The organism is Micromonospora sp. WMMA1996 (assembly GCF_002573675.1).
Classification (GTDB): domain Bacteria; phylum Actinomycetota; class Actinomycetes; order Mycobacteriales; family Micromonosporaceae; genus Micromonospora; species Micromonospora sediminicola.
In genome coordinates this window covers 2,199,371-2,312,235 of record NZ_PDHU01000001.1, presented here as the reverse complement: position 1 = coordinate 2,312,235, position 112,865 = coordinate 2,199,371, and the positions used below count along the sequence as shown (strand labels likewise).

General features: G+C 74.3%; 112 protein-coding genes, 2 pseudogenes and 1 riboswitch (2 of these 115 running past the window's edge). Of the genes and pseudogenes, 55 read left to right on the top strand and 59 right to left on the bottom strand.

What is annotated here, in order from left to right:
* The 11 genes from COO58_RS11155 to COO58_RS11105 form a co-directional block, all read right to left on the bottom strand.
* Positions 1-240, bottom strand: partial view of an ABC transporter permease gene (locus tag COO58_RS11155; protein WP_098744877.1) — the start only. It extends 738 nt beyond the left edge of the window; the window shows 240 of its 978 coding nt (coding positions 1-240); the start codon lies at positions 238-240; its stop codon lies beyond the left edge, outside the window.
* Positions 237-1,328, bottom strand: coding sequence for an ABC transporter ATP-binding protein (locus COO58_RS11150; protein ID WP_091574518.1), 1,092 nt, complete (start codon positions 1,326-1,328; stop codon positions 237-239). Before COO58_RS11150 ends, COO58_RS11155 begins: the two co-directional genes overlap by 4 nt.
* Before the next feature lie 84 nt (positions 1,329-1,412).
* Positions 1,413-3,092: an ABC transporter substrate-binding protein gene (locus tag COO58_RS11145; RefSeq protein WP_091574515.1), complete on the bottom strand. Its 1,680-nt coding sequence runs from the start codon at positions 3,090-3,092 to the stop codon at positions 1,413-1,415.
* A gap of 121 nt (positions 3,093-3,213) precedes the next feature.
* On the bottom strand, positions 3,214-4,215 hold the full coding sequence (locus COO58_RS11140) for a LacI family DNA-binding transcriptional regulator (protein WP_091574512.1): 1,002 nt from the start codon (positions 4,213-4,215) through the stop codon (positions 3,214-3,216).
* A gap of 231 nt (positions 4,216-4,446) precedes the next feature.
* Positions 4,447-5,217, bottom strand: coding sequence for an FkbM family methyltransferase (locus COO58_RS11135; protein WP_176558787.1), 771 nt, complete (start codon positions 5,215-5,217; stop codon positions 4,447-4,449).
* A 700-nt stretch (positions 5,218-5,917) separates the two neighbouring features.
* Positions 5,918-6,298, bottom strand: a complete 381-nt coding sequence (locus tag COO58_RS11130) for a YccF domain-containing protein (RefSeq protein WP_098744876.1) — start codon at positions 6,296-6,298, stop codon at positions 5,918-5,920.
* A 97-nt stretch (positions 6,299-6,395) separates the two neighbouring features.
* On the bottom strand, positions 6,396-9,191 hold the full coding sequence (locus COO58_RS11125) for a DUF5682 family protein (protein WP_098744874.1): 2,796 nt from the start codon (positions 9,189-9,191) through the stop codon (positions 6,396-6,398).
* Positions 9,188-10,303, bottom strand: a complete 1,116-nt coding sequence (locus COO58_RS11120) for an AAA family ATPase (RefSeq protein WP_098744873.1) — start codon at positions 10,301-10,303, stop codon at positions 9,188-9,190. Before COO58_RS11120 ends, COO58_RS11125 begins: the two co-directional genes overlap by 4 nt.
* A 13-nt stretch (positions 10,304-10,316) precedes the next feature.
* The gene (locus COO58_RS11115; RefSeq protein WP_098744871.1) at positions 10,317-11,642 is read right to left on the bottom strand and encodes a VWA domain-containing protein; all 1,326 of its coding nucleotides are present in this window, start codon (positions 11,640-11,642) and stop codon (positions 10,317-10,319) included.
* A complete protein-coding gene (locus COO58_RS11110) occupies positions 11,639-13,036 on the bottom strand; it encodes a hypothetical protein (RefSeq protein WP_098744869.1) in 1,398 nt (465 codons plus the stop codon). The genes COO58_RS11115 and COO58_RS11110 overlap by 4 nt, the downstream gene beginning before the upstream one ends.
* Positions 13,036-13,506 (bottom strand): hypothetical protein, encoded by a 471-nt coding sequence (locus COO58_RS11105; protein WP_176558868.1) that lies wholly within the window; start codon positions 13,504-13,506, stop codon positions 13,036-13,038. The genes COO58_RS11110 and COO58_RS11105 overlap by 1 nt, the downstream gene beginning before the upstream one ends.
* A gap of 226 nt (positions 13,507-13,732) precedes the next feature.
* On the opposite strand from COO58_RS11105, the gene COO58_RS11100 reads away from it, so the two are divergent.
* The 4 genes from COO58_RS11100 to COO58_RS11085 are packed head-to-tail and all read left to right on the top strand — an operon-like array spanning position 13,733 to position 16,772.
* Positions 13,733-14,842, top strand: a complete 1,110-nt coding sequence (locus COO58_RS11100; RefSeq protein WP_091574493.1) for a Xaa-Pro peptidase family protein — start codon at positions 13,733-13,735, stop codon at positions 14,840-14,842.
* Positions 14,839-15,981, top strand: coding sequence for an acyl-CoA dehydrogenase family protein (locus COO58_RS11095; RefSeq protein WP_091574491.1), 1,143 nt, complete (start codon positions 14,839-14,841; stop codon positions 15,979-15,981). Before COO58_RS11100 ends, COO58_RS11095 begins: the two co-directional genes overlap by 4 nt.
* A gap of 9 nt (positions 15,982-15,990) precedes the next feature.
* The gene (locus COO58_RS11090) at positions 15,991-16,206 is read left to right on the top strand and encodes a DUF433 domain-containing protein (protein WP_091574488.1); all 216 of its coding nucleotides are present in this window, start codon (positions 15,991-15,993) and stop codon (positions 16,204-16,206) included.
* Between the two features lie 59 nt (positions 16,207-16,265).
* On the top strand, positions 16,266-16,772 hold the full coding sequence (locus COO58_RS11085) for an Lrp/AsnC family transcriptional regulator (protein WP_091574486.1): 507 nt from the start codon (positions 16,266-16,268) through the stop codon (positions 16,770-16,772).
* Here COO58_RS11085 and COO58_RS11080 read toward each other — a convergent pair.
* Entirely contained in the window at positions 16,702-17,316 is a 615-nt protein-coding gene (locus COO58_RS11080) for a histidine phosphatase family protein (protein ID WP_098744866.1), read from the bottom strand. The genes COO58_RS11085 and COO58_RS11080 overlap by 71 nt on opposite strands.
* A gap of 156 nt (positions 17,317-17,472) precedes the next feature.
* On the opposite strand from COO58_RS11080, the gene COO58_RS11075 reads away from it, so the two are divergent.
* On the top strand, positions 17,473-17,667 hold the full coding sequence (locus tag COO58_RS11075) for a CsbD family protein (protein ID WP_098744865.1): 195 nt from the start codon (positions 17,473-17,475) through the stop codon (positions 17,665-17,667).
* Positions 17,668-17,728: 61 nt separating this feature from the next.
* On the opposite strand, the gene COO58_RS11070 is transcribed toward COO58_RS11075, so the two are convergent.
* Complete coding sequence (locus COO58_RS11070) at positions 17,729-19,135, bottom strand: KamA family radical SAM protein (RefSeq protein ID WP_098744863.1); 1,407 nt, start codon at positions 19,133-19,135, stop codon at positions 17,729-17,731.
* A gap of 157 nt (positions 19,136-19,292) precedes the next feature.
* Here COO58_RS11070 and COO58_RS11065 point away from each other — a divergent pair, with 157 nt between their 5' ends.
* The 6 genes from COO58_RS11065 (at position 19,293) to COO58_RS11040 (ending at position 26,035) form a co-directional block, all read left to right on the top strand.
* Positions 19,293-20,342 carry a zinc-binding alcohol dehydrogenase gene (locus COO58_RS11065; protein ID WP_172967981.1) on the top strand — a complete coding sequence of 350 codons (1,050 nt, stop codon included), beginning with the start codon at positions 19,293-19,295 and terminating at the stop codon, positions 20,340-20,342.
* A 4-nt stretch (positions 20,343-20,346) separates the two neighbouring features.
* Entirely contained in the window at positions 20,347-21,918 is a 1,572-nt protein-coding gene (locus COO58_RS11060) for an amidohydrolase (protein ID WP_091574481.1), read from the top strand.
* A complete protein-coding gene (locus COO58_RS11055) occupies positions 21,915-23,474 on the top strand; it encodes a lysine 5,6-aminomutase subunit alpha (protein ID WP_091574480.1) in 1,560 nt (519 codons plus the stop codon). The genes COO58_RS11060 and COO58_RS11055 overlap by 4 nt, the downstream gene beginning before the upstream one ends.
* On the top strand, positions 23,471-24,238 hold the full coding sequence (locus COO58_RS11050) for an OAM dimerization domain-containing protein (RefSeq protein WP_091574479.1): 768 nt from the start codon (positions 23,471-23,473) through the stop codon (positions 24,236-24,238). The genes COO58_RS11055 and COO58_RS11050 overlap by 4 nt, the downstream gene beginning before the upstream one ends.
* Positions 24,235-24,633, top strand: coding sequence for a hotdog domain-containing protein (locus COO58_RS11045; protein WP_172967784.1), 399 nt, complete (start codon positions 24,235-24,237; stop codon positions 24,631-24,633). The genes COO58_RS11050 and COO58_RS11045 overlap by 4 nt, the downstream gene beginning before the upstream one ends.
* Positions 24,634-24,700: 67 nt before the next feature.
* Entirely contained in the window at positions 24,701-26,035 is a 1,335-nt protein-coding gene (locus COO58_RS11040; RefSeq protein ID WP_098744862.1) for a glutamate mutase L, read from the top strand.
* Positions 26,036-26,446: 411 nt separating this feature from the next.
* On the opposite strand, the gene COO58_RS11035 is transcribed toward COO58_RS11040, so the two are convergent.
* The 3 genes from COO58_RS11035 to COO58_RS11025 form a co-directional block, all read right to left on the bottom strand.
* On the bottom strand, positions 26,447-27,229 hold the full coding sequence (locus COO58_RS11035; protein WP_245666399.1) for an ABC transporter permease: 783 nt from the start codon (positions 27,227-27,229) through the stop codon (positions 26,447-26,449).
* Positions 27,226-28,203: an ATP-binding cassette domain-containing protein gene (locus COO58_RS11030; RefSeq protein ID WP_091574476.1), complete on the bottom strand. Its 978-nt coding sequence runs from the start codon at positions 28,201-28,203 to the stop codon at positions 27,226-27,228. Before COO58_RS11030 ends, COO58_RS11035 begins: the two co-directional genes overlap by 4 nt.
* Positions 28,204-28,270: 67 nt before the next feature.
* A complete protein-coding gene (locus COO58_RS11025; protein WP_098744860.1) occupies positions 28,271-31,405 on the bottom strand; it encodes a BTAD domain-containing putative transcriptional regulator in 3,135 nt (1,044 codons plus the stop codon).
* 171 nt (positions 31,406-31,576) lie between these two features.
* Here COO58_RS11025 and lnt point away from each other — a divergent pair, with 171 nt between their 5' ends.
* The 3 genes from lnt to COO58_RS11010 are packed head-to-tail and all read left to right on the top strand — an operon-like array spanning position 31,577 to position 34,495.
* Positions 31,577-33,112: an apolipoprotein N-acyltransferase gene (gene lnt, locus COO58_RS11020; protein ID WP_245666636.1), complete on the top strand. Its 1,536-nt coding sequence runs from the start codon at positions 31,577-31,579 to the stop codon at positions 33,110-33,112.
* Between the two features lie 26 nt (positions 33,113-33,138).
* Entirely contained in the window at positions 33,139-33,930 is a 792-nt protein-coding gene (locus COO58_RS11015; protein ID WP_098744859.1) for a polyprenol monophosphomannose synthase, read from the top strand.
* Between the two features lie 55 nt (positions 33,931-33,985).
* On the top strand, positions 33,986-34,495 hold the full coding sequence (locus tag COO58_RS11010) for an FxsA family protein (protein WP_091574473.1): 510 nt from the start codon (positions 33,986-33,988) through the stop codon (positions 34,493-34,495).
* Positions 34,496-34,565: 70 nt separating this feature from the next.
* On the opposite strand, the gene COO58_RS11005 is transcribed toward COO58_RS11010, so the two are convergent.
* Positions 34,566-34,907: an RNA polymerase-binding protein RbpA gene (locus tag COO58_RS11005; RefSeq protein WP_046564157.1), complete on the bottom strand. Its 342-nt coding sequence runs from the start codon at positions 34,905-34,907 to the stop codon at positions 34,566-34,568.
* Between the two features lie 224 nt (positions 34,908-35,131).
* Here COO58_RS11005 and COO58_RS11000 point away from each other — a divergent pair, with 224 nt between their 5' ends.
* Positions 35,132-36,613: a peptide MFS transporter gene (locus COO58_RS11000; protein WP_098746250.1), complete on the top strand. Its 1,482-nt coding sequence runs from the start codon at positions 35,132-35,134 to the stop codon at positions 36,611-36,613.
* A 7-nt stretch (positions 36,614-36,620) separates the two neighbouring features.
* Here the strand turns inward: COO58_RS11000 and COO58_RS10995 are convergent, their stop codons facing one another.
* From COO58_RS10995 to COO58_RS10985, 3 genes are read right to left on the bottom strand one after another with little or no spacing between them, the layout of a single operon-like run.
* Complete coding sequence (locus tag COO58_RS10995; protein WP_098744857.1) at positions 36,621-37,211, bottom strand: pyridoxamine 5'-phosphate oxidase family protein; 591 nt, start codon at positions 37,209-37,211, stop codon at positions 36,621-36,623.
* Positions 37,212-37,269: 58 nt separating this feature from the next.
* Positions 37,270-38,409, bottom strand: coding sequence for a hypothetical protein (locus COO58_RS10990; protein ID WP_098744856.1), 1,140 nt, complete (start codon positions 38,407-38,409; stop codon positions 37,270-37,272).
* Between the two features lie 12 nt (positions 38,410-38,421).
* Positions 38,422-39,774 (bottom strand): MFS transporter, encoded by a 1,353-nt coding sequence (locus tag COO58_RS10985; protein WP_091574470.1) that lies wholly within the window; start codon positions 39,772-39,774, stop codon positions 38,422-38,424.
* A gap of 76 nt (positions 39,775-39,850) precedes the next feature.
* On the opposite strand from COO58_RS10985, the gene COO58_RS10980 reads away from it, so the two are divergent.
* The 4 genes from COO58_RS10980 to COO58_RS10965 are packed head-to-tail and all read left to right on the top strand — an operon-like array spanning position 39,851 to position 43,202.
* Positions 39,851-40,495, top strand: coding sequence for a TetR/AcrR family transcriptional regulator (locus tag COO58_RS10980; protein WP_098746248.1), 645 nt, complete (start codon positions 39,851-39,853; stop codon positions 40,493-40,495).
* 55 nt (positions 40,496-40,550) lie between these two features.
* On the top strand, positions 40,551-41,861 hold the full coding sequence (locus COO58_RS10975; RefSeq protein WP_098744854.1) for an NAD(P)/FAD-dependent oxidoreductase: 1,311 nt from the start codon (positions 40,551-40,553) through the stop codon (positions 41,859-41,861).
* Positions 41,858-42,682 carry an SDR family oxidoreductase gene (locus COO58_RS10970; RefSeq protein WP_098744853.1) on the top strand — a complete coding sequence of 275 codons (825 nt, stop codon included), beginning with the start codon at positions 41,858-41,860 and terminating at the stop codon, positions 42,680-42,682. Before COO58_RS10975 ends, COO58_RS10970 begins: the two co-directional genes overlap by 4 nt.
* A gap of 10 nt (positions 42,683-42,692) precedes the next feature.
* The gene (locus COO58_RS10965) at positions 42,693-43,202 is read left to right on the top strand and encodes an NUDIX domain-containing protein (RefSeq protein ID WP_091577638.1); all 510 of its coding nucleotides are present in this window, start codon (positions 42,693-42,695) and stop codon (positions 43,200-43,202) included.
* Between the two features lie 7 nt (positions 43,203-43,209).
* Here the strand turns inward: COO58_RS10965 and COO58_RS10960 are convergent, their stop codons facing one another.
* From COO58_RS10960 to COO58_RS10945, 4 genes are all read right to left on the bottom strand, one after another.
* Complete coding sequence (locus tag COO58_RS10960) at positions 43,210-44,235, bottom strand: LacI family DNA-binding transcriptional regulator (protein ID WP_091574467.1); 1,026 nt, start codon at positions 44,233-44,235, stop codon at positions 43,210-43,212.
* Complete coding sequence (locus COO58_RS10955) at positions 44,232-46,652, bottom strand: glycoside hydrolase family 3 C-terminal domain-containing protein (RefSeq protein ID WP_098744852.1); 2,421 nt, start codon at positions 46,650-46,652, stop codon at positions 44,232-44,234. Before COO58_RS10955 ends, COO58_RS10960 begins: the two co-directional genes overlap by 4 nt.
* A gap of 234 nt (positions 46,653-46,886) precedes the next feature.
* Positions 46,887-48,098, bottom strand: coding sequence for an ROK family transcriptional regulator (locus COO58_RS10950; RefSeq protein WP_098744850.1), 1,212 nt, complete (start codon positions 48,096-48,098; stop codon positions 46,887-46,889).
* A gap of 78 nt (positions 48,099-48,176) precedes the next feature.
* The gene (locus COO58_RS10945; RefSeq protein ID WP_098744849.1) at positions 48,177-50,510 is read right to left on the bottom strand and encodes a TIM-barrel domain-containing protein; all 2,334 of its coding nucleotides are present in this window, start codon (positions 50,508-50,510) and stop codon (positions 48,177-48,179) included.
* A gap of 114 nt (positions 50,511-50,624) precedes the next feature.
* Here COO58_RS10945 and COO58_RS10940 point away from each other — a divergent pair, with 114 nt between their 5' ends.
* Positions 50,625-52,715 (top strand): beta-galactosidase, encoded by a 2,091-nt coding sequence (locus COO58_RS10940; protein WP_098744847.1) that lies wholly within the window; start codon positions 50,625-50,627, stop codon positions 52,713-52,715.
* Here the strand turns inward: COO58_RS10940 and COO58_RS10935 are convergent.
* Positions 52,634-53,284, bottom strand: coding sequence for a LysE family translocator (locus tag COO58_RS10935; protein ID WP_091574462.1), 651 nt, complete (start codon positions 53,282-53,284; stop codon positions 52,634-52,636). The two genes, COO58_RS10940 and COO58_RS10935, sit on opposite strands and share 82 nt — an antisense overlap.
* A 119-nt stretch (positions 53,285-53,403) precedes the next feature.
* On the opposite strand from COO58_RS10935, the gene COO58_RS10930 reads away from it, so the two are divergent.
* Positions 53,404-53,949, top strand: coding sequence for a GNAT family N-acetyltransferase (locus COO58_RS10930; RefSeq protein WP_091574461.1), 546 nt, complete (start codon positions 53,404-53,406; stop codon positions 53,947-53,949).
* A 3-nt stretch (positions 53,950-53,952) separates the two neighbouring features.
* On the opposite strand, the gene COO58_RS10925 is transcribed toward COO58_RS10930, so the two are convergent.
* Entirely contained in the window at positions 53,953-54,348 is a 396-nt protein-coding gene (locus tag COO58_RS10925) for a YkvA family protein (protein WP_091574460.1), read from the bottom strand.
* Between the two features lie 110 nt (positions 54,349-54,458).
* Here COO58_RS10925 and COO58_RS10920 point away from each other — a divergent pair, with 110 nt between their 5' ends.
* The 3 genes from COO58_RS10920 to COO58_RS10910 all read left to right on the top strand — a co-directional run bounded on the left by COO58_RS10920 (position 54,459) and on the right by COO58_RS10910 (position 56,064).
* Positions 54,459-54,944 (top strand): DUF1992 domain-containing protein, encoded by a 486-nt coding sequence (locus tag COO58_RS10920; RefSeq protein WP_098746245.1) that lies wholly within the window; start codon positions 54,459-54,461, stop codon positions 54,942-54,944.
* 95 nt (positions 54,945-55,039) lie between these two features.
* Positions 55,040-55,396: a hypothetical protein gene (locus COO58_RS10915; protein ID WP_091574459.1), complete on the top strand. Its 357-nt coding sequence runs from the start codon at positions 55,040-55,042 to the stop codon at positions 55,394-55,396.
* On the top strand, positions 55,396-56,064 hold the full coding sequence (locus COO58_RS10910; RefSeq protein ID WP_091574458.1) for a nucleotidyl transferase AbiEii/AbiGii toxin family protein: 669 nt from the start codon (positions 55,396-55,398) through the stop codon (positions 56,062-56,064). The genes COO58_RS10915 and COO58_RS10910 overlap by 1 nt, the downstream gene beginning before the upstream one ends.
* A gap of 32 nt (positions 56,065-56,096) precedes the next feature.
* On the opposite strand, the gene COO58_RS10905 is transcribed toward COO58_RS10910, so the two are convergent.
* The 10 genes from COO58_RS10905 to COO58_RS10860 all read right to left on the bottom strand — a co-directional run bounded on the left by COO58_RS10905 (position 56,097) and on the right by COO58_RS10860 (position 64,956).
* Positions 56,097-56,876, bottom strand: coding sequence for a class I SAM-dependent methyltransferase (locus COO58_RS10905; RefSeq protein WP_098744846.1), 780 nt, complete (start codon positions 56,874-56,876; stop codon positions 56,097-56,099).
* Positions 56,877-56,900: 24 nt separating this feature from the next.
* Positions 56,901-57,320, bottom strand: coding sequence for a nuclear transport factor 2 family protein (locus tag COO58_RS10900; protein ID WP_098744844.1), 420 nt, complete (start codon positions 57,318-57,320; stop codon positions 56,901-56,903).
* Between the two features lie 38 nt (positions 57,321-57,358).
* Positions 57,359-57,844 (bottom strand): N-acetyltransferase, encoded by a 486-nt coding sequence (locus COO58_RS10895; protein ID WP_091574455.1) that lies wholly within the window; start codon positions 57,842-57,844, stop codon positions 57,359-57,361.
* A gap of 62 nt (positions 57,845-57,906) precedes the next feature.
* The gene (locus COO58_RS10890; protein WP_098744843.1) at positions 57,907-58,467 is read right to left on the bottom strand and encodes a DUF1062 domain-containing protein; all 561 of its coding nucleotides are present in this window, start codon (positions 58,465-58,467) and stop codon (positions 57,907-57,909) included.
* Between the two features lie 395 nt (positions 58,468-58,862).
* On the bottom strand, positions 58,863-59,318 hold the full coding sequence (locus COO58_RS10885) for an HNH endonuclease (RefSeq protein WP_098744841.1): 456 nt from the start codon (positions 59,316-59,318) through the stop codon (positions 58,863-58,865).
* A gap of 192 nt (positions 59,319-59,510) precedes the next feature.
* On the bottom strand, positions 59,511-60,464 hold the full coding sequence (locus COO58_RS10880; protein WP_098744840.1) for an SMP-30/gluconolactonase/LRE family protein: 954 nt from the start codon (positions 60,462-60,464) through the stop codon (positions 59,511-59,513).
* A gap of 222 nt (positions 60,465-60,686) precedes the next feature.
* The gene (locus COO58_RS10875) at positions 60,687-60,995 is read right to left on the bottom strand and encodes a hypothetical protein (RefSeq protein WP_091574451.1); all 309 of its coding nucleotides are present in this window, start codon (positions 60,993-60,995) and stop codon (positions 60,687-60,689) included.
* Positions 60,996-61,033: 38 nt separating this feature from the next.
* Complete coding sequence (locus COO58_RS10870) at positions 61,034-62,503, bottom strand: hypothetical protein (protein WP_098744838.1); 1,470 nt, start codon at positions 62,501-62,503, stop codon at positions 61,034-61,036.
* 68 nt (positions 62,504-62,571) lie between these two features.
* On the bottom strand, positions 62,572-63,390 hold the full coding sequence (locus tag COO58_RS10865; RefSeq protein ID WP_098744837.1) for a TIGR04222 domain-containing membrane protein: 819 nt from the start codon (positions 63,388-63,390) through the stop codon (positions 62,572-62,574).
* A 24-nt stretch (positions 63,391-63,414) separates the two neighbouring features.
* Complete coding sequence (locus COO58_RS10860; protein ID WP_098744835.1) at positions 63,415-64,956, bottom strand: glycosyltransferase family 39 protein; 1,542 nt, start codon at positions 64,954-64,956, stop codon at positions 63,415-63,417.
* Positions 64,957-65,062: 106 nt separating this feature from the next.
* On the opposite strand from COO58_RS10860, the gene COO58_RS10855 reads away from it, so the two are divergent.
* Both COO58_RS10855 and COO58_RS10850 read left to right on the top strand, forming a co-directional pair.
* The gene (locus COO58_RS10855; protein ID WP_098746243.1) at positions 65,063-65,551 is read left to right on the top strand and encodes a GNAT family N-acetyltransferase; all 489 of its coding nucleotides are present in this window, start codon (positions 65,063-65,065) and stop codon (positions 65,549-65,551) included.
* Positions 65,552-65,578: 27 nt separating this feature from the next.
* Positions 65,579-65,974, top strand: a complete 396-nt coding sequence (locus COO58_RS10850; protein WP_098744834.1) for a cupin domain-containing protein — start codon at positions 65,579-65,581, stop codon at positions 65,972-65,974.
* A gap of 10 nt (positions 65,975-65,984) precedes the next feature.
* Here the strand turns inward: COO58_RS10850 and COO58_RS10845 are convergent, their stop codons facing one another.
* The gene (locus COO58_RS10845) at positions 65,985-67,214 is read right to left on the bottom strand and encodes an MFS transporter (protein WP_098744832.1); all 1,230 of its coding nucleotides are present in this window, start codon (positions 67,212-67,214) and stop codon (positions 65,985-65,987) included.
* Positions 67,215-67,283: 69 nt separating this feature from the next.
* On the opposite strand from COO58_RS10845, the gene COO58_RS10840 reads away from it, so the two are divergent.
* The 4 genes from COO58_RS10840 (at position 67,284) to COO58_RS10825 (ending at position 69,419) form a co-directional block, all read left to right on the top strand.
* On the top strand, positions 67,284-67,796 hold the full coding sequence (locus COO58_RS10840; protein ID WP_218012346.1) for a MarR family winged helix-turn-helix transcriptional regulator: 513 nt from the start codon (positions 67,284-67,286) through the stop codon (positions 67,794-67,796).
* Positions 67,797-67,879: 83 nt separating this feature from the next.
* The gene (locus tag COO58_RS10835; protein WP_098744829.1) at positions 67,880-68,404 is read left to right on the top strand and encodes a DUF2087 domain-containing protein; all 525 of its coding nucleotides are present in this window, start codon (positions 67,880-67,882) and stop codon (positions 68,402-68,404) included.
* The gene (locus COO58_RS10830; RefSeq protein WP_255292582.1) at positions 68,401-68,910 is read left to right on the top strand and encodes a GNAT family N-acetyltransferase; all 510 of its coding nucleotides are present in this window, start codon (positions 68,401-68,403) and stop codon (positions 68,908-68,910) included. Before COO58_RS10835 ends, COO58_RS10830 begins: the two co-directional genes overlap by 4 nt.
* Positions 68,911-68,984: 74 nt before the next feature.
* Positions 68,985-69,419 carry an Hsp20/alpha crystallin family protein gene (locus COO58_RS10825; RefSeq protein WP_091574444.1) on the top strand — a complete coding sequence of 145 codons (435 nt, stop codon included), beginning with the start codon at positions 68,985-68,987 and terminating at the stop codon, positions 69,417-69,419.
* Positions 69,420-69,426: 7 nt separating this feature from the next.
* Here the strand turns inward: COO58_RS10825 and COO58_RS10820 are convergent, their stop codons facing one another.
* Positions 69,427-70,449 (bottom strand): YafY family protein, encoded by a 1,023-nt coding sequence (locus COO58_RS10820; RefSeq protein WP_091574443.1) that lies wholly within the window; start codon positions 70,447-70,449, stop codon positions 69,427-69,429.
* Positions 70,450-70,530: 81 nt separating this feature from the next.
* Here COO58_RS10820 and COO58_RS10815 point away from each other — a divergent pair, with 81 nt between their 5' ends.
* The gene (locus COO58_RS10815) at positions 70,531-71,517 is read left to right on the top strand and encodes a tyrosine-type recombinase/integrase (protein ID WP_091574442.1); all 987 of its coding nucleotides are present in this window, start codon (positions 70,531-70,533) and stop codon (positions 71,515-71,517) included.
* 29 nt (positions 71,518-71,546) lie between these two features.
* The gene (locus COO58_RS10810; protein WP_098744828.1) at positions 71,547-72,392 is read left to right on the top strand and encodes an LLM class flavin-dependent oxidoreductase; all 846 of its coding nucleotides are present in this window, start codon (positions 71,547-71,549) and stop codon (positions 72,390-72,392) included.
* A gap of 4 nt (positions 72,393-72,396) precedes the next feature.
* On the opposite strand, the gene COO58_RS10805 is transcribed toward COO58_RS10810, so the two are convergent.
* Positions 72,397-72,762 (bottom strand): VOC family protein, encoded by a 366-nt coding sequence (locus tag COO58_RS10805; protein ID WP_091574440.1) that lies wholly within the window; start codon positions 72,760-72,762, stop codon positions 72,397-72,399.
* Between the two features lie 35 nt (positions 72,763-72,797).
* Positions 72,798-73,949 (bottom strand): PQQ-binding-like beta-propeller repeat protein, encoded by a 1,152-nt coding sequence (locus tag COO58_RS10800; RefSeq protein WP_098744826.1) that lies wholly within the window; start codon positions 73,947-73,949, stop codon positions 72,798-72,800.
* 110 nt (positions 73,950-74,059) lie between these two features.
* Here COO58_RS10800 and COO58_RS10795 point away from each other — a divergent pair, with 110 nt between their 5' ends.
* On the top strand, positions 74,060-74,518 hold the full coding sequence (locus COO58_RS10795) for a hypothetical protein (RefSeq protein WP_091574438.1): 459 nt from the start codon (positions 74,060-74,062) through the stop codon (positions 74,516-74,518).
* On the opposite strand, the gene COO58_RS10790 is transcribed toward COO58_RS10795, so the two are convergent.
* From COO58_RS10790 to COO58_RS10780, 3 genes are all read right to left on the bottom strand, one after another.
* Positions 74,519-75,238, bottom strand: coding sequence for a thymidine kinase (locus tag COO58_RS10790; RefSeq protein WP_091574437.1), 720 nt, complete (start codon positions 75,236-75,238; stop codon positions 74,519-74,521).
* Positions 75,239-75,305: 67 nt separating this feature from the next.
* Complete coding sequence (locus tag COO58_RS10785) at positions 75,306-76,697, bottom strand: MFS transporter (protein WP_091574436.1); 1,392 nt, start codon at positions 76,695-76,697, stop codon at positions 75,306-75,308.
* A gap of 17 nt (positions 76,698-76,714) precedes the next feature.
* Entirely contained in the window at positions 76,715-77,482 is a 768-nt protein-coding gene (locus COO58_RS10780) for a glycerophosphodiester phosphodiesterase family protein (RefSeq protein ID WP_091574435.1), read from the bottom strand.
* 88 nt (positions 77,483-77,570) lie between these two features.
* On the opposite strand from COO58_RS10780, the gene COO58_RS10775 reads away from it, so the two are divergent.
* Both COO58_RS10775 and COO58_RS10770 read left to right on the top strand, forming a co-directional pair.
* A complete protein-coding gene (locus COO58_RS10775) occupies positions 77,571-78,023 on the top strand; it encodes a helix-turn-helix domain-containing protein (protein WP_245666394.1) in 453 nt (150 codons plus the stop codon).
* Positions 78,016-78,384: a DUF4180 domain-containing protein gene (locus tag COO58_RS10770; RefSeq protein WP_098744825.1), complete on the top strand. Its 369-nt coding sequence runs from the start codon at positions 78,016-78,018 to the stop codon at positions 78,382-78,384. Before COO58_RS10775 ends, COO58_RS10770 begins: the two co-directional genes overlap by 8 nt.
* A 3-nt stretch (positions 78,385-78,387) precedes the next feature.
* Here the strand turns inward: COO58_RS10770 and COO58_RS10765 are convergent, their stop codons facing one another.
* Both COO58_RS10765 and COO58_RS10760 read right to left on the bottom strand, forming a co-directional pair.
* Positions 78,388-79,230 carry an SDR family NAD(P)-dependent oxidoreductase gene (locus tag COO58_RS10765; protein WP_091574432.1) on the bottom strand — a complete coding sequence of 281 codons (843 nt, stop codon included), beginning with the start codon at positions 79,228-79,230 and terminating at the stop codon, positions 78,388-78,390.
* Between the two features lie 41 nt (positions 79,231-79,271).
* Positions 79,272-80,042, bottom strand: a complete 771-nt coding sequence (locus COO58_RS10760; RefSeq protein ID WP_091574431.1) for a 1-acyl-sn-glycerol-3-phosphate acyltransferase — start codon at positions 80,040-80,042, stop codon at positions 79,272-79,274.
* Positions 80,043-80,218: 176 nt separating this feature from the next.
* Between COO58_RS10760 and COO58_RS10755 the strand changes: the two genes are divergently transcribed.
* Entirely contained in the window at positions 80,219-81,631 is a 1,413-nt protein-coding gene (locus COO58_RS10755; RefSeq protein WP_218012381.1) for a cytochrome ubiquinol oxidase subunit I, read from the top strand.
* Positions 81,632-81,644: 13 nt separating this feature from the next.
* Positions 81,645-82,643 (top strand): cytochrome d ubiquinol oxidase subunit II, encoded by a 999-nt coding sequence (cydB, locus tag COO58_RS10750; protein WP_091574429.1) that lies wholly within the window; start codon positions 81,645-81,647, stop codon positions 82,641-82,643.
* Positions 82,644-82,716: 73 nt separating this feature from the next.
* On the opposite strand, the gene COO58_RS10745 is transcribed toward cydB, so the two are convergent.
* Together COO58_RS10745 and COO58_RS10740 are read right to left on the bottom strand one after the other, a co-directional pair.
* Entirely contained in the window at positions 82,717-83,406 is a 690-nt protein-coding gene (locus tag COO58_RS10745; protein ID WP_098744823.1) for a hypothetical protein, read from the bottom strand.
* A 65-nt stretch (positions 83,407-83,471) separates the two neighbouring features.
* Positions 83,472-83,936 carry a peroxiredoxin gene (locus COO58_RS10740; RefSeq protein WP_281187017.1) on the bottom strand — a complete coding sequence of 155 codons (465 nt, stop codon included), beginning with the start codon at positions 83,934-83,936 and terminating at the stop codon, positions 83,472-83,474.
* Between the two features lie 90 nt (positions 83,937-84,026).
* Here COO58_RS10740 and COO58_RS10735 point away from each other — a divergent pair, with 90 nt between their 5' ends.
* Both COO58_RS10735 and COO58_RS10730 read left to right on the top strand, forming a co-directional pair.
* Positions 84,027-84,419 (top strand): YciI family protein, encoded by a 393-nt coding sequence (locus tag COO58_RS10735; RefSeq protein WP_091574427.1) that lies wholly within the window; start codon positions 84,027-84,029, stop codon positions 84,417-84,419.
* A 4-nt stretch (positions 84,420-84,423) separates the two neighbouring features.
* Positions 84,424-85,659, top strand: a complete 1,236-nt coding sequence (locus COO58_RS10730) for an RNA polymerase sigma factor (RefSeq protein WP_245666392.1) — start codon at positions 84,424-84,426, stop codon at positions 85,657-85,659.
* Positions 85,660-85,715: 56 nt separating this feature from the next.
* Here COO58_RS10730 and COO58_RS10725 read toward each other — a convergent pair whose 3' ends face one another.
* Entirely contained in the window at positions 85,716-86,549 is an 834-nt protein-coding gene (locus COO58_RS10725; RefSeq protein WP_091574426.1) for a patatin-like phospholipase family protein, read from the bottom strand.
* A gap of 75 nt (positions 86,550-86,624) precedes the next feature.
* Between COO58_RS10725 and COO58_RS10720 the strand changes: the two genes are divergently transcribed.
* Complete coding sequence (locus tag COO58_RS10720) at positions 86,625-87,353, top strand: SDR family NAD(P)-dependent oxidoreductase (protein WP_098744822.1); 729 nt, start codon at positions 86,625-86,627, stop codon at positions 87,351-87,353.
* 41 nt (positions 87,354-87,394) lie between these two features.
* On the opposite strand, the gene COO58_RS30685 is transcribed toward COO58_RS10720, so the two are convergent.
* Positions 87,395-87,520, bottom strand: a complete 126-nt coding sequence (locus COO58_RS30685; protein WP_255292581.1) for a hypothetical protein — start codon at positions 87,518-87,520, stop codon at positions 87,395-87,397.
* Complete coding sequence (locus COO58_RS10715) at positions 87,517-88,935, bottom strand: OFA family MFS transporter (RefSeq protein WP_098744820.1); 1,419 nt, start codon at positions 88,933-88,935, stop codon at positions 87,517-87,519. Before COO58_RS10715 ends, COO58_RS30685 begins: the two co-directional genes overlap by 4 nt.
* A gap of 139 nt (positions 88,936-89,074) precedes the next feature.
* Between COO58_RS10715 and pdxY the strand changes: the two genes are divergently transcribed.
* From pdxY to COO58_RS10680, 7 genes and pseudogenes are all read left to right on the top strand, one after another.
* Positions 89,075-89,926: a pyridoxal kinase PdxY gene (gene pdxY, locus COO58_RS10710; protein WP_098744818.1), complete on the top strand. Its 852-nt coding sequence runs from the start codon at positions 89,075-89,077 to the stop codon at positions 89,924-89,926.
* A 90-nt stretch (positions 89,927-90,016) separates the two neighbouring features.
* A complete protein-coding gene (locus COO58_RS10705) occupies positions 90,017-90,685 on the top strand; it encodes a hypothetical protein (RefSeq protein WP_141561876.1) in 669 nt (222 codons plus the stop codon).
* A gap of 109 nt (positions 90,686-90,794) precedes the next feature.
* Positions 90,795-91,829, top strand: a complete 1,035-nt coding sequence (locus COO58_RS10700; protein ID WP_098744815.1) for a hypothetical protein — start codon at positions 90,795-90,797, stop codon at positions 91,827-91,829.
* A gap of 45 nt (positions 91,830-91,874) precedes the next feature.
* Complete coding sequence (locus COO58_RS10695) at positions 91,875-92,342, top strand: helix-turn-helix transcriptional regulator (RefSeq protein WP_091574420.1); 468 nt, start codon at positions 91,875-91,877, stop codon at positions 92,340-92,342.
* A 5-nt stretch (positions 92,343-92,347) separates the two neighbouring features.
* A pseudogene (locus COO58_RS10690) lies at positions 92,348-92,730 on the top strand (VOC family protein); the annotation flags it as partial.
* Between the two features lie 38 nt (positions 92,731-92,768).
* Positions 92,769-93,218 carry a pyridoxamine 5'-phosphate oxidase family protein gene (locus COO58_RS10685; RefSeq protein ID WP_091574419.1) on the top strand — a complete coding sequence of 150 codons (450 nt, stop codon included), beginning with the start codon at positions 92,769-92,771 and terminating at the stop codon, positions 93,216-93,218.
* 27 nt (positions 93,219-93,245) lie between these two features.
* The gene (locus tag COO58_RS10680; RefSeq protein ID WP_098744814.1) at positions 93,246-95,606 is read left to right on the top strand and encodes an excinuclease ABC subunit UvrA; all 2,361 of its coding nucleotides are present in this window, start codon (positions 93,246-93,248) and stop codon (positions 95,604-95,606) included.
* 199 nt (positions 95,607-95,805) lie between these two features.
* On the opposite strand, the gene COO58_RS10675 is transcribed toward COO58_RS10680, so the two are convergent.
* Positions 95,806-96,591, bottom strand: a complete 786-nt coding sequence (locus COO58_RS10675; RefSeq protein ID WP_218012345.1) for an aminoglycoside phosphotransferase family protein — start codon at positions 96,589-96,591, stop codon at positions 95,806-95,808.
* A gap of 99 nt (positions 96,592-96,690) precedes the next feature.
* On the opposite strand from COO58_RS10675, the pseudogene COO58_RS10670 reads away from it, so the two are divergent.
* From COO58_RS10670 to COO58_RS10660, 3 genes and pseudogenes are all read left to right on the top strand, one after another.
* Positions 96,691-97,688: pseudogene (locus tag COO58_RS10670) on the top strand (tyrosine-type recombinase/integrase).
* 252 nt (positions 97,689-97,940) lie between these two features.
* Positions 97,941-98,966, top strand: a complete 1,026-nt coding sequence (locus COO58_RS10665) for a hypothetical protein (protein WP_098744812.1) — start codon at positions 97,941-97,943, stop codon at positions 98,964-98,966.
* A gap of 92 nt (positions 98,967-99,058) precedes the next feature.
* Entirely contained in the window at positions 99,059-99,919 is an 861-nt protein-coding gene (locus tag COO58_RS10660) for a bifunctional 5,10-methylenetetrahydrofolate dehydrogenase/5,10-methenyltetrahydrofolate cyclohydrolase (RefSeq protein WP_098744811.1), read from the top strand.
* Position 99,920: 1 nt separating this feature from the next.
* Here COO58_RS10660 and COO58_RS10655 read toward each other — a convergent pair whose 3' ends face one another.
* Positions 99,921-100,700, bottom strand: coding sequence for an endonuclease/exonuclease/phosphatase family protein (locus COO58_RS10655; RefSeq protein WP_091577620.1), 780 nt, complete (start codon positions 100,698-100,700; stop codon positions 99,921-99,923).
* 174 nt (positions 100,701-100,874) lie between these two features.
* On the opposite strand from COO58_RS10655, the gene COO58_RS10650 reads away from it, so the two are divergent.
* Positions 100,875-101,651: a TSUP family transporter gene (locus tag COO58_RS10650; RefSeq protein WP_176558786.1), complete on the top strand. Its 777-nt coding sequence runs from the start codon at positions 100,875-100,877 to the stop codon at positions 101,649-101,651.
* Positions 101,651-102,457 (top strand): GNAT family N-acetyltransferase, encoded by an 807-nt coding sequence (locus tag COO58_RS10645; protein WP_255292580.1) that lies wholly within the window; start codon positions 101,651-101,653, stop codon positions 102,455-102,457. The genes COO58_RS10650 and COO58_RS10645 overlap by 1 nt, the downstream gene beginning before the upstream one ends.
* On the opposite strand, the gene def is transcribed toward COO58_RS10645, so the two are convergent.
* The gene (def, locus tag COO58_RS10640) at positions 102,437-102,946 is read right to left on the bottom strand and encodes a peptide deformylase (RefSeq protein ID WP_091574413.1); all 510 of its coding nucleotides are present in this window, start codon (positions 102,944-102,946) and stop codon (positions 102,437-102,439) included. The two genes, COO58_RS10645 and def, sit on opposite strands and share 21 nt — an antisense overlap.
* Positions 102,947-103,052: 106 nt before the next feature.
* Here def and pip point away from each other — a divergent pair, with 106 nt between their 5' ends.
* Positions 103,053-104,000: a prolyl aminopeptidase gene (pip, locus tag COO58_RS10635; RefSeq protein WP_091574412.1), complete on the top strand. Its 948-nt coding sequence runs from the start codon at positions 103,053-103,055 to the stop codon at positions 103,998-104,000.
* A 53-nt stretch (positions 104,001-104,053) separates the two neighbouring features.
* Here the strand turns inward: pip and COO58_RS10630 are convergent, their stop codons facing one another.
* Positions 104,054-105,244, bottom strand: a complete 1,191-nt coding sequence (locus COO58_RS10630) for a chorismate-binding protein (protein WP_098744808.1) — start codon at positions 105,242-105,244, stop codon at positions 104,054-104,056.
* A 123-nt stretch (positions 105,245-105,367) separates the two neighbouring features.
* On the opposite strand from COO58_RS10630, the gene COO58_RS10625 reads away from it, so the two are divergent.
* The gene (locus tag COO58_RS10625) at positions 105,368-105,568 is read left to right on the top strand and encodes a DUF5999 family protein (protein WP_013286363.1); all 201 of its coding nucleotides are present in this window, start codon (positions 105,368-105,370) and stop codon (positions 105,566-105,568) included.
* Between the two features lie 94 nt (positions 105,569-105,662).
* Here COO58_RS10625 and gcvP read toward each other — a convergent pair whose 3' ends face one another.
* The gene (gene gcvP / locus COO58_RS10620) at positions 105,663-108,488 is read right to left on the bottom strand and encodes an aminomethyl-transferring glycine dehydrogenase (RefSeq protein WP_098744806.1); all 2,826 of its coding nucleotides are present in this window, start codon (positions 108,486-108,488) and stop codon (positions 105,663-105,665) included.
* 73 nt (positions 108,489-108,561) lie between these two features.
* Positions 108,562-108,652: riboswitch (glycine riboswitch) on the bottom strand.
* A gap of 56 nt (positions 108,653-108,708) precedes the next feature.
* Positions 108,709-109,554 (bottom strand): NAD-dependent protein deacetylase, encoded by an 846-nt coding sequence (locus COO58_RS10615; protein WP_098744805.1) that lies wholly within the window; start codon positions 109,552-109,554, stop codon positions 108,709-108,711.
* Between the two features lie 145 nt (positions 109,555-109,699).
* On the opposite strand from COO58_RS10615, the gene COO58_RS10610 reads away from it, so the two are divergent.
* Positions 109,700-110,356 carry an SDR family oxidoreductase gene (locus tag COO58_RS10610; protein WP_098744803.1) on the top strand — a complete coding sequence of 219 codons (657 nt, stop codon included), beginning with the start codon at positions 109,700-109,702 and terminating at the stop codon, positions 110,354-110,356.
* Here the strand turns inward: COO58_RS10610 and COO58_RS10605 are convergent.
* The 3 genes from COO58_RS10605 to COO58_RS10595 form a co-directional block, all read right to left on the bottom strand.
* Entirely contained in the window at positions 110,353-111,051 is a 699-nt protein-coding gene (locus COO58_RS10605) for a MerR family transcriptional regulator (RefSeq protein ID WP_218012379.1), read from the bottom strand. The genes COO58_RS10610 and COO58_RS10605 overlap by 4 nt on opposite strands.
* Positions 111,052-111,206: 155 nt before the next feature.
* The gene (locus COO58_RS10600) at positions 111,207-111,887 is read right to left on the bottom strand and encodes a DivIVA domain-containing protein (RefSeq protein ID WP_091574407.1); all 681 of its coding nucleotides are present in this window, start codon (positions 111,885-111,887) and stop codon (positions 111,207-111,209) included.
* Positions 111,884-112,865: the 3' portion of a globin domain-containing protein gene (locus COO58_RS10595; protein WP_091574406.1), read on the bottom strand. Its footprint extends 179 nt past the window's final position; the window shows 982 of its 1,161 coding nt (coding positions 180-1,161); its start codon lies off the right edge, out of view; the stop codon is at positions 111,884-111,886. The genes COO58_RS10600 and COO58_RS10595 overlap by 4 nt, the downstream gene beginning before the upstream one ends.

Genomic DNA, 112,865 nt, shown 5'->3' with positions numbered 1-112,865 from the left:
GTCGCCGTGCAGGAGTTGGCCCCAGTAGGCGACGTACTGCTCCCACAGGTTGCGGTCGGAGTCCAGCCCGAACAGCACCCGCAGCGAGGCGATCGCGTCGGCGCTGATCCGGCCCTGGTTGCGGGAGATCAGCGACTGCACCGGGTCGCCCGGCACCATCCGGGGGATGAAGAAGTTGAGGGTGATCGCCGCCCACGCGGTGAACAGGTAGAAGGCCACCCGTTGCAGCAGGAACCTCATCGGGTCGCCTCCTCGGCCACGCCGTTCTCCGCAGCGACGGTGGCCGGGTCGAACAGCCAGCACGCCGCCCAGTGCCCGGGGTGGTCGTCGACCGGGATCGCCGGCGGCAGCTCGCTGGCGCACCGCGCCATGGCGTGCGGGCAGCGCGGGTGGAACCGGCAGCCGGCGGGCGGGTGGATCAGGCTGGGCGGCTCGCCGTGCCCGCGCTCGCCGGCCCCGGTGGCGTCGGCGCCCGCGCCGGTGATCCGTTCCGGGTCCGGCGCGGAGTCGGTCAACAACCGGGTGTACGGGTGGGCCGGCCGCTGGGTGACCGTCTCGCTGTCACCGCCCTCGACCATCCGTCCCGCGTACATGACGATCGTGTCGTCGGCGAAGTAGCGGGCCGAGGCGATGTCGTGGGTGATGTAGAGGATGGCCAGGTTGAGCCGGTCCTTGAGGTCCTGCAACAGGTTGAGCACGCCCAGGCGGATCGACACGTCCAGCATCGACACCGGCTCGTCGGCGAGCAGCACCTCGGGGTTCGCGCCGAGCGCCCGGGCGATGGCGACGCGTTGGCGCTGGCCGCCGGACAGCTCGTGCGGGAACGCGTCGAGGTAGCGCTCCGGCGGGGTGAGGCTGACCCGGGTGAGCAGGTCGGCCAGCGCCCTCTCCAGCCCGTCCGGGCCGGTGCCCGCGTTGCCGTGGATGCGCAACGAGCGGGTGAGGTGGTAGCGGACCGTGTGCACCGGGTTCAGCGAGGCGAACGGGTCCTGCAGGATCAACTGCACCCGGCGCACATAGGCGCGGAACGGGCGGCCGCCGCGGACCCGGGTCGACGTGCCGTGCAGCCGGATGTCGCCGGCGGTGCGCGGGTAGAGCTGGGCCAGCAGCCGGGCCACCGTGGACTTGCCGGAGCCGGACTCGCCGACCAGCGCGGTCACCCGCCCACGGCGCAGCGCGATGGACACGTCGTCGACGGCGTGCACCACCGTCGGGGTCCGGGAGAGGAGACTGCGCAACCGCCGGCGGACGGGGAAGTGCTTGGTCAGGCCGACGGCCTCCAGCACCACCTCGTCGACCGGCGCCGGGGCGCTCTCGGTCGTCGTCATGCCGCATTCCTGTCTGGGGTTGCCGGGTCGGGGGCGGGGCCCGCCTCCCCGGCCGGTCGTCCCGGCCGGGGAGGCGGCGCCGGGTCAGCCGGCGGCCGGCTTGAGGTGCAGCACCACGTCCAGCGCGTTGGGCTGGGTGGGCTGGAGCGCGCCGTACGGGTTCGCGTCGTCCGGCCAGCCGGTCCAGTTCTTCGTGCTGTACGCGCCGCCGATGTTGTCCGCGCCGACCGGGATCATCGGCACCTGCTCCACGAAGATCTTCTGGAGCGTGGCCAGGGCGGTGGTGCGGGTGGCGTCGTCGGTCGCGTTGGCGTACGACACCAGCGCGTCGGTGGCCTCCTTGCTCTGGAACCGACCGAAGTTGCCCGCCGGCGAGGCGGTGCCGATCGGCTTGAGCACCCGGCCGTCCATGATCGTCCGGTAGATGTCGTACGGCGTCGCGCCGCTCTCGGTCCACCGGAACGTGGCCTCGAAGTTGCCCTGCTCGACGTTGCGGAACCAGGCGTCCTGGTTGGCCTTGTCGATGGTCGCCGCGATGCCGATCTTGGACAGGTTGTCCTTCACGATCTCCAGGCTGGTCTGGTAGTCGGACCAGCCGGCCGGGTCGGTCAGCTTGATCGTGACCGGCTTGCCGCTCTTGTCCTTCAGCGTGGTGCCGTCGAGCTTGTAGCCGGCGCCGGTGAGCAGCGCCTTGGCGCCCTCGACGTCGACCTTGTGCTCCTGGCCCTTGTACTCCGCGGCGATGAAGGAGTCACCGGCCGGGCTGGGCAGGCCGGTCACGCTCTTCACCTCGGGGTGGAAGTACGCGGCCTCGGCGGTGGTGAAGATGTCCGCGCGGTCGACGACCATGTTCATCGCCTTGCGCAGCGTCGGGTCGTCGAACGGCTTCTTCGTGGTGTTCAGGTAGAGGCCGTGGATGCCCAGCACCGGCGGCGCCCACACCTTGTGGTTCTTCTGGTCCTTGGCCACGAAGACGGCCTGGTAGTTGGGGATGAAGACGAAGCTCCACTCCGACTCGCCGTTGGCCAGCGCCGTGGTCTGCGCGCTGTTGTCGGTGTACGAGGTGAAGCGCAGCTCCTTCACCTTCGGCGCGTCCTGCCAGTAGCCGCTGTCGCGCACCGTGAGCGTCGTCGTCGCCGGGGTGAACGACTTCAACGTGTACGGCCCGCTGCCGACCGGCTGCTTCACCGGGTCCGTCGTCGGGTCGCCGATCTTCTCCCAGAGGTGCTTGGGCACGATCGGCACCCGCCACAGCACCTTCTGCTGGTTGACGAACTGCGGGCTGGACATCGAGATGGTGACCTCGTTGCCGCTCGCGGTCGCGTCCGTGTACGGCACGCCCTGGTCGTTGAGCGCCGGGAACTTCTTGACCAGGTTGTAGGTGAAGGCGACGTCCTCGGCCGTGACCTTCTGCCCGTCGGACCAGGTGGCGTTGTCGCGGACGGTCACCTTGACCGACTTGTAGTCCGCCGACCACTCGGCCTTGGTGGCCAGCCAGGGCTTGAACGGCTCGGCCGGCTTGACCGGGTTCCACATCATCAGCGGCTCGTAGATCTGCCAGCGGTAGCCCAACGACGCGGCGGCCGAGGTGGTGAGGAACGGGTTGTTGTTCTCGGCCTGCGGACCGTTGGGCATGCCGACGTTGAGCACGGTCGCGGCCTGGCCGCTCTTCTTGTTCGCGTTGGGGCTGTCGCCGCACGCGGCGACCGTGGTGGTGACCATCGCGCCGGCCAGCGCGACGGCGAGGAGTTGCCGTCTTCTCATGGAGGTCTCCCTCGGTGGTCCCGCATTCCTCGGGCGGGATGTGGTGGATGGAGGGTGTGCGGTGGTGCCACCGGCGGGCGTGCGCCCGCCGGCGTGGTCGCCGGGATCCGGCGGGGTGGGGTCAGGTGACGCGGGTGGAGGCGCGGGCGGCGAAGCCGGTCGGGATGACGGTCGGGGTGTCCGGCAGCGGCGTGCCGGTGAGGTGGGCGATGAGGAGCCGGGCGGCGGCGGCGCCCATCTCCCGCAGCGGCTGGTGCACCGAGCTGAGCGGGGGATGAGTGTGCCCGGCCAGCGGCAGGTCGTCGAAGCCGACCACCGCGACGTCCTGCGGGACGCGCCGGCCGGCGTCGCGCAGCGCCTGCAGCGCGCCGGCGGCGGAGAGGTCGTTGTGGGCGAAGACCGCGTCGAACGCCACCCCCTGGGCGAGCAGCCGCCGCACCGCCTCGCGTCCGCACTCGAAGGTGAAGTCGCCCTCCACCACCCGTTCCGGCCCGATCGGTACGCCGGCGGCGGCGTAGCCGTCGGCGAACCCGGCGAGCCGTTCGCGGGTGCAGCCGAAGCGGCGCAGGCCGGTGATGACCAGCGGTCGTCGGCGTCCGAGCGACAGCAGGTGCGCGGCGGCGGCCCGCGCGCCGTCCTCGTTGGTGGTCCGCACCGACGGGAAGCCGGGCTGGTGCCCGCGGTCGTCGATGAGGATGACCGGCAGGCCGCGACGGTGCAGGTCGGTGATGTAGTCCAGGGTGCCCTCGGGCTCGACCACGAGCAGCCCGTCGAAGGACTTCGCGGAGACCTGCGAGGCGAAGCGCCGCATCGACTCGTCACCGCGGGTGCAGGTGAACAACAGCATCCCGTAGCCCTCGGCCTCGACCGCCTCGGCCGCGCCCTGGAGCACCTCGCCCATCCAGGGCCAGGTCAGCGCCGGCACCAGCATGCCGACCACCCGGGTACGCCCGCGGGCCAGGCCGACCGCGCGGGCGCTCGGCACGTACCCGAGATCGCTGATCACGGCCCGGACCCGGTCGGCGGTGCGGATGTGCACCTCGCCCTTGCCGTTGAGGACCCGGGAGACCGTCGTCTTGCTCACCCCGGCGCGGGTGGCGACGTCGGCGATGGTGATCGGCACGTGACGCTCCCGGGTCGCAGGGATGAGCGGGGTGTTTCGGAACCGGTTGCGGAAGCGGTTCCGTGGCAGTCAACCGAAGTGGCGCCGGTCACGTCAATAACGGGCAGGTAACAAACCATGGCTAAGTTCGACACCTGAAAAAAGTGGCCGGGCAGCGGATGTGTCGATCACGGCGATGAGCAGCGTCGATGCGCCTTCGAGTTCGGCCCGTCCGTCCTCTGTGGACGGACGTCAGGTTCGCGCGTACACGTCGCCGGAGTTGGCGTCGTGCGGCAACGCGCGCAGGTGTGCCGCCACCTCGGCCGCCGGATGCCAACCGGGCAGGTCGAAGGCCATCTCGTCACCGAGCGCCACGGTGAACCGGGTGAAGCCGAGCGCGGTCAGCCGGTCCAGGCAGTCGGCGGCCAGGTCCCGCGCGATGGTGGTGAACTCGAACGACAGCGCCGGCACCTGACGGCTCAGGCCGGCCAGCACCGCGTCCTCGAACCCCTCCACGTCGATCTTCACGAACGCCGGCACGCCGTACGCCCCGATCAGCGCGTCCAGCGTGGTGCCGGCCACCTCGATCTCGTCGTCCCAGGTCTCGTCCCGCCACCCGGCGGCCTGAGCGGCGGCCCGGACGAAGCCGGGGGAGGCGGTGGAGACCGTCGGGTTCGCGGAGTTGACGTGCAGCCGTACCGGCCCGGTGGCGGCGCCGCACGCGGCCTGCACCACGGTCACCGCCGGATCGTCGGCGTGGAGGGCACGCAGCGCGCGGGCGCACAGCGGCTGCGGCTCCACCGCCACCACCCGCGCGCCGAGCCGGCGGAAGCTGCCCAGCCGGTCGCCGACGTGCGCTCCGACGTCGAAGACCAGGTCACCGGCGTGGACCAGGGGTGCGTAGAACGCGTCCAGCGCCGCGTCACGGTCCGGGTCGCCGTGGTAGAACTCCAGCGACCGGCGCAGGCCGGCCATTGTCGGATCCGCCTTGAGCGCCTCCACCACCGCGTCCCGACCCCCCATGTCACCGACGGTAGCCACCCCGCCGGTTCCGCGAGCCAGTTTCGGACCGCGACTCACCCCAGCCTCCTAGGACGCTCGACGGGGTGTGTCGGCGTCGACCGCGACTCCGACGCGAGCCGTAGCCTCTGCGCACCTGGGCGCCCCGTCGCCCGGGCGACTCGTCTCCGCACCAGTTCCGCCGCCGGCCCTGGGGGCTTCCGCGAGAACGGCGTTGCGGTCGACCGCGGTGACGACGCCCGGCGAGCGACCACCGGAGGCAGGGCGAGAGCGAGAGTGCGCCGGACACCGCCTGTCGAGCTGATATCGCGGACGACTCACGGTCCGGCCCGGCCGGCGGACCCGGCCTGGGCGGACCACTCCACTGCCGTGCTCCCGGTCTCAGCTGACGCCCCTTCGCCCAGCCCGTGGGGGCGGACCGGCCGGGCAGGCGACCGGACGCGGGCCAGACGCCGGACCGGGCGGTGTCTGCCGGGCCATACCCCGCCTGTGCCGCCCATCGTGGGGTGCGGCCGGCACGGGAGGCGTCGAGGATCAACCGGCCGGCGACGGAGGCGTCCGAGGGCCGACCGGCCGGCGACGGAGGCGTCCGAGGGCCGACCGGCCGGCGACGGAGGCGTCCGAGGGCCGACCGGCCGGCGGCTGAGTCGTCCGCGATATCAGCTCGACAGGCGGCGGGAAGGGGAGTCGCTGGCGGGCCGGGTCAGGGCGTCTCGACGACCTCCTGGCCGAGCGGCCACAGCGCCGCCGGGACCAGCTTGAAGTTGGCCACCCCGAACGGGATGCCGATGATCGTCACGCAGAGCGCGACGCCGGCCAGGATGTGCGACAGGGCGAGCCACCAGCCGGCCAGCACCACCCAGAGCACGTTGGCCAGGCCGGAGGGGAGACCGGCGCCCGGCTTGGACACGAGGGTGCGGCCGAACGGCCACAGCGAGTACGAGGCGAGCCGGAGCGAGGCGACGCCGAACGGGATGGTGACGACGAGCGCGAAGCAGATCAGAGCGGCGACGCCGTAGCCCAGGGCCAGGACGAAGCCGCCACCGAAGACGAGCCACAGCAGGTTCAGCAGGAAGCGGATCACCCCTCCATGGTGCCCGCGGCTCGCAAGCCGCGTCGGGACCGCCGTCCGCGGCGGCGGCCCTCGCCCCGCGGGTGGGCGGGGCGAGGACCGGCACCGGTCAGCCCGACGTCACCAGCGCCGCGACGGCGTAGGCGGTGGCCGGATGCGTGGCGACAAGCGTCGACGCGGCGTCGACCGGCGGGGCCCCGCCGGCGGGGGAGTGCCACGGCGCGTCGCATCCGAGCAGCGCGGCCACCGCGTCCACGGCCTCCGGGTGGTCGCTCAGCAGGTCGTGCACGGCGCCGGCCGCGACGGCGGTCGTCGGCGCCGTCGGCGGCGTGGGGTCGGCGGACCACGGCGGTGTCCAGGCGTCCAGCGCGGGCAGCGTGGCGGGGAAGGTGCGTTCCGCCTCGCGGACCAGCAGCGGCACCAGTTCGGCGCCGTGCTCGCGCAGCGTGGTGACCAGGGTGGGCAGCCAGGGCAGCAGCACCGGGTCGGGCAGGCCGGCGAACGCGGCCGACATGGTCTCCACGACGAACGGCGCCAGCCCGGGCACCGGTTCGAGCGCGTGCACGAAGCCGGACAGGTACTGCGGGAACGCCGGCACGACCAGCGGGTTGGCCAGCAGCTCGGCGCAGCGTTCCCGCAGCTGTGCCAGCGGCAGCAGGCCGAGCTGGTGGTGGGCGGCCCAGAGCAGCGCCACCTTGGCCGGCGTCTCCGGATGGGCCTGCGCGACGGCCAGTTCGAGCTGGGACCGGTCGCACCCGAGGGACAGGGCGAGGCTCTCCATGCCGAACAGGAAGCCGAGCATCGCGCCGACCTGCCGGACGCCGGTCGCCTCGTCGACGAACGCGGTGGGCAGCAGCGTGCAGTAGTGGGCGTACCCGGTGGTGACGAACGCCTGGCACCACGCGGGCAGCGCGGGCGCGCTGGTGCGGTGGTGGGCGAGCAGCCGCCGGATGCGGCGCAGCACCTCGGGCGCGTCGTCCACGGTGCGTTCGGCGGCGAGCAGCTCGACCGCCCGGGTGCCGAGTTCGTCGACCAGGCGGGGGCTGTCGAGCAGGCGGATCGCGTCCTCGACGGCGGCCAGCGCGTTGGCGGCGGTGGCGTCCGGCCGACGGACCGCCCGCCGCAGCCGTTGCTCCAGCACCTGCTCGACCGTGACGCCTTCGTAGCCCAGCTCGATGAGGGCGCGCTGGTTGCGGCCGAGGGCGAGGTCCCAGCTCTCCTGGGTGGAGCGGTGGCCGAGGCGGCGCTCGCCCATGATCGGGCGGACGGCGTCGGCGGGCAGCAGGTGCCGCAGCATCCACAGCAGGTCGGAGCAGGGCTCCAGCGCCGGGTCGGCGCGCAGGTCGAGCAGGGCCCGTTGCACGGTGCGCCGTTCCAGGTCGAGGCCGAGTGGGCGGAGCCGGTCCAGGACGTCGCGCGCCAGGGGCGGGAGGGAGTCGTATCCGACCTGACCGATCCGGTCGCCGCCGAGCAGGATCTCGCAGAGGCGGCGGACGTCGCGCCGGCCGGGCACCACGTCCTTCTCGATGCAGGTGACCGCGGCGTCGGCGAAGTCGTAGGGCGTCGGTCGGGCGCGGTTGCGCAGGTTGGCCAGCAGGATCGACGTCTCGAACACGGCGATCGCGTCGGCGGTGCTGGCGAGGTAGCCGTTGCGGCGGGCGAGCCGGACGATGTCGACGCACCAGCCGCGCAGCTCCGCCTCGTCCAGCCCGTCGAGCGTGGGCGGGGCGGCGAGGAAGCCGGTGAGCCGGTCGGTGCTCGTCTCCGGCGCGGTGGTGGCGGGGGCGGTGCGGGCGCGCCGGCCCTTCTTCCCGGTCTGCTGCCCGACCAGCCGGTACGGCGTGAGCCGGGTCCGGGCCACCGCGGTGGTCCAGTTCGCGGCGGCGATGGAGACGGTGCCCGGGGCGAGGCCGAACTGCGCCTCGATCGCCGAGTGGCTCGATGGGATGAGCCCGTAGCGCCAGCGGGTGCCGGTGCGGGGGCTGATCGCGAAGTCGGGTGCGGTGGAGTCGAGCCCGAACTGCTCGACTCCGCTGGCGGCGTGGAACGCGCCGCAGACGTAGAGGCAGTCGGCCGGGTCGGCGCCGGTGGCGGCGAGGTGCTGGCGCATCCGCGTCCACATGTGCCGCTCGCGGTCCTCGTCGCGGTCGTCGCGGGCGGACGCCGTGGGGCGCAGCCGTCGGAACAGGCTGCCGATGAGCACCATCACCTGCCGGTAGGTGTCGTGGTCGGCGTCGGCGAGCGGACGTTCGACGTACTGGTCCCACCACTCCGACCAGTGCCGCACCTTGCCGTGGTGCAGCAGGTAGGCCTCCAGTTCGGCGAACCGGGGGCGCAGGTCGCCGATCTCCACCCCGACCGCGTCGCCGTGCAGCGCGGCGTCCTCGTCGGAGGTCGGGGCCGCGTCGGGGCCGTCGGGGCGCGGGGTCCACTGGAAGACGTGGTCGGTGGAGCGGTCGACCAGCACCAGTTCCACGCCGGGGGTGTCCAGCGCGTACGCGATGGCCTGGTATTCCGCGGAGGCCTCGGTGATCGGGGCGATGACGCTCAGCGGGCTCCACTCGGCGGGGAAGCCGTCGAGTTCGGTGGCGAACGCCTGCACGGCCACCGGCAGGCGGCAGTTGCGCAGCTCGTCGAGGAGGGGGCGCAGATCCTCGCAGAGCTCCAGGTAGATCACCTTCGGCGGGCGGGCGCGCAGGCGGCGTGCCATCGCCAGGGCGGAGGCGGGGGAGTGGTGGCAGACCGGGAAGATCTCCAGCCGCTCGCGCAGCGCCCGGTCGACGTCGTCGACCATGCCGGCGAGGATGCCGGCGAGCGCGTCGGGGGAGTCGGCGAAGGCGGCGGCCGCGTCGGTGAGCTGTTCGCGCAGCGCGCCGAACAGGCCGGTCGGGGCGGGCGCGGTCACGACAGCGAGGCGATGGCCTGGCGGCCGCCGTCGAGGAAACCGGCCCAGTCGCCGCCGTCGTCGGCCTTGGCCCGGGGTTCGACCACGCCGTGCAGGTATTTGTTGAGGATGGCCAGGTCCTCCGGACTGCGGCGGGCCAGCGAGCCCATCAGCGACCCGGCGAGGGTCTGGGCGCGCAGGGTGCGGTCGCCGAAGAACTGGCTGTGCAGGATGGCGTCCTCGAGCACGCCGATCTGCTCGGCGGTGGACAGCGCCGACTCCAGCTTCTCGTCGTCGCTGCTCGCGGCGGTCGCGGCGGCGCGCAGGTCGGCGAAGCTCTGCAGCAGGATGTCGAGCAGCGTGGGCGGCACGTCCAGCTCGATGCGGTGCCGGCGCAGCAGTTCCTCGGTGCGGAAGCGGACGATCTCGGCCTCGCTGCGCTTGTTGGTGACGACCGGGATGCGGACGAAGTTGAACCGGCGCTTGAGGGCGGAGGAGAGGTCGTTGACGCCCCGGTCGCGGCTGTTGGCGGTGGCGATGATCGAGAAGCCGGGCTTGGCGAAGACGATGTTGTCGTGGTCCAGCTCGGGGATGGAGACGTACTTCTCGGACAGGATCGAGATGAGCGCGTCCTGGACGTCGCTGGTGGAACGGGTCAGCTCCTCGAAGCGGCCGATCACGCCCTGCTCCATCGCGGTCATGATCGGCGAGGGGATCATCGAGTCGCGGGACTGGCCGCGGGCGATGACCATGGACACGTTCCAGGAGTATTTGATGTGGTCCTCGGTGGTGCCGGCGGTGCCCTGCACGACCAGCGTGGAGTTGCGGCAGATGGCGGCGGAGAGCAGCTCGGCGAGCCAGCTCTTGCCGGTGCCTGGGTCGCCGATGAGCAGCAGGCCACGGTCGGAGGCGAGGGTGACGATGCTGCGTTCGACGAAGCTGCGGTCGCCGAACCACTTCTGTGGGATCTCCCGGTCGAGGCCGTCGGCGCGCTCGGAGCCGAGCACGAACAGGCGGACCATGCGCGGGCTCAGCCGCCAGGAGAACGGCTTCGGCCCGGTGTCGACCGATTCCAGGTAGGCCAGCTCGTCGGCGTACTTGACCTCGGCGGGGGCGCGGAGCATGTCGGACATCAGGGGTGCTCTCCTAGGTGAGGAAGTTCTTCAGCTCGGTGACGAGCTTGCGGATGTGGCCGGAGATGACGGGGGTGCCCAGGTCCTTGAAGCGCTGCCGGAACCAGGGGTTGACGCTCTGGTGGCCGGAGCTGTTGACGGAGCCGACCGGGATGAACCTCACCCCGGAGCGGTGCGCCGCCTCGATGCCGTCGAACAGCGGTTGCGACCTGTCGAACTCGTAGAAGTCGGAGATCCACACCAGCACGGTGTTGCGCGGCTCGACGATCTTGGGGCGGGCCAGGGCCATGGCGACCGGGCCGTCGTTGCCGCCGCCGAGGTTGGTGCGCAGCAGCACCTCGAACGGGTCGTGCACCCAGGGGGTGAGGTCCAGCGCCCGGGTGTCGTACGCGATCAGGTGCACGTCGACCTTGGGCAGCCCGGCGAAGATGGAGGCGAGGATGGTGCAGTTGACCATGGAGTCGACCATCGAGCCGGACTGGTCGACCACCACGATGAGCCGGGCCGGGGTGGTCCGCCGGGCGGTCTGCCGGTAGTAGAGCCGGTCGACGTAGAGGCGCTCGTCGTCCGGGCTCCAGTTGGTGAGGTTCTGCCAGATCGTGCGGTCCAGGTCGAGGTTGCGGAAGACCCGCTTGGGCGGCACCGATCGGTCGACCGTGCCGACGGTGGCCTGCGCGACCTGGGTGCGCAGCACCTCGGCGACCTGGTCGACGTAGCGGCGGATCAACGACTTGGCGTTGGCCAGCGCCACCCCCGACAGGTTCGACTTGTCGCGCAGCAGCTGCTCGATCAGCGACATGCTCGGGGTGAGCCGGGCGGCCAACGTCGGGTCGGCGAGCACCTCGCGCAGCCGCATCCGGCCGACCAGGTCGCCCTCGATGCCGGCGAGGGTGGCCCCGAGGCCGGCGCCGCCGCGACGCAGCTCGCCGGCGTCGACGCCGCAGGCCTGCTCGAACCAGCCGGCGTCGGCCTGCCACCGGGCGAGCTGCCCGGCGCTGACCTCGCCGGAGCCGGTGGCGAACACGTTGAGCAGGAGCTTGGACACCAGCGCGGCGCGGCGCACCTCGGTCCCGCCGGGCTGGAACGCCCCGGCGGTGGCCGGGGTGTCGTCGTCGGCGGTGAGCAGGCCGCGCAGTTCGTCGGCGAGCGCCGGGAAGCGCTGCACGACGGTGTCGACGGAGACGGTGGGGTCCAGCAGCGCGGCGGGCAGACCGAGGTCGTCGACGACGGCGACGCTCGCCGACTCCAGCCCGGGCTGCTCGTCGGGGTGGAAGAGGCGGGCGAGCAGCCGCCAGTAGAGCACCTGGCGGCGGTTGGCGTGGGCGCGGTCGTCGGTCATCGGCGCAGCAACCGTCCCGCGCGTTCGCGCAGCACGGCCACGGCGTCGCCCGCCTTGGCCTCGGCCTTCGCCGTCTTCGGGTCGGTGACGCCGCACGCCCAGTCGCCGTTGTGCGCCTCGACGGTCTGCCGTTTCACGGTGGCCCGCACCGCCAGGGGTTGCAGCAGCCAACGGCCGTCGTCCCAGCGCAGCAGCGCGAGGCAGGCGGTGGAGGCGGCGACCAGCGCCGGGGTGAGCGGCCCGGCGGCCGGCAGCCGGTCGACGGCCACCGGGACCGCGCGGCCGTCGAGGTCGAAGAAGAGGCCGCCGTCGTCGTCGCGGGTGGTGTAGCCCTCGACCAGGACCGGTTCGGCGATCGCGGCCGGGTGCCGGGTCAGCGGCGGGGTCGCGGCCGCGGTGGCGCCGGCCAGCAGCACCCGGGCGGCGGCGAACGGGTCGGTCGGGTCGGCGAGGTCGGCCCGCTCGTCGACCCAGCGCAGGTCGCCGCCGTGGGCGGGCAGGTCGGTGACGGTCACGGCCCGCCGCTCGGCCAGGGCCTTGAGCAGGATCGGGTACGCCTCGAGCAGCCGCCAGCCGGCCGGCCCGACGATGGTGGCGACCTTCGCCGCGGCCACGGTGACCCGGACCAGGCGGACGTCACCGCCGCCGGCCGGTTCGAGCAGGGCGTGCAGCTGCGCCTGGAACGCGGTGTCGTGCTCGTGCACGTCGACGCCGAGCGGCAGCAGGCGGCCGGAGACGGTCTCCGGGGCAGCGGCCTCGGCGGCGGCGCCGGCGGCGAGCAGGACGGCCCGGGACCACAGGTCGGCCCACCGGCGGGCCGGCACCCGGGGCATGGCGGCCACCGGCAGGCCGGCACGCAGTTCGGCGGCGAGGCCGTCCAGCAGCACCGCGAGCCGGCGCAGGCCCGGCACGGCGAGCGCGGCCTCCACCGGCGCGGCGGCGCCGGAGACCAGGTCGTGGTCGGCGCCGCGCCAGCCGGCGAGGGCCAGCTCGTGCAGCCAGGCCCGCGCCCCGGCGACGGCACCCGACGGGTCCGGCGCGGGGTCGGGCGCGGCGGCCCAGGGGGCCCGGGAACGGCCGAGCGCCGCGTCGACCCGGTCGAGCAGCGCGTCGTGCGCCGCGCCGAGCAACGCCGCGCGGGCGCCGGCGAGGACGGCCAGGTGCGCCTCGGTCGGCGCGCCGGTGGTCGCCGCGCGGACCGCGTCGGCGGTGCGGTCGGCCAGCGGGGTGCCGGCGACCGCGCCGGCCAGCGCGGCCCAGGCGGCGGCGTCCGGCTCGCTCACCCGGGCCAGGCCGCGGGTCAGCGCGTCGTCGACGCCGTCGACCACGGCGAGCGTCTCGGCCAGGCCCGGGACCTCCCGGTCGGTGAGCCGGGCGAGGTGGGCGGCGAGCATCAGCGCACCCCCGCCGTGGCCGGGAACCAGTGCAGCTCAGGCACCGCCGTGGGGCTCGCCGGGACCTCCAGGTAGGCCAGGTGGCGCAGGAAGCGGCTGAACACCACCGCCGCCGGGCCGGGCTCGTGCCGCGCGTCGGTGCGGGCCAGCAGGTCGGTGCCGCTGTCGACGCCGTCGCCGACGTCGACGCGCAGGTAGCGGGCCACCTGCGCGATCCCGTACTGCAGCACGGCCTCGTCGGCCAGCGCGTGCAGGTGCTTGCAGAGCAGGGTGCCGCGCAGGCCGCCGCAGGGCCGGTTGTTGTTGGTGCTGCAGTTGACCGCGTGGCTGCCGGCGGCGACCGAGGAGACGTAGACCCGCTCCACGTCGGAACCACTGGACACCACCCCCTGCAGCCGGCCGTCGGCCAGCTCCACGAAGGGCACCTTGGCCAGCTTGCGCGCCCGCGCCGGCGGCGCCACCCGCAGCACGCTGCGGTGCCGCCACGAGGCGTCCGTCGCCTCCGTCATCGTTCCCGACCTCCCCGCCGGCGACCGGCTCCGGGCACGCCGGACCGCCGTCGCTGGCCCGTGACCCGTGCCGCTGTGACGACAAGGATCATGGCCCACCGGTACGACAGGACGACGCGCGGCGCAGCGGTCCGGAACGGGACGACCGGACTCCCGCCACCGCCCGAACGACCGTTAAGCTTCGACTGTGGGAACCGAGGAGCTGTACCCGGCCGGGCGACTGTCCGCGGCCCGGCACGCCACCGCCGCGGCGGGCCTGGACGCGCTGCTGCTCACCCCCGGCTCCGACCTGCGCTGGCTGACCGGCTACGACGCCCGCGAGAGCGAGCGCCTCACCTGCCTGGTGCTGCCCGCCGAGGGGGAGCCCACGCTCGTGGTGCCGGCGCTGGAACGCCCCGACGCCGAGGCCGCCCCCGGCGGCGGCCTCCGGATCGTCGACCACGCCGACGGCGACGACCCGTGGCCGCTCGTCCGCGCCGCGCTGCCCGGCCCGGTGCGCGCCGTCGGGATCGCCGACCGGATGTGGGCGCAGCAGGTGCTCGCGCTGCGCGCCGCGCTGCCGGACGCGGCCCAGCGGCTCGCCTCCGAGGTGCTGCGTGAGCTGCGGATCCGCAAGTCCCCGGCCGAGGTGGCGGCGCTGGCCGAGGCGGGCGCCGCGATCGACGCCGTGCACCGGCGAATGGGGCAGTGGCTGCGCCCGGGCCGCACGGAGCGGGAGGTCGCCGCCGACATCGCCGCCGCGATCCGCGCGGCCGGGCACGCCGAGGTGGACTTCGTCATCGTGGCCGCCGGCCCGCACGGCGCCAGCCCGCACCACGGCACCTCCGACCGGCCGATCGGCGCGGGCGAGCCGGTGGTGGTCGACATCGGCGGCACCATGCCCTCGGGCTACCGCTCCGACTGCACCCGCACCTACGTCGCCGGCGGCCCCGCGCCGGCCGGGTTCGTCGACCTCTACGCGGTGCTGCGGGACGCACAGCGCGCCGCCGTGGCCGCCGTGCGACCCGGGGTGACCGCCGAGGACCTCGACGCGGTCGCCCGTGACATGATCACCGCCGCCGGTTTCGGCGACGCCTTCCTGCACCGCACCGGGCACGGCATCGGCCTCGACACCCACGAGGACCCGTACGTGGTGACCGGCAACCCGCGTCCGCTGGAGGCCGGCATGGCCTTCTCGGTCGAACCCGGGATCTACCTCGCCGGGCGGTACGGCGCCCGGATCGAGGACATCGTCGTCTGCACGACGGACGGCGGGCAACGGCTCAACACCACCCCCACGGAGCTCATCGCGCTATGAACGTCGACCGGATCCTGCCCACCGACGAGGCCCACGACCTGCTGGACCTCGCCACCGAGCTCGCCGACCGGGAGCTGGCCCCGAAGGCCGCCGGCTTCGAGGAGCGCGCCGAGTTCCCCCGCGAGGTGCTGCGCACCCTGGGCCGCGCCGGCCTGCTCGGCCTGCCCTACGCCGAGGAGCACGGGGGCGCCGCCCAGCCGTACGAGGTCTACCTGCAGGTGCTGGAGATCCTCGCCAGCCGGTGGCTGGCCGTGGCCGAGGCGGTCAGCGTGCACACGCTGTCCTGCTACCCGGTGGCGCAGTTCGGCTCCGACGAGCAGCGCAAGCTGCTGCCCGACATGATCGGCGGGGAGCTGCTGGGGGCATACTGCCTCTCCGAGCCGCAGGGCGGCTCGGACGCGGCGGCGCTGACCACCCGGGCGGTGCGCGACGGCGACGCGTACGTGGTGACCGGCACCAAGGCGTGGATCACCCACGCCCGGGTCGCGGACTTCTACAACATCTTCTGCCGCACCGGCGGGCCCGGCCCGAAGGGCATCTCCTGCCTGCTGGCCGACCGGGGCACGCCGGGCATCCACCCGCAGGCCGCCGAGCGGACCATGGGCCTGCACTCCTCCCCGGTGGCGCAGATCGCCTTCGACGACGCGCGGGTGCCCGCCGAGCGGCTGATCGGTGGCGAGGGCGCCGGGTTCACCATCGCCATGTCCGCGCTGGACTCCGGCCGCCTCGGCATCGCCGCCTGCGCGGTGGGGCTGGCGCAGGCGGCCCTGGACTACGCGGTCGGCTACGCCCGGGAGCGCCGGCAGTTCGGCCGCGCGATCATCGATTTCCAGGGCCTCGGGTTCAACCTGGCCGACCACGCGACCCAGATCTCCGCGGCCCGCGCGCTCATGCTGGCCGCGGCGCGGCTGCGCGACGCCGGCCGGCCGTACTCGATCGAGGCGGCGAAGGCGAAGCTGTTCGCCACCGACGTGGCGATGCGGGTGACCACCGACGCGGTGCAGGTGCTCGGCGGCGCCGGCTACGTCGCCGACCACCCGGTGGAGCGCTACATGCGCGAGGCGAAGGTGCTGCAGATCGTCGAGGGCACCAACCAGATCCAGCGGCTGGTCATCTCCCGCGCCCTGGCCAAGGGCTAACCTGTCGCGGTGACCTTCCCCCGGATCACCGTCGACCCCGACGTCATGGGGGGTGCGCCCTGCGTGCGGCAGTCGCGCGTCCCCGTGGCCACCCTGCTGGCCATGATGGCCGAGGGCATGTCCGTCACCGACATCCTCACCGATCTGCCGTTCCTGGACGAGGAGGACATGGCGGAGGTGCTCAACTACGCCGCCGACGCGGTGCGCGACCGGACGGCGCGCTGAGCGTCATCCCGGCGGGCCGGGTGCGGCGTGGGAGCGCTTTTGCGGCTAGGCTGCGCCGCGTGGAGGAGATCGACCGCGCCATCGTCGCCGCGCTGACCGGGGACGGTCGGCTGTCGTACACGGACCTGGCCGAGCGGGTGGGCCTGTCGGTGTCGGCCGTGCACCAGCGGGTCCGCCGGCTGGAGCAGCGTGGCGTGGTCAAGGGGTACGCCGCGCGGGTGTCGTTCGAGGCGCTGGACCTGCCGCTGACCGCGTTCGTGGCGATCCGGCCGTTCGACCCGTCGCAGCCCGACGACGCGCCGGAGCGGCTGGCCCACCTGCCCGAGATCGACTCCTGCTACTCGGTCGCGGGGGAGGACTTCTATCTCCTGCTGGTGCGCGTGGCCGGCCCGGCCGACCTGGAACGGCTGCTGCAGGAGATCCGCATCTCGGCCAACGTCACGACCCGCACCACTGTGGTGCTGTCCACGCCGTATGAGAACCGCCCGCCGCGGATCAGTGCCGAGCTGCCCGGTCGGGGTCGGTCCCGGTCGGCGACGGAGCCGGCAGGTTCCAGCGCCGGATGACCCGCCGGCCGTGCTCGTGGCCGAGCACGCTGAGCGTGGCCGTGTCGAGCCGCAGCAGTCCGCCGCCCGACGGGGGCAGGCCGATCCACCGCGCCCCGAGCACCCGCAGGCTGTGCCCGTGCCCGACCAGCGCGACGCTGCCCCGTTCCAGCAGCGGGGCGACCCGGTCGAGCACCCGGTCGAGCCGGGCGCCCACCTCGGCCGGTGACTCGCCGCCGGGGCCGCCGCCGTCGGTCCAGATGCTCCAGCCCGGCCGTTCCTCGCCGATGGCGTCGCTGGTGCGGCCCTCGTAGTCGCCGTAGTTCCATTCGGCCAGGTCGGGGTCGGTGGCGTCGACGGTCAGCCCGGCCAGGTGGGCGGTGCGGGTGGCGCGCTGCCGAGGGCTGGACAGCACCCGGACGAAGCGCCGGCCGGCGAGCAGGGGAGCGAGCGCGCGGGCCTGCCGCTCGCCGTCGGGGGTCAGCTCCAGGTCGGTGTACGAGGTGTGCCGGTGGCTGGCGCTCCACGTGGTCTCGCCGTGCCGGATCAGCAGTATCTCGTTCACCCGCCCAGTCAACCACGCCCGTCGGGCCGGCACCGGGAACCGCTCTGACCTATTGTCCTAGGATGCATTAGGGGATGTGCGCCGGTCAACGGCGTTTGTCGAGCCCGGCACCGGGGACGCGACAAGGGCAAGCCGCACGCTGACGAGGAGGGCGACATGAGCTTCACCGACAAGGCGAAGATGAAGGCCCAGGAGATGAGCGGCATGGCCAAGGAGCGCATCGGCGACGCCACCGACAACGAGCGGTTGCGGGCCGAGGGCGCCAGCGAGCAGAGCGCGGCACGGGCGCGTCAGGCCGGGCAGGACGTCAAGCAGGCCGGTCGCGACGTCAAGGACGCGTTCGAGAAGTGACCCGGACGCACGTCGCCCCCGCCGGCTGAGCCGGCGGGGGCGACGCTGTGCGGCGCGACGGTCAGTCGTCGCGGTGGGCGTGCCACCAGGACTGGCCCGCCTCGGGCAGGGTGTCGATCGGGTCGTAGTACGCGTAGCGCTTGTTGAGCGCCTCCAGGTCGGCGGACTCGATCGAGGTGCGGTAGTTCTTGGTCCAGTAGGAGATGCCGCGCTCACGGTCGTAGTCGGTCAGCATGTGCACCCAGCGCTTGCCGACGAACGGGACGTCGCAGACGATCCGCGGGGTGGCGTAGCCGGGCAGGTAGCCCATGATGTCGTGCTGGAGCTGCTGGGCGTGCCAGACCGGGACCCGCCAGTGCTCCGCGTTGGGGATCATGTCGCACATGTAGAAGTAGTACGGCAGGATGCCCGCCTCGCCCTGCAGCGCGAAGCACAGGTCGAGCAGGTCGGCGCTGGTGGCGTTGACGCCGCGCATGAGCACGCCCTGGTTGCGGACGTCGCGGACGCCGACGTCGAGCGCGGTCTGGGCGGCCTTGGCGACCAGCGGGGTCAGCGACTGGGCGTGGTTGACGTGGGTGTGGATGGCCAGGTTGACGCCGCGCCGGGCGGCGGTGCGGGCGACCCGTTCGAGGCCCTCGACCACGTCGGGCTGGAGCCAGTGCTGGGGCAGACCCATGAGCGCCTTGGTGGCGAGCCGGATGTCACGGATCGTCTCGATCTCCAGCAGGCGCATCAGGTAGGACTCGAGGTTGCGCCACGGCACGTTGGCGACGTCGCCGCCGGAGACGACCACGTCCCGGACGCCGGGGTGGGCCTTGAGGTAGGTGATGTGGGCGTCGTAGCGGTCGACCGGCTTGAGCGTGAGCTTGAGCTTGTCGACGGCGGGGGTGGAGTTGCCGACGAGGTCCATGCGGGTGCAGTGGCCGCAGTACTGCGGGCAGGTGGAGAGCAGCTCGGCGAGGACCTTGGTGGGATAGCGGTGGGTGAGTCCCTCAGCGACCCACATGTCGTGTTCGTGCAGGCTGTCGCGGCTGGCGTAGGGGTGTGAGGGCCAGTCGGTGCGCCGGTCGGAGGCGACCGGGATCATGTAGCGGCGGACCGGGTCGGCGAGCAGCGCCTCGGTGCTCATCGGCGCGAACGGCACCATGGTGTTGAGCATCTGTGGGGGCACCAGCATGGACATGGTGGCCAGGGCCTTCTGGTCGGCCTCCAGGTCGGCGTAGAAGGTCTCGTCGACGGTGTCGCCGAGGACGGTGCGCAGCTGCTTGATGTTCTTGACGCAGTTGACGCGCTGCCACTGGGCGCTCTCCCACTGGTCGCGGGTGACGTGGCGCCAGCCGGGGAAGCGGGTCCAGTCGGGTTCGACCAGGGGTGCGCGCCGGTATTCGTAGGGCTGTCCGGCGGTGGGGACGGCGACGGGCGCGGGGCGGGACGTCGGGATGGTCTCCACCGGTTGGGTCTGGGTCACGGCCCCTCCTCGTCGTGCGGTGCGGTTGATCAGCGGGTGCGAACGCTACTGGAAAATCTGCGGTAAAGAAATTAGTCTGCCGGAAGTTTTCCCGCGACGCGAGCCCTGACCCGGGGGTTCGGGCGGCTGGACATAGGGGGTCGGCGTGACGTCACCGGTGGGTCTGCACCGAGTCGTGGAACCGGCGGGGGTGCTGCCGCAGGCGGCCTGGCGGCTGGACGCCGACCCCCGGATCGCGGCGAACGAGGTGCGGATCCGGGTCGAGCGGCTGAACCTGGACGCGGCGAGTTTCCGGCAGTTGGCGGAGAAGCACGGCGGGGACGGGGAGAAGGTCCGCGCCGAGGTGCTGGAGATCATCTCGACCCGGGGGAAGATGCAGAACCCGGTGACCGGGTCGGGCGGCATGCTGATCGGCACGGTGGAGGAGGCGGGTCGCCGCTCGCCGCTGGGGTTGCGGCCGGGGGACCGGGTGGCGACGTTGGTGTCGTTGACGCTGACGCCGTTGACGATCACCGACGGGTTGGCCCGGTGGGACGGGCGCAGCGAGCAGGTGCCGTGCGACGGGTACGCGATCCTGTTCGCGCGGTCGATCGCGGCGGTGCTGCCGGCGGATCTGCACCCGGAGTTGTCCCTGGCGGTGCTGGACGTGTGCGGGGCGCCGGCGTTGACGTCGCGGGTGGTGGCCGAGCAGGTGGCGCGGCGGGCGCGGGAGGGTGATCCGCGTCCGGTGTCGGTGGCGGTGATCGGCGGGGCCGGCAAGAGCGGGTCGCTGTCGCTGGCCGCGGCGCGGCGGGCGGGCGCCGGCCGTACGGTCGGGGTGGTGCCGGTGGCGGCGGAGCGGGACGCGCTGACGGCGGCCGGGGTGGCCGACGTGGTGGCGTTGGCGGACGCCCGGGATCCGGTGGGTCTGTCGACGGCGGTGACGACGGCGTTGGGGGTGCCGGCGGACGTGACGGTGGTGTGCGTGGACGTGCCGGGGTGTGAGCACGGCGCGGTGCTGGCCACGGCGGACGGCGGTACGGTGATCTTTTTCTCGATGGCGACGAGTTTCGCGGCGGCGGCGTTGGGCGCGGAGGGCCTGGCGGCGGACGTGACGATGCTGGTGGGCAACGGGTATGTGCCGGGGCACGCGGAGTTGGCGTTGGAGTTGTTGCGCGCCGAGCCGGGGGTGCGCGGGCTGTTCGAGGCGCGGCTGGCGGCAGACTGAGGCCATGACGAACCCCTCGACGCTGTATCGCGGTGGAGTGCTGCACTGTCCGGCCGACCCGAGCGCGACGGCGCTGCTGGTGCGGGACGGGCGGATCGCCTGGTTGGGTGCGGACGCGGACGCGCCGGTGTCCGATCGGGTGGTGGACCTGGGCGGGGCGTTGGTGACGCCGGCGTTCGTGGACGCGCACGTGCACGCGACGGACACGGGTCTGGCCCTGTCGGGGTTGGATCTGTCGGCGGTGCGGTCGGCCGGTGAGCTGCTGGAGGCGGTGGCGGCGTTCGCGGCGGGGTTGCCGGGCGACGCGGTGGTGCTGGGGCACGGTTGGGACGAGTCGACGTGGGCGGCGCCGGTGGTGCCGGACGCGGCGGCGTTGGACCGGGCGGCCGGAGGGCGGCGGGTGTACCTGTCGCAGGCGTCGATCCATTCGGCGTTGGTGTCGGCGGCGTTGCTGGCGGCGTGTCCGGATGTGGTGGCGGCGCCCGGGTACGACGCGTCGGGCTGGTTGCGGCGGGACGCGCACCACGTGGTGCGGGAGGCGGCGCTGGGTTCGGTGTCGGCCGCGCAGCGGGTGGTGGCGCAGCGGGCGGCGTTGCGGCACGCGGCGTCGTTGGGGATCGCGGCGGTGCACGAGTGCGGTGGTCCGGGGACGTCGGACGAGTCGGACTTCACGGGTCTGCTGGCGGTGTCCGGGGACGGGGTGCCGGAGGTGTACGGGTACTGGGGTGAGCTGCTGGGCGCGGCGAAGGCCCGGGATCTGGGTGCGGTGGGCGCGGGCGGGGACCTGTACGCGGACGGGGCGTTGGGGTCGCGGACGGCGCACGTGTCGGCGGCGTACCTGGACGGTGAGCCGGGGGCGTGCGGGCACGGGTACGTGACGGCGGAGCAGGTGCGTGATCATCTGGTGGACTGCGCGGCGCACGGGATGCAGGGCGGGTTCCACGCGATCGGGGACGCGGCGATCGGCACGGTGCTGGAGGGGTTCGCGGCGGCGGCGCGGACGTTGGGCACGGATCGGGTGCGGGCGGCGCGGCACCGGGTGGAGCACGCGGAGATCATGAGCAAGCGGTTGATCGCCGGGTTCGTGGAGTACGGGATCGTGGCGTCGATGCAGCCGGCGTTCGACCGGTTGTGGGGTGGCGCGGGTCGGATGTACGAGTCGCGGTTGGGTCTGGCCCGGTCGTTGGAGTCGAATCCGATGGGTGCGATGCACGGGGTCGGGGTGGCGTTGGCGTTCGGGTCGGATTCGCCGGTGACGCCGCTGGATCCGTGGGGGTCGGTGCGGGCGGCGGCGGCGCATCACAACCCGGGGCAGCGGATGAGTGTGCGGGCGGCGTTCGCGGCGCACTCGCGCGGTGGTTGGCGGGCGGTGCACCTGGACAACGAGGGTGTGTTGGCGTTGGGTGCGCCGGCGACGTTCGCGGTGTGGGACACCCCTGCGGGGGTGGAGCGGGGTTTGCCGGTGTTGCAGGCGGAGGACCCGGAGGCGCGGGGTCCGGAGGATCCGACGCCGCTGCCGGTGTGCCGGGCCACGGTGTTGCGCGGTGACGTGATCTATCAGGAAGGCAGTTCGTGACAGGGAAGCTTGGGCTGGATCCGGCGTTGGTGGCGCGGGCGCGGGAGTTGGCGCGTCGGGCCGGGCAGCCGGTGGTGGATCTGGCGCGCAGCCACACGACGGTGTCGGTGGAGCGGGCGGTGCTGCGGTTGGCCGGGGTGACCGGCGCGGACCCGGACGGCATCCCGTGGGTGAACCGTCTGGTGGACGCGGTGGTGGCCGACGTGGGGCTGGGCCACGGGGTGGCGGTGCCGGTGTTCGACGCGATGGCCCGGGAGGGCGTGTCGGACGTGACGTTGCTGGCGCAGAAGGCCGCGGCGGGGTCGGTGCGGTTCGCGCAGCCGACGGCGAAGGCGGCGACGGCGGCGAGGAGGGCCGCGCGGCGGGCGGTGGCGGCGGGGGTGCGGCAGATCGACCGGCGGCGCGCCGAGCGGGACCGTCTGGTGAAGCGGCACGGGGATCCGAAGCAGCGGCCGTGGATCTATCTGATCGTGGCGACCGGTGACATCTACGAGGACATTCCGCAGGCGCAGGCGGCGGCGCGGGCCGGCGCGGACGTGATCGCGGTGATCCGGTCGACGGGGCAGTCGCTGCTGGACTACGTGCCGGAGGGGGCGACCCGGGAGGGGTTCGCGGGCACGTACGCGACGCAGGAGAACTTCCGGCTGATGCGGGCGGCGTTGGACGAGTCGTCGCGGGAGTTGGGCCGGTACGTGCGGCTGACGAACTACGCGTCGGGGCTGTGCATGCCGGAGATGGCGACGTTGGCCGGCCTGGAGCGGCTGGACATGATGCTCAACGACTCGATGTACGGGATCCTGTTCCGTGACATCAACCCGATCCGTACGTTCGTGGACCAGCGGTTCTCCCGGCAGGTGCACGCGCGGGCGGGGATCATCATCAACACCGGTGAGGACAACTACCTGACCACTGCGGACGCGGTGGACGAGGCGCACACGGTGACGGTGTCGCAGTTGCTCAACGAGTTCTTCGCGCACGAGGCGGGGTTGTCCGACGGGTTGCTGGGGTTGGGGCACGCGTTCGAGATCAACCCGGAGGTGCCGGAGTCGTTCCGGTTGGAGTTGGCGCACGCGTTGCTGGCGCGGGAGTTGTTCCCGGACGCGCCGTTGAAGTGGATGCCGCCGACGAAGCACATGACCGGGGACGTGTTCCGGGGCAACCTGCTGGACGGGTTCTTCAACCTGGTCGGGACCATGACCGGGCAGGGCATCCTGCTGGTGGGGATGATGACCGAGGCGGTGGTGACGCCGTGGTTGTCGGACCGGGACATCGCGTTGCAGAACGTGCGGTACGTGCTGGGTGCGGCGGGCGGGTTGCACGAGGACTTCGTGCCGGCGCCGGGCGGGTTCATCCAGCAGCGGGCGCACCGGGTGCTCGGTGAGGCGGTCGACCTGCTGGAGCGCATCGGTGAGCAGTCGCTGTTGACGGCGATCGCGGAGGGCACGTTCGGGATCATGAAGCGGCCCGCGGACCGGGGCAAGGGCCTGGACGGGGTGGCGCGGCACGAGGCGGACTACTTCAACCCGGCCACCGAGATCCTGGAGCAGTCGGCATGAGCCAGCACAGCCCGAGCGAGAAGAAGATCGTGCGGCCGTACGGGGACACCACCGGTGACGGCATGGTGCAGGTGTCGTTCACGTTGCCGGTGCCGCACGACAAGCGGGCCGAGGGCGCCGCGGTGCAGTTGGCCAACAAGATGGGCATGGACCCGGCGATGCTGGTGCACGCCAAGCCCATCGGCGACGGGTTCACCTTCTTCGTGGTCTACGGGCGGGTGAACCACCTGGTTGACCTGGACCGGGTGCAGGTGGTGGAACGGGACTTCCCGCTGCTGTCGGCCAAGGAGGTCAACACGGTGGTGAAGCAGCGGATGCGGCGCAAGCTGTCGGTGGTGGGCGCCTGCATCGGCACGGACGCGCACACCGTGGGCATCGACGCGATCCTGAACGTCAAGGGCATCGCGGGGGAGAAGGGCCTGGAGTACTACCGGGAGTTGAAGGTCACCAACATGGGTGCGCAGGTCAGCGTGCCGGAGTTGGTGGAGGCGGCCCGGGCGGAGAAGGCCGACGCGGTGCTGGTGTCGCAGGTGGTGACGCAGCGCGACGCGCACCTGCACAACACGCGGGAGATGTCGGCGGCGTTCCGGGAGGCGATGCCGGCGGGGAAGCGGCCGCTGCTGATCGTCGGTGGGCCCCGGTTCGACGAGACGATGACCACGGAGCTGGGCGTCGACCGGATCTTCGGTCGCGGCACCACCCCGGGCGAGGTCGCCAGTTACCTCGTCCACGCGTTGATCACCTCCAGGAAGGCGAGCAGTTGAGCGAGCAGGATCCCCGGCTGGGGTTGACCGTCACCCACCGCCGGTACGTGCCGTACGCCCACGCGCACTACGCGGGGAACCTGGTCGACGGGGCGTACGCGTTGGGGTTGTTCGGTGACGTGGCCACGGAGGTGTGCATCCGCACCGACGGCGACGAGGGGCTGTTCGCCGGCTATTCGGACGTGCGGTTCACCGCGCCGATCCGGGCCGGTGACGTGGTGGAGGTGACGGCGCAGGTCGCCCGCGTGGGTTCGCGCAGCCGGACGCTGGAGCTGAGCTGCGCGGTGGTGTGCCGGGGCCGCCCGGACCGGGGCGAGTCTGCGGCCGAGGTGCTGGATCCCCCGATCGTCGCGGTCACCGCCACCGGCACCGTGGTCGTGCCGCCGGCCCCGTGAGCGCGAGGAGCGAGCCGGTCCTGCGAGCCCCGCAGTCGCGAACGAAGACCAGCCCCGTGAGCGCCGCATGAACACCGTTGTCTGCGCGGACGTCGGGTCGACGTACACGAAGGCGGCGGTGGTCGACCTCGACGGCGGTCGGCTGGTCGGCGCGGCGTCCGCGCCGACCACGGTCGGCACGGACGTGCTGCACGGCCTGGACGCCGCGGTCGGCACGGCCACCGCGTCGGCCGGCGTGGGTGACGTGCCGTGGTACGTGTGCTCGTCGGCCGGTGGTGGGCTGCGGCTGGCGGTGATCGGCTACGAGCCGCTGGTGACGGCGCAGGCGGGCCGGCGGGTGGGTCTGTCGGCGGGTGCGAACGTGGTGCACGTGGCCGCGGGCCGGCTCGGCGCGGCCGAGGTGTCGGCGTTGCGGGCGGCCCGCCCGGACGTGGTGCTGCTGGTGGGTGGCACCGACGGCGGTGACGCCGACACCCTCACCCACAACGCGACCCGGCTGGCGCGGGCCCGCTGGCGGGTTCCGGTGGTGTTGGCCGGCAACGTCGACGTCCGCGCCGACCTGCACGCCGTGCTGGTGGCAGCGGGGGTGCCGGTGACGGCCGCGGACAACGTGCTGCCCCGCATCGGGGTGCTGGCGCCCGGGCCGGCCCGGGCGGCGATCCGGGAGGTGTTCCTGCGGCACGTCATCGGCGGCAAGCGGCTGTCGCGGGGCAGCCGCTTCGCGCGGCTGGTGCGCGCGGCGACGCCCGACGCGGTGCTGACCGGGGTGGAGGTCCTCGCCGACACCCTCGGCGGTGACCTGGCCGTGGTGGACGTGGGTGGGGCCACCACCGACGTGTACTCGGTGCTCACCCCCGACGAGCGCGACAGCGGCCCCGGTCAGGAGGTCGCCGGGACGCTGTGGCGGGCCCGCACCGTCGAGGGGGATCTGGGCATGCGGTGGAGCGCGCCGGGTGTGGTGCGGGCCGCCGCCGAGGAGCGGCTGCTCGACCCGGGGGAGGAGGGGCCGTTGGCCGAGGCGGCGGCGGTGCGGGCCGCCGACCCGGGGTTCCTGGCCGCCGGTGACGCCGACCGGGCCGCCGACCGGCGCATCGCGACCCTCGCGGCGACGGTGGCGTTGCGGCGGCACGCCCGGGGCGCGGCCACCGGGGAACGCGCCGGCCGGGATCTGCGGGAGGTGCGGCTGCTCGTCGGCTCCGGCGGGGTGCTGCGCCACGCCGAGGCGGGTCATGCGGTGGCGGTGCTCGACGCGGTGCTCACCGACCACGCCGGTGGGTGGCCGTTGCCGCGCGCCGCCCGGCCGGTCGTCGACGTCGACTACGTGCTGGCTGCCGCCGGGCTGCTCGCCGAGGAGCATCCGGGTGCGGCGGCGGCGGTGCTGCGGCACCACCTCGCCGGCTGACCGACCGTCCACGGATCGAGACGCGCCGACGCGACACGCCGTGGCGCAGCACACGACAGGCCGGGGTGGGTTGACAGCGGCGGGGGTCTACGCCGTACCGTCTTTGAGTCCTACTACGGGAAGCGGCTGTTGTTCGCTTCGTCCCTTCGTCCGCTGGCCGAGTGACCGGAAGGTTGCGGCGGCCAGGTCCAGCGGGCGGGGGTCGGCGGGGCGGCGCGAACCGGCCGCGGTTACCGGTGTACGGGCAGGGTGAGAGGAACGGCCAGTAGACAACGGCCAGGCGGGGGCAGCCAGTCCACGTCCGGTCGGTCCGAAGGTCGGCGCCGATCGTCCTCGCCCCACCGGCCGGGGAGGGCCTGGGAGCATCGGGGCGCGGCTTAGGCCGCGCCCCGATTTCCGTCACCGGCCGGGTCAGTGGCCGAGCCGCTGGTAGCGGCGCACCGCCGCCGGGGCGGCCACCGCGATCAGCGCCAGCGGCCAGGCGATCGCCAGCAGCAGCGCGTGCCGCGCCGGCCACGAGTCCGCGCCGACACCCGGATTGCCGAACAGGTCCCGCACGGCCGCCACCGTCGCCGACAGCGGGTTCCACGCCGCGACCGCGCCCAACCAGTCGGGCATCAGTTCCGGTGCGACGAACACGTTCGACAGCGCGGTCAGCGGAAACGCCAGCGGGAACACCACCACCCCGACCGTGTCGGGGTTCGGCACCAGCAACCCCAGCAGGATCCCCACCCAGGTCAGCGCGGCGCGCAGCAGCAGGATCAGCGCCACCGCCCCGAGTGCGGCGAGCAGGCCCTCACGCCACCGCCAGCCCACCAGCAGCCCGCACACCACGAGGGTGGCCATCTCCAGGCACGCCCGCACCAGGTCCGCGCCGGCCCGTCCGGACAGCGGCGCCGAGCGGGCCATCGGCAGGGAGCGGAAACGGTCCACCACGCCGCGGCCGGCGTCGACCGCGATCGCCGAGGCGGTGGCGCCGAGACCGTAGAGCATCGTCATGACGAACACCCCGGGCAGCAGGAACTCTCGGTAGCTGCCGTCGCCGGGCACCGCCATGCCGCTGCCGAACACGTAGCCGAACACCAGCACGAACATGATCGGCAGGGTGAAGTAGAGCACGATCTCCTCGGGGGAGCGGACCACGTGCCGCAGGTTCCGTCCGGCCATCACCCAGCCGTCGACGAGCGCCGTCACGCCGCCACCTCCGCACGCTGCCGCGCGTGCGCCGTGTGGCCGGTCAACCGCAGGAACGCCTCGTCCAGCGTGGGTCGACGCACCAGCACGTCCTCCACCTCCACCCCGCTGTCGGTCAACTCCCGCAGGACCGCGGTGAGCACGGCGATCCGGTCGGTTACCGGCGCGTCCACGCGGCGCAGCTCCCCGTCCACCGTCACCGCCGCCCCGGTGGCCCGTTCCAGCACCGTCGCCGCCGCCGGCACGTCCGCCGCGCGTCGCACCACCAGCTCGACGCGGTCGGCGCCGATGCGCGCCTTGAGCTGCTCCGGGGTGCCCTCGGCCACCACCCTGCCGGCGTCGAGCACGCACACCCGGTCGGCGAGCTGGTCGGCCTCCTCCAGGTACTGGGTGCACAACAGCACCGTGGTGCCGTCGGCGACCAGTTCCCGCACCGCCGTCCACAACCCGTTGCGGCTGCGCGGGTCCAACCCGGTGGTCGGCTCGTCGAGGAACAGCACCCGCGGCGGCACGACCAGGCTGGCGGCCAGGTCCAGGCGGCGACGCATCCCACCGGAGTAGGTGCCGGCCGACCGGTCCGCCACCGCGGCCAACCCGAAACGGTCCAGCAGCTCGTCGGCGCGGCGACGGGCGGTACGCGCAGGCAGGCGCCGCAGCCGGCCGAACAGCACCAGGTTCTGCCGGCCGCTGAGCACCTCGTCCACGGCTGCGTACTGCCCGGTCAGGCTGATCGCCTCGCGTACCCGATCCGGGCGGGCGGCCACGTCGTGTCCGGCGACCCGGGCCCGGCCGCCGTCGCCGCGCAGCAGCGTGGTCAGGATCCGCACCGCCGTGGTCTTGCCCGCTCCGTTGGGGCCGAGCATCCCGCACACCGTGCCCGCCGGTACCGCCAGGTCGAACCCGTCCAGGGCGGTGGTCGGGCCGTACCGCTTGCGTAACCCCTCGGCCAGCACGGCCGTCGTCTCATCGGTCATGGCGCCAGCGTCGCCGGCGCCGCTGACCGGGGGCGCACCGCGCGCTGACCGGGCGGCGGTGGCGCGGTCAGCCGGCGGCGAGCACGGCCACCGCCTGCGGCCGCGCCAGCGCGGCGCCGCGGGTGAACGCCGCGGCGAACGCTGCCGCGCCGAGGTGCGACCGGGCGGCGTCGGCGACCGGCGCGACCGCCGGGGCGTCGGCCGCGCCGGTGCCGGCCAGCAGCGCCGACACGGCCCCCAGCAGGTACGCGGCCCGTTCGGGCCCGTCGTCGGCCAGTAGCGGCCGGACCAGCCCGTCCACCGCGGCGACGACGGTCGGGACGTCCCACACCCCGACGGTCGCGGTGACGACGCGCCGGTAGTGGGCGCGGGCCGCCGCCGGGTCACCGGCGGCGTCGGCGAGCTGCCCGAGCGTCACCCGCGCCGCCAACCGGACCACCTCCGCGCCGAACCAGCCCGACGGGCACCCGGCGAGGGCCCGCTCGCACAGCGTCCGGGCACGGTCGGGGTCGCCGTCGCGGCGGGCGATCTCCCCGAGCCCCAGGTCGGCGGCGGCGACCAGTTCCGGCGCGCCGGCCGGACCGGCCATCCGGCGCACCCGCCGGTAGTCGTCGCCCGCGCCGGTCAGGTCACCGACGAGCAGGCGACCGTCGGCGCGGGTGCGCAGCAGCTCCGCCAGGTCCAGCGTGGAGCCGAGCTGCTCGACCAGGCGCAGCGCCTCGGCCATCGGCGCGGCGGCCGCGCGGGCGTCGCCCTCCCGGTAGGCGGTCTCGGCGAGGGTGCTCAGCGCCAGGATCATGCCCCACCGCTCGTTCAGCGCCCGGAACCCGGCCAGCGCCTCGGTGAGGTCGGCGCGGGCCCGGTCGTGGTGGCCGTGCAGCAGGTGCACGGTGGCGGTGCCGAGCACGCCCAGGGCCCGGCTCCACGGGTCGGTGCCGAGCAGCCATTCCCGGCTGGCCCGGTCGGTCAGCACGGCCAGCCGGTGCGGCGGAGGCGGGCCGCTGGCCGTACCGGACAGGTAGAGCAGGAACGGATGTCGGGGCGGCCGGTCGCGGTCCCACAGGATGCGCGAGGCCGTGGCGACCGCCGTGGCGTCGCCGGCGCCGGCGAGCGTGGCGACCAGCAGACACAACGCGTACTCCTCGTCGAGGCCGGCCGGCGCCGCGTCGAGCCGGTCGACGAGCCGCCCGGCCAGCTCGGCGCCCTCGCCGCGCAGCCCCCGCAGCCACCAGTAGAACGCCAGCGCCGCGACCAGCCGCAGCGCGGCTTCCGTGTGCCCGTCGTCCACCGCCCGGCGCAGCGCCGCGTGCAGGTCGTCACGGGCGGCGTCCAACCGGCGCAGCCAGCGGTCCTGGCCGACACCGCGCAGACCGGCGTCGCCGGCCCGGGCCAGGTCCAGGAAGTACGCGGTGTGCGCGGCCCGCACCCGCGTGGCCTCCCCGCCGTCGGTGAGCCGCCGCGCCGCGTAGGCGCGGATGGTGTCCACCATCCGGTACCGCCCGTCGTCGGCCTCCACCAGGGACTTGTCCACCAGCCCGGTGAGCACGTCGACGACGTCGTCGTCGTCGGTCGGCCCGCACACCGCCTGCACCGCCGGCAGGTCGGCGGCGCCGACGAACACGCCCATCCGGGCGGCCAGGCGCCGCTCCGGCTCGTCCAGCAGCTCCCAGCTCCACCCCACCACCGCCTCCAGCGTGCGGTGCCGGGGCTGCGCCGCCCGGTCGCCGCGGCGCAGCAGCCGGAACCGGTCGTCCAGGCGCGCCGCCACCTGCGCCACCGGCAGGGCCCGCAACCGGGCCGCGGCCAGCTCCAGGGCCAGGGGCAGGCCGTCGAGGGTGCGGCAGATCCGCAGCACGGCCGGCGTGGTGGCCGCGTCCAGGGTGAAGGCCGGCGCGACGTCGGCGGCCCGGTCGGTGAACAGCCGCACCCCGGCGTAGGCGGCGGCCGCCTGCGGTGGCACCGGGCCGGCGGGCACCGGCAGCCCACCGACCGGGCAGATCGCCTCGCCGGTGAGACCCAGCGGCTCCCGGCTGGTGGCCAGCACCCTCAGGTCGGGTGCGGCGGCGAGCAGCCGGGCGGTCAACCGGGCCGCGTCGTCGACCACGTGCTCGCAGTTGTCCAGCACGAGCAGCAGCCGCCGGTCGGTCAGCGCCGCCACCAACCGGTCGGTGAGGTCACGGGGGCCGCCGGGGGCGCGCAGCCCGGCGTCGCGCAGGTCCAGCGCGGCCAGCACCGCCGGCGCCACGGCCGACCCGGGCGCCACCGACGCCAACTCCACCAGGCACACGGGGGCGTCGTGGCGGCTCGCGGCGGCGACGGCCAGGCGGGTCTTGCCGGCGCCGCCCGGCCCGTGCAGGGTCACCAGACGCGCCGAGGCGAGCAGCTCACCGACCCGGCGCAGTTCCCGCTCCCGACCGACGAAACTGGTCAGCGGAGTCGGCAGCCGTGACGGCGTGCCACCGGCGGGCGGCCCGTCGTCGCGCAGCAGGGCGGTGTGCAGCGCGGTCAGCTCCGCCGACGGGTCGGCGCCCAGTTCCTCGGCGAGCACCTCCCGGGCCCGGGCGTACACGGCCAGCGCCTCGGCGCATCGTCCGGCGCCGTGCAGGGCGCGCATCAGCTGCCCGTACAGCCGCTCCCGCAGCGGGTGCTCCGCCACCAGCGCCCGCAGTTCCGCCACCAGCGGCGGACCGGCCGGCGCGGACGCCAGCTCCGCCTCGACGCGGTCCTCGACCGCGGCGAGGCGCAGGTCCCGCAGCCGGGCCGCCTCGGCGGCCAGCACCGTGCCGGTGACGTCCGCCAGCGGCTCGCCGCGCCACAGTCGCAGTGCCTGCCGCAGCAGCGCGCCGGCGCGGCCCGGGTCGCCGGCGGCGAGCGCGACCCGGCCGGCCTCGGCCAGGCCGGCGAATTCATGCACGTCGACCTGCTGCGGGTCGACGGCCAGCCGGTAGCCGGCCGGACCGAACTCGATCTCCACGCCGGGCAGCAGCCGGCGCAGCCGCGACACCTGTGACTGCAGCGCGTTCGCGGCCCGCTGCGGGGGGTCGGCGTCGTAGACGCCGTCGACGAGCCGTCCCGGCGGCACCGTGCGGCCGGCGTCGAGCAGCAGCAACGCCAGCAGGGCGCGCAGCCGCTGCCCGGCGACGGGCAGCGCGGTGCCGTCGGCGGCGTACGCCTGGGTGGGGCCGAGGACACCGAACCGCATACGCCCGATTGTCGCCTGCCCCTGGTGGTCCGGCCCACACCGGCCGGGCCGGTCGACGTCGCGGCCGGGTAGCCTTCGGCCCGTGATCGTGGTGAGGTGCCGGTGACGACGCTCGACCGGGAACAGCCGCGTGCCACCGACGGGGCACGCCCGGACGCCGACGCGCGTCCTCTGCCGTTGACGCTGGCCGTGCCCGCCGCCGTGCTGGCCGGTCTGGCGCTGCTGGTCGCGTTCCCCCCGTACGGGCTGTGGCCGCTCGCGCCGGTCGGAGTGGCGCTGCTGGCCGCAGCGGTGCACCGGCGGCGGTTGCGCGCCGGCGCCGGGCTGGGCTTCCTCGCCGGGGTGGCGTTGTTCGCGCCGCTGCTGGAGTGGACCAACCTGCACACCGGCTACCTGCCGTGGGTGCTGCTGTCGCTGCTGCAGGCCGGCTACCTGGCGCTGCTGGGCGCGGCCACCGCCTGGGTGTCACCGCTGGCCGACCGGCACCGGGCGGCGTGGCCGCTGCTCACCGCCGTGCTGTGGGTGGGTCAGGAGGCGCTGCGCGACCGCACCCCGTTCGGCGGGTTCCCGTGGGGGCGGCTGGCGTTCAGCCAGGACACCTCGCCGCTGCTGCGGCTGGCCGCGCTCGGCGGCGCGCCGCTGGTCACGTTCGCCGTCGCGCTCGCCGGCGGGATCCTGCTCACCCTCGCCTGGCGGGACTGGCGCCGCACCGCCGGGCAGTGGCGGCCGGTCGCCGGGCTCACCGCCGCGCTCGTCGCGGTCGTGGCCGCCGGCACGGCCGTCCCGACCGGGGTACGGGGGGCCGGTGACACCGTCACCGTCGCCATCGTGCAGGGCAACGTGCCCCGCCTCGGGCTGGACTTCAACGCCCAGCGGCAGGCGGTGCTCAACAACCACGTCGACGCCACCCTGAAACTGGCCGAGCAGGTCGCGCAGGGCGGGCAGCGCCGCCCTGACCTGGTGGTGTGGCCGGAGAACTCCAGCGACATCGACCCGCTGCGCAACCCGGGCGCCGGCGACCGGATCTCCCAGGCCGCCGACGCGATCGGCGCGCCGATCCTGGTCGGTGCGGTGCTGCTCGGCCCCGGTCAGGGGCAGGTCCGCAACGCCGGTCTGCTGTGGCGCCCGGGCAGCGGCGCCGACCTGACCCAGCTGTACACCAAGCGGCACCCGGTGCCGTTCGCCGAGTACGTGCCGCTGCGGTCGATCGCCCGCAAGGTCAGCGCCGAGGTCGACCGGGTGCGCTCGGACTTCGTCCCGGGCACCCGCCCGGGCGTGCTGGACACGGGCGCGGTGACCCTCGGCGACGTGATCTGCTTCGAGGTGGCCTACGACGGCATCGTCCGGGACACCGTCACCGGCGGCGCGCAGCTGCTGGTGGTGCAGACCAACAACGCCACGTTCGACGTGGCCGAGGCCCGCCAGCAGCTGGCCATGGTGCGGTTGCGGGCCGTGGAGCACGGCCGGTCCGCGCTGATGGCCTCCACGGTCGGGGTGTCCGGGTTCGTTTCCCCCGACGGGCGGGTAGACGGTGCGACCGGGTTCAACACCGCCGAGGTGGTGGTGCGGCAGATGCGACTCGGGGACGGGCGTACCCCGGCCACCACGGCCGGGGTGTGGCCGGAGGTGGCGCTCGCGGCCCTCGCGGTCGCGGCGCTGGCCGGCGCGGCCGTGCTGCGCCGCCGCCGCAGGGCCACCGCCGGCTGAACCGACGAGCGGGAGGCGGTGCGACGGTGGGCGTGGCAGCCGACAGGCGGACGGTCGGCCATCCCGGGGTGGGGCGGGTCCTGGTGGTCATCCCCACCTACAACGAGGCCGACAACGTGCGCCGCATCGTCGACCGGGTCCGCGTGGCGGCACCCGCGGTGGATGTCCTCGTCGCCGACGACAACAGCCCCGACGGCACCGGCGCTATCGCCGACACGATCGCCGGGAACGACCCCCGGGTGCACGTGTTGCACCGTCCGGGCAAGGAAGGTCTCGGCGCGGCCTATCTGGCCGGTTTCGCGTGGGCGCGGCGGCGTGGCTACGACGCGGTGGTGGAGATGGACGCCGACGGCTCGCACGCCCCGGAGGACCTGCCGGCGCTGCTGGCGGCGGCCCGCGACGCCGACGTGGTGATCGGCTCCCGGTGGACCCGGGGCGCGCGGGTGCTGAACTGGCCGTGGCGTCGGCTGCTGCTGTCGCGCGTCGGGAACCTGTACGCGCGGGTGGCGCTGGGTATGCCGGTCAGCGACGCCACCGGCGGCTACCGGGTGTACCGGACGAGCGCGCTGGACGCGATCGACCTGGACTCGGTGCGTTCCCAGGGGTACGCGTTCCAGGTGGAGCTGTCCCGGCTGGCGCACCGCGCCGGCGTGCGCATCGTCGAGGTGCCGATCACGTTCGCCGAGCGGGAGCACGGCGACAGCAAGATGAGCCCGCTGATCGTGGCGGAGGCGTTGTGGCGGGTCACCCGGTGGGGGGTGCGGGACCGGCGGCCGTCGGTGCGGGGCCGGCCGGCGGCGTTGGCCCGGTGGCCGTGAGCGCGGGCGTGTCATGCTGGAGGGGCGTGACGACACACCGGGCGGATGAGGTGAGATGCGCCGAGGACTGAGATACCTACCACCGGCCCTGCTGCTGCTGACGCTGCTGGAGCTGGCCGTTTTCGTCCTGGTGGGCCGGGCCGTCGGGTTCGGCGCGGCGCTGCTGCTGGTGTTCGCGGCCTCGCTGCTGGGTCTGGTGCTGCTGCGCCGCGAGGGCATGCGGGCGTGGCGGGGGTTCCGGGCCGCCGCGCAGGCCGGCCAGCCGCCGGGGCCGCAGGTCACCGACGGGCTGGTGGGCCTGCTCGGTGCGCTGCTGCTGGCGCTGCCGGGTCTGGTCAGCGGCGCGGTGGGGTTGCTGCTGCTGGTGCCGCCGCTGCGTCGACTGGCCGGCGGTGGGGTGCGCCGGGCCACCGAGCGGCGGGTGTCGTCGATGGTCGCCGGTGACCTGTTCGGGCCGCGCCGGGTGCGGGTCTACCAGGGGCAGTCGCAGCCGACGCCCACGCCGCAGCAGCCGCCGGTGGCCGAGCCCGGCCGGGCCATCGAGGGTGAGATCGTGGACCGCTGACGCAACCCCCCAGACGCGACGAAACGCCCCCGGGAATCATCCCGGGGGCGTTTCGGTCGTCTACGGGTGCTCAGGCGCGACCGCGGCGGGTGCGGACCTCCTGCAGCCGCTCGGCGAGGATGTCCTCCAGCTCGGCGATCGAGCGGCGCTCCAGCAGCATGTCCCAGTGGGTGCGCGGCGGCTTGGCCTTCTTCTGCTCCGGCTCGCTGCCGTCGACCAGCCGGGCGACGCTGCCGTCGAACTTGCACTCCCAGGTCGTCGGGACCTCGGCGTCGACGGCGAACGGCACCTCGAACTGGTGGCCCTTGGCGCACAGGTACTCGCGGGTCTGACGCGGCGCGAGCTCCGTGTTGCGGTCGGATTCGTAGCTGACCGCGCCCAGCCGGCTACCGCGCAGCATACGCTCGCCCATGATCGACTTCCCCTCGTCCGTGGTGCTGGTCTTCAGGTGTAACGGCCGGTCACCGCCCGCCCATTCCCCACCCACGCCGGCAGGGCCGTACGCGGGTCGGAAGCATCAAGGGTAACCGGCCATGACAGCTGCCCGGCGGGGTCGTCCCCGGCCGGGCCGAATCGGTGGAGTGTTTCGCCTGTCAACGGGGATGTTACCCACCCGCATGCGTGCCGGAGGTGACGATGACCAGTGACGCGCCGGTCGGCGCACGACCGCCCGCCGGGAAGACCTTCTTCGGTCACCCACGGGCGCTGTCCACCCTCTTCCTCACCGAGATGTGGGAGCGGTTCAGCTTCTACGGCATGCGCGCCATCCTGGTGCTCTACCTGACCGCCGCGGTCGCCGACGGTGGGCTCGGCATCGGCGAGTCCAGCGCCAACGCCGTCTACGGCACCTACAACGCGATGGTCTACCTGATGGCGCTGCCCGGCGGCTGGGTCGCCGACCGGCTCATCGGCGCGCGGCGCAGCGTGCTGTGGGGCGGTGTGGTCATCGCCGCCGGCCACTACGTGATGGCGATCCCCACCGGGTGGAGCGTGTTCGCCGGCATGACGCTGATCGTGCTCGGCACCGGCCTGCTCAAGCCGAACATCTCCACCATGGTCGGCGACCTCTACGAGCGGGACTCACCCCGCCGCGACGCCGGGTTCTCCATCTTCTACATGGGCATCAACCTGGGCGCGTTCATCGCCCCGCTGATCACCGGCTTCCTCGGCGAGAAGATCAACTGGCATCTCGGGTTCGGCGCCGCCGCCATCGGCATGACCTTCGGCGTGATCCAGTACGTGGCCGGGCGGCGCAACCTCGGCGACGCCGGCGCCCGGCCGGCCGACCCGCTGCTCGGCGCCGACCGGCGGCGGGCGCTGACCCGCGTCGGCGTGGCCACCGCCGTGGTGCTGGTGGTGCTGCTCGCGCTGCTGCTGACCGGCTGGTTCACCGTCGACACGGTGGTCAACCTGCTCACCGTGGTCACCGTGCTGGTGACCGTCGCCTACTTCGCGCGGATCCTCACCGACCGGGAGATCAGCGACACCGAACGCAGCCGGATGAAGGCCTACGTCTGGCTGTTCGTCTTCGCCGCGTCGTTCTGGCTGATCTACGACCAGGCCGGGTCGGTGCTGAACATCTTCGCCGCCGACCGGACCGACCGGAACGTCGGCGGCTTCACCTTCCCGGCGTCCTGGTTGCAGTCGGTCAACCCGATCCTCATCATCATCGGCGCGCCGCTGGCCGCGTGGCTGTGGCTCAAGCTCGGCCACCGGGTGTCCACGCCGACGAAGTTCGCCGTCGGCCTGGTGCTCAACGGCCTGTCGTTCGTGCTGATGGCCGCCGCCGCCCAGGCCGCCGTCGGCGGCGACCTGGTCTCGCCGTGGTGGCTGGTCGCCGTGTACGCGATCCAGGTCGCCGGTGAGCTGTCGCTGAGCCCGGTGGGCCTGTCGGCCACCACGAAGCTGGCCCCGGTCAAGTACGCCAGCCAGATGCTGGGCCTGTGGTTCCTCGCCACCGCCGTCGGCGACGCCATCGGCGGTCAGGTGGCCCGGCTGGCGGACAGCTGGTCGCAGGCGACCTACTTCCTGACCTTCGGGCTGGCCTCGGTGGTGCTGGGCCTGGCCGCGGTGATGTTCACCCGCCAGATCCGGGGCCTGATGGCCGGCATCCACTGACCGCCGCTCACCCCGCCGGCACGGGCGGCAACGGCAGCGGCAGGCCGGGCAGCCCGTCGATGCTGGTCGCCACGTGCTCCTTGCCGGCGAAGTAGGCGCTCAGCGACGCGTCGTCCTCCCGGGCGAACCGCCGCCCGTGCAGGTCCCGGTCGGTGTCGTAGCTCATCAGCGGCACGGTGTAGCCGCAGGTGTCGCGGATCAGCTCGGCCCGCACCACGATCACCGCCCGCAGCCCGTGCGGGCTCGGGTCGATGTCCGGGAAGTGCCGCAGCAGGTCGGGCCAGCGCGGGTCGTCGCGGAACACCGGCTCACCGCGCCCGTGCACCCGCACGATGGTCGGCGGCCCGGCGAACGCGCACCACATCAGCGTCACCCGGCCGTTCTCCCGCAGGTGGGCGATGGTCTCGGCGTTGCTGCCGGCGAAGTCGAGGTAGGCCACGGTGTGCTCGTCGAGCACCGCCAGGCAACCGCGCAGGCCCTTGGGGGAGAGGTTGACGGTGCCGTCGCCGGACAGCGGGGCGGTGGCCACGAAGAACATCGGCTGCGCCTCGATGAAGGCCCGCAGCCGGCCGTCGATGCGCTCGTACGTCTTTCCCATGCCCCGATCCTCCCCGGGCAGCGGGGTGTGGCGCTGTCCCGTCCCAGCCCGTGGCCGGTCAGCCGGTGCGCGTGCCGAGCCGGGCCAGGGCCGTGGCCAGGTCGCTGACCTGGTCGGCGAGCTGCCCGGCGCGCCGCTGCGCGGCGTCCCGCTCGGCCTCGGCCGCGGCCGTGCGGGCGGCCAGGTCACCCGCCCGGGCCTCGGCGGCGCTCGCGGCCCGCCGCGCGTCGGCCAGCTCCGCGGCCAGCCCGTCCCGCTCGGCGGTACGGGCGGCGGCCTGCTGCGCCGCGGCGGCCACCTCGGCGCGCAGTCGCTCCACCGCCGCCTCGGCCTCGGCCCGGGCCGCGCCGGCGCGGTCCCGCGCGACGAGAGCCTGCCGCGCGGCGGCGGCCTCGGCGTCGGCCCGCTGCGCGGCGGCCCGCGCCGCCTGCTCGGCCTCGACGGCCCGGGCGGCGGCGGCCTGCGCGTCCGCGCGGGACCGCTCGGCCCGGTCGAGGGCCTCGGCGGCCGAGCGGATGGCCCGCTCCGCGTCGGCGCGGGCGGTGTCCCGTTCGGCGGTCAGCTCGGCGACCCGCTGCCGCTCGCCGTCGCGTTCGGCCCGCACGGTGCGCAGCTCGTGGCGGGCGGCGTCGCGGTCCCGCTCGGCCTGCACCCGCAGCGCCTGGGCGGCGCCCGCCTCGGCGCGGGCGCTGTCCCGGGCGGCCTCGGCATCGGCGACCCGCTCGGCGGCGGCGGTGGCGGTCGTCTCGGCGCGGTCGGCCCGGTCCCGGGCGGCGTCGCGTTCGGCGTGTGCGGCGCGCGCGTCCTGCCGGTCGCGGGTGGCCGCCGCGGCGGCGTCCTCGGCGTCGCGGCGGGCCTCGTCGCGTTCGGCGTGCGCAGCGGCGACCTGCGCGGCCGTCTGCGCGCGCAGCTCGGCGAGCTGCCGCTCCACCCCGGCCGGGGACAGCTCGGCGTGCAACGCCTCGCTGAGCGTCTCCACGATCTGGTCGAGCCGGTCCACCGCCTCCCAGGTGCGTGCCACCTGCCCGGGCAGGCCGGGGGAGTTGCGGTGGCGCATGCGCGAGTTGCGGGCGGCGCGCTGGCAGGCGCCGTCGTTGTCCCGGCAGTAACGGAACGGGCGGCCCGCGCCGAAGCGCTGCGGCACCTCCCGCCCACAGTGGGCGCAGGGGCGGGTCTCGGTGGCGGGCTCGACGTCCATCGGGGGCGAAGTCTAGTGGCCGGTCCCGGCGCGGGCCGCGCCGTCGAGGGTGTAGCGGCGTTGCACCAGCACCGCAACCACCATCACCGCGGCGGGCAGCAGACCGAAGCCCCAGCGCAGCGCGTCCAGCGCCGCCGAGGACTGGGTCACCGTCTGCCCGGCCGAGGACGCGACGAACCCGCCGGCGGCCAGGCACAACGCGTACGCGTAGGGGCCCAGCGCCGCGCCGGTGGCCTCGGTCGCGGTCCACACCCCGGTGTACGTGCCGGCCCGCTCGGTGCCGGCGGCGCGGATCACATCGGGCAGCATGGAGAACGGCAGCAGCTGCATGCCGGCGAACGCCACCCCGAGCACCGCCACGGCGGCGACCAGCACCGGCAGCCCCGCGGGCCGCCCGACCGCCAGCACCAGCGACCCGGCGGCGAACGCGGCCTGCCCGGCGAGCAGCGCGCGCTGCTTGCCGACCCGGCGGGCCAACGCCAGCCAGGCGGGCGTGACCAGCAGCGCCGGCGCGACGAACGCGGCGACGAGCACCGTGGTGAGCCCGGGGCGGCCCAGCTCGTACTCGGCGTAGTAGGGCACCCCGGCCAGGACCAGGTGGGTGGTTGTCGACATGGCCAGGTAGGCGCCGACCAGCGCGCGGAACTGCCGGTCGCGCAGGCTGGCCGCCAGCGTCCGCCACCCGCCGGCGCCGTGCGGGGCCGCCGGGGCGGCGGCGGTACGACGCAGCCGGTCGATCCCGACCACGCCGACCGCCATCGCGGCGAGCATCCCGGCCGCCAGCACCACGGCCATCTTCAGGTAACCGGCGCGGGTGGCGTCGTCGCCGCCGGTCAGCAGCGGCGCCAGCAGCCCGGAGACCAGGATGCCGAGGGTCAGCACCACCATCCGGAACGCCATCAGCCGGGTCCGCTCGTGGTAGCCGATCCGCAGGTCGGCCGGGGTGGCCAGGTAGGGCACCTGGTAGGCGGCGAACAGCAGATTGCCGGCCACGAAGAACACCGCCACCCAGCCCGCGGCGGCCGCGCCGGTGAGGTGGCCGGGCACGGCGAACAGCGCGGCGAACGCCACCGGCAACGCGCAGCCGGCCAGCAGCAGCCGCCGGCGGTGACCCCGGCGGGCCTGCTCGACGTCGCAGCGGTGCCCGATCCACGGGTGCAGCAGCACGTCGGCGATCTTCGGCAGCAGCAGGGTCAGCCCGGCCAGCCATGGTGCGACCGCGAGGACGTCGGTGAGGAAGTAGAGCAGCAGCAGCCCCGGCACGGTCACCCAGACACCCATGCCGAGCGAGCCGGCGGCGAACCCGACCAGCGGTCCGCGTGGCAGGGCGACGGCGTCGTCGCGCCGCTGGTCCAGCCCGGTCATGCGGTCTCCTGTCCCGGGGCGCGCCGCCCCAATCCAACGGATGCTGGATTGTAGGGGGAACAATGGCCGGATGACCATGCCCCGCCGGCGGCCGGGCCGCCCCCGCCGCGACGACCAGCGACCGACCCACGACCTCGTGCTCGCCGCCGCGACCGCGTTGTTCGCCGAGCGCGGGTTCGACGCGGTCAGCGTCCGGGACGTGGCCGCCGCGGCCGGCGTCGACGTGGCCACCGTGGCCCACCACACCGGCACCAAGGCGCAGCTCTACGACGCCTGCTTCGCCCGGGTGTTCAGCGCCGAGCGCGAGGTCCTGGAGGCGGCCGGGCAGCGCGCGGCCGAGGCCCTGACCGCCGGCCCGGGTCAGGCGCTGCGCGCGCTGCACGAACTGGTCGACGTGTTCGTCGACTTCCTGGAGGACCGGCCGGAGACCACCGCGCTGTGGCTGCGCCGCTGGCTGGAGCCGCAGCGGCACGCGGAGCTGGACCGGCGTTACTCCGCGCCGCTGTACGCGCAGGTCGAGCGCCTGCTCGCCGCCGCGGCGGGGGCCGGGGCGCTGGTCGAGCCGGCACCGCACGTGACCGTGCGCAGCCTGGTCTGGGCGGTGCACGGGCACGTGGTGGCGCTCGCCGCGCGCTCCGGCTCCGCAGCGCGGGAGCGGCGTGAGTTCCGGACGTTCGTGCACCGCCTGCTCGACGGGCTCTACCCACCGGCCACCCCTTGACGGCGTCCCGCCCACCGGGGATTATCCAGCAGTCGTTGGATAAAAGGAGGCGGGCATGTCGGCACCACCCCGGGTCGCGGTCGTCGGCGCCGGCGCGGCCGGACTGGCCACGCTCAAGGCGCTCGGCGACGCCGGCGTGCCGGCGGTCGCGTTCGAGACCGCCGACACCCTCGGCGGCCTCTGGGTCTACGGCGCGCCCGGCTCGCCGGCGTACCGGACGCTGCACCTCAACACCAGCCGGGGGCGCACCGAGTTCGCCGACCACCCGATGCCCGCCGACTGGCCCGACTACCCCGACCACACCCGCGTCGCCGGCTACCTCGGCGACTACGCCGACCGGTTCGGCCTGCGCGACGCGGTGCGGCTGCGGCACACCGTCGACCGGGTCACCGCCGCCGGCGACGGCTGGCGGGTGCACGCGACCGGCCCGGACGGCCCGGTGACCGTCGACGTCGAGGCGGTCGTGGTCGCCAACGGGCACAACCGGGTGCCGAACCGGCCCGCGCCCTATCCCGGCGAATGCGCCGCGCAGCAGATGCACAGCCACGACTACCGTGGACCCGAGCAGCTCGCCGGCCGCCGGGTCCTGGTGGTCGGCGGCGGCAACTCCGCCATGGACATCGCCGTCGACGCCTCGTACGCCGCCACCCGGACGTTGCTGTCGCTGCGCCGCGGCGTCTGGGTCGTGCCCAAGTACCTGCTCGGCCGCCCGTCGGACACGCTCAACGGCGCGCTGGCCCGCCGGCTGCCCTGGCGGCTGCGCCAGCGGATCAGCCAGACCATGCTCACCGCCACCGTCGGCCCGCCCGCCCGCTACGGGCTGCCCGCCCCGGAGCACGGCTTCCTCCAGGACCACCCGACGCTCTCCGACACGCTGCTGTCCCGGCTCACCCACGGCGACGTCCAGGCCCGCCCCGGCATCGCCCGCTTCGCCGGCGACCGGGTCGAGTTCACCGACGGCCGCGTCGACGAGGTGGACCTGGTGATCTGGTGCACCGGCTACCGGGTGGAGGTGCCGTTCCTCGACCCGGCGCTGCTCGGCGACGGCGCGGACCGGCTGCCGCTGTACCGGCACGTGTTCCACCTGGACGCCCCCGGCCTGGCGTTCGTCGGGCTCATGCAGTCCACCGGAGCGGCGTTCCCGCTGGTCGAGGCGCAGGCCCGGCTCGTCGCCGCCCGGCTGGCCGGCACCTGGGCGCCGCCGGAGCCGGACCGCCAGGCCGCCGCCTGCCGCGCCGAGCTGCGCGCCGCCACCGCCCGCTGGGGGCAACGCCGGCCACACATGCGGGTGGACTTCGACGCGTACCTGGCCGAGCTGCGCCAGGAACTGGCCGCCGGGCGCCGGCGGGCCGGAGCGACGCGGTGAGCGCGCTCGCCGGCCGGCGGGTGCTGGTCACCGGCGCGCGCGGCACGTTCGGTCGCCGCCTGGGCGCCGCGCTGACCGACGCCGGCGCCCAGGTGGTCGGGCTGGATCTGCACGCCGACACCGACGCGACGCCACCGGTGCTCGGGGCCGACCTGACCGACCCGGCCGCCACGCCGACCGCCGTGGCCGCCGCCGTGGACCGGCTCGGCGGGCTGGACCTGCTGGTCAACAACGCCGGCGTCGGCGGTCCCGCCCCCGCCGAGCTGCCCCCCGACGAGGTGGTGCGCCGGCAGATCGAGGTGAACCTGCTGGCCGCCTGGCGGACCACGGCCGCGGCGATGCCGGCCCTGGAGGCCGCCCGCGGCCGGGTGATCTTCGTGGCCAGCCGGATGGCGGTGCTGCCGCTGCCCCTCGCCGCCGCGTACGGGGTGAGCAAGCGGGCCCTGGTCGCGTACGCCGACGCGCTGCGCCACGAGGTCGGCACGCACGTCGGGGTCAGCGTCGTCTACCCCAGCATGGTCGCCTCCCCGATCCACGACAGCACCGTCGCGGCCGGACTGTCGCTGAGCGGGGTGTCCCGACCCGAGCCGGTCGAGGGCGTGGTCGCGGCGATCCTGCGCGCCGCCGCCGCCCGGCGCGCACCCCGCGACGTCGCCACCACCCGACGCGGCCGGGTCGAGCTGGCCCTGGCCCGGCACGCGCCGGCGCTGGCCGACCGGCTGGTGCGGCGTACCGTCGCCGGGCGCGTCGCCGCCGGTGACCTGGACGGCGCGGCGCTGGCCGCCGGGATGGTGCGGCGGCACCGCCAGGCACGCGGGTAGCCTGCTCGCCATGCCCGTGTCGCCCTACATCGCCCGGCTGCGCCGGCACGTCGGCCACGACCTGCTCATGCTCTACGGGGTCAGCGGCGTGGTGACCGACGACGCGGGGCGGGTGCTGCTGGCCCGCCGCGGGGACAACGGCCGCTGGTCGGTGCCCGCCGGCACCGTGGACCCGGGCGAGCAGCCCGCCGACGCGCTGGTGCGCGAGGTGCGCGAGGAGACCGGCGTCGAGGTGACGATCGAGCGGCTGGCCGGCGTGGCCACCCACCCGGTGGTCTATCCCAACGGCGACGCCTGCGAATACCTCAACATCTGGTTCCGCTGCCGGGCCGTGGGCGGCACCGCCACCGCCGACGGGGACGAGTCCCTGGCGGTGGCCTGGTTCGCCCCGGACGCGCTGCCCGAGCTGGACGACTGGTCGCGGCTGCGGATCGGCACCGCGCTCGACGACGACGCCCCACCCTGGTACGCGGCCCCGGGCGAGCAGCATCCGGCGCTGCGCCGCCCGGACAGCCTCTGACCGGTCCTCACCGACCGGGTCGGCCGCTGGTGTCGCGCACGGTCAGCCGGGGTTCCAGCAGGGTCACCTCCGGCACCGGCTCGTCACGCAGCCGCCGCATCAGCAGCGTCACCGCCTGCCGGCCGACCTCCTCGGCGGGCACCGGCACGCCGGTCAGCCCGAACTGCTCGGCCAGCTCGTCGGGGCACACCGCGACCACCGAGACGTCCCGCGGCACCCGCCGGCCCAGCAGTGGCAACGCCGACAGCACCGGCCCGACGGCCGACTCGTTCTGCACCACCAGCCCGGTGACGTCGGGGTGGTCGGCCAGCAGCGCCTCCAGGTCCCGCCGGACCGCCGCCGGTCCCTCCTCGCAGGGCCGGGCCACCGCGTCGACGCCGAGCCGGTCGGCGGCGGCCAGCACCCCGGCCCGGGTCCGGTGGGCGAAGCCGGTGCCCCGGTCGTAGACGGCGGCCGGCGCGCCGAGCAACGCGATCCGCCGGTGCCCCGCGCCGGCCAGGTGCTCCACGCACAGCTCCCCGGCCCGCCGGAAGTCCAGGTCCACGCAGGCCAGCCCGCTGCTGTCGGTCGGGTGCCCGATCAGCACGCCGGGCAGCGCCAGCTCCCGCAGCAACGGCACCCGGGAGTCCTCCAGCTCCACGTCCATCAGCAGGACGCCGTCGACCAACGCGCTGCCGGCGATCCGGTGCAGCCCGGCCGGCCCTTCGTCGGCGGTCACCAGCAGCACGTCGTGGTCGTGGCGGCGGGCGGTGGTGACCACCGCGGTGGCGAACCGCATCACCACCGGCACCTGCATGCCGGTGCGCAGCGGCAGCACCAGGGCGATCACGTTGGCGCGGCGGCTGGCCAGCGCCCGCGCCCCGGCGTTGGGGTGGTAGCCCAGCGCGCGGACACTGGCCAGCACCCGGCCCCGGGTCGTCGCCGAGATGGCGCGCTTGCCGCTGAGCACGTACGACACGGTGCTGGCGGCGACCCCGGCGTGGCGGGCCACGTCGGCGATGGTGACCTGGTCACCGGCGACCCGGCCGGTCACCAGGCGGCCCCCGACCGCCCGTCGGTGGTCACCGGCGCGGCGTCGCCGCCGGTGACGGCGAGCGCGCCGACCAGCCGCACGTCCCGGGCGGACCGGCCGACCAGCACCGAGTGGACGGCGTCCTCCACCACCGTCGCGGCGCGGTTCTCGTCCCACCAGGCCAGATCGGCGGTACGCAGCCGCAGCGTCACCCGGGCCGCGCACCCCGGGTCGAGGGTGACCCGGGCGAAGTCGCGCAGCTGCCGCAGCGGCTGCTTGACCCGGGAACGACGCTGCCGGGTGTAGAGCTGCACCACCTCGGTGCCCGGGTGGCGGCCCGTGTTGGTGACCTCGACGCTCACCTGCACCTCCTCGCCGGCGTGCGCCGTGGCGGTGCTCAGCCGGAGGTCAGCGTAGTCGAACGCGGCATAGCTGAGCCCGTGCCCGAACGGGTACAGCGGCTCGCCCCGGTGGTAGAGGTAGGTGGCGTCGGCGCCGATGACGTCGTAGTCGAGCAGGTCGGGCAGCTCGGCGGTGTCGGCGTACCAGGTCTGGGTGAGCCGGCCGCCCGGGTCGGCGGCGCCGAGCAGCACGTCGGCCAGCCCGTTGCCGTGTTCCTGTCCACCGTGGGCGCTCCACAGCACCGCCGGCAGGTGTTCCCGCGCCCCGCCCACCGCGTACGGGTAGCTGCTGGTCAGCACCAGCACGGTACGCGGGTTCGCCGCCCGCACGGCGCGCAGCAGGTCCTGCTGGCCGGACGGCAACGCCAGGTCGGCCCGGTCCTCGGTCTCCCGCCCGTTGACCATCGGATGGTTGCCGAGCACCACCAGCGCCACGTCGGCGGCGGCGGCCAGCGCGGCGGCCTCGGCGGCCCCGTCGACGACCAGGTCGACGGTGAACCCGGCCGGGTCGCCGGTGTCGACGCGCAGGCGGCCGTCCGGGTCGACACCGACGTGCCGGCCGGTGGCCAGGTGGTGCAGCAGCGCGGTGCCGTCGGGCCGGTGGCGCAGGCGGAACGTCTCCCGGACCACCCAGCCGCCCGGGCCTGTACGGTCGTCGACCAGCGTGCCGGAGTCCTGGGCGCCGACGTACCGGCCGTGGTGGGCCACGCGCAGTGCCACCACGCCCTGCCCCCAGTCGACCACGTCGAACTCCGTCGGTGCGCCGTCGCCGAGGGTCAGCGGTGCGCCGTCGACGCACCGCACGGCCCGTTCGCCGACGCGTAACGTGATCCGGTCCGCGCCGCAGTGGGTGCGCACGTCGGGCAGCCGGCCGAGCAGCCCCCGGTACGCGCTCACCACGTACGGCGGCGTGCCGCTGTACCAGTCGGTGAGCACGGTGTCGGCGAGTGGGCCGAGCACCGCGACCCGGGTGTCCGGTGCCAGCGGCAGCAGACCGTCGTTGCGCAGCAGCACGACCGACTGGCGGGCGGCCTCCCGGGCGAGTTCCTGGTGCGCGGGGCAGTTCACCACGTCGGCCGGCACCCCGGCGTACGGGTCGTGGCCGGGCGGGTCCAGGTCACCCAGGCGCGTGCGCACCGACAGGATCCGCCGGACCGCGCGGTCCACGTCGGACTCGGTGACGAGCCCGCGCGCCAGGGCCTCGGTGAACCGGGCCACCGTGGGGCCGGGGTCGTCGTCGTCCTCGGTGAAGCTGTCGATCCCGGCGCGCAGCGCGGCGGCGAACCCGGTGACGTGGTCGGGCAGGTACGCCTGCACGCCGGCGATGTTGCCGACCGCGCCCGCGTCGCCGACCACCAGCACCTCGTCGTCGGCCCAGCCGCGCAGCTCCCCGTCGATGAGCGGGCTCAGGTGCGCCGGCACACCGTCGACCAGGTTGTACGACGCCATCACGGCCACCGCCGCCCCGGCGGCCAGCGGGGCGCGGAACGCCGGCAGCTCGTACTCGTGCAGCACGCGCGGCGGCAGGTCGCTGGAGGTGACCGCCCGGTCGGTCTCGTTGTTGTAGCCGAGGAAGTGCTTGAGTGTCGGCGCGGTCCGCAGCCGGGTGGGGTGGTCGCCGCGCAGCCCGCGGGCGTAGGCGGTGGCCAGGCGGCCGGTCAGCCACGGGTCCTCGGACCAGCCCTCCTCGTTGCGGCCCCACCGGGGGTCGCGCAGCGGGTTGACCACCGGGGCCCACACGTTGAGCCCGACCCGACCCGGGTCCGCCTGGTGTTTGGCCCGGACCTCGTCGCCGACGGCGGCGCCGACCGCCCGGATCAGGTCCGGGTTCCAGCTGCTCGCCAGCCCGATCGCCTGCGGGAAGACGGTGGCCTCGCCGAGCCAGGCCACCCCGTGCAGCGCCTCGGTGCCGGTGCGGAACGCCGGTAGGCCGAGCCGGGGGACCGGCGCCTGCCACTGGTGCAGCAGGCCGAGCTTCTCCGGCAGGGTGAGCCGGGCCAGCAGGTCGTCGGGACGGGGTGCGACGGGATCGGTCATGGCGGGCGCCTCCGGGGAAGCGTGCGGCACCCCGGTGTGTCGAAGCGCTTCGACAACCGGGCCGGGAGACGGCGGCGCGCACGCGGAAAGGGGGGTGGTGGTCGGGCGGCGGCGTCGGCCCGGAGCGGTGGTGAAGCGCTTCGACGACCGCCGAAAAACACGCCGGCACCGGGTTGCCCGGTCGCGGTGACGGCGTTACCGAGGTTGGCACCCCGCGCGGGCGCGGTCAAGGGGTCAGGCGGCGGGCAGGTGCCCGGCCTCCACGGTGGCCAGTGCGGCGGTGGCGCCGCCGAGGGCGCTGGCCTCCGAGCCCAGCGTGCTGGCCTCGACCCGGACCACCGGCGGCGGTGCCAGGGTCCGGTCGGCGAGTTCGGCGCGGACGGCCGGCAGCAGCCACGGCGCGAGCGCGGCCAGGTGCCCACCCAGCACGACGACCTCCGGGTCGAGCAGGTCGACCAGGACGCACACCGCCCGCCCGAGCTGCCGGCCGACCTCGGTGAGCCCGGTCCGCACCGGGTCGTTCCCGGCGCGGGCGAGCGCCTGGATCCGCTCGATCTCCGGCAGGTGGTCGGTGACCGGACCGTCCTGCAAGGCGTCCGGCAGCAGGCGGCGCACCACGGCGTCCACGCCGACGAGCGCGGCGAGACAACCCCGACGACCGCACCCGCACGCGGGCCCGTCCGGCAGCACCGGCAGGTGGCCGATCTCGCCGGCGAAGCCCCGGCCGCCACGCAGCAGCCGCCCGCCGCTGACCACCCCGGCGGTCGGCCCGCCGGTGAGGTGCACCAGGTCGGCCGTGCCGGCGTACGGACCGTGTCGCAGCTCGGCCGAGACGGCGAGGTTGGCGTCGGTGTCGACGCCGATCGGGAAACCCGGGTCGCGCAGGGCGCGACGCAGCGCGGCGGCGAGCGGCACACCGCGCCAGCCCAGTACCGGCGCCGCCGGCACCACGCCGTCGGCGTCCACCGGGCCGGGCACGCCCACGGTGAGGCCCAGCACGGTGCGGCCCGTGCCGGTGACCCGGTTGATCGCCCGGCGGGCCAGCGCGGCGAGCGCCGCCACGGTCTCGTCCGGGCCGGCGGTGGCGGCGGCGAACGCCCGCCGCCAGGTGAGGACCCGTTCGCCGGCCACGTCGACGGCGACCACGACCAGTTCGTCGGCGCCGATGCGCAGGCCGAGCCCGACGTAGCGGGAGCCGTCGAGCACGAGCATGGTCGCCGGGCGGCCCACCCGGTTCTCGGTCAGTCCGGTCTCGCGCAGCAGACCGTGCTCGATCAGCTCGCCGACCAGGCTGGAGACGGTGGCCTTGTTCAGCCCGGTGCGGGCGGCGACGTCGGCCCGGGAGCAGGGGGCGTGCAGCCGGACGTGCCGCAGCACCGCGGCCCGGTTGGCCACCCGTACGTCGCCCAGGTCGGCCGTCCGTGACGGCCGGTCGATGCTGATCACGAACTGCCCGCCTCCTGCGCCCGGCCCCGGTTTCGGCTACAGCTTAAACTAAATCGGCGACGGTCCGGAGGGCCGGAGTCAGCCCCCGAACCACGGCTCGAACGCGGTCGGCGGCACGGTCTCGCCGTCGAGCACGATCCGGCGCGGCGGGTCCGCCCCGACCACCGAGACTCCGCGCACGTCCAGCGGACCGTCCACCCGCACGTGCAGCGTGTCGCCGTCGCGGCTGGCGGTGACCGTGGTGTCGCCGGCCTCGTCGCGTACCACCGTGACGGCGTCGGCGCCGCCCCAGGCCACGAGCGTGACGTCGCGGAACGGCCCCTCGGCGACGGTGGGGGCGGCCGGGGTCACCGGGACCAGCGCCCCGCGTCGCACGTACAGCGGCAGGCGGTCGATCGGCACGCGTACCCGCAGGTGTCGGCCGCCGCTGTGGCTCTCACCGGTGGTCGCGTCCAGCCAGTCGTCGCCGGCCGGCAGGTAGACGGCGCGTTCCCCGGACGGGTCGAGCACCGGCGCGACCAGCAGGTCGCGGCCGAGACGGTACTGCAGGTCGGTGGTCCAGGCGATGGGGTCGTCCGGGGTGTCGACGAGCAGTGCGCGCAGCATCGGCGCGCCGGTGCGGGCCGCGTCCACGGCCGCCGACCAGAGGTACGGCAGCAGCCGGTACCGCAGCCGCAGCGCGGCCACCGCGTGCCGTTCCGCCTCCGGCGGGAAGTCCCAGGGCAGCCGGCTGGTGGTGCCGTGCAGACGGACCAGCGGCGACAGCGCGCCGAACTGGGTCCAGCGCACGTACAGGTCCGCATCGGGGGTGCCGTGGAAGCCGCCGGTGTCGTGGCTCCAGAACGGCACCCCGGACAGGCCGTGGGAGAGCCCGCCGCGCAGCGTGCTGGCCATTCCCGGCCAGGTGGCGTTGACGTCGCCGCTCCACTGGGCGCTGTGCCGCTGCCCGCCCAGGTACGACGAGCGTGCCCAGACCGTGCGGTGCCCGGCCACCTCCTCGGTGACGTCGGCGACCGCGTCGTTGAACAGCAGCGCGTACACGTTGTGCAGCTCGACGCCGGTCATGCCGTTGTGCGCCACGGCGTCGGCGGGCACCGCCTCGGCGAAGTCGGTCTTGAACACCGCGACGCCCTGCGCGAGCAGGGGGCGCAGCAGGCCCTGGAACCAGCGCACCGCCGCCGGGTTGGTGAGGTCCACCATGGCGCAGACCGGATAGCTGCCGTGCCAGGTGTCGGCGACGTACGTGGCGCCGTCCGGGCGGCGCAGGAAGTAGCCGGCGGCCTCGGCGTCGGCGTAGAGCGGGCTGTCGGTCATCAGGTAGGGGTTCATCCACAGGCACACCCGGAACCCCTGCTCGGCCAGGTCCTTGAGCATTGCGGCCGGGTCGGGGAAGGCCCGCTCGTCCCAGCGCAGCTCCGACCAGCGCCCGGCGACCTGCCAGTAGCAGTCCAGGTGCAGCACGTCGCAGGGGATGTCCCGCTCGCGGATCAGCCGGGCCCGCTCCAGCACCCGCTGCTGGCTGTCCGGGAAGAAGCCGGAGGAGATCCAGGCCCCGAACGCCCAGCGCGGCGGCAGATAGGGCCGGCCGGTCAGCGCGTCCAGCCGGTCGAGCACCTGCGCCGGGGTCGGGCCGGCCAGCACGTAGTAGTCGAGCAGGTCGTCCGGGACGAGCACCTGCACGCTGCTGTGGGTGCTGGCGCAGACGTCGAACTGCACCGGCAGGCCGCTGTCGACGAGCACCCCGTAGCCGCGGTCGGAGAGGTAGAAGGGCACGTTCTTGTGCGACCGGTCGGACTCCCCGCCGAAGGCGTCGAAGTTCCACATCAGCGGTCGCTGCCCGCGCTTGTCCAGCGGCGTGAACTTCTCCCCGAAGCCGACGAACCGCTCGTCGCCGGGGGCGACGAAGCTCTCGTGCCAGGCGGCCGGCTCACCGTCCACGGTGGAGCGCCCGAACGGCAGGGTGCGCCGCCGGCCGCTGATGTCCCGGGTGCCGGTGTCGGCGGCCAGCAGCAGCCGGCCGTCCGGGGTGAGGAACCGCAGCCCCCACGGGTCGAGGCGCACCTCGGCGACCGCCGCGCCGGCGTCCACGCGCGCGTACGCGTCGTCGACGGTGACCACGGCCGGGTGCGGGGCGGGCCGGACCAGGGGCAGCGCCCGCGCCGAGCGGCTGCGCACGGCGAGGTCGTCGGCGAGGCGTACCCGCAGGATGCCGTGGCCGGCGGCCTCCACCCGGGCGACCACGGTGCGGCCGGAGGCGCAGGTGGCGGTGAGCGTGACCCCGTGCGCGTCGGTGGCGGCCACCTCGGCCCGCAGCACGTCGTCGGCGCCCTCCTCGCCGGGGGCGCGCACCGGCAGGTCGGGCGGGTCGGCCACGAACGTCTCGAACGGGACCAGGGGCGGGCGGTACGGCATGGGCGTCTCCTCGCGGCGACACGGGCGGTTCCGCCAGTTTCTTTGGAACCACAACTAACTGTCAATGAGCGACCGCATTGACTTTCGCTCTCACCTGTTCTTACTTTGGCTTTGATGACAACTAAAGGACTGTGGGCCGACGGTCGACTCCGGTACGGCGGCGACTGGAACCCGGAGCAGTGGCCTCAGACGGTGTGGCGCGAGGACGTCGCGCTGATGCGCGCCGCCGGCATCGACCTCGTCACCGTCGGCGTGTTCGCCTGGTCCCGCCTGGAGCCCGCACCCGGCCGCTACACCCTGGACTGGCTCGACCGGGTGCTGGACCTGCTGCAGGACGCCGGCATCCGGGCCGCGCTCGCCACCCCCACCGCCTCGCCGCCGCCCTGGTTCTCCCTCGCCCACCCGGACGCGCTGCCGGTCACCGCCGACGGGGTACGCCTGCACCACGGCAGCCGGGACACCTACTGCGCCGCCGCGCCCGCCTACCGGACCGCCGCCCGGAGCATCGCCGAGGTGCTGGCCGCCCGGTACGCCCACCACCCGGCGCTGGCGCTGTGGCACGTGCACAACGAGTACGGCACCACCTGCCACTGCGCGCACGTCGAGACGGCGTTCCGCCGCTGGCTCACCGACCGGTACGGCGACCTCGACGCGCTCAACGACGCCTGGGTGACCAGCTTCTGGGGCCAGCACTACACCGACTGGGCGCAGGTCGCCCCGCCCCGCGCCACGCAGTACCTGGGCAACCCCGGGCAGCTGCTCGACTTCCGCCGGTTCTGGTCCGACACGCTGCTGTCCGCGTACACCGCGCAGCGGGACCTGCTGCGCGCGGCGAACCCGGCGGTGCCGGTCACCACCAACTACGCGCTCGGCAACTGGGTGCCCGTCGACCACGCCCGCTGGGCGCGGGAGGTGGACCTGGTGGCCGTCGACCACTACCCGTCCCGCACCGACCGGGGCGCCGAGGAGCAGACCGCGCTCGCCGCCGACCTCGCGCGGGGCTGGGCCCGCCACGGGGCCGGCCGTCCCGTGCCGTGGCTGCTGGTGGAGAGCGCGCCGAGCCAGATCCACACCGCCCACCGCATGCACACCAAGGAACCGGGCCGGATGATCCGGCACAGCCTCGCGCACGTGGCCCGCGGCTCCGGCGGGGTGATGTTCTTCCAGTGGCGCGCACCGGCCGGCGGCGCGGAACGGTTCCACTCCGCGGTGGTGTCGCACGGCGGCGCGGACACCCGGGTGTTCCGCGAGGTCACCCGGCTCGGCGCCATGCTCGGCCGGCTCGCCGGCACCGCCTGCGGTGCGGTGCAGGCGGGCGTCGCGATCGCCCACGACGCCGCCAGCGGCTGGGCGCTGCGCCACCCCGGCATGCCCCGCGACGGCCTCGACCACCCGGGCGAGGTGGCCGCCGCGCACCGGGCGTTGTGGCACGCCGGCATCACCGTCGACCTGGTGACCCCCGGCGACCCGCTCGACGGGCACCGGCTGCTCCTGCTCCCCGCGCTCTACCTGGCCTCCGACGCCACCGTCGACTGGGTCCGCCGCCACGTCCACGCCGGCGGGCACCTGCTGGTCACCTGGCTCAGCGGGGTCGCCGACGAACACGCCCGCGTGCGTCCCGGCGGCTACCCGGGCGCGTACCGGGACCTGCTCGGGGTGCGGGTGGAGGAGTTCCACCCGCTCGCCGACGACGAACGGGTGCCGCTGACCAGCGGCGGGATCGGCCGGATCTGGTCGGAGACGGTGCACCTGACCGGGGCGGAGCCGGTCACCGCCTACATCGGCGGGGTGCTGGACGGCCGGCCGGCGGTGACCCGACAGCGGGTCGGCGACGCCCTCACCTGGTACGTCTCCACCCGCCCCGACGACGACACCTACCGGCGGTTGCTCACCGACGTGGCCCGCCGCGCCGGCGTCGGCCCCACCTGCCCCGAGGCGCCCCCGGGCGTCGAGGCGGTACGCCGGCACGCCGGCGACCACACCCGCCTGTACCTGTTCAACCACACCGACCGGCCGCAGCGGGTGGCGACCGACGGACACGAGCTGCTCACCGACGAGCCGGTCGCGGAGGTGCTCACCCTCGCGCCGGGCGGCGTGGCGGTGCTGCGCGAGCGCGTACCGCCTCAGGGGGTGGCGACGGCGGCGCGCGAGCGGTCGGCGGCGATGCGCACCGCGAGCCCGGCCAGCACCGTGCCCATCACGTAACGCTGGACGCGGGCCCAGCCCGGCCGGCGGGTGAGGAACGCCGACACCGACCCCGCGCTGAGCACGATCAGCGCGTTCACGGTCAGCGCGATGCCGATCTGGGTCAGCCCGAGCAGCAGGCTCTGCACCGCCACGTGCCCGCGCGACGGGTCCACGAACTGCGGCAGCAGCGACACGTAGAGGATGGCGATCTTCGGATTCAGCAGGTTGGTGACCAGACCCATGGTGAACAGCCGTCGGGGCCGGTCCGGCGGCAGCGGCGCCGGGGTGAACGCGGACCGACCGCCCGGGCGCAGCGTGCGCCACGCCAACCAGAGCAGGTAGGCCGCGCCGGCCAGCTTCACGGCCGTGTAGAGCGGCGGCACCAGCACGAAGACGGTGGCGATGCCGGCGACCGCGGCGGCCAGGTAGACGCCGAACCCGACCGCCACCCCGAGCAGCGACACGAGGCCGGCCCGCCGGCCCTGGGTGACCGACCGGGACACCAGGTAGACCATGTTGGGCCCGGGTGTGAGCACCAGACCGAGCGCCACCAGGGCGATCCCCACCACCGCACCGAGCGTGACCATGTCGCCCTCCCGCCGTCGGCCCTGCCCCGGACCCTACGCCGCCGGCGGTGACGCCACGGTCCTGCTCCGGCCGCCGCGCGGGGTGACGCGCGCCACCCGGACGACGCCATACTGACCGGATGTCGATCGTGTTGTCCGCCGACGCCACCCCCACCGCGCCCGGTCTGCTGTTGCGTCCGTGGCGCGACGGCGACGCCGACGCGCTCTTGGAGGCCTACCGGGACCCGGTGCTGCGGGCCTGGACCAGCCGCCCGGTGACCACCCCGGCCGAGGCGCGGGACTATGTGCGCCGCAGCCGGCAGGGCTGGGCCGCCGACCGCCGGTTCAGCTTCGCGGTGGTGGAGGACGCGCCGGGGGAGCGGCTGGTGGCCTGCGTGGTGCTCAAGGAGGTCCGGCCGGGCCGCCCGGACGCCGAGGTCGGCTACTGGACGGCGGCGCCGGCGCGCGGGCGGGGCGTCGCGCCCCGGGCGGTCGAGGCGGTCACCGGCTGGGCGTTCGCCCGGTTCGCCGCCGGTGGGCTGACCCGCCTGGAGCTGCTGCACCAGATCGACAACCCGGCCTCCTGCCGGGTGGCGGAGAAGAGCGGGTACGCCTTCGTCGAGGTGCTGCCGGCCCGTCCACCGTTCCCCCGCGACGGGCACCGGCACGTCCGCCGGCTGACCTGACCGTCAGTCCGCCGGGGCGCCGAGCAGGCGCAGCAGCAGGCGCGGCTCGCCCGGCCACGCGTCGAGCAGCACCTGCCGGGGCACCTGCCGGCCGGCGTAGCGCAGCGCGAGGGCGACCACCACGACGTCGTCCAACGGGCCGATCACCGGCAGGAACTCCGGGATCAGGTCGATCGGGCTGGCCACCCAGACACCGGCGACGATGATCGCGATCCGGGCGCGGCGCGGCACCCTCGGGTCCCGGCGCAGCCGCCGCACCGTGGTGGCGCAGTCGGGCAGGAACGCGGCCAGGTCACGCAGCGGCCCGGGCGGCAGCCGCCGGGCCAGCAGCACGAGCACCGCCCAGCTCACCACCAGGCAGGCCAGCGCCACCCCGAGCCCGATCAGCCAGTCGCGCATGTCGGGCACGCTACGCCTGCTCCCGGCGCGGCCGGGAACAACCCCGGGCCCGTCCGACGCTGACCCTGGTCGGAGACCGGCGGATACGGTGGGTACGGGAGGTGACGGCGGTGACGACAGGCTGGGAGGCCGCGGTCGAGGCGCAGATCCGCTCGGCCCAGGAGCGCGGCGAGTTCGACAACCTGCCGGGCGCGGGCAAGCCGATCCCGGGCCGGGACCTGCCCTACGACGAGGGCTGGTGGATCCGCAGCTTCATGGAGCGGGAACAGATCCCGTCCGACCTGATGCTGCCCACGCCGCTGCAGTTGCGCCGCCGCATCGAGCAGCTCCCGGCCGAGCTGCGCGACCTGCCCACCGAGGAGGCGGTGCGGTCGTACGTGGCCGCGCTCAACACCGAGGTGGTGGCCTGGCTGCGCACCCCGACCGGGCCGCGGGTGGTGGTCCGCCCGGTCAACGTCGACGAGGCGGTGCGCCGGTGGCGGGCCGACCGGGAACGCGTCGCGGCCGAGCGGTCGGCGGCCGCGACGGTGGAGCCGCAGGACACCGGTCGACCCGCGGCGCGTCCCCGCCGCAGCTGGCGCTGGTGGCGCCGCTGACCGGGCGCCGCCGCACAACCCTGTGGCACGCCGATTCCTGACCGGCCGCGCCCGGCGTGGCCCGAACGCAGGTCACCAGGGCCTATTCTGGGGACATGGATCCGAGCGGTTTCGTCCGCAGCTCGCGTCGACCGCACGAGGCGCGGCCGGGACGACGGCCCGCCGTGGTCGCTGATCTCGGCGAGTTGAGAGGCCCGACCACCGGCGTCGTCGAGCTGCCCCACCGCCTGTTCTGGCAGCCTGACCGGCACGTCGACCTCGACCGGCCGGGCCTGTTGACCTGGATGTACGAGACCGTGCTCACCGAAGCCGTCCGATCCGACGAACTACGCACCTGGTTGCACGGCCCCACCCTCGTCCGACTCTGGCCCCAGCTCTACCTTCCCCGGGGGGTGCGGCACGCCTGGGAGGAGCGTCACCCGGTCCTGCGCTCCCGCGAGGCTGCCGCCTGATGTCGTCTGCACCCGACCAGTTCCAGCACGACGTAGCCCGCATCGCGCTCGCCGCAGCGAGTAGCCACGGGTTTGCCCTCGCCGGTGGTCAGGCACTGATCGCTCACGGCATCGGTGAACGGCCCACCGAGGACGTCGACCTCTTCACGAACGTCGACGGAGGCGTCGCCGCCGCGAGCGGACACGTCCGCGGCGCCCTGCTCGACGCGGGCTTCCAGGTCGAGATCATGGCCGAGTCCAGCGAGTTGAGCGGTGTCTTCTACGGCTTAGACCAGGAGATGACCGAGTTCGAGGTACACCGGGACGACCAGGCCGTTCGGCTGCAACTCGTGCGCTTCGCCCGCACCGCCAGCCCCGTTGTCCTCGACATCGGCCCGGTGCTGCACCTCGACGACGTCATCGGCACCAAGGTCGCAGCCATGGTTACCCGTGCTCAACCCCGCGACTACATAGATGTCGCGGCGCTCATGAAGCGTCACGACCGGCATGAGTTGATCACGCTCGGGCGTCGCGCCGATCCCGACCTCACCGACGAAGAGGTCTCCGATGCGATCCGACGGCTCGACCGGCTACCCGACACCGTCTTCGCGCTCTACCGACTCACCCCCACGCAGATCCACGAGCTGCGCAAGGCCTTCACGGACTGGCCCCGGGCGAGCGCTGCCTAGCGCGCGGCGCATGAGACGGCATCCGCGCGGGTTCAGCGTCGCCGCACGCGGAGCACGCAGGTCAGCATCGGAAGCGTGAACTCGCCGGCCGCGGTCTCCGGGCGGCTCGCCAGGAACGCGCGGATCCGGCCGAGCGTGGCGTCGCGTTCCTCCGCCGGCATGACCAGCATCCCGGCGCGGGTGGCCAGCGTCGCCACCAGGGAGTCGGCGGTACGACGCTGTCCGTGCGGGAATTCAGCCTGCTCCGGACGTTCGAACCGGGCGGCGGCGCCGTTGGTCGGGACGTGCATCCGCGCCGTCTCGACGCGCCAGGAGGCGGGCGTGTCCCGAGGGCCGACGGCGGCGCTCCCGCTGACCCGCGCCAACTCGGCGACCCAGTCCACCCGATCGTCCAGCACGTTCCACAGCCCGGCCAGGGTGCCGCCGGGCGCGAGCACCCGGGCGATCTCCGGACCGGCGGCGGCCATGTCGAACCAGTGCATCGCGTTGCCGGCCAGCACGGCGTCGACGGACGCGTCCGGCAGCGGGATCGCCTCGGCGCTGCCCGGCAGCGCGCGGACGTCCGGCACCGCGCGGCGCAGCTCGGCCAGCATCGCCGGATCGGGCTCCACCGCGCTGACGTCGACGCCGGCCGCGCGCAGTCCGGCGGTGAGCTTGCCGGTGCCGGCGCCGAGGTCGAGCACCCGCGGGCCGGGCGCGTGTGCGAGCGCCCACCGCACCGCGTCGCGCGCGTAGTCCGGGCGGTGTTCGGCGTACGCGGTCGCCGCCGCGCCGAAGGACGAGGAGTGTCGGAGCTGGTCGTCGTGTCCCATGGACCCGCCTTTCCGTCGTTCGCCTCAGCGGTTTCCCGCGCCGCCGGTCAGCGCCTGCATCAGCGGCAGCGGGTTGATGTAGTCGCGGTAGGACACGACGAGTCCGTCCTGGACGCGGAACACGGCGATCACCGTCTGCTCGAACGGCTCCGCGGTGGCGACCACGCTACCGACGGCGTCGTACTCCACGATGACCACCTCGGGGTCGAGCGTCTCGTGGATCACCACGTCGCGGTACTCGTCGAACGTGATCAGGGTGCCGGCCGTCTCGATCAGGTGCCGGCGGACGTCGGCCCGCCCCCGCACCCGGCCGGGCACACCGGCGGGGCGGAACGGCCACTCGATGTAGCCTTCCGGGGCCATCAGCTCCACGAACGCCTCGACGTCGCCCTCCCGGCTGGCGCGCAGGACCCGCTCGACGACCTCCCGTGCCCGACCCGCCATCGTGCCTCCCGAGATGGATCCTCATCGACGGAACCAGCCTAGGTCGTGTCTCCTGGATCTTCCGGGGTGGGGTCGAGGCGGAGATTGAGTAGTTCCAGGCCGGTGACGGGCCGGAAGCCGGCCTGCGTGTAGAGCGTCAGGGCCGGGACGTTGTCGGTCTCGGTCTGCAGCGACAGGCGCGAGGCACCGGCAGCACGAGCACTGTGGATGACGTGCTGCAGGAGTGCGGACGCGACACCGCTACGGCGGTGGCGCGGGTCCACATACAGGTCACGGATCGACCACGCGGTGCCCAGCATGAGCGATGCGGGCATGACCATGGCCGTGACGAAACCGCAGACCTGGTCGGCCTGGACGGCGGCAGCAGCGGAGATCCGGTGCTGTGCGAGCTGATCGTGCAGCCAGGAGCGGGTCGTCTCGGGAGATGACGGTAGGCCGTAGTGCACCCGGTAGGCGTCGAACAGGGCAGCGGTGCGGTCGAACGCCGGATGAGCACAGGTCATCGGCACGATCGTCGTTGTCACTCCGCAAGTGTCGCCCACGCGCCGGTCGTGGCGGGCGGGGTGCCCGCCACGACCGGCGCGTCCTAACCCTCGGCCAGCACTGTGAAGGTGAAGTCGGTGCTTCTCGGGCGGCGCAGCGACACGTCGCCCTTGACCCGGCGCAGCACCTCGTGCCGGCTGAGGCCCAGGCCGTGGGCGATGAGCCGGTCCGGGCGCACCGGCACCGGGTCCTCGAAGGTGACCTCGACCCGCAGCGGCCACGCCTCGGCGGGCCGTTCGGTCGGGGTGTCCAGACGCCAGGCGCCGGTCCAGTCCAACGTGAAGCGACCGCGCCGGGCCAGCGCCGGATCGACCAGTGTGACGGCGACCAGGACCGGGTCGTTGACGTGGTAGCCGTGGAGCGTGGCCGGGTCGAGCGAGCTGACCGGCGCCCGCTCGTGCACGGTCAGCTTGCTGGTCCGGTCGCAGGAGACGCATCGGACCAGCAGCCAGACGTCGAGCAGTTTGCCGTTGGCGTTGACCCGGAACCGGCCGTCGCCGGTGGTAGCGGACTCCGATCGGCAGTCCACGCAGCGCAGTGACAGCAGCGGAAGCCTGGTCCGGCGGACGAACCAGGGCAGCACGACATGGGGTGATGAAGACATGAGGACGGAAAACCTGATCTCTGTAGACCTGACACGAGGCCGATGACGCGCGGCCTCGATCGCCGTGTGACCGGGCGCGTGGAGGCAGCCCGGCGGAGCCGACGGGGAAGCGTCGGCTCGGGGTGGGTGGAAGGCGTGTCAGGTTCAGAGAGCAGGCGGGGTCACGCGGTTCGTCCTCTGTCCTCAGGGGTGCGGGGTCGCGGCGACCGTAAGCGAGGGCCGAGGTACGCCTCAAGCGCTTTACCGCCGACCCACGCCCTAATTAATGGATTACCGGTAACGACAGTCCATTAATTAGCGCGGACATAACGGACGAAAGGGCGGTACATCATAATGACAGTTCCTATGCGTAAGGCTTTACGGTGGTGTACCGGGCGGCTACAACGTCCCGTTCACTACCGGTAGGAAGCTTTGGCCGCGGCCACCTCGGCCGCGCGCCGCTCACGCCACCGCCTCTGCGCTTCGCTGTTGCAGCGACGGCACACCTTCCGGAAGCGTCCGGTGTCGGGATCGACCTCCCGGGCGTGTCCGTTACGGCAGAGCGACTGCTGTCGACGTTCCCGACAGTTGTCCGCGTGACTGAGCTGACGCAGGTGGGTCGGCTCGATGCAGTCGGGCACACCGCAGTCGTGATGGACGTCAAGGTCCGGCCGGTAGCCGCCGACGAAGACCGCGTATGCCGCGATGTGGGCCCAGGCGCGTCCGGCGAGCTTCTGGTAGACGCCGCGCTGGCCGCCATATCCACGCACCACGAGGCAGCCCGTCGGCAGGCGCTGCGAGCGGGCCAGCAGGTAGGAGCGTAGTGATTCCTCCGTGAAGTGCCGGGACAGGCCGGTCACCTGGGACAGCATGCAGAAAGCGTAGAGACGTCCTCCGACAACGCTCTGCGGTCCTGCCCCCGGTCCGCCAGATGCCGGCCCCTTGCCGGGGCTCAGCGGGGTCACCCGGCGACGAGAAGACGGGTGAGCCGCCCCGGTCAGCGGGGCGACTCACCCGAGCGGCCGGCTGACCTGGGCCGGCGGCCCCGGTCAGTCGGCGTCGTCTCACTGCCAGGCGGGCAGCCGGACGATGTCGTAGTCGGTGCTCGGTGTCGGCTCGACGTCGAACCGGCCGTTGACCACGTACAGCCAGGGTCCGAAGAGGTCGCCGGTCGCCGGCACCCGCAGTCGCACATCGGTGATCTCTCGGACCAGCGTCGCGGAGTCGTACCCGGGCGACAGCCGGAAGACGGCCACGACATTGGTCAGGTTGCGGATGACGTAGAGGGTGCGGCCCCGCCGCACCAACCCGTCGGCCCGGGTCACGGAGTAGCCGCCGAGGTCGAACGCACGGCTGGCACCGGTGGCCGGATCGATCCGGACCAGCCGACCGGCGAGCATCTGGGCGACCAGCAGGTCCCCGTCCGGCAGCGTGACGATCCCGTTCGCGAACGCGTCCGGTTCGGCCGCCGGCCCGCTGAGGGCGAGCGTCCGAACGGCCGAGCCGGCCGGCAGCCGGCCACCGGGACCAAGTGGCACGACATACAGCACTGGTCGGGTGGAGTCGGTGAAGTACACCGCCCGGGGAGTGATCACCAAGTCGTTGACCAGGCTTCCGGGCTGATCGGTGAACCGGTAGCGAGCCAGCAGGGCACCGGTCCGAGCGTGGTACACGCTGGCGCCGCCACCGGAGAAGTCGGCGGTCCAGAGCCGGTCCTGCGCGTCCACCTTCAGTCCCGCCTTGTCGGTGCCGGGCACCCCCGGCACCAGTACTGCGCCCCGTCCGGTGCGCAGGTCCCCCCGCCAGATCGCGCCGTCGAGGATGGACCCCACGTAGACCGTGGTGCCGCGGCCGATGGTGAGTCCCTCCGGTGTGAAGCCGTCCGGCAACGCGATGCGGGACGGGAAGTAGGTGCGGTGGGACGGGCCGGCGACGCGAGGCGAGGAAGCGCCGGCGTCGGCGATCGCCGGGCTGGGAGCGACGAGGCCGACCGCAGCCAGCACCGGAACGAGGACCATGATCGAGTTTCTGCGCAACAGAGCCACCACCTGACCTGACCTGGGCTCCCTTGTGGAGCCCGACAGTGAGGAAACCGGTCGGGCGGCCCGATCGGTTGTCAGCGGCGGGACTGCTGCCCGGCGTACCCGGCCAGCCTCCCGGAATCGTCGGCACGCCGTAGTCGTGGTACCGGGAGCACATACGGGCGGCCCCCGCTCTGCGGGAGCCGCCCGTTCTTGCGGTCAGCGTTCGGTGCGGTCGTCAATCTCGGTGCCGGACTCGCCGGGCCGGGCGCCGATCGCCTCCTCGGCGGCCCGACCGCCGGTGCTCTCGTCACCCTGCCGCAGCGAGCTGCGGGGCAGCCCGGCGAGGTGCGCCGGATCCTCGATCGGCTGGTCCGGCCAGTCGTCCTGGCTGCCGTCGGCCAGCCCGGCCCGGCGCAACACCTCCACCAGGTCGTCGTGGGACAGACGCTCGGCATCCGGAATCCCGGCCCCGCGCGCCATCGACTGCAGCGTCTTCAGGTCTTCGCTCACGAATGTCTCGGCCATACCGGAGCCTTCCCGGCGCCCAAGACAAGGAAACCCGCTCAGGCCCGGGCCCCGCCGAGGCCCAGCAGCACCGCCAGGCCCAGCGCGCTGCGCGGGGCGTACGGCACGCGCCACAGTCCGCCGTGTGCCGCCGCGTACGTTTCGTCCCGCCACGGGTGCTCCTGCGCCGGTCCACCGCCGGTGCGCAGGTCGTGCACGAGCAGCGCGGCCATCAGTGTGTTGCTGGTGGCCGGCTCGAACACCTCGACGCCGAAGCGGTGCGCCCCGGCGTACGCGGCGGCGAGCGCGCGGTTGCGCAGCACCGACCGGGTGCGGGTGGGCGGCGCGACGGTGAACGACACCGTGGCGCCGGCGTCTCGGGCCACCGCCGCGCGCCAGCGTTGCAGCCGCTTGGCCAGCGCGTAGTTCGGCCCCTGCTGGGGCACCAGGCTGTCGTTGATGCCCGGGTCGGCGCCGGGCGGGTAGTTGCGGTGCAGCAGCCGGCCGCCGGAGATCAGCCGCAGGGTCCGTCGAGCCGGGCCACGGGCGGCGTACCCGCGCTCGGCGTGGGCGACCGCGTCGCCGGGGACCGCGTACACGTCGGTGGGGGTGGCCAGGAACGCCAGCGCGGCGTCCGGGCGCTGCCCGGTCAGCTCGACGGTGAGCGCGTCGACCGCGGTGGCCACCCGGACGTTGGTGGCGCCGTCGGCGTAGACGTAGTTGCCGAGCACGAGCCGACCGTCGAGCCCGGCCAGCCACCGGGCGGCCTGCGGGAGGCGGTGCAGCAGGTCCGCCCCGGCGGCGGCGGTCAGCGCCGCGTCGTCGTCCCCGGTGTCCGGCGGCACGGGCAGGTGCAGCCGGCCGCCGTGGCGGCGGGCGGTACGCAGGACGCGGCGCCAGATCTCCGGGCGGGGCAGGTCGACCGCGACGACGTCACCGCCCCAGCGCAGCACCGAGGGCAGCGGACCCATCTCGGCGCCCGCGCCGAGCACCACGATCCGTTGGTCGCGCAGGTCCAGCCAGTCCGGGTTGGCCAGCACCCGGCCGACCGCCTCGGCGCAGCTGGGCTCGATGACCCCGGCGTCGACCCACGCGTCGAGCCGGCGGCGCAGGTCGTCGCCGCGCAGGCGTTGCCCCCGGTAGGGCAGGGACAACTCGCGCTCCACCGGCCCGGCGCCGGTGACCGTGGCGGTCCGCAGCGGCGGCTCCCGGTCGTCCGACGCGAACGCCTCGGCCGGTGTGGTCTCGGGGCCGCCGTCCGGCGGGGCGTACCGCATGCGGGTGTGCAGCGCGGCGAGGCCGTCGCGGGCGACGGTGAGCGCGGCGTCGCGGGAGAGCAGGCCGGCCTCGACCAGGCGGCGGAAGTGGCCGACGTAGCCCCGCCGCCAGTCGGTCTCGTGCTCGGCGGAGCGCGCGCCGACGGGGTCGGCCGCGCGCAGCGCGTCGGCGACCACGGCGCGTCCCAGCGCGGTCGTGCTGCGCCGGCCGTCGGCGGTCGCGGGGAACACCACCCCGGTCGGGCCGTCCACGGGTCACCTCCTGCTCGCGGTCGTGGGGCCACTCTGCCGCATCGGCGTCGCCGCCGCCCGTCGAGGGCTCAGCGGCGGGCGGGTTTCGGCTCCGGGCGGGGTCGGCCACGGTCCGGGTCGACGCCGACCTGGACGGCGAAGGCCGGGTCGACGGCGAGCAGCGGGCGGGGACCGAACAGCGCCATGGCGGTCAGCAGCGCGTCGGTGTCCCGTCCCTGCCAGGTGGGGCGGCGTTCGGGGTCGAGGTCCGCGTGCTCGCGTCGTAGCCGGCGCAGCAGGCGGCGGGCGGCGGCGCCGGTCTCCGGCACCTCGGTCAGCCACCAGCCACCCAGCGCGGTGGCCAGGCAGCACAGCAGCAGCCCGGCGACCGACGCCGGGCCGCCGGCGGAGCGTCCCTCGACGGCGCTGTCCACGAGCCGGGCCACGCCGACGGCGGCGACCGCGAACAGCGGCAGGGTGCCCAGCGCGATGCGGCGGCGTTGGGCGCGGGTGAGCAGCCAGCCGTCGCGGACCAGCCGGCCGACCATCCGGCGCAGCGCCCGAGCGACGTCGGGGTCGGCGAGGACGGCGGCCCAGGTCTGCGGGCGGCGCAGGGCGGTGTGCAGGGCGCGGACCAGACCGGATGGTCGGGCCGGTGGGGGGCCGTTGGCGCGCAGCGTGGCGAGTTCGCCGGTGCTCACCCCGCCGGCGCGGCGCAGCGCGGCGATCCCCACCTGGCAGGCCAGCAGCGCGCGGTCGGTGAGGTAGGCCAGTTCGACCCGGTCGGGCGTCGCGCCGCCGGCCCGCCGGCCGGTCAGTTCCCGTACGGCCAGGGCGATCGCGGCGGCCACGGCGACCGCGCCGAGGTAGTCGAGGAGGAAGAGCGGCCCGCTGACACCCCAGAGCATGGCGACAAGTATGGCCCGCCGGCCTCAGGAGGCGTGCCGGACCTCGCTGTCCCAGATCTGCGACCAGGGGCGGCGCGGACCGCGGGCGACGAAGATCGGCCCGCCGTTCTCCTCGTTGTCGACGTCGACCCGCTGGTCGACCCGGCCGGCCTCGGTGACCTCGGTGAACCAGGCGCGCAGCCGGTCGGGGCGGGACCAGCCGACGGCGATCACCACGTCGGCGCCGTCGGGCGGCCGGCCGAACGTGACCATGCTGTTGTGCCCGGAGTACGCGCGGGGCAGGCCACGCGCCGGGCCGTAGCGGGCCAGCGCGCCGGCCTCGCCGTAGTTGGCGGTGAGCACGACCGCCCGGTCGCGTTCGGCCGGCGGCAGACCCCGGTGCACGGCGGCGACCGAGTCGGCGAACTCCGGCCATCCGATCGTCTCGCCGACGTCGGGGTTGGCCGCGACGACGAACCCGGGCAGCCGGTCGGCCGGCAGCGTGGGCAGCAGCAGCACCGCGCTGCTGGCCGCCATCAGCACGGCGGCGGCGGCGAGTGCGGTCTGTCGGGCCCGGGCGGCGCCGCGCCGCGCCCAGTCGAGGGTGGGCGTCACGCCGGCGGCGGTGAGCACCAGCAGCAGCGGCGCGTCGTAGTAGCCCTTGCCGCCGGCCAGCACGACGACCGCGACCACCACCAGCCACGCCCAGCCGAACGCCCGGTACGCCGACCAGGCCGGGCGGCGCAGCAGCGCCACCAGCCCGGCCACCCACACCGGGACGGCGAACGGGCTGATGATGAGCAGTTGCAGCACGAGCGCGTCCAGCCGGCCGCTGTAGGAGCTGTCGCCGTCGGCGATGGCCGAGGCGACGGAGAGCTGCGGGAAGCCGTGTGCGGCCTGCCACGCCCCGTACGGCACGGCGAGCAGCACGGCGATCACCGCCCCGGCCAGCACCCGCCGGTCCCGCAGCAGGCGACGCGGCCCGGCGATCACGACCCCGGCGACCAGGCCGACGCCGAGCAGGGCGGGCAGTGGCTTGTTGAGCATTCCCACGCCGAGGGCGAGCCCGGCGCCGAGCGCCCAGCGGGTGTCGCCGGTGCGCAGCATCCGCGCCACGCAGAACGCGGTGACGAGCCACACCAGCAGGTCGACGCTGGTGGTGCTGAGCAGGTGCCCGCCGGCCAGGACGATGCCCGAGGCGGCGGCGAGCACCGCCGCCGCCGTCTGGGCGACCCGGCCGGCGCCGAACTCCCGGACGATCGCGGCGACCAGCACCACCATGGTGCCGCCGATGACCGCCGACGGGGTGCGCAGCAGCACCAGGTTGCCGGGCGCGACGGTGTCGGCCAGCCGGGCCAGGGCGGGCACGAGCGGCCCCTGGTCGACGTAGCCCCAGTCGAGGTGCCGGCCGCACAGCAGGAAGTAGAGCTCGTCGCGGTGGTAGCCGTAGCGGCCGGCGAGCAGCAGCAGGACGACGGTGAGGGTCGCGCCGACCAGCCACGGGACCGCCGTGCGTGGCCCGGGCGGCGGCGGCCCGGCGGGCGTGGCGGCCTCGCGGCGATCGACGTCGGCGACTGATTCGGCCACCCGCCCATGATGGCCCGGCGGGGCGGTCCGACGTCGTCCCGCCGGCCTCGGCCGGGTGGACGGAATCCGGTGGCCGGACGGTCGGGTCCCGACTAGCGTGCCCGCCGTGCGCATCCGTGACTACACCGACGCCGACTGGGGCCAGGTCTGGCCGATCTTCTCCGACGTCGTCACCGCCGGGGACACGTTCCCCTACGACCCGGCCTGGCCGGCCGAGGTGGCCCACGAGGTGTGGGTGGAACGCCCGCCGGGGCGTACCTCGGTGGCGGTGGACGACGACGGCGCCGTGCTCGGCACCGCCAAGATGGGCGCGAACCGGCCCGGGCCGGGCTCGCACGTGGCGACCGCGAGTTTCATGGTGGCCGCCGGCGCGCGGGGCCGCGGCGTGGGCCGGGCGCTGTGCGAGGACGCGTTGGACTGGGCCCGCCGGCAGGGTTTCGCCGCGATGCAGTTCAACGCCGTGGTGGAGACCAACGCGGCGGCCGTGGCACTGTACCGGCGGTTGGGCTTCACCGTGATCGGCACCGTGCCGGAGTCGTTCGCCCACCCGACGCGGGGTCGGGTGGGCCTGCACGTCATGCACCGTCCCCTGTGACCGCCGCCGGTGCGCGAGGATGGTCGGATGAACCCTGAGCCGATCGAGCTGGCCGCCGCCCTGGCGCGCTTCGACCAGCTGTGGAGTCCGCGGATCGTGACCACGGTCAACGACTACGACGTCCGGGTCGCGAAGGTGGCGGGCGAGCACGTCTGGCACGCCCACGACCACACCGACGAGTTCTTCCTGGTGCTCGACGGGGAGCTGCGCATCGCCCTGCGCGACGGCGTGGACGGGGCGCAGCGGGAGGTGACGCTGCCGCGCGGCGCGGTGTTCGTGGTGCCGCGCGGGGTGGAGCACCGGCCGTACGCGCCGGACGGCGCCTCGATCCTCATGTTCGAGCCGTCCGGCACGTCCAGCGTGGGGGACCGGCACGACGCCGTCCCCGACAGCGTCGACGCCACCACCGGGCACCGGCTCTGAGCCGACCGGGTCACCGCCGCGCCGGCTCCGGCTGGGCCGGCGCGGCGGCGACGGTCCAGCCCACCCGGCGTACGCCGGGCACGGCGGCGGTGCCGGCGCAGGCGAGCAGCACGAGCACCCCGGCGACCGCGAGGGGCGTCGAGGCGCCCCAGGCCGACGCGGCGAGCGGCGCGAGGGCGTAACCGAGGGGCATGGCGCCCAGCGACATGAGCCAGTCGTAGGAGGTGACCCGGGCCAGCACCTCGGTGGGGAAGCGGGCCTGGACCACGGTCTCCCAGACCGGGTTGAGGAAGCCCAGGGCGCTCAGCGCCAGGCAGTAGGCGGCCACGGTCAGCGCGGCGGGCGCGGCCACGGCGAGCAGCAGCAGCGGCGCCGCGTACGTGGCCAGCGCCAGGTTGCCCACCAGCACCGGGCGGCGGGGGCGGGCGCGGCTGGCCAGCAGCGAACCGGCCAGCAGCCCGACCGCGCCGGCCTGTTGCAGCAATACCCAGACGCCCTCGCCGCCGAGCCGGGTGACGGCGACGGCCGGGCCGACGGTGAGCAGCACGGCGGCGGATCCGTTCCAGACGGCGTGGGCGACCAGGCTGCTCCAGTACCAGTCGCGGGCGCGGACCTCCCGCCACCCGAGGACCAGGTCGGCGCGCAGTGAGCGGCGTTCGACCGGCACGTGCCGGACCTGGATGGCGGCCAGCAGTGCGGCGCTGACGCCGAACGAGGCGGCGTCGATGACGAACGCCCAGCCGGGGCCGGCGGTCCAGACCAGCAGGCCGGCCAGGGCCGGGCCGGCGAGCCGGCTGGCGTTGGTGGTGGCGCCGAGCAGGGCGTTGGCCCGCTGCCGTCCCGCGGCGTCGACGACGCCGGCGACCAGGGGGGACGCGGTGGGCATGGCGAAGGCGGAGGCGACCCCGCCGACGGCGGAGGCCACGGCGAGGTGGGCGAGGGTCGGCGCGCCGCCGAGCAGTTCGACGCCGACGACCAGTTGGGCGGCGCCGCGGATCAGGTCGGTGGCGAGCGCGACGCGGCGGGCGGCGAACCGGTCGGCGACCACGCCGCCGAGCGGGAGCAGCAGCAGCCGGGGCACCATGGCGCAGCCGAGCACCAGGGCCAGCGCGGCGGTCGAGCCGGTGGCCCGCAGCACGGCGAGCGCGAGCGCGGTGGGGACCACGGCGTCGCCGAGGGCGGACACCGTACGGCCGAGGAAGAGCAGACGGAAGGCGCGGAGCCGGAGGGGATGCGTCACCGCCGCAGACTACTTCGACGTCGAATATTTCGACAACGAATATTTCGGGTTCGACGTACCGTGGTTGCCGTGACCGACCCCGACTCCGTCGACCAGCACGTGGCGCGCTGGCAGCCCGTCCTGCCCGACCTCGACCCCGACGTGGAGGGTGCGGTGGTGCGGATGATGCTGCTCACCCGGCACCTGCGCGCGGTCAAGGACCGGGTCCTGGCCGACCTCGACCTGCAGGAGAAGGAGTACGGCACGCTGCACGTCCTCGCCGGGCGCGGCGGGCGCGCCGCCCCGTCGGAGATCGCCGACGCGCTGCGGATGGCGCCCGCCTCGATCACCGCCCGGGTGGACGCCCTGGTCCGGCGCGGCTTCGTGCGCCGGATCCCGTCCGAGGTCGACCGGCGGCGCGTCGACGTGGCGCTCACCGAGGCCGGCGAGGCCATCTGGCGGCGGGCCCTGGACGTCGTCGGCGACGAGGAGCACCGGGTGCTCGGCACACTGGACGCGGCGGAGCGGCGGACGTTGGCCGACCTGCTGCGCCGGGTGAACTCGGCCGCCGAGCGACCGACCGGAAACGTCGGGGGCCCGTGACGGCCTGACACCGCCGGCGGGCATCCCCCGCACGGGCGGAAAACGCCTGGCCGTCCGCGTCGGGTGCTGACAGGCTGCCGGGCATGACCGCCCATGCCCTCGCGGGCGCGCTCGCCGACGAGCGCCGCCGCTCCGTGTTCGCCGCCGTCGTCCTCGGCGCCCGGGACGTGCCCGCCGTGGTGGCCCGCACCGGGTTGCCGGCCCGCGACGTGGCCACCGCCGTGCGCCGGCTCACCGACACCGGCGTGCTCGTCGACGACGGCTCCGGGCTGCGCGTCGACGACGGGTGGCTGCGCGACGTCGCCCGCTCCGGGGCGACGCCGTCGGCCCCGCCCGCCGACCGGCGCGAGTCGATCCTGCGCACGTTCCTGCGCGACGGCGCGCTGACCCGGCTGCCCGCGCAGCGCGGCCGCCGCCGCGTGCTGCTGGAACACATCACCACGCACACCTTCGAACCCGGGCTGCGCTATCCGGAACGGGCGGTGGACGACGCGCTGCGCCCCTGGTGCGCCGGCGGCGAGGCCGACCACGTGACGCTGCGCCGCTACCTGGTCGACGACATGCTGCTCACCCGCGAGCACGGCGTCTACTGGCGGACCGGCCCGTGACCGGCTGGCACACCCGCCTCGACCCGCCCGACGCTCCGGTCGCGCGGGTGCTGCTGCGGGAGTACATGGCGGAGATGGTCCGCCGCTGGTACGGCCGCCCGGAGCGGCCCGGCGAGGTCGACGCCGCGCTGACCGAGATGCCCAGCGACGACCTGGCCCCGCCCACCGGCCTGCTGATGACAGCTCACCACGACGGCCTTCCCGCCGGGTGCGCCGGGCTGCGGTGGCGGCCGGGCTGGGCGGAGTTGACCCGGCTGTACGTGCGCCCGGCGCACCGGGGCGCCGGTGGCGGCGCGGCCCTGCTCGCGGCGGCCGAGGCGTACGCGGTCGACGCGGGGGCGGCCCGGATCCGCCTGGACACCCGCTCCGACCTGGTCGAGGCACGCGCCCTGTATACCCGCCACGGCTACCGGGAGATCCCCGCCTACACCTCCGGCCCGTACGCGCAGCACTGGTTCGAGAAGTCACTGCCGGCGCGAGTTGACGACGCCGCGACGCCGCGCTAAAACAGAAATCGGGAAGTTGAGTCGACCAGACTCAACGTGAGACCTTGGGCCAGGAGAACCGAGGAGGCACTGCCATGTTGATGCGCACCGACCCGTTCCGTGAGATCGACCGGATCGCCGAGCAGTTCTTCGGCACCACCACCCGGCCGGCCGTGATGCACCTCGACGCCTACCGCGACGGCGACCACTTCTACGCCGCCTTCGACCTGCCCGGCGTGGACCCGGACAGCATCGACTGCACGGTCGAGCGCAACGTGCTGACCGTCCGCGCCGAGCGGCGCCGCCCGACCGGCGAGAACGTCGAACTGGTCGCCGCCGAGCGCCCGATGGGCACCTTCACCCGCCAGCTGTTCCTGGGCGACACGCTCGACACCGACCGCCTCGAAGCCGGCTACGACAACGGGGTGCTGACGCTGCGCATCCCGGTCGCCGAGCGGGCCAAGCCGCGCCGGATCACGGTCACGTCGACCGCGGAGGGCAACGGCCACCGGCAGCTCACCACCGCCTGAGCGCGGGTCACGCCGAGGCGGGGGAGGCCGGAGCGCCGGCCGACCCCGCCTCGGCGTCGGCGGGATAGAGCCGGGTCAGCGCGTGCGCCGTGGCGGTGAACCGGTCCCGCAGCTCGGCCGGCGCCAGCACCTCCACCTCGGCGCCGAGCTTGAGCAGCTCGGCGTGGGCGTGCCGGGCCGACTCGATCGGCACGGTGGTCTCCAACCAGCCGTCCGGGCCCGGTTCGCCGGCCGCCGCCCGGGCCGCCCGGCTCATCTCCGGCGGGAAGACGTACGGCATGAACTCCAGCGCGGCCACGGTGAGCCGGATCCGCGCCTCGCCCCGGTAGACGTCGCGCTCGTAGCGCGCGGTCCACTCCCGCCAGTAGGCGGCCAGGTCGAAGTCGTCCGGGCGGTCGTGGCGCTCCTCGGTGACCACCGCGTCGAGCACCGCCCCGACCCGGTAGGTGCGCATCTGCTCCCCGCACCGGGCCACCAGATACCACCGGCCCGCCTTGAGCACCACGCCCAGCGGGGCGACCGTCCGGCTCACCTCGCGCGGGGCGCGCCAGCGCCGGTACCGCAGCCGCACCAGCCGGTCCTCCCACACCGCGCCGGCCAGCGTCTCCAGGTGCGGCACCGGCTCGGGGTGCCGGAACCAGCCGGGGGCGTCCAGGTGGAACCGCTGCCGGATCCGGCCGGTGCGGTCGGCCAGGTCCCCGGGCAGCGCGGCGCGCACCTTCAGCTCGGCGGCGGCCACCACCGACGCCAGACCCAGCTCCGCCGCCGGCCCGGGCACGCCGGCGAGGAACAACGCCTCGGCCTCCGGCCCGGTCAGGCCGGTCAGCCGGGTACGCCAGCCCTCCAGCAGGCGGTAGCCGCCGGCCGGCCCGCGGTCGGCGTACACCGGCACGCCGGCGGCGCCGAGTGACTCGATGTCGCGGTAGACGGTCCGCACCGACACCTCCAGGGCGTCGGCGAGTTCCTGGGCGGTCGTCCGCCCCCGGGTCTGCAGGAGCAGCAGCAGGGAGACCAGCCGGCTGGCGCGCACCCGGTGACGGTAACCCGCGCGGCGAATCCGCCCGGGCGCGCCTCGTCGCGAAACGCCCCGCCGACTGAGAACCTTTCTCACATGCTGCGTCCCGAGGTGCTGTCCCACGCGCGTCCCGCGCTGCCCGGCGGTCCGGCCGACTTCACCGAGGCGTGGTTGCGCAACCGGCGTCTGTCCGAGCACACCCGCGACGCGTACCGGCGGGACGTCACCGGCTGGCTGACCTGGTGCGCCGAGCGCGGGCTGGACCCGCTGCGGGTCACCTTCCTCGACGTCAACGCCTACGGCCGGGACCTGGAGTCCACCCCCCGGGGCCGCGACGGCCGGCCGTTGACCCCGGCCACCGTGGCACGCCGGCTGTCCGCGCTGTCCAGCTGGTACGACTTCCTGGCGAAGCTGGGCGCGGTGCCGGCCAACCCGGTCGCGGCGGCGGACCGCCCCCGGGTCGACCGGGACCACTCCGCCACCGTCGGCCTGAGCCCGGAGGAGGTCGACGCGCTGCTCGCGGCCGCCGACGCCGACACCGGCCCGACCGCCGCCCGCAACCGGGCCACCCTGGCGCTCCTGGCCGACCTGGGGCTGCGGGTCGGCGAGCTGGTCTCGCTGAACCTGGCCGACCTGGGCAGCGAACGCGGCCACCGCAGCGTCCGCTTCGTCGGCAAGGGCGGCAAGGCTCGTCGCCGCGCGCTCACCCCCGGCACCGCGTACGCGCTCGACGCCTACCTGGCCGCCCGGGCCGCCGCGCAGGGCGTCACGGTGCCGGAGCTGACCGGTCCGCTGCTGGTCACCGCGACCGGGGGCCGGCTGGACCGGCACGCCGTGTTCCGGCTGGTGCGCCGGCTCGCGCAGACCGCCGGGATCGCCGCCTGGGCGCGGTTGTCACCGCACTCGCTGCGGCACGCGTTCGCCACCACGGCCCGCTCCGAGGGGGTGCCGCTGGAGGACGTGCAGGACGCCATGGGTCACGCCGACCCGCGTACCACCCGCCGTTACGACCGCGACCGGCACAATCTGGACCGCGACCCGGCGTACGCGATCTGGGCGGCCCGCGCCCGCCGCCGCGGGTGAGCGTCGTACCCGGGTCGTAGGGTGCCGGCGTGCGACACGGGTTGGAGATCTGCTGCGGCGGCGCCGCGGTGACGGTGGCCGAGCTGGTGGCGCTCGGTGAGCTGGCCGAGCGGTCCGGCTGGGACGGCGTGTTCCTGGAGGACTACCTCATCCACCACGCCGGGGACGAGCCGCCCACCTGGGACCCGTGGCTGGTGCTGGCGGCGGTGGCCGGGCGCACCGAGCGGGTGCGGCTGGGCACCACGGTGACCGCGCTGCCCCGACGCCGCCCGGCCAAGCTGGCCCGTGAGGTGCTCACCCTCGACCACCTCAGCGGCGGGCGGGCCGGCGTCGCGGTCGGTGTCGGCGACCCCGGCGACCGGGGCCTGGCCGCGTTCGGCGAGCCGACCGACCTCAGGACCCGCGCCGCGATGCTCGACGAGGGCCTCGACCTGCTGGTCGGGTTGCTCGGCGGCGAGCGGGTCACGCACCAGGGCACCCACTACCGGGCCGAGGGCGTGGCCCTGCGTCCCGCGCCGGTGCAGTCGCCGCGGGTGCCGGTCTGGGTGGGCGGCAGCACCCAGGCCGGGGCGGTGCTGCGGCGTGCCGCCCGGGCCGACGGGATCGTGCCCTACAAGCTGACCGACACCGACGACTGGTCCGACTTCACCCCGGACGCGGTCGCCGACCTGGTCGCCGCGCTGCCGGCCACCCGGGCCGACGGGCAGCCGTTCGACGTGGTGGTCGGCGGCAGGCGTCGCCGGGCCGACGAGCGGGCCGAGCGGGCCTACCTGGCGGAGCTGGCGGGGGCGGGCGCCACCTGGTGGCTGGAGTACGTGCCGGCCGGTGACCCGGCCGCGATGCGGGCCGCGGTCGCCCGCGGCCCGCTGCGCTGACCGGTCAGCGTCGGGGGCACAGGCAGAACGGCTGCCCGATCGGGTCGAGCAGCACGGTCCACCGCTCGCCGCCGGGCTGGAACTCCGGCCGGGTCGCCCCGGCCGCCACCAGGTCCTTCTCCGCGACCGCCACGTCGTCGACGGTGAGGTCGAGGTGGTAGCGCTTGCCGCCGGTCGGGTCCGGCCAGGCCGGCGGCGCGTACCCGGGCACCCGGCCGAAGCCGATCGAGGTCCCGTCCTTGGTGATCATGGCGTACTCGGTCTCGCTGTGGGTGATCTCCCAGCCGAGGGCGTGGGCGTAGAAGGCCGCGTGCGCGGCCGGGTCGGAGCTGTCCAGGTTGACCATCGCGAGGTCGGCGTGCGTCGTCATGCCGGCAGTGTGTCGCCGGTACCTGTCACCTGCTGTCAGGTACCTCCGGCGGATCCCCACGGCCACACCGCCAGCCGCCCGTGCGGTCCCCGGCAGGCCAGCGCGCCGGCCACGGCGTGACAGTCGCGGGTGCCGGCGGGCAGCACCGGCCCCGGTCGGGGACCGTCGCGGCCGATGGTGACCACCAGCGTGGGTCCGTCGACGCGGGCGGGGCGCAGCAGCACCTGCCGGGCCGGGTCTCCGTCGTCGGCGCCGGCCCGCCAGTCGGCGCCGCCGGGCCAGCGCCACACCTGCTCGCCGGTGGCCGGGTCGAGCGCACGCCGGTCCCGCACGCCGCTCAGGCAGAGCACCGCGGCGCAGCCCGCGGAGGGTGTCTCCCCGGCCGGCAGCAGCCGGCGCCAGCGTGGGGTCAGCGCCGGCAGGTCGTAGCCGCTGAGGGCGGCGCCGGCCGGCGCCGGGTGCCGCAGCACCAGGTGCGTGCCGACGACGAGGGGATTGCCCGGGGCGTAGCCGGCCGGGGGCAGTCGGGTCTCGCCGAGCCGGGCGCCGTCGCGCACGTCGTGCACCCGGGCCAGCCCGTCGTCGTGCACCACCACGACCCGGCCGGGCGTGGTGGCCAGCACGGCCGTCGACGGCACCGGCACCGACCACCGGTCGACGCCGGTGGCCAGGTCGACGCCGCGCACCGCGCCCTGGATCCGCTGGCCCGGGTCGGCGACGCTGCGGACCTCGGTCACCGCCACCGCGCCGTCACCGGCGGGCCGGACGCGATCGGGCCGGTACCAGCGCACCTCTCCGGTGCCGACCGCGTACGCCCAGGTGCCGGTCACCTGCCGCGTGCTGTCGCGGCCGGTGACCAGGATCAGGTCTTCGGTGGCCGCCGCGGACCAGGCGCCGACGGGAGCCGGACCCCGCCACCGCACCCGGCCGTCGCGGCCGTACGCGGTCAGCGCGGGCGGATCGGCCACGAGCAGCAGCCCGCCGGCGCCGAGCAGGGCGACCCGGGCGGGCAGCGGCAGACCGGTGACCGGCCCGGAGCGCGGCGGCGCGGCGGCGCCCAGCAGCAGGCATCCGGCCAGTGTCGCCGCGGTCCGCCACCGGCGGCGGCGAGGCGGGCGGGGCTGTGGTCGCGCGGGTGGCCGGTCCAGTTCGATCACGGCCGTCTGCGGGCGCCCGTCACGCGTCATCCACCGCTCCTTGAGGGGGTCGTGCGCCGACGGTAGACGATCCGCCGTCGCGGTACGACAGCGGCGCAACCGGCTGCGCGCCGGTCGCCGGTTGCCTACCGTCGGTGGTGATGGGCAGGGAGCAGGGATGGCATCGGCCGGCCCGGCGTCGCCGGCCGGTACGCGCCGGTGTGCTGGTCGCCGTGCTCGGGCTGGGCACCTGCCTGGTCGGGGTGGCCGGGTTGGCGGTGTGGAACGCCCAGGTGGTGCTGCAGGCCGACGGGCCGGTGCGGGAGACCGCGGACGGATTCTTCCGCGACGTCGCGGCCGGCGACACCGACCGGGCCTACGAGCGGCTGTGCCGGGAGACGCGCGGCCGGTGGAGCCAGGTCGGGTTCGGCAGCTGGATGCGCACGCCGCCGGTGGTCAGCGGCTACGAGATCGTCGACGTGTCGGTGGCGACCCGGGGCGGTCGGCCGCGCGGCACGGTCGTGGTGCGGATCAACCGCGACGGCGGCGGCAGCGAGGAGCGGGAGCTGTCGGTGGTGCCGGAGGACGGGGGCTGGCGGGTGTGCGGGGACCCGTTCTGATCAGGCGCGCGGCCCGAGGTCGCCGGAGCGGTAGTGCCGCCGGCAGAGCACCTGGTAGCGCACGTCGGCGGTGTCGACGGTGTCGCCGATGACCACCTGCGCGCCCTCGCGGACCACCTCGCCGCGCACCACGCGGGCGTTGAGCAGGCCCTCGCGCCCGCACCAGCAGAGCACCTCGACCTGGATGCGGGCCACCTCGTCGGCCAGTTCGAACAGCCGCTGCGCGGCCGGGAAGAGGCAGGAGCGGAAGTCGGTGGCCAGGCCGAACGCGTAGACGTCGACGTCGAACTTGTCGACCAGTTCGGCCATCTGCTCGACGTGCTCCAGGTTGTAGAACGACGCCTCGTCGCAGATCAGGTAGTCGACCCGTACCCCTTCGGCCCAGGCGTCGCGGACCAGGTCGCGCAGGTCGAGGTCGTCGGTGACCTCGACGGCCTCGTGGGCCAGGCCGATGCGGGTGGTGACCTGTGGGCCGAGCGAACGGTCGATGCGGGTGGTGACCAGGCCGCGCCGGCCCTGCCGGGCGTGGTTGTGGTTCATCTGCAGCGCCATCGTCGACTTGCCGCAGTCCATCGGGCCCCAGAAGAACTTCAGCGCGGCGGCGTGCAGCGGGCGGCCGTCCACGCCCCGGGCGGCGGCGCAGCCGCCGGCGCGGTCGTCGCCGGGCCCGGGCAGGGGGCGGGCCAGGCAGGTCAGGGCGGCAGCGGCGTCGTCGGTCACGTCGGGGCAGCCTAGCCGATCGACGCCGCTGCATCGGTCGGCGATGATCCACCGACCGGCGTCCGGGTCAGAGGACCCGGGGCGGGGTGTTGCCGGCCGCGATGATGGCCCGGCGCATCGGCACGGCGGCCAGCAGCGCGAACCCGACCACGAAGAAGATCAGCAGCGACACCAGGCCGACCCGGTACGACGAGGTCAGCTGGAACACCAGGCCGAACGCGAGCGGGCCGAGCCAGCTGGTGCCCTTGTCGCTGATCTCGTAGAACCCGTAGTACTCGCCCTCCTTGCCGGCGGGGATGAGCTGGCTGAACAGCGAACGGCTCAACGCCTGGCTGCCGCCGAGGACCAGGCCGATGCAGCCGCCGAGGATCATGAACGGCACGGGCGCCTCGGCGGGCAGCCGGAACGCCGCGATGATCACGCCGGTCCAGAGCACCAGCGACAGCAGCACGGTCTTCCACGCGCCGATGCGCCGGGCGAGCGCGCCCAGGGCGAGCGCGCCGCCGAAGGCGAGGAACTGCACCAGCAGGATGGTCACGATCAGGGTGCTCTGCTCCAGCCGCAGCTCCTCGGTGCCGTACTGGCTGGCCAGCGTGATGACGGTCTGGATGCCGTCGTTGAACACCAGGAACGCGAGCAGGAAGAACAGCGTCAGCGGGTACGCCTTGATCTCCCGCAGGGTGCGGCCGAGTTGCCGGAACCCGTCGGTGAGCACGTTGGCGCCGCCGTGCAGCGCGGCCGCGGTGGGGTGCTCGCGCAGCCAGCGCAGCGGCAGCAGCGTGAACGCCGCCCACCACACGCCGGCCGAGACGATCGACCAGCGGGCCAGGTCGAGGGTGCGCTGCGCGTTGCCCTCCTCGCTGAGCATGGTGACCGCGACCAGGTTGAGCGCGAGCAGCAGCCCACCGCCGAGGTAGCCGATGGCCCAGCCCCGGCTGGAGATGCCGTCGCGGTCGTCCGGGCCGCCGAGCTGCGGCAGGAACGAGTTGTAGACCACCACGGCGGCGCCGAAGGAGATGTTCGCGATCAGGAACAGCGCGCCGCCGAGCAGGTACCGCTCGCCGGTGACGAACGCGAAGGCGATGGTCGCGCCGGCGCCGGTGAACGCGGCGGCGGCGAGCAGCCGCTTCTTGTGCACCGACCGGTCGGCGATCGCGCCGACCACGGGCAGCACGAACACGGTGAGGAAGACCGACAGCGAGATCAGGTACGGGTAGTAGGAGCCGGCGGCGACCCGGATGCCGAGCGGGTGCACCACCCCGTCGCAGCTGTCCGCGCCCAGCTCGCAGCCGGCGGCCAGCTCGGTGACCGTGGTCAGGAACGGCCCGAGGAAGACCGTGATGACGGTGGTCTGGAACGCTGAGTTCGCCCAGTCGTAGAAGTACCAGCCGGTGCGCTCGCGGCGGGTGCTGCCCGGGCGCTCGGGCTCGGCGACGGCGGGGGTGACCGTATCGGCCATCGGGTGGTCCTCGGGGCTCAGGCGGCCCAGTGGCCGCGGCTGCGGTAGACGTCGCGGAGCACGCCGACGTGATCGGTCATGATGCCATCCACACCAAGATCAAGTAAGTGGTGCATCTGGGCGGGTTCATCGATCGTCCAGACGTGCACCTGAAGCCCGATCCGGTGGCAGTAGGCCAGCAGACGGCGGTCGACCACGGGGATCCGCCCGTAGGAGACCGGGACCTGGGCGGCGACCACGGACGGGGGCAGGCGCATCGGCCGCCCGTGCAGCGAGGCCATCCGCAGCCGGGCCACGCCGCGCATGCCGAGGCTGCTGGCGACCTTCGGCCCGGCCAGGGCCCGCAGCCGGGTCAGCCGGGCGTCGCTGAACGAGGCCAGCAGCACCCGGTCGGCGGCGCCGGCGCGGGTGACCGCCTCGACGGTCGGCTCGACGCCGCCGTCGGCCTTGACGTCGACGTTGAACCGCACCTGCGGCCAGGCGCCGAGGACGTCGTCGAGGCGGGGGACCAGGGCGGCGCCGCCGACGCGTACCGAGGCGAGGTCGGCCCAGCGCAGGTCGGCGATGCGCCCCGCCTCGCCGGTGACCCGCCGCAGTGTGGGGTCGTGGAAGACCACCGGCACGCCGTCGGCGGTGGCGTGCACGTCGGTCTCCACGTACCGGTAGCCCAGGGCGACGGCGCGGGCGAACGCGGCGGCGGTGTTCTCGTCTCCGTCGGCCGCGCCGCCACGGTGGGCGAAGGCCAGCGGCGCGGGCGCGTCGAGGTAGCCGTGACGGGGCTGCACGCCGGCAGTATGCCGGGCCCAGGTGGCAGCGGGGTGACCGGCCGGTGAAATTACCTATCCTTCCCTGAAGTCGCTAGCATAGGGTGCGATGGGTAACGACATGTACTCGGTGGAGCAAGTCGCGGAGCTGCTCGGGCTGCACGTCCGCACGGTGCGCGGCTACATCCGGGCCGGACGGCTGCGGGCGGTGCGCATCGGCAAGCAGTACCGGATCGCCCGCGCCGACCTGGACGCGCTGACCGGCCGTCCGGCGTCGTCGGCACCGTCGGCGACGGCGGAGGTGTCGAGCATCGTGCAGCTCGACGGCGTCGACCGGGCCGCCGCCGACCGACTCGCCACGCTGGTGCTCGCCGGCGTGAACACCCACCACGATCCGGACCGCCCGCTGCGCGTGCAGACGGTCCACGACGAGGAGCGCCACCGCATGAAGATCGTGATCCTGGGCGACGTCGCCGCCACCGCCGACCTGCTGCGGCTGGTCGACGCGGTGCTGGGCGGCGACAACGGCCTGCTCGCCGGCGAGGGGGCCGAGCGTGGCTGACGAGCTGCGGGACCTCGGCGGCGCGACCGTGCTGGTCTGCGACCCGGACGGCCCGCCGATCGTCACCGAGAGCGACGCGCTGGACCTGATCGGCGCGGCGTTCCTCGGCGCCACGGTGGTGGCGGTGCCCGCGGCACGGCTCGATCCGAGCTTCTTCGCGCTGGGCACCCGGTTCGCCGGCGAGGTCATGCAGAAGTTCGTCAACTACCGGCTGCGCCTGGTGGTGGTCGGGGACATCTCGGCCCACCTGGCGCGAAGCGGCGCGCTGCGCGCACTGGTGGCCGAGTCCAACCGGCATGACCAGGTGTGGTTCCTGCCCGACCTGGACGCGCTCGACGAGCGGCTGCGCGCCGCCGGCTGACCGTTACCGCAGCCAGCCGGCGGTCAGCGCGGTCACCCCGAGACCGTCGGTGTCGGCCAGTTTGACCGCGACGAACTGCCGGGCTGCGGCCGAGGTCTGCACCCGGGGCGCGGGCTCCGGGTCGGTCAGCGTCGCCACCACCGCCGCGGCGGCCTCGGCCGGCGACTGCGCGGCCGCGAACGCGGCGGCGCTGCGATCGAGGTACGCCCGCAGCGCCGCCCCGTACGGCCCGGCGTCGGTCACCGCCGCGTCCCGGTCGATCCCGACGTTGGCGACGAACTCGCTGGCCACCGCGCCCGGCTCGACCACGCTGACGCTCACCCCGACGGTGGCCGCCACCGGCGTGAGGGACTCCATGAACCCCTCGACGGCGAACTTGGCCGCGCAGTACGCCTCGTTGAACGGTTGGCCCACCACGCCGCCGACGCTGGTCACGGTGATCAGCCGCCCGCGCGCGGCGCGCAGGTGTGGCAGGGCCGCGCGGGTGACGTGCAGGACGCCGAAGAAGTTGACCTCGAACACCGCCCGCACGTCGTCGACGGTCTCCTGTTCCAGGGTGCCGACGTGTCCGGCGCCGGCGTTGTTGACCACCGCGTCGAGCCGACCGTGGCGGGCCACCACGTCGGCGACGCAGGCGGCGACCGAGGCCTGGTCGACCACGTCGAGCCGGCGTACCTCCAGCAGGTCGCCGACCCCGGCGGCGTCGGCGGCGGCGCGCAGCCGGCCGGCGCGGTCGGGGTCGCGCAGGGTGGCCACGGTGCGCCAGCCGGCGCGGGCGGCGCCCACGGCGGTCTCCAGGCCGATGCCGGTGGACGTGCCGGTGATCAGCACGACGGGTGCGCTCACGCCTGCCACGGTCTCACCTCGCCGGGGCGCCGGGGTGGGTTTCAGCCGGTCCGGGGGCGGCGGTGCGCGCGGCTGGGGTCCACCGGGCGGCCCGGGTCGACGTGTCGCGGCCGGTCGGGTTCCAGCGGGCGCAGCGCAACCAGGTCCTCGGTGATCGCGTCGATGATCCGGTCGGTGGCGCGGCGGGCCGCGCCGGGCGTGGTGGGGTGCAGGTCGCGCAGCGTCACCGGCGCGCCGAAGTGCACCCGGATCACGGGCCGCCGGGCCACCGCCCGGGCCAGGCCGCGCAGCATCCCCTTCGGCGCCCGGTAGGGCAGCACCTCGTGCGAGCCCCACTGGGCGACCGGGACGACGGCGGCGCCGCTGGCGAACGCGAGCCGCGCGGCGCCGGTCTTGCCCCGTTCGGGCCACATGCCGGGGTCGAGGCCGATGCGTCCCTCCGGGTAGACCAGCACCACGGAGCCGCCGGCCACCGCGTCGGCGGCGACCTCCAGCGACCGGTGCACCGCGGCGGTGCCCCGGTCGACGCGGATGTGCCCGGCGCGGCGCATCAGCGCCCCGATCAGCGGGGCCCGGAACAGCCCGGCGGTGGCCATGATCCGGGGGGCGACCCGCCGGACCCGGCACGCGGCGGCGAGGACCACCGGGTCGAACGGGCTGATGTGGTTGGCCGCCAGGATCAGCGGCCCGTGCCGCAGCGCCTGCGGCACGTCGCCGGTGACCTCCAGCCGACCGACCAGCCCGACGGCGGCGCGGGCGAGCGTCTGCGCGCCGCGCCACAGCAGCGGCGCGCGCCAGGGGGTGCTGTTCATCAGTGCTGGATGGTCGCACGTGCGGGGGTGACCGTGCGCCCCGGCACGGGCCACCCGGCCGAGGTGATCAGGGTCATTGGTCCCGGGACCGTTCGGGCCGTGCGGCCCTGCCGCTTTCTCTACGACGCCGAGTAGTATTTACTACGTCTCGTAGTATGCACAGCTGGGGGTTTCAGGTGGACGCGTTGGACGTCGCCCGCTGGCAGTTCGGTGTCACCACCGTCTACCACTTCTTGTTCGTGCCGTTGACCATCGGCCTGTCCGTGCTCGTCGCCGTCCTGCAGACGATGTGGCACCGCACCGGCAACGAGCGGTACCTCAAGCTCACCAAGTTCTACGGCAAGCTGTTCCTGATCAACTTCGCCATGGGCGTGGTCACCGGCATCGTGCAGGAGTTCCAGTTCGGCATGAACTGGAGCGACTACTCCCGCTTCGTCGGCGACATCTTCGGCGCCCCCCTGGCCATCGAGGCCCTGGTGGCGTTCTTCCTGGAGTCGACCTTCATCGGCCTGTGGATCTTCGGCTGGGACCGGCTGCCCAAGCGGCTGCACCTCGCCGCGATCTGGGCCGCCGCGATCGGCACCAACCTGTCGGCGTACTTCATCCTCGCCGCGAACTCGTTCATGCAGAACCCGGTCGGCTTCCGGATCAACCCCGACAGCGGCCGGGCCGAGCTGACCGACTTCGTCGCCGTGCTCACCAACAAGGTCGCCCTGGTCACCTTCCCGCACACCCTCGCCGGGTCGTTCCTGGTCGCCGGGTCCCTCGTGGTGACCGTCGGGCTGTGGCACGTGATGCGTAACCGGGGCAGCGCCGACACCGGCGCCTACCGCTTCGCCACGAAGTTCGGCTCCTGGGTGGTCCTGGTCTCGTCCGCGCTGGTGGTCCTCACCGGCGACATCCAAGGCAAGATCATGACCGAGGTGCAGCCGATGAAGATGGCCGCCGCCGAGGGCCTCTACACCACCGAGAGCCCGGCCTCGTTCTCCGTGCTCACCGTCGGCAGCCTCGACGGCAGCCGTGAGGTGTTCGCCCTCAAGATCCCCTACCTGCTGTCGTTCCTCGGCACCGGCGACCCCCACGGCACCGTGCAGGGCATCAACGACCTGCAGGCCCAGTACGCCAGCCAGTACGGCCCCGGCAACTACGCCCCGATCATCCCGGTCACCTACTGGAGCTTCCGCTTCATGATCGGCTTCGGGCTGGCCGCCGCCGCGATCGCGCTGCTGGTGCTCTGGAGCCAGCGCAAGGGCCGCACCCCCACCAGCCGCTGGCTGCTGCGCGCCGGCCTGGTCATGCCGGTGCTGCCGCTGCTGGCCAACTCCTTCGGCTGGATCTTCACCGAGATGGGCCGCCAGCCGTGGATCGTGTTCGGCGAGATGCTCACCCGCGACGGTGTGTCCCGCAGCGTCTCCCTGACCGAGGTCCTCACCTCCTTCACCGCCTTCACCCTCATCTACGCCACCCTCGCGGTGATCGAGTTCAAGCTGCTGGTCCGCTACGCCCGCGCCGGCGTACCGGACCTCACCCCGGAACCCACCGACGACGACACCGACGACGCCGAGCGCCCGCTCGCGTTCGCCTACTGACCCGGAGCCGACAGTGGAACTGACGACCGTCTGGTTTCTCCTCGTGGCCGTGCTCTTCACCGGCTACTTCATCCTCGAAGGCTTCGACTTCGGCGTCGGGATGCTGCTGCCCGTGCTCGGCCGCGACGACCGGCAACGCCGCGTCCTGATCAACACCATCGGCCCGGTGTGGGACGGCAACGAGGTGTGGCTGATCACCGCCGGCGGCGCCATGTTCGCCGCGTTCCCCGAGTGGTACGCCACCCTGTTCTCCGGCTTCTACCTGCCGCTGCTGCTCATCCTGCTGGCCCTGATCGCCCGCGGCGTGGCGTTCGAGTACCGGCACAAGCGGCCCGAGGCGTCCTGGAAGCGCCGCTGGGACCAGGCCATCTTCTGGGGCTCGGCCGTGCCGGCCGTGCTGTGGGGGGTGGCGTTCGCCAACATCTTCCGCGGCGTGCCGCTCGACGCCGACCACGAGTACGTCGGCGGCCTGCTCGACCTGCTGCACCCGTACGCGCTGCTCGGTGGGCTGACCACGCTGGGGCTGTTCCTCACCCACGGCGCGGTGTTCCTCGCGCTGAAGACCACCGGCGACATCCGCGAGCGCGCCGGCGCCCTCGCGGTCAAGCTCGGCGCCGGCACCGCCGTGGCCGCGGTGGCGTTCCTGAGCTGGTCGCTGACCATCCGCTCCAGCGCCGCCGCCGTCGTGCTCGCCGCCGGCGCCGCTCTCGCGCTGCTCGGCGGCCTGGCCGCCGCCCGGGTACGCCGGGAGGGCTGGGCGTTCACCGGAACCGCCGTGGCCATCGCCCTGGCCGTGGCGACGCTGTTCGCCGCGCTGTTCCCCAACGTGCTGCCCTCCACCCTCGACGCGGCCGGCACGCTCACCGCCACCAACGCCGCGTCCACCCCCTACACCCTGAAGATCATGACCTGGGTGGCGGTGGTCTTCACGCCGATCGTCCTGGCCTACCAGGGTTGGACGTACTGGGTGTTCCGACGCCGGATCGGGGTACAGAACATTCCGCAACACTGATGGACCTGCGGGCGCAGGGGTGACGCGGGGCCGGTGCGAGGGGGTCGCACCGGCCCCGCGGGGCGTTCCGGGGTCAGCGCGCCTCGCGCAGCTCCGCCAGCCGGGCCTCGATCTCGGCCAGCTCGGCGCGCAGCTTCTCCGCCTGCTGCTCGGCCTCGGCCCGCTCCGCGGCCAGGATCTGCTCCACCGCCTCCTGCACCCCCGGCACGTCGACCAGCGCCACCATCCGCAGCGCCTCGGCCGGCTTCACCACGTACGGCCGGGCCAGCGCCTTCGTGCCCTGCTGCGCGGCGACCGTCCACTCACCCTCGGCGTAGGCAAGCGTCACGGTCAGCCCCGGCGGAGTCTTCGGCTTCGCGGCCTTCACCGCCCGCTTCGCCGGCTTCGGCTCCGCTGTCGGCTGCTCCGCCTTCGGCTCCTCCCGTCGCGGCGCCGGAACCCGCGGGGTGTCCAGCACGAACTCCGGCTCCGGCGGGGCGGCCGGCGCCTGCTCCGGTTCCGGCTTCGCCTCGGCCGCCGGACGCCGCCCGGCGCCCTTGGGGGCGATCGCCACGTCGGCGGGGGAGAAGGGCAGCTCGTCGCGGCCGAACCGCACCACCACGAACTCCTCCGACTCCGCCGGGTCGGTCAGCTCCACCACCTGCCCGAGCTGCCCGGCCATCTGCCCGGCCGCCTCGGTGAACACCACCCGGGGCTTGCGGCCCGCCGCAAGGGCCTCCCGGATTCCCTGAACCTCGTCAGTGGACAAACCCTGACCCGCCATCACGCCCTCTTCCGTACACCTGTTTGACGCAGCCTTGATACCAGCCGGCTGCGACACCGCGATGATCAGCCCCCGAGGGCCCGCAGCGCCGCGTCGGCGTGCTCGTTCATGCTCAGCTCGCTGTGCACCACGGCCAGCACCCGCCGGTCGGTGCCGATGACGAACGTCATCCGCCGGGTGCTCAGCGCGCCCAGCGGCAGCCGCCGCCGCACCCCGAACGCCCGCGCCACCTCGCCGTCGATGTCCGACAGCAGCGGATAGCCGAGCCCGTGCCGGCGGGAGAACTCCGCCTGCCGCTGCACCGGATCCCGGCTGATCCCCACCCGCTGCGCGCCCACCGCCGCGAACTCCGCCGCCAGGTCCCGGAAGTGGCAGCTCTCCGCCGTGCAGCCCCGCGTCATCGCCGCCGGGTAGAAGAACAGCACCACCGGACCGGCGGCCAGGAACTCCGACAGGCGCCGTGGCGTGCCCGTCTCGTCCGGCAGCGTGAAATCCTCGACCAGGTCACCGACACCCACCGCGTCACTCATGACGCGAGGATATGTAGACATCGGCGATCCCGCTCCGTCGTACCGGGCGAGCGGCGGGGAGACACCGCCGCACGACGCGGAGGACAGACAGTGAAGTACGTGATCATGATCCATTCCAACCCGGAGCCGTGGGGCCACCCCACCTCCGAATACCTCGCCGCCCACCAGGAGCTGCCCGCCGAGGTACGCGACCGGCTCAACGCCGACTTCGAGCAGGTGATGACCGAGCTGCACGCCAACGGTGAGCTGGTCGTCGGTGAGGCGCTCGCCGACCCCCGCACCGCCCGGCTCTACCGGTGGCGCGACGGCGCACCCCTGGCGACCGACGGCCCGTACTCCGAGGCCAAGGAACACCTCGCCGGTTTCTTCCTCATCGACGTCGAGGACCAGGCCCGCGCCGAGGCCGTCGCCGCGAGGTTCGCCGGCCCCGGGGAAACCGTCGAGCTGCGGCCCTCGATGTGGCCGGGCGGCTCCGATCAGTGACGTCGTGGCGCTCGCGGACGTGTGGCGCCGGGAGGCGCCGCACGTCCGCGCCGCGCTGCTGCGCCACCACGGGCACCCCGACGCCTGCGAGGACGCCCTACAGGACGCGGCGGAGGCAGCAGCCGCCCGGTGGCCGCTCACCGGTGTCCCCGACGAACCCCGCGCCTGGCTCATCCGGGTCGCCTCGCGACGGCTGATCGACCGGGTGCGCGCCGAGACGGCCCGCACCCGCCGCGAACGGCTCGACGCGGCCCGGCAGCCCGACGCCGGTGTCGTGCCGGCGGTCGACGACACACCCGTCACCGACACGGACGACACGCTGCGGCTGCTGTTCCTCTGCTGCCACCCGGCGCTGAGCCGCCCTTCCCAGGTCGCGCTGACCCTGCGCGCGGTGGCGGGGCTGCGCGTGGAGCAGATCGCCGCCGCCTACCTGGTGCCGGCCCGGACCATGACCCAGCGGCTGAGCCGGGCACGCGCGACGCTGCGCGACGCGGGCGCCCGGTTCACCATGCCGCCGCGGCACGCGCTGCCCGACCGGGTGGCCGCCGTGCTGGACGTGTGCCACCTGGTGTTCAGCGAGGGCTACACCCGCACCTCCGGCGACCAACTCGTCGACGTGGAACTCACCGAGGAGGCGATCCGGCTCACCCGTCAGGTCCACGCCGCGCTGCCCGACCACCACGAGGTCACCGGCGCGCTGGCGCTGATGCTGCTCACCCACGCCCGGTCGCCCGCCCGCACCGACGCCGCCGGAGACCTCGTGCCGCTGGCCGACCAGGACCGCTCCCGCTGGCGCCACGACCTCATCGACGAGGGCGTCACGCTGCTGGGTCGGGCCCTGCCCCACGGGCCGGTGGGCCGCTTCCAACTCCAGGCGGCCATCGCGGCCGTCCACGCCGAGGCGCCGGCCTTCCCGGACACCGACTGGCGGCAGATCAGCGTCCTCTACGACATGCTGAGCCGGGTCGCTCCCAGCCCGTTCGTCACGCTCAACCAGGCCGTCGCCGTGGCCATGGCGCACGGCCCCGGCCTCGGGCTGGCGCTGCTCGAACCGCTGCTGGCCGACCCGGCGATGCGCGGCCACCACCGGCTGCACGCCGTCCGCGCCCACCTGCTGGAACTCGACGGCGATCCGCGGGCCGCAGCCGACCACTACCGGTTGGCGGCGCGGCTGTCCGGAAGCCTGCCCGAACAGCGCTACCTCAACCGACGCCTGGCCCGCCTGACCGGCGCCTCCTGACACCGCCGGTGGCAGCGGCGCGGCCGGTCAGGCCGCGTCGTGCTCGGCGCCCCCGGTCAGCGCCACACCGCGCCCACCTCGTGCGCCACCGCCTCGGCCTGCGCGAACCCGGCCCGCGCCGACGCCGCCCGCCGCGCCGGGTCCAGCACGTTACGACCGATCGCCGTGCGCGCCGCCCGGTCCGGCGACACCACCGCCACCCGCGCCCCCGCCTTGCGCAACGCCACCACCTGCGCCGCCAACCGCGGCATGGGCCCCACCGCGGCGGTCGTCGGCGCCAGCACCACCACCTGCCCGCACCCGGCCGCCAGATCCGCGTTCACCGGCGAACGGACACCGCCGTCGACGTAACGCCGGCCACCGACGGTCACCGGCGGCCACACCCCCGGCACCGCGCAACTCGCGCCGACCGCGTCCACCAGCGGCACCCCGCTGTCCGCGTCGAACACCACGAACTCACCCGACGCCGCGTCCACCGCGGTGACCAGCAGCCGCGCCGCCGGCCACTCCGACGACGGCAACCGCGCCGCGATCACCGCCCGCCGCGACTGCTCCGACGCGGTACGCGCCGACAACGCCATCGCGCCGATGCGCGCCCGGGCCCGCGCCGCGTCCCGGCCCCGCCCACCGGCCCACGCCCAGCGCAACAGCACCCCCGCCCCGAGCCGGGCCGGCACCTCGTCGCGCGGTGGCCGCAACTGCGCCTCGTACAGCTCTGCCAGGGGCGTACCCGAACGCACCTGCGCCCCGACCACCGACCCGGCCGACGTGCCCACCACCAGGTCCGCCTCGTCCAGCCGCAACCCGTGCCCGGCAAACCCGGCCAGCAGACCCAGTTCCCAGGCCACCCCGGTCACCCCGCCGCCACCCAACACCAACGCGCGCCCCATGTGACAGTCCTCTCCACCCCGGGTGGTCCCGCTCACGGTAACGTCGCCCCCACCACCAGGCAGGGGAGAAGGGCATTGACCTCCGTCACCATCGTTACCGGGGGAGGGCGCGGCATCGGCGCGGCCACCGCCCGACGACTCGCCGCCGACGGCCACGACCTGGTGATCGGCTACCGCACCGACCACGCGGCCGCCGAATCCGTGGCCGCCGACGTGCGCGCCGCCGGCCGCCGCGCGGTCACCGTCGCCGCCGACACCTGCGACCCCGAGCAGGTACGCCGCATCTTCGACGCCGCCGACCGGCTCGGCCCGCTCACCGGCCTGGTCAACAACGCCGGCGTCACCAGCCCCATCGGCCCGTTCACCGACCTGCGCGCCGAGGACCTGCGCGAGGTCGTCGACGTCAACCTCGTCGGCTACGTCCTCTGCGCCCAGCAGGCGGCCCGCCGGATGACCGCCGGCGGCGCGATCGTCAACGTCTCCTCCGCCGCCGCCACCCTCGGCAGCCCCGGCGAGTACATCCACTACGCCGCCGTGAAGGCCGCCACCGACACCCTCACCGTCGGCCTGGCCAAGGAACTCGCCCCGCGCGGCATCCGGGTCAACGCGGTCGCGCCCGGCATCATCCGCACCGACATCCACGCCCGCTCCGGCGTGCCGGACCGACCCGACACCGCCGCCGGTCGGATCCCGTTGGGCCGCGCCGGCGAACCCGACGAGGTCGCCGGCGCCATCGCCCACCTGCTCGGCCCCGACGCCTCGTACACCACCGGCGCCGTCCTGCGCGTGGCCGGCGGCCTCTGAACGGCGCGGCGGCCCGGGGGAGACCCGGGCCGCCGCCGCCCTCACTGCGTGAACAGCTTCGCCGCCGTGATCAGCGTCTGCACCACGCCGTAACCCAACAGCACCGACACCACCAGCCACGACACCACCAGACGGACCCGCTGCCCGCCACCGACCCGCTCGTTCACGACCCGCTCCTCTCCGCCGCCACCGGCCGCTCGTCCGCCCTCTCCTCCCGGCCCGACGCCGGCTCGTGGAACCGCTGCGGCACCGGCCGGATCAGCAGGTTCGCCACCAACCCCACCGCCAGCACCCCGACCATCGTGAACAGCGCCGGCCGGTACGCCGCGGCGGTCAACGTGCCCGGCTCGCCCTGCGCGTCGAGGAACGCGTTGACGATCAGCGGACCCGCCACCCCCGCCGCCGACCACGCGGTCAGCAGCCGACCGTGGATCGCACCCACCTCGAACGTGCCGAACAGGTCCCGCAGGTACGCCGGCACGGTGGCGAACCCACCGCCGTAGAACGACAGGATCACGCACGCCAGCAGCACGAACAACGCCGTCGCGCTCTGCCCCACCAGCGCCAGCAGCAGGTACAGCACCATGCCCACACCCAGGTACACCACGTAGATCGGCTTCCGGCCGATCACGTCCGAGGTCGACGACCAGACGAACCGGCCGGCCATGTTGAACAACGACAGCAGCCCCACGAACCCGCCGGCCGCCGCCACCGACACCGCCGACGTGCCACCCTCGCGGAAGAAGTCCTGGATCATCGGGCTGGCCTGTTCCAGGATGCCGATCCCGGCGGTCACGTTGCAGAACAGCACCACCCACAGCAGCCAGAACGAGCGGGTCTTCACCGCGTTCGCCGCCGACACGTTCGCGGTGGTCACCAGCGGCTTCGCCGCCACCCTCGCCGGGTCGAAGCCAACCGGACGCCAGTCCGGCGCCGGTACCCGCACGTTGAACACCCCGAACATCATGATCACGAAGTAGCCGACGCCGAGGGTGACGAACAACCACACCAACGCCGACCCCGACGCCGTCGAACCGCTGTTCGACGGGTCGTACCCGGAGTCGAAGAACGACAGCAGCTGCCGGGACAGGGGAGAGGCCACCATCGCCCCACCACCGAACCCCATGATCGCCAGACCGGTCGCCAGACCCGGCCGGTCCGGGAACCACTTGATCAACGTGGAGACGGGGGAGATGTAGCCGATCCCCAGACCGATCCCGCCCAGCACCCCGTACCCCAGGTACAGCAGCCACAGCTGCGACGTCGCGATCCCCAACGCGCCCACCAGGAACCCGGCCGCCCAGAAACACGCCGAGACGAACATCGCCTTACGCGGCCCGTTCGCCTCCACCCACGTACCGGCCACCGCGGCCGACAACCCCAACATCACGATCGCGATGCTGAAGATCACCCCGATCGCCGTCTGCCCGGTGTCGAAGTGCGCGATCAGAGAGTTCTTGTACACGCTGGTCGCGTAGACCTGCCCGATGCAGAGATGGATCGCCAACGCCGCCGGGGGGATCAGCCAACGGCTGTAACCCGGTGGCGCGACGGTGTGCCGACGATCGAGTGCGGAAAGCATCAGTGCTTCCTCCGTCCGGATGACGAGAACACCTCGCTTCATGCCCCCGCCGCACGCTGCGCCCAAACCCGCCCCGCGCCCGACGGTCGAAACCCTGAGCCGAACGGTCACCACCGGCGCCGGATGCGACGATGAGCGGGTGAAGATCCTGTCCATCCAGTCGTCGGTCGCCTACGGCCACGTCGGCAACTCCGCCGCCGTGTTCCCCCTGCAACGCCTCCGCCACGAGGTCTGGCCGGTACTGACCGTGCACTTCTCCAACCACACCGGCTACGGCGCCTGGCGCGGCCCCCTGCTCGCCCCCACCGACGTCGCCGACGTCATCGCCGGCATCGCCGACCGCGGCGTCCTCGGCACCGCCGACGCCGTGCTCTCCGGCTACCAGGGCGACCCGGCCGTCGGCGCGGTCATCCTCGACGCCGTCGCCCAGGTCAAGGCCGCCAACCCCGACGCCCTCTACTGCTGCGACCCGGTCATGGGCGACGTCGGCCGCGGCATGTTCGTCCGCCCCGGCATCCCCGAATACCTCCGCGACACCGTCGTCCCCCGCGCCGACATCGTCACCCCCAACCAGTTCGAGCTGGAGTTCCTCGCCGGCCGCGCCACCGACACCCTCGACGACCTGCTCGCCGCCGTCGACACCGTCCGCGCCACCGGCCCCCGCCACGTCCTGGTCACCAGCGTCCTGCACGGCGACCTGCCCGCCGACCACCTCGACGTGGTCGCCGTCTCCGACACCGGCGCGTGGGCGGTCACCACCCCGCTGCTGCCGATCGCCCCCAACGGCGGCGGCGACGTCACCGCCGCCCTCTACCTGGCCCACCTCGCCACCACCGGCTCACCCGAGACCGCGCTCGAACGCACCACCAACTCGATCTTCGCGGTACTCGAGGCCACCCTCGCCGCCGGCACCCGCGAACTGCAACTCGTCGCCGCCCAGGACGCCATCGCCGACCCACCCACCCGCTTCACCGCCCGCCAACTGCGCTGACCAGCTATCTCGAAACACATCCATCCTTCTCTATAAATATTGACGCATCTCGAATAGGCTCGGGGAACGTCACTCACACGGGGAGAAGGAATGACCACCAGGAACAGACGACGCACCCGACTGTCCGCATCAGCGCTGCTCGCTCTCGCACTCGCCACGGCAGGCGTCCCGGCCCTCACGACCCCGGCTGCCGCGGCACCCGGCGCCGTCGCCAAGACCGACCGTCTCGGCATGGGCCTGGTGGGCTTCGACGCGAAGGTCGCCGAGGCGCACGGCTACCGCGTCGTGACGTTGCCCGACGGCTCCCAGGCTTCGGTGCCGGCCGACAAGGCAACGGCAGCGACCGAAGGGCGCTACGTGCCCGAGCACGGTGTCCTCAAGCCGGGCAGCTCGATGTCCACCAACAGCTACGGCGCGGCAACCGGCGAGTGCGGCAGCTCATGGGTCGGCCTCGACCCCAGAGGCGGCGGCCGGGCGACATTGACGACGGGCATGACCCTCGTCCAGGCCTCGGGCGGCCCATGGGACATCCACTGGCACGTCGACATCAGCGACAACGGCGGCCACTCCACCCAGAACTACGACGAGTACGACGGCTACTACTCCGGCCTCGGCCTGTCCTGGGCCGCCAGCGCCCGCACCCTGAACCTGACCCGCGGCTGGGCCAACGCCACCGTCACCTGGGGCAGCTTCACCATCACCGAAGCCGGCTGGCTCTGCTACTCCTACTCGCCGACCACGTCCACGACCATCACCTGACCCCGACCGACACCGCCGCCCGGCCGCGCCAACATGCCTGACGCGACCGGGCGGCGACCCGCGCGAGTACCGTCGCAGCCGGAAACCCCGCGCGGAGGAGGAGGTCGCGGTGGAACACGACCCGAGAGCCCACGTCGACGAGCGCCTCGCACGACAGACCGAGCACCTGCGCCGTGAACTGCGCGACAGCGGCCTGCCCGTCGTCGCGCTCACCGGCGCCGGCCCACCCACCACCGCGCGGTTCGCCGGACTCGAATCCACCGACGGCACGATCACCCACATACGGGTCGCGCACGGCGAGGCAACGACCGGCCCGTGGGCGACCGTCGACACCGCGCGCCGCGCCGACAACCGGGGCGACCCCCTCCGCCACCGACTGGAACATGCGATGCGCATGGCCGGCGCACACCTGTCCGACGTCGAATGGACCGAGGACGACGCCACGATGCACCTCGACGGCCGACCCGTCACCGGACGCACCGTGCGAGCCGGCGACCGGTGGACGGCGACCCGCTGCGCCGACGCCCTGATCGACGCCGAGATCACGGTCGTGGCCCGCGACTGGCCCGCGGCCACCATCCAGCTCCGCCTCGTCGCCGACCCGGCACCCCTGCTCGACCGCGCATGGCGTCGACCCGACCCGCTCCCGCAGCCGCCCCCACCGCCCGTGCCACAAGACCTCGCCCGTGAACCGCACCGGGCGCTGATCGACGCCGCCCTGACACACCGCAGCCAAACCCTGGCCTGGATCGCCGGCGGGGGAGCACACCCGGAACTGCCGGCTCACTGGTCCGGCCTCTGGCGCGCCGCCGTGCGCCGCCAGCAGGAACTGACCGACCAGAGCGAACCGGCGGCCAACCGTGCGGTGTCCGACGCGATCGCCCACCTCACCACGCTCGCCGGGCACGCCGACTGGTTCGACACCTCACCCCGGCTACGCGAACGCGCCATCGCCGAAACCCTCCTGCACGTCACCGGCCTCGCCGACGACCCACCCAGCGGCCCGGCCCACCGAGCCTGGCGACACCACCAACGACTGGTGCCGGATCCCACGGCCGACCTCCACCGACGCGCCGCCGCAGACCAGGACTGGCGCGACGCCTGGACCGCCTGGGCCGCCGGGTCGACCGACACGCCGCCCTGACCGAACAGGTGGACGACCCCGCCGCCGAGCAGGGAAGATGCACAGGTGCACGCCCACCACCCGGCCACCGAAGACCCCGCGTTCGCCCAACGACTACGCGACCTCGCCCGGCTGCGCCGCGTCCGCGACCGCATCGACCGCGAATACGCCCGCCCCCTCGACGTCGAAGCCCTCGCCCGCGGCGTGCACATGTCCGCCGGCCACCTCAGCCGCCAGTTCCGCCAGACTTACGGCGAATCCCCCTACGCCTACCTCATGACCCGCCGCATCGAACGCGCCATGGCCCTGCTACGCCGCGGCGACCTCACCGTCACCGATGTCTGCTTCGCCGTCGGCTGCCAGTCCCTCGGCACCTTCAGCACCCGCTTCACCGAACTCGTCGGCGAACCACCCAGCGCCTACCGCGCCCGCCACACACCCGACACCCCCGAACCACCCCCGTGCCTGACCAAGCAGGCCACCCGACCGATCAGGAATCGAGAAGCCCGCACCGGCACGCCCCCACTAGCGTGACCACCATGACGATCACCATCCACTACGCCTTCCTGCCGCACACCGACGCCGACGCCGCCATCGCCTTCTACCGCGACACCCTCGGCTTCGACCTGCGCAACGACGTCGGCCAGGGCGACACCATGCGCTGGCTCACCGTCGGCCCACCCGAACAGCCCGAGACCGGCATCGTCCTGCACCCCCGGCCGTCGACCCCGGCATCACCGACGACGAGCGCCGCACCATCCACGAACTCATCGCCAAGGGCAGCTACGGCGCCCTCACCCTCGCCACCGACGACCTCGACGGCCTGTTCGACCGCCTCCAGGCCAGCGGCGCCGACGTCGTCCAGGAACCCACCGAACAGCCCTACGGCGTCCGCGACTGCGCCTTCCGCGACCCCACCGGCAACCTCATCCGCATCAACGAGCGGCGCTGAACCCACCGATGACCGACGCCCCCCGCACCCGCGCCCGACGCCGCCAGGACACCACCCACCGGCTCGACCACGACATCGACTGCTGGGTCGCCAGCGCCGACCCCGACGGCACCCCCCACCTCGTGCCCCTGTCCTTCGACTGGGACGGCCACACCCTGCTGCTGGCCACCGCCGCGCACAGCCCCACCGGCCGCAACCTCGCCACCGGCCGCGCCCGCGTCGGCCTCGGCCACACCCGCGACGTCGTCATGATCGACGGCGACGTCGAAACCCTCGACATCCACGCCCTACCCACCGACCGCGGCGACCGCTTCGCCACCCGCACCGGCTTCGACCCCCGTACCCTGACCGAGCCCTACCACTGGTACCGCATCCGACCCCGCCGCATCCAGGCCTGGCGCGAGGTGAACGAGATGACCGACCGCACGCTCATGCGCGACGGCGCCTGGCTCGACTGACACCCCGCACGACCGGACGGAGACACCATGACCACGGCCACCGCCGACAGCCACGACGTCATCCGCGTCCACGGCGCACGCGAGAACAACCTGCGCGACGTCGACGTCGACCTGCCCAAACGCCGCCTCACCGTCTTCACCGGCGTCTCCGGCTCCGGCAAGAGCTCCCTGGTCTTCGGCACCATCGCCGCCGAGTCCCAACGACTCATCAACGAGACCTACAGCGCCTTCGTCCAGGGCTTCATGCCCACCCTGTCCCGACCCGAGGTCGACATCCTCGAAGGCCTCACCACCGCCATCATCGTCGACCAGGAACGCATGGGCGCCGACCCCCGCTCCACCGTCGGCACCGCCACCGACGCCAACGCCATGCTGCGCATCCTCTTCAGCCGCCTCGGCCAACCCCACATCGGCCCACCCAACGCCTACTCCTTCAACGTCCCCTCCGTCCGCGCCGCCGGCGCCATCACCGTCGACCGCGGCCCCGGCAAGACCCAGACCAAGAAGGGCACCTTCCACCGCCTCGGCGGCATGTGCCCCCGCTGCGAGGGCCGCGGCGCCGTCACCGACTTCGACCTCACCGTCCTCTACGACGCCGACCGCACCCTCAACGAGGGCGCCATCACCATCCCCGGCTACAGCATGGACGGCTGGTACGGCCGCATCTTCCGCGCCAGCGGCATGTTCGACCCCGACAAACCCATCCGCGACTACACCGAACGCGAACTGCACGACCTGCTCCACAAGGAGCCCACCAAGGTCAAGGTCGAAGGCATCAACGTCACCTACACCGGCCTCATCCCCGCCATCAGCAAGTCGATGCTCGCCAAGGACGTCGACGCCATGCAGCCGCACATCCGCGCCTTCGTCGAACGCGCCGTCACCTTCACCACCTGCCCCGAGTGCGACGGCACCCGACTGAGCCCCGAAGCCCGCTCCTCGAAGATCAACGGCATCACCATCGCCGACGCCTGCGCCATGCAGATCAGCGACCTCGCCACCTGGGTACGCGACCTGCACGAACCCTCCGTCGGCCCGCTGCTCGCCGCACTGGGGGACACCCTCGACTCCTTCGTCGAGATCGGCCTCGGCTACCTCAGCCTCGACCGCCCCTCCGGCACCCTCTCCGGCGGCGAGGCCCAACGCACCAAGATGATCCGCCACCTCGGCTCGTCCCTGACCGACGTCACCTACGTCTTCGACGAACCCACCATCGGACTGCACCCGCACGACATCGCCCGGATGAACAACCTCCTGCTGCGCCTGCGCGACAAGGGCAACACCGTCCTCGTCGTCGAACACAAACCGGAGACCATCGCCATCGCCGACCACGTCGTCGACCTCGGCCCCGGCGCCGGCACCGACGGCGGCACCATCTGCTACCAGGGCACCGTCGCCGGCCTGCGCGCCAGCGACACCGTCACCGGCCGCCACCTCGACGACCGCGCCACCCTCAAGGACACCGTCCGCACACCCACCGGCACCCTGCCCATCCGCGGCGCCCGCACCCACAACCTGCGCGACGTCGACGTCGACATCCCGCTCGGCGTCCTGGTCGTCGTCACCGGCGTCGCCGGCTCCGGCAAGAGCTCCCTCATCCACGGCTCCCTCGGCAAGCGCGACGACGTGGTCAGCGTCGACCAGACCGCCATCCGCGGCTCCCGCCGCAGCAACCCGGCCACCTACACCGGCCTGCTCGACCCCATCCGCAAGGCCTTCGCCAAGGCCAACGGCGTCAAACCCGCCCTGTTCAGCGCCAACTCCGAAGGCGCCTGCCCCACCTGCAACGGCGCCGGCGTCATCTACACCGACCTCGGCATGATGGCCGGCGTCGCCAGCACCTGCGAGGACTGCGACGGCAAGCGGTTCCAGGCCGCCGTGCTCGACTACCACCTCGGCGGCCGCGACATCAGCGAGGTCCTCGCCATGCCGGTCAACGAGGCCGAGAAGTTCTTCGGCGCCGGCGACGCCCGCACCCCGGCCGCCCACGCCATCCTCGACCGGCTCGCCGACGTCGGACTCGGCTACCTCACCCTCGGCCAGCCGCTCACCACCCTGTCCGGGGGAGAGCGGCAGCGGCTCAAGCTCGCCACCCGGATGGGGGACAAGGGCGGCGTCTACGTCCTCGACGAACCGACCACCGGCCTGCACCTGGCCGACGTGGCCCAACTCCTCGGCCTGCTCGACCGGCTGGTCGAATCCGGCAAGTCGGTCATCGTCATCGAACACCACCAGGCGGTCATGGCGCACGCCGACTGGATCATCGACCTCGGTCCGGGCGCCGGCCACGACGGCGGCCGGATCGTCTTCGAGGGCACGCCGGCCGAGCTGGCGGCCGCCCGGTCGACGCTCACCGGCGAACACCTCGCCGACTACGTCGGGGCCTGACCCGGCGTACGCGGGGCGGCGGCGTCCGGCACCGACACCGCCGCCCCGCACCCCGTACCGCTCGATTCGATAATCTACATTATGTCAAGTAAAGCGGATCGGGGCCTCCCCGCGCCCGTTCACACCACCGGATCGGCGAGGACCTCCGCCACCACCCGCAACGGCTCCTCCGGAGCCTCGCTGCCGTGCGCGACCGAGATCAGCGCCTTCCACAGCGCCCACCCGCGGGCCCGACGCCAGCTGTCGGCGTCCAGACCGACCGCGTCCCGGAACACCGCGCGTTCGGCGCCGACGCACCACGTCCACGCCGGCACCAGATCGCACGCCGGATCACCCCCCCGCACGTGCCGAAATCGATCACCGCGGCGAGCCGCCCGTCCACGACCAACAGGTTGCCCGCCGAGACGTCACCGTGGAACCACACCGGCACTCCCGGCCAGGCCGAGGTCAGTGCACGCGCCCACACCTCGCGGCAGGCGTCGCCGTCCACCCGGTCACCGAGGCGCTCCAGGGCCTGCTCGACGTCGTCGCCGTACACGCTCGGGTGGCACCCGCGGAACGCGGAGTGCCGTCCCGCGGCCGGCCCGCCGGCCGTCGGGACCTGACGCAACGCGGCCAGCAGGGCGCCGAGCTCGCGCGCGACGGTCGTGCGGTCGACGTCGCGGGCGGCGGCCAGGGTGTCGCCGGGCAGCCAGCGGCGGACCGACCACGGGTACGGGTAGCCGGCGCCGGGCGCGCCGGTGGCGACGGGTTCGGGTGCGGGCAGCGGCAGATGGCGGGCCAGGATCGGCAGGCAGTGGTCCTCCTTGGCGATTGCCGACGCGTAGCCCTCGGCGCTGGGCAGGCGGACCAGCAGGTCGTCGCCGATACGGAAGGTCCGGTTGTCCCACCCCTGTCGCGTGACCGCGGTGACCGGCAGGTGCGCCCACTGCGGGAACTGCGCGGCGACGAGAGTCCGGACGAGCGCGGCGTCGATCTCCACCATGCGGTCCAGTCTCCGGAGGTCCACAACGCGTTTTTCCGTCCACTCTCCCCCGGGAACGCCCCACTGGCGAGAACGCGAGAATCGTGCATAATATCCTTTATGCACGACAAAGTGGACGAAATGGTCGAGGTGTTGATCGAGGAGTTCCTGACCGCGCGGGCCACCCGTAAGCCCTCCCCCCACACCCTGGCCGCCTACCGCCGGGACCTGACCACGGTGGCCGCCCTGGTGGCGGCCGACGACGGCGGCACTCCCCTCCCCCTGAACCGGCTGCCGGTGACCGCCCTGTCCCCCGCGTGATGCGGGCGGCGTTCGCGCGTTTCGCCGCTCCCCGCGCCGCCGCGTCCGTCCACCGTGCCTGGTCCACCTGGAACAGCTTCTTCACCTTCCTCGTCGCCGAGGGTGTCGTGCCCGGGAATCCGATGCCGGCGGTGGGGCGGCCCCGCACGCCGCTCCCCCGGCCGAAGCCGCTGCGGGGCGAGGACACGCCGGAGGAACTGCTGGCGGCGGTGGCGCGCGCGGAGGGCCGGCAGCGCGATCCGTGGCCGGAGCGGGACCTCGCGGTGCTGGCGCTGGCGCTGTGCGCGGGGTTGCGCCTGTCGGAGCTGTTGGCGTTGCGGGTGTCGTCGGTGGCGGGCCGCGCCGGTGAGCGTCGGGTGGACGTGGCGGGCAAGGGTGGGCGGCCCCGCACGGTGCCGATCGAGGCGGGGGTGGACCGGGTGCTGGCCGGCTACCTGGACAGTCGTCGCTTCCGGTTCGGCGCGCGCAGCGTGCGTCCGGACGGGCCGTTGCTGGTGGACCGGCGGGGTGAGCCGTTGCGCCGGGGCGGCCTGCAGTATCTGGTGGAGTCGTGTTACCGGCGGGCGGGCATCGGGGACCGGGTGCCGCGGGGGGCGCGGTTGCACGCGTTGCGGCACACGTTCGCCACGCGGTTGGCCGAGGACGGGGCGAGCGCGGCGGAGATCATGCGGCTGCTGGGGCACGCGTCGTTGGCGTCGTCGCAGACGTACATCGAGGTGACGGCGGGTCAGCAGCGGGCGGCGGTGGCGGCGAACCGCACGAACCGGGCTTTGTCCGGGCTGACGACACGGAGCTGACCGGGCGTCGGGCGTCGGGCGTCGGGCGTCGGGCGTCGGGCGTCGGGCGTCGGGCGTCGGGCGTCGGGCGTCGGGCGTCGGGCGTCGGGCGTCGGGCGTCGGGGCAGTGTCCCCCTTCTTGGCGATATACCGCTGGGTCATATTTATGACTAAGCGGTATATCGCGTTGTGGGGTGCCCTTTCACCGAGCGCTCGCGCGACGCGGTGTCACGTCGATGGTCCGGTGGATCGGACGCTGGCAGGATCGGGTCGGTGCGGGTGGGTGCGGCGCGAGCGGTGGCGGTCGACTGGGTGCGGCAGCGGATGCGCGTGGATCCGTCGGTGCGGGGCGCGGTGTTCAGCGGGTCGACGCCGGGGATGCCGGAGGACGCGGAGCTGCCGGCGTCGTCGGACGTGGACGTGGTGCTGGTGCGTGACTCCCCCGCGACGAAGCTGGGCAAGCTCACCCACCGGGGGGTGCTGCTGGACGTCGGCGCGGTCACCTGGGACGAGTTGGGTGGCCCGGAGGACGTGTTGGGGTCGTGGGTGTTCGCGCCGATGTTCCGTACCGATGGAGTGATCGCGGATCCGTCGGGCCGTCTGGCCGTGCTGAGCGAGCGGGTGGCGGCGGGCTTCGCGGATCCGGTGTGGGTCCGGCGGCGGTGTGCCGGGGTGCGGCGGCGGGTCGAGGTCGGGTTGCGGGTCCCGGACGCGGAGGCGCCGCCGGCGGAGCAGGTGTTGGCGTGGGTGTTCCCGACGTCGCTGGTGGCGGTGTGGCCGGCAGTGGCGGCGTTGGTGGATCCGACGGTGCGGCGGCGGTACGTGCGGGCGGCGGAGGTGTTGGAGCGGTTCGGTTTCGCCGGGAGGTATCCGGAGTTGCTGGCGACGCTGGACAGCGGTGGGGTGGGCGCGGGGCGGGTGCGGGAGCACCTGGCCGGGTTGGCGGTGGTGTTCGACGAGGTGGCGGGCCTGCCGCGGGAGGGGTTCGCGTTCGGGGCGGATCTGGGTGCCGCGGGGCGGCCGGTGGTGTTCGACGGGGCGGCGGAGCTGGTGGCGGCGGGGCGGCACCGGGAGGCGATGTTCTGGGTGCTGGTGACGTACGCGCGGTGTCATGCGGTGTTGGCGTCGGTGGCGCCGCGGCGGGAGCGGGCGCTGCGGCCGGCGTTCGCGGCGATGCTGGCGGATCTCGGGGTGGCGTCGGCGGCGGATCGGCGGCGGCGGGCGGATGCGCTGCTGGCGGCGTTGCCGGGGTGGCAGGCGGTGGTGGATGCGGTCGCGGCGCGTGCTGTGGCAGGGTGAAGGGGACGCGACTGGCGGCACGGGGATGGGTTGACCATCGGGGAGCTCGTCGCGGGGGTCGACCGCCTGGGCCTCCGCGGGCGAGGTGTCGTATGTCTTCTGCGCGGTTGTTGCCGGGTGCCCCGGTGGCGGAGCGGGTGTTGGCGGAGGTCGCCGCGTCGGTGGCGGAGCTGCGTGCGGCGGGGGTGACGCCGGCGTTGGCGACGGTGCTGGTGGGTGACGACGACGCGAGCGCGGGTTACATCCGGATCAAGTCTCGGCAGGCGGCGGAGTTGGGTTTCGCGTCGCCGCACGTGCATCTGCCGGCGTCGGCGTCGCAGGCGGATCTGCACGCGGTGCTGGCGGACTTCAACGCGGACAAGGGTGTGCACGGGGTGTTGGTGCAGCATCCGATCCCGGGGCACCTGGACTACGACCGGGCGTTGGCGGAGCTGGACCCGGACAAGGACGTGGACGGTATGCATCCGGTGAACATGGGCCGGTTGGCGTTGGGGTTGCCGGGTCCGTTGCCGTGTACGCCGGCGGGGATCGAGGCGTTGCTGGCGTTCCACGGGGTGCCGGTGGCGGGCCGGGAGGTCGTGATCCTCGGTCGGGGTGCGACGTTGGGTCGGCCGTTGGCGATGTTGCTGGCGCAGAAGCGGCCGACGGCGAACGCGGCGGTGACGGTGGTGCACACCGGGGTGGCGGACTGGCCGCGGTACACGCGGCGGGCGGAGATCCTGGTGGCGGCGGCGGGGGTGCCGGGGATCGTGCGTCCGGAGCATGTGCGTCCGGGTGCGGTGGTGGTCGGTGGTGGGGTGCGCTACGAGGGGCGGCGGTTGCTGCCGGACGTGGACGAGTCGTGCACCGAGGTGGCGGGGGCGATCACGCCGCGCGTCGGTGGGGTGGGTCCGACGACGGTGGCGATGTTGTTCCGCAACGCGGTGCGGGCGGCGGCGCGGCAGACCGGCTAGGTCACCCGAGGTCGACGACGAGGGGCCGGTGGTCGGAGATGGTGGCCAGGGGGGTGTCGACGGCGGTGACGGGTGGGAGCCGGTCGAGGTGCTGTCGGTCGGCGAGGATGTGGTCGAGTTGGACGCGGGGCTGCCCGGCCGGGTAGGTGGGGCGGCGGGCCAGGGGTCGCCAGCGGGACAGGGCGGCGGCGGGTCCGGCGGGCAGGTTGAGGTCGCCGAGCAGGATCCGGGGTGCGGGCAGTGCGCGCAGGGCGCGCACGACGCGGCGCAGTTGCCACACGTTCCAGCCGGGGACGAAGGACAGGTGGGTGGCGGCGACGGTGAGTGGGCCGTGGGGGGTGTCGAGGACGGCGGCGAGCACGACGCGGGGTTCGTCGCGGAGCAGGACGAGTCCGCCGCCGGGGCCGGGTACGTAGATGGGTGAGCGTACGGGTGCCGCGCGCAGTCGGGTGACCTGCCAGGAGCGGACGGGGTGGCGGCTGATCAGGCCGATGCCGTAGAGGGGTTCGCCGTGGCCGTCGTCGTCGTGGGTGAGGGGGCGGAACTGTTCGCCGGGGGTGCCGACGACGGCGGCGGCGAAGCGGTGGTGCTCGGCGTGCAGGGCGCGGGCGGCGAGGGCGGTGAGGTCGAGTTTGCCGCTGCGGCTCTGGTCGCGGTCGACCTCCTGCAGGGCGAGGACGTCGGCGTCGAGGGCGGTGACGGCGGCGGTGAGCCGGTCCGGGTCGACGAGCCCGTCGGTGAGGGAACGGCCGTGCAGCAGGTTGAAGGTGGCCAGGCGCACCTGCACACCCTACGTCGCCGTGGCAGGCTTGCCGGGTGCTGAAGCTGCTGTGCTGTTCGATGCTGGTGTTCGTGGCGGTGGCGTCGGTGGGGATGTGGTTGCGGCGGCGTCGGGGCCGGTGAGGCTGGCCACAGGGGGTCTCGTCGCCGGTGGCGGGGTGGGAAGAATGCGGCCGTGGATGCCGTGTCGCTGACGACGTTGTTGGGCGCTGCCGCGCTGGCCGGGTGGGTGGACGCGGTGGTGGGCGGCGGTGGGCTGTTGTTGTTGCCGGCGTTGTTGGTGGCGGCGCCGGGGCTGCCGGTGGCCACGGCGTTGGGGACGAACAAGCTGGCGGCGATCTTCGGGACGTCGACGGCGGCGGTGACGTACGCGCGGCGGACGAAGCTGGACTGGGCGGTGGCGGGTCCGGCGGCGGGGTTGGCGGTGGTGACGGCGGGGTTGGGTGCGGCGTTGGCGGGGTTGGTGCCGGCGGGGGCGTACCGGCCGGTGGTGCTGGTGGTGTTGGTGTCGGTGGCGGTGTTCGTGCTGACCCGGCCGCGGTTGGGGGTGGTGGCGTCGCCTGCGCGGCGGACCCGTGGGCGGGTGGTGGCGGCGGTGGCGGTGGCCGGGGTGGGCATCGCGTTGTACGACGGGTTGATCGGTCCGGGTACGGGCACGTTCCTGGTGTTGGCGTTCACCGCGCTGGTGGGTGCGGATTTCCTGCACGGGTCGGCGATGGCGAAGGTGGTCAACGCGGGGACGAACCTGGGGGCGCTGGTGGTGTTCGGGGTGACCGGGCACGTGTGGTGGCTGTTGGGTGCGGCGATGGCGGTGTGCAACGTGGCGGGGGCGATGGTGGGTGCGCGGATGGCGTTGCGGCGCGGCGCCGGGTTCGTGCGGGTGGTGCTGCTGGTGGTGGTGCTGGCGTTGGTGGCGCGGCTGGGTTACGACCAGTGGACGGCGGTGCGGTGATGGCGGTGCGGGCGGAGCACGACCGGGCGGTGTTGGCCGGGTTGTTGGGTCGGGATCCGGTGTTGCACGCGTACCAGTTGGGTGATCTGGACGATTTCTTCTGGCCGTACACGTCGTGGTTCCGTCGTGGTGACGAGGTGGTGTTGCTGTACCACGGGGTGGAGTTGCCGACGTTGTTGGCGTTCGCAGCGCCGGAGCGGGTGGCGGCGCTGTCGGCGTTGCTGGTGGAGGCGGCGCCGGTGCTGCCGGCGCGGTTGTGGGCGCACCTGTCCCCCGGCCTGGAGGCGACGGTGTCGCGGTGGTACGCGGTGTCGGACGCGGCGGCGCACGTGCGGATGGCGTGGACGGATCCTCCGCGTGCGGCGGCGGTGCCGGCGGTGGGTGAGCCGTTGGGTCGGGCTGATCTGGCGGAGTTGCGGGAGTTGTACGCGGTGGCGTATCCGGGGAACTGGTTCGATCCGCGGATGCTGGACACCGGCCAGTACGTGGGGGTGCGGGATCGGGGCCGGTTGGTGGCGGTGGCCGGGGTGCACGTGTGGTCGCCGCGGTGGCGGGTGGCGGCGTTGGGGAACGTGACGACGCATCCGGACGTGCGGGGGCGTGGTCTGGGTGCGGGTGTGGTGGCGGCGTTGTGCGCGCGGTTGCGGGCGTCGGTGGATCACGTGACGCTCAACGTGCGGGCGGACAACGCCGCGGCGGTGCGGTTGTACGAGCGGTTGGGGTTCACCGCGGTCGCCGGGTTCACCGAGTGCGCGTTGACCCGGTTGACCGGGCCGGCTGCCGGGTCAGCGGGCGCGGCTGGGTGAGTCGAACCGGCCGGCGCGGATCTCGCGCAGCGCGCGGCGGCGGGTGTCGCCGCGCAGCGTGTCGACGTAGAGGCGGCCGCGCAGGTGGTCGGTCTCGTGTTGCAGGGCGCGGGCGAGGAAGCCGGTGCCGGTGACGGTGAGCGGTTCGCCGTGCTGGTCGACGCCGTGGGCGGTGGCGTGCAGCGCCCGGGGGGTCGGGAAGTAGAGCCCGGGGATGGACAGGCAGCCCTCGTCGTCGTCCTGGAGTTCCTCGGACAACTCCAGGGTGGGGTTGACCATGTGGCCGCGGTGGCCGTCGGCCTGGTAGACGAACACCTGGGCGTTCACGCCGATCTGCGGGGCGGCGACGCCGGCGCGCCCGGGTGCGCCGAGCAGGGTGTCCATCAGGTCCTGCACGAGGGTGCGCAGCTCGGCGTCGAAGCTGGTGATCGGCTCGCTGGGGGTGCGCAGCACGGGGTCGCCGATGATCCGGATCGGGCGCATAGTCATGCCCGGAAGGCTATCCGTTACTTACCGGCCCGGGGTGCCCACCCGTCGGCGCGGCGGGCGGGTCGTAGGGTGCGCGCTGTCGGATCCGTCGTGGGAGGGGTGTGGCATGTATCCACCGGTCGAGCCGTACGCGCGGGGGATGCTGGACGTCGGTGACGGGCAGCGGATCCACTGGGAGACCAGCGGCAATCCCGACGGCCGTGCGGCGCTGGTGGTGCACGGTGGCCCCGGGTCGGGCGCGGGCGCGTCGTGGCGGCGGCTGTTCGACCCGGCCGCCTACCGGATCGTGTTGTTCGACCAGCGCGGCTGCGGGCGCAGCACCCCGCCGGTGTCCGATCCGGCCACCGACCTGTCGGTGAACACGACCGGGCATCTGCTGGCCGACATGGAGGCGCTGCGCGCGCATCTGGGGGTGGACCGGTGGTTGGTGTGCGGCGCCTCGTGGGGGTCGACGCTGTCGTTGGCGTACGCCCAGCGGCACCCGGATCGGGTGAGCGCGCTGGTGTTGTTCAGCGTGGTGGCCACGACCGCGCGGGAGGTCGAGTGGGTGACCCGGGACATGGGTCGGGTGTTCCCGCAGCAGTGGGCGCGGTTCCGCGACGGGGTGCCGGAGGCCGACCGTGACGGTGATCTCGCGGCCGCGTACGCCCGGTTGGTGAACGACCCCGACCCGGCGGTGCGGGAGCGGGCGGCCCGCGACTGGTGCGACTGGGAGGACGTGCACGTCTCCCTGGCCGGCGGGTTCGCGCCGGACCCCCGGTTCGCCGACCCGGTGTTCCGGTTCGGGTTCACCCGGCTGGTCACCCACTACTTCGCCAACCGGGGGTTCCTGCCCGACGGGCAGCTGTTCCGCGACGCGGGCCGCCTGGCCGGGATTCCGGGGGTGATGGTGCAGGGCCGGTTGGACGTCAGTGGTCCGCCGGACGTCGCGTGGCGCCTGGCGCGGGACTGGCCGGACGCGCGGTTGGAGATCGTCGAGGCCGGTGGGCACGGCAGCGGGCACGGTGTGGGTGAGCGGGTGGTCGCCGCCCTGGACGCGTTCGCCGCCGCCTGAGCGTCGCGGGCGGTCCCGCGCGGGACCGCCGGGCGGCTCCGGGCTGTCGGTGCTCAGCCGGCGGCGAGCAGGGCGCGCACCGGGGCGGCCTTGGCGGCGGCCTCGGCGACCTCGGCGGCGGGGTCGCTGCCCCAGGTGATGCCGCCGCCGGCCCACAGGTGCAGCCGGTGGGCGTCGGCGGCGGCGGTGCGGATGGTCAGTCCCAGGTCGAGCCGGCCGGGGCCGATCCAGCCGAGCGCGCCCATGCCGGCGCCGCGTCCGACCGGTTCCAGCGCGGCCAGGTGCGCCAGGGCGGCGTGTTTGGGCGCGCCGGTGACCGACCCGCCGGGGCTGACCGCGCGCAGCAGGTCGGCCAGGCCGAGGCCGTCGGCGGGTGCCGCGGACACGGTCGACTCGGCCTGCCACAGGTCGCACCAGCGGCGTACGGCGAACAGTTCGTCGACGCGCACGGAGCCGGTGCGGGCCACCCGGGCGAGGTCGTTGCGTTCCAGGTCGACGATCATCACGTGTTCGGCGCGTTCCTTGGCCGAGGCGAGCAGTTCGCGGCGGCCGGCGGGGGTGGCCGGGCGGGTGCCCTTGATCGGTCGGGTGACCAGGCGGCCGTGTTCCAGCGCGACGAGTGTCTCCGGGGAGGCGCAGCCGACCGCCCAGCCCGCGCCGGTGAGGGTGCCGCCGTAGCGGGCGCCGGGCAGCGCGGCGAGGCGGGCCAGCGCCGGGCGGGGGTCCCCGGCGTACGGGGCGGCGGCGTGGCCGACGAGGTTGACCTGGTAGACGTCGCCGCGTCCGATGGCGGCGCGGACGGCGTCGACGGCAGCGGCGTGCTCGGCGGCGCTCCAGCTGTCCTGCCAGTCCCCCAGCCACCATCGGTCGGGCGTCGGGCGACGGGTGGGTGGCCGGTCGGTGTGGTGGTAGACGACCACGGCCAGGTCCGGCAGCGCCGGGGCGGGGCTCGGCGCGCCGGGTGGGGCGCCGATCGTGTGGGCGCCGGCGGCGGCGGACAGGAACAGCGCCGCGCCGCACACCCCGTCCGGCGTGTGCCGGGCGGGTCGGGCAAGGTCGTCAGTCGGTACGCCGTGCGCGGCGAGGAAGCGTTGCGCCAGGTCGGCGGGGTCGCCGCCGTCGGCGACGCGCCATTGCAGCCGGGCGGTCTCGACCAGCCGACCACGGCAGGCGGGGGGTGCGCCGGGGGTATCGACCGGCACCTGTGGGAGCGCTTCCACAACGTCCGGGTGGTTCCGGCTCATCCGTTCAGCCGATTCTGGGTGAACAAGACGCATCCTTGCTCGATGCCGCTCAGTTTTCCTTGGTACTGTGCGTCACTGGTCATGTGAACCATGACACAGTGCCCCCACAGTCCGGAGAACCCGATGTGTCAGCACCAGCCCACCTGCCCCTCCGCCGACGCGACCGACCGCGAAGCCGCCCGCGTCCTCGCCTGCTTCCCTGAGCAGGGCTGGAGCCTGCTCTGCAACGGCGTCATCGTCTTCGAGGACACCGGTGAGCTGCTCCCCGACGGGCGGACCATCGCCCCGCACCGGGGACCGGCCCGCCACGCCCTCGTCGCCTGAGCGATCACGCAGCGTCAGTGAGCGTACGCGCCGACGGAGATCGTCGGCGCGCCGGCCGGGGCGGCCGTGTCCCCACCGCCCCGGCGCGATGCGCTCAGTCCTCCTCGAACGCCTCCGGCGCCGGACACGAGCAGACCAGGTTCCGGTCGCCGTACGCGCCGTCGATGCGCCGCACCGGCGGCCAGTACTTCCCCACCCGGTCCGTGTCGCCCGGGTAGGCGCCCACCGACCGCGGGTACGGGTGCGACCACTCGTCAGCGGACACCATCGCCGCCGTGTGCGGCGCGTGGGACAGCGGGTTGTCCCCCGCCGGCCACTCTCCCGAGCCGACCTTGTCGATCTCCGCCCGGATGGCGATCATCGCCTCGCAGAACCGGTCCAGCTCGGCCAGGTCCTCGCTCTCGGTCGGCTCCACCATCAGCGTCCCCGCCACCGGGAACGACATCGTCGGCGCGTGGAAGCCGTAGTCGATCAGCCGCTTGGCCACGTCGTCGACGCTCACCCCGGTCGCCTTGGTCAGCGGCCGCAGGTCCAGGATGCACTCGTGGGCCACCAGGCCCTTGTTGCCGGCGTAGAGCACCGGGAAGTGCGCCCGCAGCCGCGCCGCCACGTAGTTCGCGGCCAGCACCGCCACGCCGGTGGCCCGGGCCAGCCCGTCCGCGCCCATCATCCGCAGGTACGCCCACGGGATCGGCAGGATCCCCGCCGACCCGTACCGGGCCGCCGAGATCGCCGGCCGCCCGTCGGCGGGCGCGCCGACCGGGTCGCCGGGCAGGAACGGCGCCAGGTGCGCCCGCACCGCCACCGGCCCGACTCCGGGGCCGCCGCCGCCGTGCGGGATGCAGAACGTCTTGTGCAGGTTCAGGTGCGACACGTCCGCCCCGAACTTGCCCGGCTTGGCGAACCCGACCAGCGCGTTGAGGTTCGCCCCGTCGACGTACACCTGACCGCCGGCGTCGTGGACCTTCGCGCACAGCTGCGCGATGCCGGTCTCGTACACCCCGTGCGTCGACGGGTACGTCACCATGATCGCGGCGAGCGCGTCCCGGTGCTTGTCGATCTTCGCGTCGAGGTCGACCAGGTCGACGTTGCCGTCGGCGTCGCAGCCGACCACGACCACCCGCATGCCGGCCATCACCGCCGACGCGGCGTTGGTGCCGTGAGCCGACGACGGGATCAGGCACACGTCGCGGTGCCCCTGGCCGCGCTCGCGGTGGTAGGCGCGGATGGCCAGCAGCCCGGCCAGCTCACCCTGCGAGCCGGCGTTGGGCTGCACGCTGACCGCGTCGTAGCCGGTGACCTCCGCCAGCCAGCCCTCCAGCTGGGCGATCATCTCCCGGTAGCCGACGGTCTGCGCGTCCGGCGCGAACGGGTGCACGTGCGCGAACTCCGGCCAGGTGATCGGCTCCATCTCGGTGGTGGCGTTGAGCTTCATCGTGCACGAGCCCAGCGGGATCATGCCCCGGTCCAGGGCGTAGTCGAAGTCGGCCAGCCGGCGCAGGTAGCGCAGCATCGCCGTCTCCGAGTGGTGGGTGCGGAACACCGGGTGGGTGAGGAAGTCCGACGTGCGGGTCAGCCCGCCCGGCAGGCCCGCGTCGACGTCCCCGTCGAACCCGTCCACGCCGAACGCCGCCCACACCGCGGCGAGGTGCGCGGCGGTGGTGGTCTCGTCGCAGGAGACACCGACCCGGTCGGCGTCGACCAGCCGCAGGTTCACGTTGCGCTCGGCGGCGGCGGCCACCACCTGCGCGGCGCGGCCCGGCACGGTCGCGGTGACCGTGTCGAAGAACGGCACGTCGGCCACGTCCACACCGCCGGCGCGCAGGCCGGCGGCGAGCCGGGCCGCCGCCTCGTGGGTGCGCCGGGCGATCGCGCGCAGCCCGTCCGGGCCGTGGTAGACCGCGTACATGCCGGCCATCACGGCGAGGAGCACCTGCGCGGTGCAGATGTTGCTGGTCGCCTTCTCCCGGCGGATGTGCTGCTCGCGGGTCTGCAACGCCAGCCGGTACGCCGGGTTGCCGTCGGCGTCGCGGGACACCCCGACCAGCCGGCCCGGCAGCATCCGCTCCAGGCCGGCGCGCACCGCCAGGTAGCCGGCGTGCGGGCCACCGAAGGCCATGGGTACGCCGAAACGCTGGGTGGTGCCGGCGGCGATGTCCGCGCCGATCTCCCCCGGCGGGCGCAGCAACGTCAACGCCAGCAGGTCCGCCGCGACGGTCACCAGGGCGCCCACGCCGTGCGCCGCCTCGACCAGCGCCCGGTGGTCGCGGACCGCGCCGGACGCGCCCGGGTACTGCAGGTGCAGGCCGAAGAACTCCGCCGGCAGGTCGTCGCGCTCCACGTCGAGCACGCGCACCTCGATGCCGAGCGGCTCGGCGCGGCTGGTGATCACCGCGACGGTCTGCGGCAGCGCGTCGGCGTCCACCACGTACACCGGGCTCCTGCTCTTCGACGCGCGGCGGGCCAGCGTCATCGCCTCGGCCGCGGCGGTGCCCTCGTCGAGCATCGAGGCGTTCGCAACTGGTAGCGCAGTCAGACCGGACACCATGCTTTGGAAGTTCAGCAGCGCCTCCAGCCGGCCCTGGCTGATCTCCGGCTGGTACGGGGTGTACGCGGTGTACCAGGCCGGGTTCTCCAGCACGTTGCGGCGGATCACCGCCGGGGTGTGGGTGCCGTGGTAGCCCAGGCCGATCATCGACACGGCGACGGTGTTGCGGGCGGCCAGGGCGCGCAGCTCGGCCAGGGCCTCCCGCTCCGAGGCGGGCGCGGGCAGGTCGAGGGTGCCGTGCCAGCGGATCACCTCGGGGATCGCGGCGTCCATCAGCTCGTCGACGGAGCTGTAGCCGACGGCCTCCAGCATCCGGCGCTCGTCGTCCGGGCCGGGGCCGATGTGCCGGTCGGCGAACTGCTCTGCGGTCATGGGCGGCGCTCCTTGTGGGGGCGAGGTCGACGGGTCGGCCTCCCCCTGAGTCGCGCTGACGCGCTCCACAGCGCCTGCCCACGTGGTCCTTTTGCCTGAGAGGTTCCGGGGAGAATCTGCCCCTTCGGCGCCGTCGGCGAGACGGTCTCTCCCACGTGGGTGGTACCGGCACCTCCCACGCTACCAGCGGGCGTGTTTCCGGCTCATGTCCCGGGGGTGATCACCGCGCCGCCGGCACCGGTTCGGTGAGCGCGGCGGTCAGCGCGGTGAGGGTGGCGCCCAGCGGGGCGTCCAGGCGCAGCGTGGCGTACCCGTCGCCGCGGGTGGCGCCCTGGTTGACGATGCCCACCGGGATGCCGTGCTTCGCCGCGCGCAACACGAACCGCCGCCCCGACATCACCGTCAGGGACGACCCCAGCACCAGCAGCGCCCGGGCCCGCTCGACCAGCGCGAAGCAGTCCGCCACCCGGGGCGCCGGCACCGTCTCGCCGAAGAACACCACGTCCGGTTTGAGCATGCCGGTGCCGCACACCCCGCAGTCGACGGCGCGGAACCCGGTCACCGCCTCGTCGGGCAGGTCCACGTCGCCGTCGGGGTTGACGTGCGCCGCGACCGCGTCGAAGCCCGGGTTGGCCTCGGACAGGCGCCGGTGCAGCTCGTCGCGGCCGGTGGCGTTGCCGCAGTCCAGGCAGGTCACCTCGTCGAGGCGCCCGTGCAGCTCGATCACCCCGGTGGCGCCGGCGGCGGTGTGCAGCCCGTCGACGTTCTGGGTGATGATCCCGTCGAGGAGCCCGGCGCGTTGCAGGCGGGCCACCGCCCGGTGCCCGTCGTTGGGCGCGGCCCGGGCGATGGTGTGCCACCCCAGGTGGCTGCGCGCCCAGTAGCGCCGCCGGGCCACCGGGTCGCGGGTGAACGCCTGGTAGGTCATCGGGGTGTGCCGGCGGGCCGCGCCGCTGGGCCCCCGGTAGTCGGGAATACCCGACTCGGTGGACAGGCCGGCGCCGCTGAGCACCACCACACCCCCGGCGGCCACCAGCCGCGTCAACGCCTCGAACTCGTCACTCACCCGTCCATGCTCCCTCGCCCACCCCCACACCTCCCACCCACGCTGCCCGCATCACTGCGTCGATCATGAGGTTGGTGCCGCCGACCTCATGATCGGCGGGGCCGGTCACCCGGCGGGGCGCGGTGTGGCGGGCTAGGTTGAGGGCATGCGCGTCGTCATCGCCGGAGGCCACGGGAAGATCGCCAAGCTGCTGGAGCGGGAACTCGCCGGGCGCGGGGACACCGCCGTCGGGTTGATCCGCAACCCCGAGCACGAGGCCGCGCTGCGCGCCGCCGGCGCCGAACCCGTCGTGTGCGACCTGGAACACACCGACGTCGACGCCCTCGCCGCCCACCTCGCCGGCGCCGACGCGGTGGTGTTCGCCGCCGGGGCCGGGCCGGGCAGCGGCGCCGACCGCAAGGACACCGTCGACCGGGGCGCCGCCGTGCTGCTCGCCGACGCCGCCGTCCGCGCCGGGGTCCGCCGCTACCTGCTGGTCTCCTCGATGGGCGTGGACGACCCGCCCGCTGCCGGCACCGACGAGGTGTGGGCGGCGTACCTGCGGGCGAAGAAGGCCGCCGAGGACGAGGTCACCGGCCGGGACCTGGACGTGACCGTGCTGCGCCCCGGCCGGCTCACCGACGACGAACCGGCCGGCCGGATCACCCTGGCCCGGCACGTCGACCCCGGCGCGGTCAGCCGCGCCGACGTGGCCCGGGTGCTGCTGGCCCTGCTGAACGCCCCGGGCACCGCCGGCCACACCGTCGAACTCGTCGGCGGGGACACCCCCATCGCCGAGGCCGTCGGCGCCCTCGCCGGCTAGCTCCCGTCCCCGTCGAGGTAGGCGGCCAGAGCGGCGGCGCCGGTGAGCAGGGCCCGCCCGCGCGCCCCCAACCGGGCCCGCCAGTCGCCCAGCACCGCGTCCAGGTCCGCCACACCCCCGGCGGCGCGGACCTCGACGAGCAGCGGGACGATCCGGGCCAGCGGGTAACCGCCGCGCCGCAACTGACCCACCAGCAACGCGTCCCGCACGTCCGCCGGCCGGTACACCCGGTAACCGGTGCGCGGGTCCCGGCCCGGGCACAGCAGACCCGCGCGTTCCCACTGCCGCAGCGTGGCCGCCCGGACCCCCAGCCGGCGGGCCAGCGCACCGACGAACACCGCGCCGCGCCCCGACGCCACGTCCTCGCCGGTCCCGGCCGGCAGGTCCGCCAGCGCCGCCGCCACCGCGTCGAGGGTCCGGCGGTCGTCCAGCAACCGGGCGTGACCGGTGTCGACCAGCCGCAGCGCCTCGTCCACCGCACCCCGGTGCACCGCCCTCATGATCGCCGTCGCCGCCCCATGGCCGTGCCCGGCGACCAGAGCCAGGAACGCCCGCAACGCCGCCGCGTGCCGGGGCGTGTAGGTGCGGTAGCCGTGCCCGGTGCGCGCCGCCTGCGGCAACACCCCGGCCGCCTCGTAGTTACGCACCGCCTGAGTGGACACGCCGTACGCGCGCGCCAGGTCCACCGGCCGCAGCCGGTCGCGTGCCCGCGGGTGCCGCCCCACCACCCCGCCCGGATCGTCGAAGGGTCCACCGTCGACCCCGACGATACGGGCGACCGCCCGACCCGGCCCACCGGCGGGGTGGGCCGGGCCGGACGCTCGGGTGAGCCGGGCCGGCGGCTGAGGACCTACCGCTGGTGACGCGGCAACGCCGGCTGCGCCGCGACACCACCCACCGGCGGCGCCTCACGGGCGATCCGCTCCATCGTGCGCGCCAACTGCTCGCTGCCCTCGTCCAGATGCCGGGCCGCCGCCTGCATGTGCGACATCATCATCTCGCCGAAGATCCGCAACGCCTCCCGCGCGGCCACCGAGTCGTCGAAACTCCCGCCGGCGCTGCTGCGGTACTCCGCCACCACCCGCTCGGCCTCCTGCTTCGCCTCCTCCGCCGCCGCCCGCATGTAACTCTCGTACTGCGTCCGGGCGTACTCGGCGACCCGGCGGGCGTAGTCGTGGGCCTGCGCGATGATCTGCTCGGCCTCCCGCTGCGCCGCCGACAGCAGGTTGACCTCCTTCGCCGCCGGCATCGCCGGCTTGTCGGCGCTCGGGATCACCCCGTGCCGGTGCAGCTCCAGATGGTCGTTGAGCCGCTCGTTCTCCGCCCGCAGGTTCGCCACCTGCGCGGCCAGCAGATCCAACTCGTCGGCCACCTGCATCCGGAACCGGTCCACGTCGGCCTGCTCGTAGCCGCGGCGGGTGAACGCCGCCGACCCGAACTCCCACCGCCGCACCCGGTCGGGGGTCAGCCGCACCTGCACCGGCCCGGACACCTGCTGCGCGTCGTACCGGCTGATCGGAGTCGCACTCATTGGATACCTCCGTCAGGGGTCGTCACGGTCCGCCACGTCGGCCCGTACCAGTGCTTGCCGAAACCCTCGTGGTGGACCTGACCCGGCTGGTAGCCGGCACCGGTCAACGCCGCCACCGAATGGCTCACCAGCTCGTCGGAGCCACACACGTACACGTGCCGCGACCGCCAGTCCCCGTCGGCCAGCACCCGGTCGGCGAGCCGCACCGGCTCCCCCGGCCGCGCCGGATCCGACCCGGCCACGTACGACACCCGCAGCCACGGATGCGTCGCCGCCAACTTGTCGATCGCCTCGCTGTCGTAGAACTCGGTCCGCGAACGCGCCCCCACGTACAGGTCCACCCGCCGCCCCGAACCCTCCGCCGCGACCTGCTCCACCAACGCCTTCACCGGCGCCCAGCCGGTGCCACCGGCCAGCAGCAACAGATCCGACGACCCGGCCGGCCACAACGTCAACCGGTCCCCCACCGGCGACGCCAGGTGGATCTGGTCACCGGCCGCGCACCCGTACACCAGCCGCGACGACACCGCGCCACCCGGCGCGGCACGCACGTGCAACTCCACCGTGCCGTCCGGGCGCGGCGCGTTCGCCGGCGAGTAGTACCGCCACGACCGCACCGCCGGATGGGACACGCCGATCGACTGCCCCGGGGTGAACGGCAGCAGGTACTGCGGTCGCACCGTCAGCACCGCCACGTCGAACGTGCGCCGCTCGTGGGTCAGCACCTCCGCCACCCACCACGGCGGGGAGTGCGCCTCCGCCGCCTGCGCGGCCTCCGTCATCACCTGCGCCACCAGCCCGTACGCGGCCGCCCAGTCCGCGGCCAGCTCGTCGGTCCACGCCTCCGCGCAGAAGTGCCGCAACGTCTCCAGCAGCGCCGCACCGACCGCCGGGTAGTGCTCGGCGCGCACCGCGTACTTGCGGTGGTCCGCGCCGAGCTGCTGCAGGAACCCGACCAGCCGGTCCACCTGGTCCACG

Coding starts and splice junctions, on each gene's coding strand:
- COO58_RS11040 (WP_098744862.1), top strand. CDS start 24,701: ATGAACACCGTTGTCTGCGCGGACGTCGGGTCGACGTACACGAAGGCG.
- COO58_RS10940 (WP_098744847.1), top strand. CDS start 50,625: ATGACAACTAAAGGACTGTGGGCCGACGGTCGACTCCGGTACGGCGGC.
- COO58_RS10935 (WP_091574462.1), bottom strand. CDS start 53,284: ATGGTCACGCTCGGTGCGGTGGTGGGGATCGCCCTGGTGGCGCTCGGT.
- COO58_RS11095 (WP_091574491.1), top strand. CDS start 14,839: ATGAACGTCGACCGGATCCTGCCCACCGACGAGGCCCACGACCTGCTG.
- COO58_RS10685 (WP_091574419.1), top strand. CDS start 92,769: ATGACCGACGCCCCCCGCACCCGCGCCCGACGCCGCCAGGACACCACC.
- COO58_RS11030 (WP_091574476.1), bottom strand. CDS start 28,203: ATGACCGATGAGACGACGGCCGTGCTGGCCGAGGGGTTACGCAAGCGG.
- COO58_RS10815 (WP_091574442.1), top strand. CDS start 70,531: ATGCTGCGTCCCGAGGTGCTGTCCCACGCGCGTCCCGCGCTGCCCGGC.
- COO58_RS10885 (WP_098744841.1), bottom strand. CDS start 59,318: ATGCTGTCCCAGGTGACCGGCCTGTCCCGGCACTTCACGGAGGAATCA.
- COO58_RS10890 (WP_098744843.1), bottom strand. CDS start 58,467: ATGTCTTCATCACCCCATGTCGTGCTGCCCTGGTTCGTCCGCCGGACC.
- COO58_RS10880 (WP_098744840.1), bottom strand. CDS start 60,464: ATGGTCCTCGTTCCGGTGCTGGCTGCGGTCGGCCTCGTCGCTCCCAGC.
- COO58_RS11000 (WP_098746250.1), top strand. CDS start 35,132: ATGACCAGTGACGCGCCGGTCGGCGCACGACCGCCCGCCGGGAAGACC.
- COO58_RS10760 (WP_091574431.1), bottom strand. CDS start 80,042: ATGAACAGCACCCCCTGGCGCGCGCCGCTGCTGTGGCGCGGCGCGCAG.
- COO58_RS11010 (WP_091574473.1), top strand. CDS start 33,986: ATGCGCCGAGGACTGAGATACCTACCACCGGCCCTGCTGCTGCTGACG.
- COO58_RS10875 (WP_091574451.1), bottom strand. CDS start 60,995: ATGGCCGAGACATTCGTGAGCGAAGACCTGAAGACGCTGCAGTCGATG.
- COO58_RS10805 (WP_091574440.1), bottom strand. CDS start 72,762: ATGACGACGCACGCCGACCTCGCGATGGTCAACCTGGACAGCTCCGAC.
- COO58_RS11060 (WP_091574481.1), top strand. CDS start 20,347: ATGACGAACCCCTCGACGCTGTATCGCGGTGGAGTGCTGCACTGTCCG.
- COO58_RS10980 (WP_098746248.1), top strand. CDS start 39,851: ATGCCCCGCCGGCGGCCGGGCCGCCCCCGCCGCGACGACCAGCGACCG.
- COO58_RS10945 (WP_098744849.1), bottom strand. CDS start 50,510: ATGCCGTACCGCCCGCCCCTGGTCCCGTTCGAGACGTTCGTGGCCGAC.
- COO58_RS10910 (WP_091574458.1), top strand. CDS start 55,396: ATGTCGTCTGCACCCGACCAGTTCCAGCACGACGTAGCCCGCATCGCG.
- COO58_RS10985 (WP_091574470.1), bottom strand. CDS start 39,774: ATGACCGGGCTGGACCAGCGGCGCGACGACGCCGTCGCCCTGCCACGC.
- COO58_RS10785 (WP_091574436.1), bottom strand. CDS start 76,697: ATGGCCGATACGGTCACCCCCGCCGTCGCCGAGCCCGAGCGCCCGGGC.
- COO58_RS11110 (WP_098744869.1), bottom strand. CDS start 13,036: ATGCTCGCCGCCCACCTCGCCCGGCTCACCGACCGGGAGGTCCCGGGC.
- COO58_RS11075 (WP_098744865.1), top strand. CDS start 17,473: ATGAGCTTCACCGACAAGGCGAAGATGAAGGCCCAGGAGATGAGCGGC.
- COO58_RS10775 (WP_245666394.1), top strand. CDS start 77,571: ATGGGTAACGACATGTACTCGGTGGAGCAAGTCGCGGAGCTGCTCGGG.
- COO58_RS10990 (WP_098744856.1), bottom strand. CDS start 38,409: ATGGACGTCGAGCCCGCCACCGAGACCCGCCCCTGCGCCCACTGTGGG.
- COO58_RS10915 (WP_091574459.1), top strand. CDS start 55,040: ATGGATCCGAGCGGTTTCGTCCGCAGCTCGCGTCGACCGCACGAGGCG.
- COO58_RS10610 (WP_098744803.1), top strand. CDS start 109,700: ATGCGCGTCGTCATCGCCGGAGGCCACGGGAAGATCGCCAAGCTGCTG.
- COO58_RS10680 (WP_098744814.1), top strand. CDS start 93,246: ATGACCACGGCCACCGCCGACAGCCACGACGTCATCCGCGTCCACGGC.
- COO58_RS10795 (WP_091574438.1), top strand. CDS start 74,060: ATGGGCAGGGAGCAGGGATGGCATCGGCCGGCCCGGCGTCGCCGGCCG.
- COO58_RS10600 (WP_091574407.1), bottom strand. CDS start 111,887: ATGAGTGCGACTCCGATCAGCCGGTACGACGCGCAGCAGGTGTCCGGG.
- pip (WP_091574412.1), top strand. CDS start 103,053: ATGTATCCACCGGTCGAGCCGTACGCGCGGGGGATGCTGGACGTCGGT.
- COO58_RS10825 (WP_091574444.1), top strand. CDS start 68,985: ATGTTGATGCGCACCGACCCGTTCCGTGAGATCGACCGGATCGCCGAG.
- COO58_RS10725 (WP_091574426.1), bottom strand. CDS start 86,549: ATGGGGCGCGCGTTGGTGTTGGGTGGCGGCGGGGTGACCGGGGTGGCC.
- COO58_RS11150 (WP_091574518.1), bottom strand. CDS start 1,328: ATGACGACGACCGAGAGCGCCCCGGCGCCGGTCGACGAGGTGGTGCTG.
- COO58_RS10715 (WP_098744820.1), bottom strand. CDS start 88,935: ATGCTTTCCGCACTCGATCGTCGGCACACCGTCGCGCCACCGGGTTAC.
- COO58_RS10900 (WP_098744844.1), bottom strand. CDS start 57,320: ATGGCGGGTCGGGCACGGGAGGTCGTCGAGCGGGTCCTGCGCGCCAGC.
- COO58_RS10850 (WP_098744834.1), top strand. CDS start 65,579: ATGAACCCTGAGCCGATCGAGCTGGCCGCCGCCCTGGCGCGCTTCGAC.
- COO58_RS10905 (WP_098744846.1), bottom strand. CDS start 56,876: ATGGGACACGACGACCAGCTCCGACACTCCTCGTCCTTCGGCGCGGCG.
- COO58_RS10995 (WP_098744857.1), bottom strand. CDS start 37,211: ATGGGAAAGACGTACGAGCGCATCGACGGCCGGCTGCGGGCCTTCATC.
- COO58_RS11005 (WP_046564157.1), bottom strand. CDS start 34,907: ATGGGCGAGCGTATGCTGCGCGGTAGCCGGCTGGGCGCGGTCAGCTAC.
- COO58_RS10740 (WP_281187017.1), bottom strand. CDS start 83,936: ATGAGTGACGCGGTGGGTGTCGGTGACCTGGTCGAGGATTTCACGCTG.
- COO58_RS10930 (WP_091574461.1), top strand. CDS start 53,404: ATGTCGATCGTGTTGTCCGCCGACGCCACCCCCACCGCGCCCGGTCTG.
- COO58_RS11135 (WP_176558787.1), bottom strand. CDS start 5,217: ATGGGGGGTCGGGACGCGGTGGTGGAGGCGCTCAAGGCGGATCCGACA.
- gcvP (WP_098744806.1), bottom strand. CDS start 108,488: ATGACCGCAGAGCAGTTCGCCGACCGGCACATCGGCCCCGGCCCGGAC.
- def (WP_091574413.1), bottom strand. CDS start 102,946: ATGACTATGCGCCCGATCCGGATCATCGGCGACCCCGTGCTGCGCACC.
- COO58_RS10955 (WP_098744852.1), bottom strand. CDS start 46,652: ATGACCGATCCCGTCGCACCCCGTCCCGACGACCTGCTGGCCCGGCTC.
- COO58_RS11115 (WP_098744871.1), bottom strand. CDS start 11,642: ATGACCGACGACCGCGCCCACGCCAACCGCCGCCAGGTGCTCTACTGG.
- COO58_RS10630 (WP_098744808.1), bottom strand. CDS start 105,244: ATGAGCCGGAACCACCCGGACGTTGTGGAAGCGCTCCCACAGGTGCCG.
- COO58_RS10975 (WP_098744854.1), top strand. CDS start 40,551: ATGTCGGCACCACCCCGGGTCGCGGTCGTCGGCGCCGGCGCGGCCGGA.
- COO58_RS10835 (WP_098744829.1), top strand. CDS start 67,880: ATGACCGCCCATGCCCTCGCGGGCGCGCTCGCCGACGAGCGCCGCCGC.
- COO58_RS10925 (WP_091574460.1), bottom strand. CDS start 54,348: ATGCGCGACTGGCTGATCGGGCTCGGGGTGGCGCTGGCCTGCCTGGTG.
- COO58_RS10800 (WP_098744826.1), bottom strand. CDS start 73,949: ATGACGCGTGACGGGCGCCCGCAGACGGCCGTGATCGAACTGGACCGG.
- COO58_RS11025 (WP_098744860.1), bottom strand. CDS start 31,405: ATGCGGTTCGGTGTCCTCGGCCCCACCCAGGCGTACGCCGCCGACGGC.
- COO58_RS10865 (WP_098744837.1), bottom strand. CDS start 63,390: ATGCTCTGGGGTGTCAGCGGGCCGCTCTTCCTCCTCGACTACCTCGGC.
- COO58_RS11050 (WP_091574479.1), top strand. CDS start 23,471: ATGAGCCAGCACAGCCCGAGCGAGAAGAAGATCGTGCGGCCGTACGGG.
- COO58_RS10965 (WP_091577638.1), top strand. CDS start 42,693: ATGCCCGTGTCGCCCTACATCGCCCGGCTGCGCCGGCACGTCGGCCAC.
- COO58_RS11120 (WP_098744873.1), bottom strand. CDS start 10,303: ATGTCCGACATGCTCCGCGCCCCCGCCGAGGTCAAGTACGCCGACGAG.
- COO58_RS10625 (WP_013286363.1), top strand. CDS start 105,368: ATGTGTCAGCACCAGCCCACCTGCCCCTCCGCCGACGCGACCGACCGC.
- COO58_RS10745 (WP_098744823.1), bottom strand. CDS start 83,406: ATGGCGGGTCAGGGTTTGTCCACTGACGAGGTTCAGGGAATCCGGGAG.
- COO58_RS10645 (WP_255292580.1), top strand. CDS start 101,651: ATGGCGGTGCGGGCGGAGCACGACCGGGCGGTGTTGGCCGGGTTGTTG.
- COO58_RS11145 (WP_091574515.1), bottom strand. CDS start 3,092: ATGAGAAGACGGCAACTCCTCGCCGTCGCGCTGGCCGGCGCGATGGTC.
- COO58_RS10660 (WP_098744811.1), top strand. CDS start 99,059: ATGTCTTCTGCGCGGTTGTTGCCGGGTGCCCCGGTGGCGGAGCGGGTG.
- COO58_RS10705 (WP_141561876.1), top strand. CDS start 90,017: ATGACCACCAGGAACAGACGACGCACCCGACTGTCCGCATCAGCGCTG.
- COO58_RS10675 (WP_218012345.1), bottom strand. CDS start 96,591: ATGGTGGAGATCGACGCCGCGCTCGTCCGGACTCTCGTCGCCGCGCAG.